General features: G+C 64.9%; 68 protein-coding genes, 3 pseudogenes and 2 riboswitches (1 of these 73 only partly in view). Of the genes and pseudogenes, 54 read left to right on the top strand and 17 right to left on the bottom strand.

Annotated elements, in window-relative coordinates; genetic code table 11:
* The 4 genes from B8V81_RS09680 to B8V81_RS09670 form a co-directional block, all read left to right on the top strand.
* The coding region (locus B8V81_RS09680; protein WP_146000473.1) for a DUF4430 domain-containing protein at window positions 1-503 on the top strand (503 nt) is incomplete at its 5' end.
* A complete protein-coding gene (locus B8V81_RS24765; protein ID WP_146000472.1) occupies window positions 503-1,390 on the top strand; it encodes a CbiQ family ECF transporter T component in 888 nt (295 codons plus the stop codon). The genes B8V81_RS09680 and B8V81_RS24765, both read left to right, overlap by 1 nt.
* Complete coding sequence (locus B8V81_RS09675; RefSeq protein WP_043111211.1) at window positions 1,363-3,282, top strand: ABC transporter ATP-binding protein; 1,920 nt, start codon at window positions 1,363-1,365, stop codon at window positions 3,280-3,282. The genes B8V81_RS24765 and B8V81_RS09675 overlap by 28 nt, the downstream gene beginning before the upstream one ends.
* An 85-nt stretch (window positions 3,283-3,367) precedes the next feature.
* On the top strand, window positions 3,368-3,997 hold the full coding sequence (locus tag B8V81_RS09670) for an ECF transporter S component (RefSeq protein WP_028598657.1): 630 nt from the start codon (window positions 3,368-3,370) through the stop codon (window positions 3,995-3,997).
* A gap of 215 nt (window positions 3,998-4,212) precedes the next feature.
* Here the strand turns inward: B8V81_RS09670 and B8V81_RS25195 are convergent, their stop codons facing one another.
* On the bottom strand, window positions 4,213-4,386 hold the full coding sequence (locus B8V81_RS25195) for a hypothetical protein (RefSeq protein ID WP_153784348.1): 174 nt from the start codon (window positions 4,384-4,386) through the stop codon (window positions 4,213-4,215).
* A gap of 94 nt (window positions 4,387-4,480) precedes the next feature.
* On the opposite strand from B8V81_RS25195, the gene B8V81_RS09665 reads away from it, so the two are divergent.
* The 4 genes from B8V81_RS09665 to B8V81_RS09650 all read left to right on the top strand — a co-directional run bounded on the left by B8V81_RS09665 (window position 4,481) and on the right by B8V81_RS09650 (window position 7,488).
* The gene (locus B8V81_RS09665; RefSeq protein ID WP_052333161.1) at window positions 4,481-5,071 is read left to right on the top strand and encodes a uridine kinase family protein; all 591 of its coding nucleotides are present in this window, start codon (window positions 4,481-4,483) and stop codon (window positions 5,069-5,071) included.
* Between the two features lie 67 nt (window positions 5,072-5,138).
* The gene (locus B8V81_RS09660; protein ID WP_028598658.1) at window positions 5,139-5,807 is read left to right on the top strand and encodes a type 1 periplasmic-binding domain-containing protein; all 669 of its coding nucleotides are present in this window, start codon (window positions 5,139-5,141) and stop codon (window positions 5,805-5,807) included.
* Entirely contained in the window at window positions 5,804-6,970 is a 1,167-nt protein-coding gene (locus tag B8V81_RS09655) for a GNAT family N-acetyltransferase (protein ID WP_180968410.1), read from the top strand. The genes B8V81_RS09660 and B8V81_RS09655 overlap by 4 nt, the downstream gene beginning before the upstream one ends.
* Entirely contained in the window at window positions 6,967-7,488 is a 522-nt protein-coding gene (locus B8V81_RS09650) for a DUF6886 family protein (RefSeq protein ID WP_028598660.1), read from the top strand. The genes B8V81_RS09655 and B8V81_RS09650 overlap by 4 nt, the downstream gene beginning before the upstream one ends.
* Here the strand turns inward: B8V81_RS09650 and B8V81_RS09645 are convergent.
* The 3 genes from B8V81_RS09645 to B8V81_RS09635 all read right to left on the bottom strand — a co-directional run bounded on the left by B8V81_RS09645 (window position 7,455) and on the right by B8V81_RS09635 (window position 9,587).
* Window positions 7,455-8,375 carry a LysR family transcriptional regulator gene (locus B8V81_RS09645; protein ID WP_101808221.1) on the bottom strand — a complete coding sequence of 307 codons (921 nt, stop codon included), beginning with the start codon at window positions 8,373-8,375 and terminating at the stop codon, window positions 7,455-7,457. The genes B8V81_RS09650 and B8V81_RS09645 overlap by 34 nt on opposite strands.
* A gap of 24 nt (window positions 8,376-8,399) precedes the next feature.
* Entirely contained in the window at window positions 8,400-8,951 is a 552-nt protein-coding gene (locus tag B8V81_RS09640) for a GNAT family N-acetyltransferase (RefSeq protein WP_028598662.1), read from the bottom strand.
* Window positions 8,952-9,029: 78 nt separating this feature from the next.
* Entirely contained in the window at window positions 9,030-9,587 is a 558-nt protein-coding gene (locus B8V81_RS09635; protein ID WP_028598663.1) for a dihydrofolate reductase family protein, read from the bottom strand.
* Window positions 9,588-9,780: 193 nt separating this feature from the next.
* Between B8V81_RS09635 and B8V81_RS09630 the strand changes: the two genes are divergently transcribed.
* Entirely contained in the window at window positions 9,781-10,485 is a 705-nt protein-coding gene (locus tag B8V81_RS09630; RefSeq protein WP_101808220.1) for an O-methyltransferase, read from the top strand.
* Window positions 10,486-10,750: 265 nt separating this feature from the next.
* Window positions 10,751-11,239: a pyrophosphohydrolase domain-containing protein gene (locus B8V81_RS09625; protein WP_028598664.1), complete on the top strand. Its 489-nt coding sequence runs from the start codon at window positions 10,751-10,753 to the stop codon at window positions 11,237-11,239.
* Window positions 11,240-11,771: 532 nt separating this feature from the next.
* On the opposite strand, the gene B8V81_RS09620 is transcribed toward B8V81_RS09625, so the two are convergent.
* Both B8V81_RS09620 and B8V81_RS09615 read right to left on the bottom strand, forming a co-directional pair.
* Window positions 11,772-13,121, bottom strand: coding sequence for a glutamate-1-semialdehyde 2,1-aminomutase (locus B8V81_RS09620; protein WP_043111213.1), 1,350 nt, complete (start codon window positions 13,119-13,121; stop codon window positions 11,772-11,774).
* Window positions 13,122-13,214: 93 nt separating this feature from the next.
* Window positions 13,215-14,300, bottom strand: coding sequence for an LCP family protein (locus B8V81_RS09615; RefSeq protein WP_101808219.1), 1,086 nt, complete (start codon window positions 14,298-14,300; stop codon window positions 13,215-13,217).
* 328 nt (window positions 14,301-14,628) lie between these two features.
* On the opposite strand from B8V81_RS09615, the pseudogene B8V81_RS09610 reads away from it, so the two are divergent.
* The 12 genes and pseudogenes from B8V81_RS09610 to guaA all read left to right on the top strand — a co-directional run.
* A pseudogene (locus tag B8V81_RS09610) lies at window positions 14,629-15,681 on the top strand (ABC transporter ATP-binding protein); the annotation flags it as partial.
* 343 nt (window positions 15,682-16,024) lie between these two features.
* Window positions 16,025-16,819 carry an ABC transporter permease gene (locus B8V81_RS09605; protein ID WP_028598665.1) on the top strand — a complete coding sequence of 265 codons (795 nt, stop codon included), beginning with the start codon at window positions 16,025-16,027 and terminating at the stop codon, window positions 16,817-16,819.
* 19 nt (window positions 16,820-16,838) lie between these two features.
* The gene (locus B8V81_RS09600) at window positions 16,839-17,630 is read left to right on the top strand and encodes an ABC transporter permease (protein WP_028598666.1); all 792 of its coding nucleotides are present in this window, start codon (window positions 16,839-16,841) and stop codon (window positions 17,628-17,630) included.
* 36 nt (window positions 17,631-17,666) lie between these two features.
* A complete protein-coding gene (gene bcp, locus B8V81_RS09595; RefSeq protein ID WP_028598667.1) occupies window positions 17,667-18,155 on the top strand; it encodes a thioredoxin-dependent thiol peroxidase in 489 nt (162 codons plus the stop codon).
* Window positions 18,156-18,557: 402 nt separating this feature from the next.
* Window positions 18,558-19,421, top strand: coding sequence for a glycerophosphodiester phosphodiesterase (locus B8V81_RS09590; protein WP_052333163.1), 864 nt, complete (start codon window positions 18,558-18,560; stop codon window positions 19,419-19,421).
* A gap of 41 nt (window positions 19,422-19,462) precedes the next feature.
* Window positions 19,463-21,370: a polysaccharide deacetylase family protein gene (locus B8V81_RS09585; RefSeq protein ID WP_052333164.1), complete on the top strand. Its 1,908-nt coding sequence runs from the start codon at window positions 19,463-19,465 to the stop codon at window positions 21,368-21,370.
* A gap of 105 nt (window positions 21,371-21,475) precedes the next feature.
* Window positions 21,476-22,087 carry a hypothetical protein gene (locus B8V81_RS09580; RefSeq protein ID WP_127464576.1) on the top strand — a complete coding sequence of 204 codons (612 nt, stop codon included), beginning with the start codon at window positions 21,476-21,478 and terminating at the stop codon, window positions 22,085-22,087.
* Window positions 22,088-23,022: 935 nt separating this feature from the next.
* The gene (locus B8V81_RS09570; RefSeq protein ID WP_240478998.1) at window positions 23,023-24,066 is read left to right on the top strand and encodes an AAA family ATPase; all 1,044 of its coding nucleotides are present in this window, start codon (window positions 23,023-23,025) and stop codon (window positions 24,064-24,066) included.
* A 249-nt stretch (window positions 24,067-24,315) separates the two neighbouring features.
* A complete protein-coding gene (locus B8V81_RS25995; protein WP_280522971.1) occupies window positions 24,316-24,447 on the top strand; it encodes a hypothetical protein in 132 nt (43 codons plus the stop codon).
* A gap of 98 nt (window positions 24,448-24,545) precedes the next feature.
* The gene (locus B8V81_RS09565; protein ID WP_180968409.1) at window positions 24,546-25,790 is read left to right on the top strand and encodes a DUF58 domain-containing protein; all 1,245 of its coding nucleotides are present in this window, start codon (window positions 24,546-24,548) and stop codon (window positions 25,788-25,790) included.
* A gap of 533 nt (window positions 25,791-26,323) precedes the next feature.
* The gene (locus B8V81_RS09560; RefSeq protein ID WP_244912736.1) at window positions 26,324-28,789 is read left to right on the top strand and encodes a transglutaminase-like domain-containing protein; all 2,466 of its coding nucleotides are present in this window, start codon (window positions 26,324-26,326) and stop codon (window positions 28,787-28,789) included.
* Window positions 28,790-29,605: 816 nt separating this feature from the next.
* The gene (gene guaA, locus B8V81_RS09555) at window positions 29,606-31,147 is read left to right on the top strand and encodes a glutamine-hydrolyzing GMP synthase (RefSeq protein ID WP_101808217.1); all 1,542 of its coding nucleotides are present in this window, start codon (window positions 29,606-29,608) and stop codon (window positions 31,145-31,147) included.
* A gap of 82 nt (window positions 31,148-31,229) precedes the next feature.
* Here the strand turns inward: guaA and B8V81_RS26130 are convergent, their stop codons facing one another.
* Both B8V81_RS26130 and B8V81_RS09545 read right to left on the bottom strand, forming a co-directional pair.
* A complete protein-coding gene (locus B8V81_RS26130; RefSeq protein WP_084137117.1) occupies window positions 31,230-32,999 on the bottom strand; it encodes an asparaginase domain-containing protein in 1,770 nt (589 codons plus the stop codon).
* 15 nt (window positions 33,000-33,014) lie between these two features.
* Complete coding sequence (locus B8V81_RS09545) at window positions 33,015-34,202, bottom strand: asparaginase (protein ID WP_101808216.1); 1,188 nt, start codon at window positions 34,200-34,202, stop codon at window positions 33,015-33,017.
* Window positions 34,203-34,610: 408 nt separating this feature from the next.
* On the opposite strand from B8V81_RS09545, the gene B8V81_RS09540 reads away from it, so the two are divergent.
* The 23 genes from B8V81_RS09540 (at window position 34,611) to B8V81_RS09435 (ending at window position 64,141) form a co-directional block, all read left to right on the top strand.
* Window positions 34,611-35,834, top strand: a complete 1,224-nt coding sequence (locus tag B8V81_RS09540; RefSeq protein ID WP_084137120.1) for an MFS transporter — start codon at window positions 34,611-34,613, stop codon at window positions 35,832-35,834.
* 100 nt (window positions 35,835-35,934) lie between these two features.
* Window positions 35,935-36,035: riboswitch (purine riboswitch) on the top strand.
* Window positions 36,036-36,275: 240 nt separating this feature from the next.
* Window positions 36,276-37,664 (top strand): NCS2 family permease, encoded by a 1,389-nt coding sequence (locus B8V81_RS09535; protein ID WP_028598673.1) that lies wholly within the window; start codon window positions 36,276-36,278, stop codon window positions 37,662-37,664.
* A 292-nt stretch (window positions 37,665-37,956) separates the two neighbouring features.
* Window positions 37,957-38,526, top strand: a complete 570-nt coding sequence (locus B8V81_RS09530) for a nitroreductase family protein (RefSeq protein WP_028598676.1) — start codon at window positions 37,957-37,959, stop codon at window positions 38,524-38,526.
* Window positions 38,527-39,014: 488 nt separating this feature from the next.
* Window positions 39,015-39,114, top strand: a riboswitch (purine riboswitch).
* Window positions 39,115-39,301: 187 nt separating this feature from the next.
* Complete coding sequence (gene purE / locus B8V81_RS25760) at window positions 39,302-39,790, top strand: 5-(carboxyamino)imidazole ribonucleotide mutase (protein ID WP_028598677.1); 489 nt, start codon at window positions 39,302-39,304, stop codon at window positions 39,788-39,790.
* A gap of 44 nt (window positions 39,791-39,834) precedes the next feature.
* A complete protein-coding gene (gene purK / locus B8V81_RS09525; protein ID WP_028598678.1) occupies window positions 39,835-41,019 on the top strand; it encodes a 5-(carboxyamino)imidazole ribonucleotide synthase in 1,185 nt (394 codons plus the stop codon).
* A gap of 36 nt (window positions 41,020-41,055) precedes the next feature.
* Window positions 41,056-42,351: an adenylosuccinate lyase gene (purB, locus tag B8V81_RS09520; RefSeq protein WP_028598679.1), complete on the top strand. Its 1,296-nt coding sequence runs from the start codon at window positions 41,056-41,058 to the stop codon at window positions 42,349-42,351.
* Window positions 42,352-42,474: 123 nt separating this feature from the next.
* Complete coding sequence (locus B8V81_RS09515) at window positions 42,475-43,374, top strand: phosphoribosylaminoimidazolesuccinocarboxamide synthase (protein ID WP_101808215.1); 900 nt, start codon at window positions 42,475-42,477, stop codon at window positions 43,372-43,374.
* Window positions 43,375-44,342: 968 nt separating this feature from the next.
* Entirely contained in the window at window positions 44,343-44,585 is a 243-nt protein-coding gene (purS, locus tag B8V81_RS09505) for a phosphoribosylformylglycinamidine synthase subunit PurS (protein ID WP_028598681.1), read from the top strand.
* A 4-nt stretch (window positions 44,586-44,589) separates the two neighbouring features.
* The gene (gene purQ, locus B8V81_RS09500; RefSeq protein ID WP_028598682.1) at window positions 44,590-45,285 is read left to right on the top strand and encodes a phosphoribosylformylglycinamidine synthase subunit PurQ; all 696 of its coding nucleotides are present in this window, start codon (window positions 44,590-44,592) and stop codon (window positions 45,283-45,285) included.
* Window positions 45,263-47,512: a phosphoribosylformylglycinamidine synthase subunit PurL gene (gene purL / locus B8V81_RS09495; RefSeq protein ID WP_101808213.1), complete on the top strand. Its 2,250-nt coding sequence runs from the start codon at window positions 45,263-45,265 to the stop codon at window positions 47,510-47,512. The genes purQ and purL overlap by 23 nt, the downstream gene beginning before the upstream one ends.
* Complete coding sequence (gene purF / locus B8V81_RS09490) at window positions 47,497-49,122, top strand: amidophosphoribosyltransferase (protein ID WP_244912735.1); 1,626 nt, start codon at window positions 47,497-47,499, stop codon at window positions 49,120-49,122. Before purL ends, purF begins: the two co-directional genes overlap by 16 nt.
* 29 nt (window positions 49,123-49,151) lie before the next feature.
* Window positions 49,152-50,195, top strand: coding sequence for a phosphoribosylformylglycinamidine cyclo-ligase (gene purM / locus B8V81_RS09485; protein WP_028598685.1), 1,044 nt, complete (start codon window positions 49,152-49,154; stop codon window positions 50,193-50,195).
* Entirely contained in the window at window positions 50,195-50,890 is a 696-nt protein-coding gene (purN, locus tag B8V81_RS09480) for a phosphoribosylglycinamide formyltransferase (RefSeq protein WP_101808212.1), read from the top strand. The genes purM and purN overlap by 1 nt, the downstream gene beginning before the upstream one ends.
* A gap of 36 nt (window positions 50,891-50,926) precedes the next feature.
* Window positions 50,927-52,474: a bifunctional phosphoribosylaminoimidazolecarboxamide formyltransferase/IMP cyclohydrolase gene (purH, locus tag B8V81_RS09475; protein WP_101808211.1), complete on the top strand. Its 1,548-nt coding sequence runs from the start codon at window positions 50,927-50,929 to the stop codon at window positions 52,472-52,474.
* 221 nt (window positions 52,475-52,695) lie between these two features.
* Window positions 52,696-53,976: a phosphoribosylamine--glycine ligase gene (gene purD, locus B8V81_RS09470; RefSeq protein WP_028598687.1), complete on the top strand. Its 1,281-nt coding sequence runs from the start codon at window positions 52,696-52,698 to the stop codon at window positions 53,974-53,976.
* A 310-nt stretch (window positions 53,977-54,286) separates the two neighbouring features.
* Window positions 54,287-54,727: a hypothetical protein gene (locus B8V81_RS24760; protein ID WP_146000471.1), complete on the top strand. Its 441-nt coding sequence runs from the start codon at window positions 54,287-54,289 to the stop codon at window positions 54,725-54,727.
* A 273-nt stretch (window positions 54,728-55,000) separates the two neighbouring features.
* Window positions 55,001-56,290 carry a carbohydrate ABC transporter permease gene (locus B8V81_RS09465; RefSeq protein ID WP_307719993.1) on the top strand — a complete coding sequence of 430 codons (1,290 nt, stop codon included), beginning with the start codon at window positions 55,001-55,003 and terminating at the stop codon, window positions 56,288-56,290.
* The gene (locus B8V81_RS09460) at window positions 56,287-57,180 is read left to right on the top strand and encodes a carbohydrate ABC transporter permease (RefSeq protein WP_084137126.1); all 894 of its coding nucleotides are present in this window, start codon (window positions 56,287-56,289) and stop codon (window positions 57,178-57,180) included. The genes B8V81_RS09465 and B8V81_RS09460 overlap by 4 nt, the downstream gene beginning before the upstream one ends.
* A gap of 385 nt (window positions 57,181-57,565) precedes the next feature.
* A complete protein-coding gene (locus B8V81_RS09455) occupies window positions 57,566-58,972 on the top strand; it encodes an ABC transporter substrate-binding protein (RefSeq protein ID WP_028598690.1) in 1,407 nt (468 codons plus the stop codon).
* A gap of 365 nt (window positions 58,973-59,337) precedes the next feature.
* A complete protein-coding gene (locus B8V81_RS09450) occupies window positions 59,338-60,339 on the top strand; it encodes a polysaccharide deacetylase family protein (RefSeq protein WP_052333168.1) in 1,002 nt (333 codons plus the stop codon).
* 91 nt (window positions 60,340-60,430) lie between these two features.
* On the top strand, window positions 60,431-61,933 hold the full coding sequence (locus tag B8V81_RS09445) for an FG-GAP repeat domain-containing protein (protein WP_028598691.1): 1,503 nt from the start codon (window positions 60,431-60,433) through the stop codon (window positions 61,931-61,933).
* Window positions 61,934-61,964: 31 nt separating this feature from the next.
* Complete coding sequence (locus B8V81_RS09440; protein WP_101808265.1) at window positions 61,965-62,735, top strand: response regulator transcription factor; 771 nt, start codon at window positions 61,965-61,967, stop codon at window positions 62,733-62,735.
* Window positions 62,732-64,141 (top strand): sensor histidine kinase, encoded by a 1,410-nt coding sequence (locus B8V81_RS09435; RefSeq protein ID WP_028598693.1) that lies wholly within the window; start codon window positions 62,732-62,734, stop codon window positions 64,139-64,141. Before B8V81_RS09440 ends, B8V81_RS09435 begins: the two co-directional genes overlap by 4 nt.
* 362 nt (window positions 64,142-64,503) lie before the next feature.
* Here the strand turns inward: B8V81_RS09435 and B8V81_RS25755 are convergent.
* Window positions 64,504-64,818: pseudogene (locus tag B8V81_RS25755) on the bottom strand (winged helix-turn-helix transcriptional regulator); the annotation flags it as partial.
* 197 nt (window positions 64,819-65,015) lie between these two features.
* On the opposite strand from B8V81_RS25755, the gene B8V81_RS09425 reads away from it, so the two are divergent.
* Window positions 65,016-65,837 (top strand): alpha/beta hydrolase family protein, encoded by an 822-nt coding sequence (locus B8V81_RS09425; RefSeq protein WP_028598695.1) that lies wholly within the window; start codon window positions 65,016-65,018, stop codon window positions 65,835-65,837.
* Between the two features lie 39 nt (window positions 65,838-65,876).
* Here B8V81_RS09425 and B8V81_RS09420 read toward each other — a convergent pair whose 3' ends face one another.
* The 3 genes and pseudogenes from B8V81_RS09420 to B8V81_RS09405 all read right to left on the bottom strand — a co-directional run bounded on the left by B8V81_RS09420 (window position 65,877) and on the right by B8V81_RS09405 (window position 69,810).
* Window positions 65,877-67,019, bottom strand: a complete 1,143-nt coding sequence (locus B8V81_RS09420; protein ID WP_028598696.1) for a Ger(x)C family spore germination protein — start codon at window positions 67,017-67,019, stop codon at window positions 65,877-65,879.
* Window positions 67,020-67,031: 12 nt separating this feature from the next.
* Window positions 67,032-68,365, bottom strand: a pseudogene (locus tag B8V81_RS09410) (spore germination protein).
* A gap of 338 nt (window positions 68,366-68,703) precedes the next feature.
* Window positions 68,704-69,810 (bottom strand): GerAB/ArcD/ProY family transporter, encoded by a 1,107-nt coding sequence (locus tag B8V81_RS09405; RefSeq protein ID WP_028598697.1) that lies wholly within the window; start codon window positions 69,808-69,810, stop codon window positions 68,704-68,706.
* A gap of 197 nt (window positions 69,811-70,007) precedes the next feature.
* On the opposite strand from B8V81_RS09405, the gene B8V81_RS09400 reads away from it, so the two are divergent.
* From B8V81_RS09400 to B8V81_RS09390, 3 genes are all read left to right on the top strand, one after another.
* Window positions 70,008-71,087 (top strand): DUF3048 domain-containing protein, encoded by a 1,080-nt coding sequence (locus B8V81_RS09400; protein WP_028598698.1) that lies wholly within the window; start codon window positions 70,008-70,010, stop codon window positions 71,085-71,087.
* Between the two features lie 211 nt (window positions 71,088-71,298).
* Complete coding sequence (locus B8V81_RS09395) at window positions 71,299-71,907, top strand: DUF47 domain-containing protein (RefSeq protein ID WP_043111216.1); 609 nt, start codon at window positions 71,299-71,301, stop codon at window positions 71,905-71,907.
* Between the two features lie 21 nt (window positions 71,908-71,928).
* On the top strand, window positions 71,929-72,930 hold the full coding sequence (locus B8V81_RS09390) for an inorganic phosphate transporter (protein ID WP_028598700.1): 1,002 nt from the start codon (window positions 71,929-71,931) through the stop codon (window positions 72,928-72,930).
* 67 nt (window positions 72,931-72,997) lie between these two features.
* On the opposite strand, the gene B8V81_RS09385 is transcribed toward B8V81_RS09390, so the two are convergent.
* Window positions 72,998-73,606 carry a hypothetical protein gene (locus B8V81_RS09385; RefSeq protein WP_101808209.1) on the bottom strand — a complete coding sequence of 203 codons (609 nt, stop codon included), beginning with the start codon at window positions 73,604-73,606 and terminating at the stop codon, window positions 72,998-73,000.
* Window positions 73,607-74,181: 575 nt separating this feature from the next.
* Between B8V81_RS09385 and B8V81_RS09380 the strand changes: the two genes are divergently transcribed.
* The 4 genes from B8V81_RS09380 (at window position 74,182) to rlmD (ending at window position 78,271) form a co-directional block, all read left to right on the top strand.
* Window positions 74,182-74,472, top strand: a complete 291-nt coding sequence (locus tag B8V81_RS09380; RefSeq protein WP_028598701.1) for a YerC/YecD family TrpR-related protein — start codon at window positions 74,182-74,184, stop codon at window positions 74,470-74,472.
* A complete protein-coding gene (locus tag B8V81_RS09375; RefSeq protein WP_043111217.1) occupies window positions 74,472-75,284 on the top strand; it encodes a sirohydrochlorin chelatase in 813 nt (270 codons plus the stop codon). Before B8V81_RS09380 ends, B8V81_RS09375 begins: the two co-directional genes overlap by 1 nt.
* Window positions 75,285-75,292: 8 nt before the next feature.
* A complete protein-coding gene (locus tag B8V81_RS09370) occupies window positions 75,293-76,210 on the top strand; it encodes a diacylglycerol kinase (RefSeq protein ID WP_028598703.1) in 918 nt (305 codons plus the stop codon).
* Between the two features lie 519 nt (window positions 76,211-76,729).
* Window positions 76,730-78,271 (top strand): 23S rRNA (uracil(1939)-C(5))-methyltransferase RlmD, encoded by a 1,542-nt coding sequence (gene rlmD / locus B8V81_RS09365; RefSeq protein ID WP_101808208.1) that lies wholly within the window; start codon window positions 76,730-76,732, stop codon window positions 78,269-78,271.
* A gap of 59 nt (window positions 78,272-78,330) precedes the next feature.
* Here rlmD and B8V81_RS26265 read toward each other — a convergent pair whose 3' ends face one another.
* The 4 genes from B8V81_RS26265 to B8V81_RS09350 all read right to left on the bottom strand — a co-directional run bounded on the left by B8V81_RS26265 (window position 78,331) and on the right by B8V81_RS09350 (window position 83,827).
* A complete protein-coding gene (locus tag B8V81_RS26265) occupies window positions 78,331-78,567 on the bottom strand; it encodes a helix-turn-helix domain-containing protein (RefSeq protein WP_425320489.1) in 237 nt (78 codons plus the stop codon).
* A 636-nt stretch (window positions 78,568-79,203) separates the two neighbouring features.
* Window positions 79,204-80,958, bottom strand: a complete 1,755-nt coding sequence (locus B8V81_RS09360; RefSeq protein ID WP_101808207.1) for an AlwI family type II restriction endonuclease — start codon at window positions 80,956-80,958, stop codon at window positions 79,204-79,206.
* Window positions 80,959-80,979: 21 nt separating this feature from the next.
* A complete protein-coding gene (locus B8V81_RS09355; protein ID WP_180968408.1) occupies window positions 80,980-82,884 on the bottom strand; it encodes a Dam family site-specific DNA-(adenine-N6)-methyltransferase in 1,905 nt (634 codons plus the stop codon).
* 361 nt (window positions 82,885-83,245) lie between these two features.
* Window positions 83,246-83,827 (bottom strand): recombinase family protein, encoded by a 582-nt coding sequence (locus tag B8V81_RS09350; protein ID WP_101808206.1) that lies wholly within the window; start codon window positions 83,825-83,827, stop codon window positions 83,246-83,248.
* Between the two features lie 251 nt (window positions 83,828-84,078).
* On the opposite strand from B8V81_RS09350, the gene B8V81_RS25750 reads away from it, so the two are divergent.
* Window positions 84,079-84,084, top strand: the beginning of a protein-coding gene (locus B8V81_RS25750) for a hypothetical protein (protein ID WP_244912734.1). The gene runs 492 nt beyond the window's last position; only the first 6 of its 498 coding nucleotides appear in the window; its start codon is at window positions 84,079-84,081; its stop codon lies beyond the right edge, outside the window.

Below are 84,084 nucleotides of genomic sequence, written 5' to 3'. Positions count from 1 at the left end.
GGCCGGCCGCCTCGCCGGCAGCGCCGCCAGCGGCGGGGGCGTCGCCGTCCGCCGCGCCGGCGAGGACGGCGCCGCCGCCCTCAGGCGCCAAGCCGGGCGGCGGCTCGGCTGCGGCCAGCCCGGCGGCGAAGCCGTCTCGGGCGGACACGGTGTCTTTGAGCGTGACGGGCCCGGCGGAGACGGGCGCGATCTTGTCCAAGCAGGCGATCGCGGTCGAGAAGGGCGACACCGTGCTGGACGTGCTCAAGAGGGCGACGCGCGCGGCGAAGGTGCAGATGGAGTACAGCGGCGAAGGGGCGGGGGCGTACGTGAGCGGCATCGGCAACGTGTACCAGTTCGATGAAGGACCGGGCAGCGGCTGGCTGTACAGCGTTGGCGGCGAGTTCCCGAGCAAGAGCGCCGGCGCGGTGAAGGTGGAGCCGGGCGACGTCATCGAGTGGCGGTACACGCTCGACTACGGCGACGATCTCGGCGCGCCGAGCGCCCAGCAGGGCGGCGGCTGATGGTTTTCGGCTTCGCCAGCCTGCATCCGCGCGTCTCTTTCGCCTACTTCGCGCTGCTGCTGCTCTGCTGCATGCTGCTGAGGCACCCGGTGCTGCTCGCGGCGACGCTGGCGGCGGCGCTGCTGCTGAACCTGTCGCTGGACGGCGGCCGCAGGCTGCGCCGGAGCCTGCCCGCGTATCTGCTGATCGCGCTGCTCGCCGCCGTCGCCAATCCGCTGTTCTCCAGCCGCGGCGAGACGATCCTGTTCTATCTGCGCGACCGTCCGGTGACGCTGGAGGCGATCGCGTACGGCGGACTGTCGGCGGCGGCGCTGCTGAGCCTGCTGCTCGTCTTCACGGCGTTCAACCTCGTGCTGGACTCCGGGCGTCTGCTGCGCCTGCTCGCGCCGGTCGCTCCGCAGACGGCGTTCGCGGTGACGGTGTCGATGCGCTTCGTGCCGCTGCTGACGCGCCGGCTCGGAGAGATCCGGTCCGTGCAGCGGGCGCTGGGCGACCTGCCGGAGGGCATGGGCCGCCGCCGCTACCTGCGCGAGGGGATGGAGACGCTGCATGCGCTCGTCGCCTGGTCGCTCGAGGAGGCGCTGCAGACCGCGCTGTCGATGCGCGCCCGCGGCTACGGCATCGGCCCGCGCAGCAGCGCCGACGTCTCGCGGCTGGACGGCCGGGACTGGGCGTTCCTATGGGCGCTGCTGCTGCTCGGCTGCAACATCCTCATCGGGCGCGTCTCGGGCGTCCATGCCTACGAGGCGTACCCGCGGCTCGAGCCGTTGCAGGAGACGCCGCTCGGCTGGGTGCATCTGGGCTGCTATCTGCTCTTTCTGGCGCTGCCCGTCCTCATGAACGGAAAGGAGAGGCTGCATTGGCGTCTTATCAGATCGAAGATGTAAGCTTCCGCTACGCCGGCTCGGCGGAGCCGAGGCTGGAGGACGTGCGCCTTTCCATCGGGGAAGGCGAGTTCGTGCTGCTCTGCGGGCCGTCGGGCTCGGGCAAGACGACGCTGCTGCGCCAGCTCAAGCGCGAGGCCGCGCCGGCGGGCGAGCGGACGGGCGCCATCCGCTACGCCGGCGAGCCGCTGGAGGCGCTGGACGAGCGCCGCTCCGCCGAGGAGATCGGCCTGGTGTTCCAGGATCCGGACAGCGGGATCGTCATGAGCACGGCGTGGCAGGAGCTGACGTTCGCGATGGAGAACCTCGGCTACCCGGCGGCGGCGATCCAGCGGCGGCTGGCGGAGCTCGTGCCGTTTTTCGGCATCGAGAGCTGGCTGCATCGGGATGTCGGCGAGCTGTCGGGCGGGCAAAAGCAGCTGCTCAGCCTGGCGTCGGTCATGACGCTGCGCCCGCGCGTGCTGCTGCTCGACGAGCCGACGGCGCAGCTCGATCCCGTCGCCGCGCGCGAGTTCATCGGGCTGATCGCCCGGCTGAACGAGGAGCTCGGTTTGACGGTCGTCATCTCCGAGCACCGGTACGAGGATCTGTTTCCGCTGGCGAGTCGCGTCGTGCTGCTGCGCGAGGGCCGCGTCGCGGTCGACGCGCCGCCGCGCGAGGCGGCGCTGGCGATCTGGCGCGAAGGCCGCGCCGAGTCGGCTCGCGTGCTGCCGTCGGCGGCGCGGCTTTGCCTCGGCGCGGAGCCGCTGGCGCCGTCGGCGGAGCGAGTGCCGCTGACCGTGCGCGAGGGCCGCGCCTGGCTGCGCGATGCGCTGGAGCGCCTCGGGCCGGAGCTCGGCCGCGGTCGAGGCGGCGGGCCGGCGGCGATGGCGGCCGAGCGCGCCGGCGCCGCCGCTTCGGCGGGGGCCGCCCCGAGCGGGGACTCAGCCTCCGCTGCTCCCGACGAGCCTCCGCTGCTGGAATGCCGCGACCTCGTCTTCGCCTACGCCAAGGACGAGCCGCTCGTGCTCTCGCGGCTGTCGCTGCAGGTGCGGCGCGGCGAGTGGATGGCATTGTTCGGCAGCAACGGCGCCGGCAAGTCGACGCTGCTCAAATGCATCGCCGGCGCGCTCGAGCCGCAGCGCGGCCGCATCCTGCTCGGCGGCGAGCCGCTCTCCGCCGGCAGCTCGCTGCGCAGCCTGCTGCGGCTCCGCAAAGGCTCCGGCGAGCCGCCGCAGCGCGGCCTGGCCGCGCCAGACGCGCGTCCGGCAGGGCGAAGCGGCGGGGCTGCCGGCGCCGACGCGGACGCTGCACGCGGCCCCGGCTCGCCGGACGCCAGCGCCTTGGCGGGGCGCGAGCCGTCCCGCGGCGCGGCCTCCTTGCGCCGCCGCATCGGCTACGTCGCGCAAAATCCGCTGCTTTATTTCACCCGCGATACGGTCGGCGCCCAGCTCGAGGACCGGCTGCGCCGGCTCGGGCTGGAGGAGGCCGCCTCGCCGCTGGCGGAGCTGGAAGCGCTGCTGGAGCTGGAAGGGCTGCGCGGCCGGCATCCGTACGACATCAGCGGCGGCCAGCAGCAGAAGCTGGCGCTGCTGCTCGTGCTGCTTGGCGAGCCTGAGCTGCTGCTGCTCGACGAGCCGACCAAAGGGCTCGATCCCGAGTCCAAGCATCGTCTCGCCGGTCTGCTCGGCCGCATCCGGGAGCGCGGCACGACGCTGCTCATGGTCAGCCATGACGTCGAGTTCGCCGCCGCCCATGCCGACCGCTGCGGGCTGCTGTTCGACGGGCGCATGGCGGGACTGCAGCCGACGCGCGCGTTCATGAGCGACAACTACTACTACACGACGTCGGTCCGGCGCGTCGCCGGAGAGCTGCTGCCGGAGCTGCTGACGCTGAAGGATCTCGGCCATGCCTAAGCGCTCCGCGGAAAGAAGCTCGTCGCTGCACAGCTCCGGCATGGGCGGAGTCTACGCGCTCTGCCTGCTCGGCGCGCTGGCGCTCATGGGGCTGGCGATGTGGCGGCGAGAGCTGTATTTGCCGCTCAGCCTGGCGATGATCGCGCTGGCGATGCTGCCGTTCTTCATCCGCTTCGAGCGGAGGAAGCTGCGGGCGGAGGAGCTGCTGCTCGTCGCCATGCTCGGCGCGATCGCGGCGGTGAGCCGCATCCCGTTCGTCGCGCTGCCGAGCGTGCAGCCGGTATCGTTCATCGTCATCATGGCGGCGCTCGTGTTCGGAGCCGAGTCCGGCTTTCTCGTCGGCGCGATCGCCGCGATCGTCTCCAATCTGTTCCTCGGCCAAGGCCCGTGGACGCCGTGGCAGATGTTCAGCTGGGGCATGATCGGCTTCACCGCCGGGCTGCTGCGCCATACCCGACTCATGGGCAGCGCGTGGGGCAGGGCGGCGTTCGGCTTCGCCTGGGGCTTCCTGTTCGGCTGGGTCATGAACCTGTGGGGGCTGCTCGGCTTCATCGGCGACCTGAGCTGGCCGGCGATCGCCGCCTCGTATGCGGCGAGCTTTCCGTTCGACCTGGCGCATGCGCTCAGCAACGTCTTTTTCCTGATGCTGTTCTCCGGCATCTGGCTGAGGATTCTTGGCCGCGCCAAGCGCAAATACGGGCTGCTCGATCCGTAGCGGCAGGCCGCAGGCACGCTGCAGACTTGGGCCGCATGCCGCATCAATCCCCTAATCAGGACCGAAAACGGCCCTGGACGAGCCGCCCTGCGCGCATCGCTTTTCCGCCGCGAGCGCAAGCGCAACCGTAAAAAACCGTTTCCGGCCGCGAGTGGCGGGGAAACGGTTTTTCGGCGTTCCAGGCGCGGCCGAGCCGCCGAAGCATGGGCTCAGCGCTAGAGCTTATACCCGAGCGAATCCAGCAGCCAGTTCAGCGAGATGATCGCGACGGCCAGATGAAGCAGCAGCACCAGCCAATCCTTGCGGGACATCTTCAAGTCCTGGACGAAGCTGTAGACGGCCCAGACGAGCAGCACCAGATAGGAGAGCTGAAGCAGGATGGTCGGCATTCGTCATTTCCCCTCTCGGCAAGTTGTGGAAGCGGACTTGCTGGTATAGCATATGTGGAGACGACGAGCGATAGGACGAAGGAGGAAAGAAAATGTGAAAGCGCTTGCGATCGGCATCGCCGGAGGAACCGGCAGCGGCAAGACGACGCTGGCCCGCTGGCTGCAGGAGCAGCTGTCGGGCTCCGGCCGGAGCCTCGAGGTCCTGCAAATGGACCGCTTCTACAAGCCGGTCCGCCCGCTCGGCAAGGGTCCTTTTTCCGATGCGGCCTACGAAGACTTCAACACGCCCGAGGCGGTCGACTGGGGAGCGGTGTCCGCCCGTCTCGACGAGGCGCTGGAGAAGAGGGACGCCGTCATCGTAGAAGGCTTCCTCGCCTTTCACGACGAGCGGCTGCGGGAGCGATTCGACCTGCGGGTATTCGTCGACTGTCCGTCGGACGAGCGGCTCGCCCGCCGTCTGGCCAAGTTCAAGCCCGGGCGCTACAGCCAGGAGCAGCTCATCCGGGAGTATCTCGACCTCGTCCGTCACCGTCACGACCTCTATGTCGAGCCGACCCGCTGGCATGCCGATCTCGTGCTGAACGGCTCGGCTTCCGGCGGACGGGGAGCGGCGGTGCTGCTGGAGTGGATGGAGGAGGAGCTGCGGAGGCGGCCGACGAATTCCACCAGAACGAAGGTGGAGTAGCGATGATTCCGCGATGGTGCCGCCATGCCGGCTTCCATGTGACCACCACGAAAAGGAGGGCATCTTCATGGAAAAGAAATGGATCCACGCTCCGTCCGCTTGCGGGACGGAAATCCGCTGCCGCCTGGTCCGGCAGGAAGGCGGAGGCAGCCGCTCGTTGGCCGTCCTGTTTCCCGGCCGCGGCTACTCCTGCGACATGCCGGTGCTTTATTATGCCGGGAAGTCGGCGATGGAGGCGGGCTACGACCTCTTGAACCTGGAATACGGCTACCAGGCGGCGCGCCGGGAGCCGAAATCATTCGAGGAAATGACGGCAGCCGCGAGCGCCGACTGCGCGGAGGTGCTGCGGCCGCTGCTGGAGCGGTATGACCGCCTCGCCTTCATCGGCAAAAGCATCGGCACCGTCGTCTCCGGCCTGACGCTGGAGGCGCTGAAGGAGGAGGGCAAAGAAAAGGAAATCCGCCATCTCTTCCTCACTCCGCTCGCCCAGACGATCCCGTTCATGCTGCAGTATGGCGGACTTGCCGTAGCCGGCACGAACGATCCGGCCTTCGGCCCGGAAGAGCTGCGCCGCATCGAGGCGGCCGAAGGAATCGAGCTGCTGCAGCCCGAGGGAGCCGACCACGCGCTCGAGACCGGCGAGGCCGGACAGTCGCTGGACATGCTGCGCATGGTCTTGGCCGGGATGGAGTCATGGCTGCGTCGAGGCGCGGCGGGAAGCGGGGAGCGAGCGTGAGGCGGAGAAGGCACAGAAGCGGCGATGCGCAGGCCGTAGTCGAGCTGCACGCCGAGCTGTACGGACGGGAGCGGGGCTACGACGACTCGTTCCGAGCGTTCGTCGAAGACAGCGTGAACGGATTGGTCGGCCGGGACGATCCTCGGGAGGCGTTATGGATTGTGGAGTCCGGAGACCGCCATCTCGGGTCGATCTGCCTCAAGAAAGCGGACGAGTCGACCGCTCAGCTGGGCCTTTTTCTCCTTCATCCGGATGCGAGAGGCACAGGGCAGGGAAGGCGGCTGCTGGAGGAGGCGCTTCGTTTCGGCGTGGAGCAGGGGTATCGCAGCGTCATGCTGTGGACGAATTCGGAGCTCGTGCAAGCCCGATCCTTGTATGCCTCCTTCGGCTTCGAGCGGGTCGAGGAGCGGGTGGCGTTCCTGTCCGGTCGGGAGATGACGGAGGAAAGATGGGAGCGGAGCCTCGAAGCGCCGATCGGGGGCGATTCCGCGTTCAAGCCGACCGCCAGTCCCGATCCGTCCCCGGCCGCGGACCCGGCCGCGGAAACGGTCATGGACCCGGCTGCGGAAACATTCATCTACCTCATCCGCCATGCGGAATCGGCCTACCGCCATGGCGAGGAGCGCAGCCGCGGCTTGACCGATGCCGGCCGGGCGGAGGCGCGGCGAGTCGCGGATCGGCTGCGGTCAAGGCCGATTCGGGCCGTCTATTCCAGTCCGTACGAACGGGCGCTCCAGACGGTGCGGCCGCTGGCCGAGACGCTCGGCATCGGCGTCGTCGAGCTGGAGCCGCTGCGGGAGCGGGCGATGGCGGACGAGTCCGCCGCGCTGTCGTGGGCGGAGGTGCAGGAGGCGATGCGGCGTTCGTTCGAGCAGCCGGAGCTGGCTTTGCCGGGCGGCGAGTCGCTGCGCGAGGCGCAAAGGAGCGTCGCGGCAACAGCAGCGAGCCTGCTGCGCGCGCATCCGGGCGAGTCGATCGCCCTCGGCACGCATGGCCGGATCATGGCGGCGCTGCTCGCTCATTATGATCCGAGCTTCGGCTTCGACGCCTGGCAGTCGCTGTCGATGCCGGACGTGTACCGCCTGACGTTCCGGGACGGCAGCTTCGCCGGAATGGAGCGGATCTGGAGCGACGGCGAGGGTGAGCCGGAGCCCCGCCGATGAAGCTCTATCATTTCAGCGAGGAGAGCGGCATCGGCGCGTTCCGCCCGCGGGTGAAGGCGAACCGGACCGAGCTGCCGCCGGTCGTCTGGGCGATCGACGAGGAGCGCGAGTTCACGTTCTGGGTGCCGCGCGCCTGCCCGAGGATCGTCTACTGGAGGAGCGAGGACATGGCGGCGGAGGACGAGCGGCGCTTCTTCGGGGCGACGTCCGCGCCGGCGGTCATGACGGTCGAGACCGGCTGGCTGGAGCGCATCCAGACGACGGCGCTGTACCGCTACGAGCTGCCGGCGGACGGCTTCGAGCGGTTCGACGAGATCGCCGGCTACTACATTTCCCGCATGGAAAAAATCCCGTCCTCCGTGACCCGGATGACGGGACTGCTGGAAAGGCTGGCCGCCTCCGGCATCGAGCTGCGCCTGACGCCAAGCCTGCATCCGCTGCGCGAAGCGCTGCTCGGCTCCTCCGTGACGCGCTTCGGCATCCATCAGTTCGGCAACGCCTCGCCGCCTTCTCCCTGAATGCCGCTGCCGCGGATCAGCTCGGCCAAGGCGGCAGCCGCCGGAGGCAGCGGCTCGCCGCGCCGGGTGCAGAGGGCGATGCTGTTGTGCAGCCGCGCGCCCTCGACCTCGACGCGGCTCAGCTCGCCTCGCCGCACGGCGTCGCGCACGACGAGCGAGGAGACGAAGCTGGCCCCGTACCCGGCCGCGACGGCGCGGATCGACTCATGCAGGCCGTTGAACTGCAGCGAGATCGTCGGCTCGGGCACGCTGTGCGTCCGGCACAGCGCCAGCAGCCGCTCGCGGGTCGAGCTGCCCGGCTCGCGCTGCACGAACGGCTCGGCGACCATCCGCTCCAGCGGCACCGTCCGGCCGGCGTAGCGATGATCGGGAGAGACGACGAACCAGAGCTCGTCGCGAAAAAGCTCCTCCGAGCGGATGTCCGCCGGATGGACCTCGGGCAGGCCGCCGTACAGCGCCAGGTCGACCTCCACGGCGAGCAGCAGCCGCATCGCCTCGCTCGAGTTGGTCGTCCGCACGCTCAGCTCGACGTCGTCGTACCGCTGCCGGAAGCGGGCGAGCCAGGCCGGGAGCAAGTAGTTGGCCGGCAAATAGGTGGCGGCGAGCCGGATCTGGCCCAGGCTGCCTTCAGCGTAGCCGTGCGCCAGCCGCTCGATCTGCTGCTCCACGGCGAACAGCCGCCGAGCCAGCTCGTCGACCTGCCGGCCGGCGTCGGTCAGCCGGATGCCGCGTCCGTCGGGCTCCAGCAGCCGGACGCCGAGCTCGCCTTCGAGCTTGCGGATCTGCGACGTAATCGCCGGCTGGCTGATGCGCATCCGCTCGGAGGCGCGGGTGACGCTGCCGGTATCGGCGACATGGCGGAACAGGCGCAGCGCGTGCAGGTTCATTCGATGGAAGCCCCCTTTGCTTGCTCACGCCTCTCCGAAGCGCGCATCGAACTCATGGCGCAGCATGCCGTAGATGAGCTCGTCGTGCCGGCGGCCGTTCGTGAAGATCTGCTCGCGCAGCCGAGCCTCCAGCTGGAAGCCGAGCGCTTCCTGGAAGCGCATCGACGCCTCGTTGAAGGCGTACACATGGGCGGTCGCCTTTTCGTAGCGGAGCTCGTGAAAATAATACCGGAGCAGCAGGCGCACCGCCTCCGTCGCGTAGCCGCTGCGCCAATGCGGTCGGAACAGCGCGATGCCGTAGCGGAAGCTGCCGTCGCGCGGCTCGCAGTGATGCGCGTCCAGGCTGCCGACGAGCTCGCCCTCCAGCGTCTCGACCGCGAGCGAGATGTTGTCGCCTTGCGGCTCCTCCTCGGCTTTCTTTTCCGCCCAGCGGCGAGTGCCCTCCTCCGAGCGGGGGAAGTACACCGCATCCGCCGCGCGCGCTCCTTCGGAATCCAGGTCGTTGTCGTGAAAAAGCTCCCAGTCCTCCGGCTCGATCGGCCTCAGCCGAACCTTGCTTCCTTGCCAGATGTACATCGTCGCACCGTCCTCTCGCCGTAGCATTCGACTCCACGCGGTCGATTCCTGCCGCGCCCGGGCGGGCCTTTCTTGCGGCTACTGCTCCGGCTGGCGGCGGTAGATGAGCTGGACGACGCCGGAGGAGAACGTCTTCGCTTCGATCAGCTCCAGCTCCAGCCGCTGCTTCATCTCCGTGAACAGCGGCTTGCCTGCTCCGAGCGCGACCGGATGGACCGACAGCCGGTATTCGTCCACGAGCCCTTGCTCGATGAACGTGGCGATCAGGCCGGCTCCGCCGTACAGCCAGATGTCTTTCCCCGGCTTCCGCTTGAGCTCGGCGACCTTCTCGCCGACGGAGTCATGGATGTAGACGGCGCCGCGAGCGGCCTTGTTCCGGTTCGTCGAAAAAACGTACTTCTCCTTGCTGTGGACGGCCGTCCACAGCTCCTTCTCGCTCGGCGCCGCGTCGTCCGACGGGGCATGCTCTCCCCAGAGCTCGTAGCTTTTCCTTCCATACAGGATCGTGTCGATCCGATCCAGGAACGCCAGGAACTCCATGTCGGGGTCCATGATGCACCAGTCCGTCTCCCCTTGCTTGCCTTCGATGAATCCGTCCAGCGTCACGGCCAGATCGAGAATGATGTTGCGTCCCATGGGCTCAGCTCCTTTTTGGATTGAGCTTGATCATAAGCGAGGAATAGGACATCTTTCGGCTTATTCCAGCCTGCTTTATTCATTACTTTCAATTATGGATCTCTTCTAATCTTATATTATACTTATCGATTGCGTTCGCATACCCTAGAGACATGAAGCCGGCTTCAACTCGGAGTCAAGGGAGAGGGCATGCATGAAACGAATCTGGAAGGATGTCGACCGTTACCTGGAGGAAAGGCTGTGCGGAAGCGAGCCGGAGGCCGAGGCGCTGGACGCGGCGCTGCTGGCGAACCGCGAGGCGGGACTGCCGGCGATCGACGTCTCCCGCAGCCAAGGCAAGCTGCTGCAGCTGCTCGCGCGTTTGAGCGGGGCGCGGCGCGTGCTGGAAATCGGCACGCTCGGCGGCTACAGCACGATCTGGCTGGCGGGAGCGCTGCCGGCGGACGGACGGCTGATTACGCTCGAGCTGGAGGCGGAGCATGCCGAGCTCGCCCGCGGCAACCTGCGCCGCGCCGGGCTGGAGCGGCTCGTCGAGGTGCGGCAAGGAGCGGCGCTGGACAGCCTCGACGAGCTGATTGCCGATGGGGAAAAGCCGTTCGACTTTATTTTCATCGACGCCGACAAGCCGAACAATCCCGTCTATCTGGAGCGGGCGCTGAGGCTGTCCCGTCCGGGAACCGTCATCATCGCCGACAATATCGTGCGAGGCGGGGAGGTCGTCGACGGCAAGAGCACGGATCCCCGCGTGCAGGGCATCCGCAAGTTCCTGGAGCAGCTGGGCGCGGATCGCCGGCTGTCGGCCGCGGCCTTGCAGACGGTAGGCGGCAAAGGCTACGACGGCTTTGCGGTGGCGATCGTGAACGGGCTGGAGCAGGACAGGAGCCTTCTCGACGCATGAAGCGGCGGGGCGGCTCGCGTGGGCGGCAGCGGGAAGTCGAAGCGTCCGCTCGGACGTCCGGGCGACGGACGCACGGCGACGACCGTTAGCGGCGTCAATGTATCGGTGCGTTGACTGTTCATGGCGCGAATGGCGGGTCGTTCTTCCTGTTCGCTCGCAACATCCATGCCCCCTTCACCCGATCCCGCCGCAAGATTCTCCAATGCCTCGCCGGATGGTACAATGAACAACGTTGAAATCGTTCATTTAAGGGGCTGGGAAAGGCATGAACAAGCACTATGAGCAAGTCAAGGAGTTCCATGCGGCGTTCGGAGCGCCGGTGGCGGCAGCGCCGTCGATGGCTGCCCGGGGCGAAGGAGACGCTGTAGCCCAAGCGGCTGCGGCGACTGAAGAGCTGGCGGGGCGAATGAAGGCCGCCTCCTTGCGCGGCGAAGGCGGCAGAGCGCTGGCGCGGGCGTCCTGGATGGCCGAGGAGCTGGCTGAATTCCTTGCCGCCGAGACAGTCGAGGATCAGGCGGACGCGCTGATCGACCTGATGTACTTCGCGCTCGGCACCTTCGTCGAGATGGGCGTGGAGCCGCAGCGGCTGTTCGAGATCGTGCATGGAGCCAATATGGCCAAGCTCGGTCCGGACGGCAAGCCGATCTACAACGAGCAGGGCAAGGTCGCCAAGCCGGCGGGCTGGCAGGCGCCCGAGCCGCAGCTGATCGCCGAGATCGAGCGCCAGCGCGAGCGTGCGGGCTCGGTTGGCTGAAGCGGGAGGATAGGTGAGGACGCCAAAAAGCGGAGCCGGCAGCGGCTCCGCTTTTTGGCGTTCCCGCCCGCCGAGGGACTGCGGGAGATGGGCGGTGCGCCCCATCCTTGGAAATTCATCCTGACCCTAATGATACCTGGAAGCGCTATTCGGCGTTTTAGAAGGCTTTTTCGCAGCCAACGATACGGAGGAGCGCTATTTTGTCGAAAAAGCGGATTTGGGAGCGAATTTCGCAGCAATAAGGTCTGTCCGTATCGTTACCATTCCATTCGGCGCAAATCGGACGGAATAAGGTCTGTGAGTATCATTAGCTTGCGGAGCAGGCGTACGGAAACGACCGCCTCGCTCGTCGCGATAGGCAGGTCCGGCGGCACGGCGGGGCCAGCGGCAGGTCCAGCGGCGAGCCTGGTCGGGCCAGCAGTAGGTCTGGCCAGCGGCAGGTCCGGCGGCGAGCCTGGTCGGGCCAGCAGCGGGTCCAGCGGCGGGTCGTCCGCAGCCTTTGCGCCGGTCCGGAGAAGCGGATCGCCTTTGCCTAGAGGCCCATCGCCGCGAACGCCTCGGCGGCGGCTTCGAGCGTGCGGGCGATGTCCTCGTCCGTATGGGCGGTCGTCAGGAACCAGGCCTCGTACTTGGACGGGGCGAGGCAGACGCCGCGCTCCAGCATGAGGCGGAAGAAGCGCGCGAACGCTTCGCCGTCCGTATCCTGCGCCTCGTCGTAGTTCGTCACCGGATGATCGCAGAAATGCGTCGAGAACGAGCCGCGGATGCGGTTGACCGTCAGCGGCACGCCGTGGCGCGACGCCAGGTCCGCCAGGCCGTCGGCGAGGCCGGCCGCCAGCCGGTCCATGCGCTCGTAGACGCCCGGCTGCTGCAGCACCTCCAGGCAGGCGATGCCGCTCGCGATCGAAGCCGGATTGCCGGCCATCGTGCCGGCCTGATAAGCGGGGCCGAGCGGAGCGACCTGCTCCATGATGTCCTTGCGGCCGCCGTAGGCGCCGATCGGCAGGCCGCCGCCGATGATTTTGCCGAGCGCCGTCAGATCCGGCTCGATCGCCGCTGCGTCGGGGAACGCGCCGAACGTCTGCGCCGTGCCGTAGTGGAAGCGGAAGCCGGTGATGACCTCGTCGTAAATGACGACCGCGCCGGCCGCGCGCGTCAGGCGGCACAGCTCCTCGAGGAAGCCGGGCTTCGGCATGACCATGCCGAAGTTGCCGACGATCGGCTCGACCATGACCGCCGCCGTCTCGCCGCCCCAGCGCTCCAGCGCGGCCTTCAGGGCGTCGATGTCGTTGAACGGCACGGTGATGACCTCGCTCGCGATCGACTGCGGGATGCCCGCGCTGTCGGGGATGCCGAGCGTGGACGGGCCGGAGCCGGCGGCGACGAGCACGAGATCGGAGTGGCCGTGGTAGCAGCCGGCGAACTTGATGATCTTGGATCGGCCGGTATAAGCGCGGGCGACGCGGATCGTCGTCATGACCGCCTCCGTGCCGGAGTTGACGAAGCGTACTTTGTCGAGGGAAGGAATCGCGTCCTTGAGCATGCGCGCCAGCTGGACCTCCAGCTCCGTCGGCGTGCCGTACAGCGTGCCGCTGGCGGCCGCGCGGCTGATCGCCTCGGTAATATGCGGATGCGCGTGGCCGGCGATGATCGGGCCGTAAGCGCAGAGATAGTCGATATACTGGTTGTCGTCGACATCCCAGAAGTAGGCGCCTTGGCCGCGCTTCATGACGACGGGCGCGCCGCCGCCGACCGCCTTGAACGAGCGGCTCGGGCTGTTGACGCCGCCGACGATATGCTGCAGCGCCTCGGCATGGAGCGCCTCGCTGCGGGCGCGGGAGGCGCCGGGGACGGCGAAGCGGCTGGCGGATGGGTTGGACATGGGAGAACCTCCTGATCGGTCTTGGGATGGTAGGGCATGAAAGAAGGAGAGCAGCTGGCTGCTCTCCCGATAAGGGTAGATTGGACGGTAGCTTTAAGGCGAAGCCGCATTCGACGAGGCGTTCTCGCCCGGCGAAGCGGACGGCTCAGGCGCGTTCTGATCCTCCGCCAGCACCTCCTGCACGTATTCGCGCAGCTTGTCCTCGCTTGTGATCGCGAGCACTGACGCGCCGCCGACACGCTCGTCGGCGAGCAGCTTGCTCGGCGGCAGCTGGGCCGTGCCGGCATTGTGCAGGCCGAGGCCGAGCTTGGCGAGGCGAGCCATTTCGTTTGCCGACAGGTTCGTCTCGACGAACGGGCTGACCTTGCGGATGATCGTGCTCAGCTGGGTGATGTTGCCGAAGTTCTTCATCTTGTCGGCGACCGCGCTCAGGAACTTGCGCTGGCGCTCCGTGCGCGTGAAGTCGCTCGTCGCGTCGTGGCGGAAGCGCACGTACTGCAGTGCCTGGTCGCCGTTCAGCTCCTGGTAGCCCTTCTTGAGATCAATGTCGTAGCGGTTGCCGTCGGCGTTGTCGGTATAGCGCATATTTTTCTCGACATCGATGTTGATGCCGCCGATCGCGTCGACGAGCGACTTGAAGCCTTCGAACTCCGTGTAGACGTAATACTGGATCTCGAGGCCAGTCAGCTCGCTGATCATCTGCATGCTCAGCTTGTAGCCGCCGTAGACGATCGCCTCGTTGGCGCGGCCCTGGCCATGGCCGGGGATGTCGACCCAGGTGTCGCGCAGCAGCGAGAACAAATGGGCCTTCTTGGTGACGGGATCGATCGACACGACGATCATCGAGTCGGAGCGCGCGGGCTCCTTGCTCGTTTTTTTCGCGCGTCCGTCTCCGCCCATGATGAGGATGTTCACGCGCTCGGTGCCTTCCCATTCCGGCGGCTTCTCCAGCTGCGCGTCGTTCTCGAATTGCTCGAAGATCGAATTTTCCGGGTCTTTTTGGAGATTGTTCAGGGCATTGTAATTGTCGACGATGAAGAAGGCGACCAGTCCGGCCATGACGAGCACGACGGCGAACAGCGACCAGAGCCAGGCGCGGCGCTTCTTTTTAGCCTTCGGCGGCTTGGGGGCGGCGGGTTTGCCGCGTCCCGGGCCGTGTCGATCTTTTCTGCTTTCCATCCGGCGGTGATAGCTCCCTTCCCAAATAAAAGCTGCTTCGTACAAAATCGGCATCGGCCGCGGAAATCATGAACCGAGGCGGCGGAAATCGACTTCAGGCGCGCTGTCCGCAGCGAGGCGCCGCCAATGGATCGCGAGGAAGCGCCAAGCGGCGTCGGGCATCCGGCAAGGATCCCGTCGCTTGCTTCCCCAAGCTGTCGTAACATATCATAAAATTATAAATCCGGGGTCGGCAGGACGCAAGCTTTGCCGCAGGATGAAGGAAATCCGTCATCCATTTCCCGGGAAATGTCGAGTCGCCTTACGAGAGGAGCACGCCATGAGCACCATGCCGGCCATAGAAGTGCGCGAGCTGCGCAAGCAGTTCCGCGTCCAGAAAAACCGAGAGGGGCTGTCCGGCGCCCTCAAGGATCTGTTCAAGCGGGAGTACCGGGAGGTCGCCGCCGTCAAGGACATTTCCTTCGAGATTCCCAAAGGGGAAATCTGCGGATACATAGGAGAGAACGGAGCGGGCAAGTCGACGACGATCAAGATGCTGACCGGCATCCTCGTCCCGACAGCCGGCCATCTGCGGGTCAACGGCTTCGTGCCGCACAAGGACAGGGAGAAGTTCGTCGGCGGAATCGGCGTCGTGTTCGGCCAGCGCTCGCAGCTGTGGTGGGACATCGGCGTTGTCGAATCGTTCCAGCTGCTGCGCAAGGTTTACAAGGTGCCGGAGGCGGACTACCGCAAGCGGCTGGACGAGCTGACCGAGCGGCTGCAGCTCGGCGAGCTGCTCAACCGGCCGGTGCGCAAGCTCAGCCTCGGCCAGCGGATGCGCTGCGAGATCGTGGCGAGCCTGCTGCACAATCCGTCGATCCTGTTCCTCGACGAGCCGACGATCGGCCTCGACATCGTCGTCAAGACCGAGATCCGCGACTTCCTCAAGCAGCTCAACCGCGAGCACGGCACGACGATCCTGCTGACGACGCATGACCTGCAGGACATCGAGGCGCTGTGCACGCGCGTCATCATGCTCGACGACGGGCGCATCATCTACGACGGAGCGCTGGACGAGCTCAAAAGCCGCTGGAGCCGCGGCCGCGAGATCGTGTTCCAGTTCGGCGAGCGCGTCAAGCCGGCGCAGCTCGCGGAGCTGACGGACGGCCTGCCCGGCGTCAGCTGGCGGGCCGAGAGCGACGTGACGGCGGCGATGTGGCTGCCGCACGAGGTCAAGGTCGCCGACGCGCTCGCCCGCGTCGTCGGCGAGTCGCGCCTCGACATCCGCGACATGAAGATCATCGAGACGAACACGGACGACATCGTCCGCGAGATCTACCAGTCCGGCGACGCCGCTTCGCCGGGGCGGACGCGCGCGGCCGAGCTGGCGGAGGCGGAAGCGGACGCCGCAGCGGGAGCAGGCGCGGGAGTAGGCAAGTCCGCCGCGAATCGGACGGACGCAGCAGCGGCCGAAGCCGGCAACGGACGGGACGCGGCCGAAACGGCGGCCGATCCCGCCGAAGGCGCGGATGCGCCCGCTGCGGGCCCGACTGGCGGCGAGCCGAATGCGGGCCCTTCGCAGCCGGCGGGCCGCGACGCGCTGGACGAGCCGGACCTGGCGGGCGAGGACAGCCTGACGGCGGCCGACCCGCAGCCGGCCGAGCCGGTCCAAGGCCCGGCCGCCGCGCCCGAGGCCGGCCGCGCGCCTTCCGGCAGCCCGGCCGCCGGAAAGGAGCCGATCCGCCGTGGGTAGCGCTTATGCGGATCTGATCCGCATCCGGTTCCTGATGATGCTCGCTTACCGCGTGAACTATTACAGCGGCATCATTATTTACGCGATTAATATTGGAGCCTATTACTTCCTGTGGGGAGCCATCTACGGCGGCCAGACGTCGCTCGCCGGCTTCACGGTCGGCCAGATGACGACGTACGTCGCCGTGTCGTGGATGGCTCGCGCGTTTTATTTCAACAACCTGGACCGGGAGATCAGCAATGAGATTCGCGACGGCAGCGTGGCGATCCAGATGATCCGCCCGTACAATTACCTCGTCGTCAAGATGATGCAGGGCTTCGGGGAAGGGCTGTTCCGCTTCCTGCTGTTCATGATCCCGGGCATGGCGCTCGCTTGCCTGCTGTTCCCGGTGCGGCTGCCGTCCGATCCGGCGACGTGGGCGGTCTATCTGGTCATGCTGTTCTTCGCTTTCCTCATCAACTCGCAGATCAACATCCTGACGGGGCTGGCGGCGTTTTTCGTCGAGAGCAGCGAGGGCATGATGCGCCTCAAGCGCGTCGCCGTCGACCTGTTCTCCGGCGTCATCGTGCCGATCAGCTTTTTCCCCGGCTGGCTGGGCGAGGCGATGAAGTGGCTGCCGTTCCAGGCGATCACCTACTTGCCGAGCTCGGTGTTCACCGGGCGCACGCCGGCCGGAGAAATTCCGGGCGTGCTCGGCATCCAGCTGCTCTGGTTCGTCCTGCTGCTCGTGCCGATCGCGCTGGTATGGCGGGCGGCCCGCAGACGGCTGTTCGTACAGGGGGGCTGACCGGACGATGAAAAAAATGCTGTTCTACCTGTCGCTGTTCTGGGATTACTTCAAGAACTACGCCAAAACGAAGCTGACGTACCGCGCCGACTTCTGGATCGAGGTGCTGGCGGATCTGAGCTTCCAGGCGGTCAATCTGGTGTTCATCCTGATCGTCTTCCAGCACACGCCGACGCTCGGCGGCTGGAGCGAGGCGGAGGTCGTGTTCGTCTACGGCTTCTTCATGGTGCCGTACGGCATTTTCGGCACGTTTTTCAACCTGTGGAACTTCAGCGACCGCTACATCACCAAGGGCGAGATGGACCGGATTCTGACGCGCCCGGCGCATAACTGGTTCCAGGTGACGCTCGAGAACATGGACCCGCCGTCGCTCATCGGCTCGCTGGCGGGCATCGTCATCATGGCGAGCTGCTGGGTCCAGCTCGGCTTGCCGCTGGAATTCTGGGACATCCCGGTCATGCTGCTGCTCGTCGCCGGCGCGGTGCTCGTCTACGGCGGGCTGTATACGGCGCTGACGGCAATCGCGTTCTACTCCGACGCGCCGACCGGCATCCTGCCGCTCATGTACAACATCCAGAACTACGGGCGCTACCCGATCAACATCTACAACAAGATCATCCGCTTCATGCTCACCTGGCTCATCCCGTTCGCCTTTGTCGGCGTCATCCCGGCCTCCTACTTCCTCGGGGACCATGGCGACGGCCTGGCGCAGCTGGCGCTGCTGACGCCTGTCATGGGCATCGTGTTCATGACGCTCGGCATGCTCGTGTGGAATCACGGCGTCAAGCGATACCGGGGAGCCGGCTCCTAAGCCGAAGCAGGATCCATGCGAAAGGAAGCTGACTTCATGACCCAACTTACGCTCGGCGAGCTTGCGCCGGACTTCACCCTCGCCGCCTCCGGGACGGACAAGCCGGAAGCTTCGCTGTCCGACTATCGGGGCCGCAAGGTCATCCTGTACTTCTATCCGAAAAACAACACGCCGGGCTGCACGCAGGAATCCTGCGATTTTCGCGATGCGATGCCGGCGTTCGCCGGCGCGGACGCGATCGTCCTCGGCATCAGCCCGGACAGCGTCAAGTCGCATGGCAACTTCCGCGCCAAGCACGGCCTGACGTTCCCGCTGCTGTCCGATCCGGATCACGCGGCGGCCGAGGCGTACGGCGTCTGGCAGCTCAAGAAGCTGTACGGCCGCGAGTACATGGGCATCGTGCGCTCGACGTTCCTCATCGACGAGGAAGGGCGTCTCGTCAAGGAATGGCGCGGCGTGAAGGTCGCCGGCCATGCCGCCGACGTGCTGCAGAGCCTCGCGCAAGCGGGCGCAGGCGAGGAATAGTCTCGAGGCGAGGCGTCCCAAGGATTCAGACGCGGGGCAGGATGCTTCAGGTTGTCCCGCCCCGGATTCGCCGCATACGTTGCAAGGCAGCCGCCTGGCCGATTTTCGGCCGGGGGCTGCTTTTTTTTATGAAATTGCAGGCCCTAAGATCCGCTGCGCCAGGAGCTGCGAGTCGCGCGGCCGGGGGCGGATCTCCGCTCATCCCGCCCAGCGATTGGTAAAAGACGGGCGGATTGGAAATAGTAATGGATAGCATCGTGCAGGAGGGGATCCGAAGTGAGGAAACGCGCGTCCGGTCGAACGAATAGGTGGAGAAAAAGGGGGGCTGCGGCGCTGGCTGGGACGCTGGTTTTCCTGTCGCTGCAGGCAGGAGCGGCGTCGGCGAAGGGGAGTTCAGCGGCCTTGCATTCAGCCGAGCGGCCGCCAGCATCGCAGGCCGCCGCCAAGCCGGCCGCGGTCGGACCGTTCCGACCGCTCGTGCTTGCGCATCGGGGCGCGTCCGCGGATGCGCCGGAAAACACGTTCGCGGCCTTCGAGCTGGCGCTGCGGCAGGGGGCCGACTACATCGAGCTGGACGTGCAGCTGTCGCGGGACGGAGTGCCGTTCGTGCTGCATGACGAGAAGCTGGAGCGGACGACGGACGGACGAGGCATCGCGTCGCGCCGGACGATGCGGGAGCTGGAGTCGCTCGATGCCGGCGGCTGGTTTGGCGAGGCGTACCGCGGGGAGCGGATTCCCCGCTTCGAGGAGGTGCTGCGCCGGTACGGCGGCAAGATCGGACTGCTGGTCGAGCTGAAGGATCCGCAGCTGCAGCCGGGGCTCGAGCGGGCCGTCGCCGCGGCGCTCATCCGCTTCGGCCTGACCGGAGAGCAGCGGCTGGAGGCGGGGGGACCGGGCTGGCGAAGAGCGCCGGTCATCGTACAGTCGTTCAGCCTGCCTTCGCTGAAGAGGCTGGGCGAGCTCATGCCCTCGGTGCCGCTCGGCGTCATCCTGTCGCGCGAGGAGGAGCTGGAGCAGAGCCGGCTGCATGAGATGGCCGACATCGCCACCTACGCGAACCTCCGCAAGCAGCTCGCCCAGCCGAAGCTCGTGCGCCGCGTCCACGGCTCGGGCATGGCCGTGTTCGTCTGGACGGTCGACCGCCGGCGCGAGGCGGTTCAAGCCGCCGCCGCCGGCGCGGACGGCATCGTGACGGACGGACCGGACCGATTCCGCGATTGGATCAAAAAAACACCGGACGGCATAAGGCGCCCGTCAGGCTCATAGAATCTAGCACTAGATTCGAGAGTAGGAAAGGGTGGACGGATATGGCGAAAAAGCTTGGCTTGCGGCTCCTGGCCGCGACGGCGGCGCTCGGCATCGGCTGGACGAGCCTCGGAGGAGAAGGAGGCGTCGAGCGGCCGCTGGCTGCGCCGCCGGCGGCGATAGGCGCGGCTCATGCCGCCGCAGGCAGCGGCGGCGAGGGAGGGGAAGGCGCGGCGGCAAGCGCGGCTCATGCCGCCGCAGGCAGCGGCGGCGAAGGAGGGGAAGGCGCTGCAAGCGCGGTCCGAGCGGGCGGGAGCGGAGCGGAAGCTCAAGCGGCAGGGGCTAGGTCGACTCGCGCAGCGATGGCCGCAGGCATCGGTTCCGCGCAGCCGGACAGCGAGGCCGCCTCTGCGGCGGCGCTCGACTCGCCTCAGCCGGAAATCGGCGGGGCGGAGCTGCTGGAGGCGCTGCGCCAGGCCGCGTCCAGAGCGTCCTCGACGGGCGCCGCTCCTGCCGCCGGGCAGCCCGGGGCTGTCGCCGCGAAGGCGAAGCCAGCCGCAGCCGCCAAAACCGTCTACCTGACCTTCGACGACGGACCGAGCGAGCATACGGCCCAGGTGCTGGACATCCTGCGCGAGCAGGGGATCAAGGCGACCTTTTTCATGGTGGGCCGTCAGGTGAAGGCCCATCCGGAGCTCGTCCAGCGGACGCGCGAGGAAGGCCATGCGATCGGCAACCATTCCTACGACCATGACTACAAGCAGCTTTACGGCAGCTTCCAGGGCTATGCCCGCCAGACGCTGCTCACGGAGCAGGCGCTGCTGGACGCTGGCGTCGCGACGACGCTCGTGCGGGCTCCGGGAGGCACGTATACGAACTTTGACGAAGGCTACTTCCGCGCGATGCGCGAGGCCGGCTACACGATGGCGGACTGGAACGTGGACAGCGGGGATTCCAAGCGGATCGGCGTGCCTGCGGCGGAGATCGCCGCCGGCGCGACGTCGGCGGCGCTCAAGCGGGAGATGACCGTGCTGCTCCATGACGGCACCGGCCACGGCGAGTCGGTCAAGGCGCTGCCGGCGATCATCGCTTTCTATCGCGCGCATGGATACGCGTTCGCGGCTTTGGACGGGGGCGGCGAGGCGCCGGTGTTTCCGGTCGCGGCCAAGCTGAAATGGAAACGGGAAGCGCCCAAAGCGGAGGAGATCGCCGCGCTGGCGGAGCGCAGCCGCGAGCTGCGGCGCAGTCCGGAGTGGCTGGCGGCCGCCGCGGACAGCGTGCCGGCCTGGAACGGCAGCGCGGCGCAGGCGGGCAAGACGGCGGAAGCGGATGCGAAGGCGGAGGCGAAGTCAGGCGCGAAGGTAGGCGTTGAAGCGAAGGCGGGAGCGGAGGCAGGAGCTGAGGCGGAAGTGAAGGCGGGAGCGAAGGCGGGAGCGAAAGCAGGAGCTGAAGCGGATGCCAAGGTGAATGCCGAAGCAGAAGGGAAAGCAAGTGCTGGAGCAAATGGATCCGCTTCTGCCAAAACCTACGGGACGCAGCTCGCCGATCTGCGGCTGCACGGCGCGACGGGCGAGACAACGATTGTCTACGGCGAGTACCGGATCGTCGAAGGGGAGCTTTATGTACCGGTGCGCCGGACAGCGGATGCGCTGGGGGGACGCGTCGAATGGGACGGGGCGCGCCGGACGGCGACGGTGTTCGCAACGACGGGAGAAGCGGCTGCGCTGGATCCCGAGACGGCCTTCCGCGATAGCGCGGGCGCGCTGTACGCGCCGCTCGAGGAGCTGCTGCGGCTGCTCGGCGACCCGCTGCAGAAGCTGGAGAAGACGCCGGGAAAAGTGGACGGCTGGCTGAGAAGCGCCATGGATGCCGGCGGATCTTCCCGCAGCGGTGCGAATGGAGAGCTCGCAGGTCCGAATGCGGAAACGGCGCCGGCGGCCGGGGAGTCGGCTGCGGCGGACAAAGCCTAGCGGTTCGATGGAATAGGAAAGGATATTCAAGGAGGCTCGCCGAAGCAGGAACAGCGGCGGGCCTGTTTCATCTGGAGGCCCGGTCAGCCCAAGGAGGAATGCAGAATGAAACGAATGCCGTTCAAGCGCCCGACGGAGGACTACAACCGCAGGCTGCTCGAGCTGGACGAAAGGCTGTGCGGCTTGATCGGCGAGCGGAAGCGGATCGCCGGGACGGAGCCCGGCTTTCCGCCTGCGGCCGACCTTTCGGCCTGGGCGAAAGCGAGCGATCTGCAGGAGGACTACGTGAACGCCTTGTTCTCCTTTCTCATGACAGATGACGAGGACTACCGTCCGGCGATCGAGCCGGAAGGATACCGGCGGATGCTCGTGATGAGCCAGTCTGTCGTTGCGGGCGACACGGTGTTCACGCTGTCCGCGATCCGGCAGTATGACAATGCGAGCGTCATCACGCTGCTTGGGGACGACGAGCCTGTCCCTTGCGAGCTGCCCTGGGGAGAGCGGGACCGATGGTTCCGCTGCGAGCTGCACGTCGAAGGGCCGCACCGGGTCCGATTCGACGGAGGCGGGGGTTCCAATCATTCGTTGATGTGGCGGTACGTCGTGACGCCGGCGCTGCCGGACGAGGCGCCGGGGCAGCGGCTCGTGTTCCGTCCCTATCGCTTCAAGCGGGGCGAAGGCCCAGCCAAGGGCGAGGAGATCGCGTTCATCCGCTAGGAGCGGAGCCTGAGGGTCACGGAAACACGGCGTATCGGCTCGACGAGGGAGTCTAGAGTGCCTTGGATCTCGGGGATCCGGCGCAGCGGCTCGATGAGGGAGTCCAGAGTGCCTTGGCTCACGGGAATGCGGGGCATTGGCTCAATAAGGGAACTGAAAGTGCCTTGGCTCACGGAAACCCGGCGCGTCGGTTCGATGAGGGAGTCGAGAGTGCCTTGGCTCACGGGAATGCGGCGCGCCGACTCGATGAGGGAGTCTAGAGTGCCTTGGATCTCGGGAATGCGGGGCATTGGCTCAATGAGGGAACAGAAAGTGCCTTGAATCTCGGAAATGCGGCGCATCGGCTCGACGAGGGAGTCCAGAGTGCCTTGAATCTCGGAAATGCGGCGCGTCGGCTCGACGAGGGAGTCCAAAGTGCCTTGGCTCACGGGAATGCGGGGTATTGGCTCAATGAGGGAACTGAAAGTGCCTTGGCTCACGGAAACCCGGCGCGTCGGTACGACGAGGGAGTCGAGAGTGCCTTGAATCTCGGGAATGCGGGGCATTGGCTCAATGAGAGAACAGAAAGTGCCTTGAATCTCGGAGATCCGGCGCATCGGCTCGATGAGGGAACTGAAAGCGCCTCGGCTCGCGACAGAGGTATGATAAACGTCCTAGCAAGCGGCGCGCCGATCAAGCACAAGACCGATATCAGCCATCTTTTTCCCGGAGACCGGGAGAAGGATGGTTTTTTTCATAGGCACGGGAAGCGGCAAACGCTCTGCCGAGCCTGTCGATCTCGCGGCATCGCCGTCAGAGGGCGGCCGCCTTTCTGCCTCCTACTGCGGAAAAAGGGCGGGCGGCTGCGGGGGAAAGTCTAAACCTTTCGCCGAGTGGGGAGACTGTCTAGCAAAGAGGCCGCTAGATTGGAAGGCGGAAAAGGGAGATGAGAGGCGATGGCCATGCAGCCGAAGCAGGAGCGAGAAGTCTGGGGGGACCCGTACCGGAGCGCCCCGGAGGACAGTCGGGAGGAGTGGCCGGAGCCGCCGGGGGCGCTGCTCGCCCGCATGGCGGCCCGCTCGGAAAGCGTGCTGCTCGGCAAAGGGGAGACGATCGGGCTGGCAATGACGGCGATGCTCGCCGGAGGCCATATTTTGCTCGAGGATGTGCCTGGAGTCGGCAAGACGATGCTGGCGCGCGCGCTCGCGAGGCTGCTGGGCGGGCAGTTCCGGCGCATCCAGTTCACCTCTGACCTGCTGCCGGCCGACGTGGCGGGCTCATCCGTCTGGGATGCGCGCTCGGGCGAGTTCGTTTATCGGGAAGGGCCGATCATGGCCAACGTCGTGCTCGCGGACGAGATCAACCGCACGTCGCCGCGCACGCAATCGGCGCTGCTCGAGGCGATGGAGGAGCGCCGCGTCACGGTCGACGGCGTCACCCGGCCGCTGCCGGAGCCGTGGCTGCTCATCGCGACGCAGAATCCGCTCGACGGGGAGGGCACGTTCCCGTTGCCGGAGGCGCAGATGGACCGGTTCATGATGCGCCTGTCGATCGGCTATCCGGAGCCGCGGGAGGAGGCGCGCATGCTGGAAATGCTGGCGGCCGGCGAGCGCCAGGCGCCGGAGCAGCTGCGGCCCGTCGTCTCGCTGCGCCAGTGGCAGCAGATGGCGGAAGAGAGCCGCACCGTCCATTGCAGCCCGGAGCTGCTCGCTTATATCGTGCAGATCGTGCAGGCGACGCGCACGGCGCCGGAGCTTGAGCTGGGCGCCAGCCCGCGCGCCTCGCGCGACTGGCTGCGGGCGGCGCAGGCGGCCGCCTACATCGGCGGACGCGATTATGTGCGCCCCGCCGATCTGCGGGCGGTCGCCCGGCCGGTGCTGGAGCACCGGCTGGCCGCTCGCGGCGCTTACGGGCAGCCGGACCGAGCCGCGCCGCGGCGCGTGCTGGAGCGGCTGCTGGCCGCGACGCCGCTGCCCGGCGGCAAGGCGGCCGGGCGATGAGCGCGGGAGGCGGACCGTTCTCCGGGCTGCGCCAAGGAGCGAGGAGCGTTGCCGGGGGGAGCGCGGGAGGCGGAGCCGGGACGAACTCGGCTGGGATAAGCGCGATGGGCGGAGGGACCGCCGTTCCAGGCGTTGCTGGGAGGAGCGCGGCAGGAGCGGCAAGGACGGACCGAACTGGGGGTAGCACGGCTGTCGGAGGGGCCGGGACGAACTCGACTGGGATTAGCGCGACGGGTGGAGCGGCCGCCGTTGCTGGCGGCGGAGGGCAGCCGAGCTTCCCTGCCGCTTCTTTTGGAGGCGGGCGTCGGCCAGCCGGAGCGCCTCGAAGCCGGCAATCGGCGGATCGCCGAGGACGGCCCCGCTCGCGATGGCTGGCTCTAGGCCTGCTGGCGCTTGCGTTCGGCGGCGCTGCCGGAGCGGCGGCGGCGCGCGGCGCGGCGCTCGATTGGTTCGCGGCGGCTTGGGCCGGCGGCCTGCTCTTGCTGGCGGCGCTGCCGGCGCTTTGGAGCTGGACCTGCGGCGGCAGCCTTCGCCTCGAGCGCGTGCTTGAGGCCGGCGGCGACGCGGGCGAAGCGGCGGTGAGGCTGCGGTTCAGCGGCCGGCGCCTGCCGCCGCTGCTGCTCGTGCAGGTGCGGGAGGAGCTGAGCCGGCGCACCGGCGTCTCGGAGCAGCCGCTCGTGCTCACCTGCTGGGCGCTGCCTTGGCTGCGAAAGGAATGGACCGTGTCCTACCGGATCGGCTCGCTCAGGCGCGGAGAATATGCGTATGGGCCTTGCACCGTCTCCATCGCCGATCCGCTCGGGCTCGCATGGACGTCGGTCCGGCTGGAGGCGCCGGACGGGTTCGCCGTCCTGCCCGAGCCGGAAGGGCCGCCGCTCGGCGCCGTGGCTGACGGCAGTCCGCGCTCCCTTGCGGCCGGGAGCGGCAGTGGACAGCCTGACGGCGGCAATCCGCGAAGCGCGCCAGGCCGAGGCCCGTTGACGCGCGCCTATCGCGAGGGCGACCCGCTTCGCCGGGTCGATTGGAGGGCCGCGGCGCGCGGGCGCGGCTTGCAGACGCGTCAGGACGAGCAGGCCGGCTCGCCGGAGCTCGTCGTGCTGCTGGAGCTGGAGCATGCGCTGTGGCAGCGTCTGGGGAGCGCGAGCGGGCTGCCCGGCTCCGCCAGCGCCGAACCCGACGCGCTGCTGGACGCCTGCGCCGGGCAGGCGGCCGCGCTGCTGCGCGACGCGGCCGCTGCCGGTTGGGCCGCGCGGCTTGCCGCCGGAGCGGAGCCGCCGCTTGGGGTGGCCGGCGGACGCGGCTTGCCGCTTGCGGCTAGGCGGCTGGCTGCCGCCAAGCCCCAGCCAGGCGGCAGCGCGGACGCGGCGCTGGAGCGGCTGCTGCGGAGCGGCTCGCTGGCGCCCGGCAGCCGCATCGCGGCGCTGACGCCGCTCGGCGGCGGCTGGGAGCGGCTGGCGGAGCTCGCGCGCGCCGCCCGCTGTCCGCTCGAGCTGCGCGTGCCGATCGGGCCGGCGCTGTCGGCGGCCGCGCGGCGCGAGCGGGAGCGATGGGCGGCCGAGGCGGGCGTCGAGCTGGTCTGGCTGCCGCTGGAAGCGTCGAGATGCCGCGCCTGGCGCGCGAGCGCGAGCGTGCGCGAGCACGACGGCGGAGCCGGAGGGGCAAGCCGGAGCTGGAGCGGGCGCGCGATCGGGAGCGAAAGCGGAAGCTGGACGGTCTGGCGCTGAGCCCCCGCGAACCCGGCAGCGGCGCGAAGAGTTGCGCGGAAAAACCGAGCAGCTCGGGCACGGAAGAGCGGGAATGAGGGGAGTTGCGCGGAAAAACCGAGCAGCTCGGGCACGGAAGAGCGGGAACGAGGAGAGTTGCGCGGAAAAACCGAGCAGCTCGGCACGGAAGAGCGGGAACGAGGAGAGTTGCGCGGAAAAACCGAGCAGCTCGGGCACGGAAGAGCGGGAACGAGGGGAGTTGCGCGGAAAAACCGAGCAGCTCGGGCACGGAAGAGCGGGAACGAGGAGAGTTGCGCGGAAAAACCGAGCAACTCGGGTATGGAAGAGCGGGAACGAGGTTAGTTGCGCGGAAAAACCGAGCAGCTCGGGCATGGAAGAGCGGGAACGAGGTTAGTTGCGCGGAAAAACCGAGCAGCTCGGGCACGGAAGAGCGGGAACGAGGCCACCTGCGCGGACCAAGCTGCAACGGTTCGGCACACGACGCTTGCGAGGCTCCGGCCGACGCCGCTCGCAACGAATGGAGGAGGTACGGCATGAAGGACAGCGGCTCGAACGACTTTTCGGCCGGACTGGTGCTGCAGGGAGCAGCCTGGAAGCAAGCCGGTTCGGCGCAGGCAGGAAAGGCCGTCGGAACGCCGGGGCGAGGCATGGTCGGCGGGACGGCAGGCAGCGGAGGCAAGGGAAGCGCAGTCGGCGGAAACTCGGCGAGCGGAAGCGCACCGTCGACCGTTGGCGGAAGCGCCTTGTCGAAGCCGGGCAGCAGCCTGGCTCCGACAAGGCGTTCGCCGTCCGCTCCGACCGGCGTCGGTTCCGCTGTCCGTCCATCGGCCTCGAGCCGCCATGCGCGCCTGGAGCATGCCGGTGGCCTCCTTCGCTGGCCGCTCCGGGCCGCGGCAAGCCTGCTGCTGCTCGGCTTGCTGACGGAGTGGCTGCTGCCGCTCGGGCGGCTGCCGCAGTGGAACGACGCCTACCGCATCGGCGGGCTGGCCGCCATTGCCGGCTTGCTGCTGCTTGCCGGCGTCTGGCTGCTGCCCGGCTGGGCTTCGCTGCTGCTCCGGCTCGCCGTCGTGACGGCGGGGGCGGGCTGGATCGGCGAAGGCCCGGACGGCTGGTCCGGCATCTCGGGATTGCCGCGACTGCCGGGGCAGCTGGCGCAGGATGCCGGACAGCTGCTTGCCGGCGGTCCAGCCGCGATGTCCGGCGTCGGACAGGCCTTTTGCTTGCTGCTTGGGCTGTCGATCCTGCTCTCGGCGCTGCAGACGCTCGTCTGGATCCGGCAGTGGGGCATCGGCTTGCTCGGGCTGACGGCGGCTTATCTGTGGGCGCTGAGCGAATGGTTCGGGCTGAACACGCTTCCGAATCTGGCGCGCGCGTCGGCCGAAGGCGTGCTGCTGGCCGCGCTGCTCACCCTGCATCGGCTGAAGCGGCGTCAGGCGGACGCTGCGGGCTCAGGGGCGCCTCCCTCTTCCGCTGCCACCGCCAGTGCGGAGATGCCGCCTTGGCGCTGGTGGGCGGCAAGCGGCGGGATAGCCGCTCTGCTCGCCCTCGGCGCGGCCGGACTTTCGGCGGGCAAGACGACTGCGGAGCGGCCGGCCGACTGGGCGCTGGCTGCGCAGCAGGCGATCCGCGCATCCGCATCGCAGGACGGGGCGGGGGCGATCCGCCAGTCGCCGATCTTCACCGGCGCAGGCGGGCAGGCGGCTGCGGAGGCCGGGGCGGGCGGCGCCGCCGCCGAAACGGGCTACGGCCTGGACGATACGCGGCTCGGGGCGCCGCTGCGGCAATCCGACCGCACGCTGTTCTGGGCGGTTTCTCCCGAGCCTCTTTACTGGAGGATGGAGGAGAAAACCGTCTATACCGGCCAAGGCTGGCGGGAAGAGGGCGGCGAGCTCGTAGCGCGGCCCGTTGGTCCGGGGGCGGCTGTGCCGGGGAAAGCAAGTGCGGCAGTAGAAGGGGCGCAGCCGGCGAGCACGGAGCCGGAGGACACGGCGAGCCAAGGCACGGAGAGCAAAGTCACGGCGAGCCAAGGCACGGAAAGCGGAGGCGCGGAAACGATCCGGCAGTCGGTCTGGCTGCCTCGTTTGGAGGAAGGGATGCCGCTGCCTGCGGCCGGCACGGCGGCAGCGATCCTGTCGGCCCGGTCGCCGGCGGCCGAAGCGTACAGGGACTGGACGTCCTATTTGAGCGAAAGCGGCGGCGGAGCCGTCTATCTGCCCCAGGCGGCCGGCGGGGCGCTGGGCTATACGGTCGTGTCGGAACTCGTCCGGCCGACGGCGGAGCAGCTCCGTCAATCGGGCGCCGCTTCGAACAGCGCGCAAGAGAGCGGGAACGGACAAGAAGGGAAGGCCCGGCGGACGGCGGCCGCAGGAGCGGCGACGGCGGAGGCCGGCGAGGCGGCGCTCCAGCTCGAGCTTGAGCTGAAGGCGGCGCTGCAGCTGCCGGCCTCGCTGCCGCAGCGGGTGAAGGAGCTCGCCGCTTCGGCGACCGCCGGCCAGGCAGACCGATACGGGCAGGTCGTCGCGGTGAGCGACTACTTGAAGGCGCATTATCGCTACTCGCTGACGGAGACCGAAGCGCCCGCGCCGGGGCAGGACCTGGTCGACCAGTTTCTGTTCGAGCGGAAGCTCGGCTACTGCGTGCACTTCTCGACGGCGATGGCGGTCATGCTGCGCTCGGTCGGCATTCCGGCCCGGTGGGTGAAGGGATTCGCTCCAGGCGAGGAGACGGCGTCGGGAAAAGCTCCTGCGGAAGTCCGCGCGGCGCTCGGGAGCGCCGCGGCCGGAGCCGGAGGAGACGTCTACCGGGTCAGCGGGCTGGACGCGCATGCCTGGGTGGAGGTTTATTTTCCCGGCGTCGGGTGGGTCGCGTTCGACCCGACGCCGGGGTACGCGCGGCAGCGCAGCCGCCCAGGCTCGGCGCCGCCGCCGAAGCCTAGGCCGAGCTCAGCCGAGCCCGGACTCCAAGCCCGGCCCGCTCGGGCCTGGCTAGCTGAGCGCTAGCGGCCGGCACCGAGCTCGCGCGACGCCCAGCCCGGGGCGCTGGCGCGCTCCGCGCCCTGCGGGCCGCGCTGAGCGCGCTGGCGCGCCGGGCTGGCTCGCCGCTGCGCCTCTGGCCTCGGCGGCCTACGCGCTCGCGCGGCCTAGGCGCGAGCACGCGGCACCGCGCGCCGCGCACCTTAGGTGGCGCGCTCGCCGCCGAGCAGCTGATGCGCGCGCTGAGCGCCGGCACAGCGGGCGCCGCCGCCGGCGGCGGCGCCAGGCGGGCGCCGAGCCGCTGCGGGCCGGATGAGCTCAGGCGGCCGCCGCCATCCTGGCGGCGGCCTGGGCCAGGCCGCGCGCCCGCGCTTAGCGCTGGCGGCGGCGCGGCGATTGCCGCCGCGCTGGCGCTCGTCCGCCGTGGCCGCACTGAGCCTGCGCGGCTGAAGCTCCTCTAGAAAAATCGTGCGCGCAGCCGCAGCTCCTCGTGCAGCGAAGCCTGCTGCTACGCGCGGAAATCCCGCTCGCAGCCGCCGCTCCTGCGCGCCCGTCCCGCGCCTTCGCCTGCCGTCCCCGCCCGTGGCCGCGCCAGGCCGCCGGGCCCGCGCCTGACGCACCGCGCCCGGCCCACGCCTTCGCCCGCCGGCCCCGCCCTTGGCCTTGTCTCCGCCGGCCCCGCCCGTGGCCCTGTCTCCGCCGGCCCCGTCCCGGGGCCGCTGCTCCGCGCCCGCGCCGCCCTCGCCGGCGGCCGTCCGGCCGCGAAGCCGCGCGGCTTCCCGCCTTGACTGGCCGGAAGCCGCTTTGATAGAATGAGTCCAATTGACTGAGGGAGGTTCGGGCGTGAACAAGCCTAATGAAATGATCGTGGTTCTCGATTTCGGAGGACAGTACAACCAGCTGATTGCTCGGCGCATCCGGGATCTCGGCGTCTACAGCGAGCTGCTGCCGTACAACACTCCGGCTTCCAAGATCCGCGAGCTGGCGCCGAAGGGGATCGTGTTCTCCGGCGGGCCGGCAAGCGTCTATGAAGAAAACTCGCCGATGGTCGATCCGGAGATCTACGAGCTCGGCCTGCCGATCTTCGGCATCTGCTACGGCATGCAGCTGATGAGCCATCAGCTCAAGGGCAAGGTGCAGCGCGCCGGCAAGCGCGAGTACGGCCGCGCCGACGTGACGTTCGCCGAAGGCGCGGCGCTCGCGCTCGGCCTGGAGAACCGCCAGACGGTATGGATGAGCCATACCGACCTCGTCGTGGAGATGCCGGAGGGCTTCCGCTTGGATGCGGGAACGGAACATGCGCCGATCGCGGCCATGAGCCATCCGGAGAAGAACTTCTACGCCGTGCAGTTCCACCCGGAGGTGCGCCACTCCGTCTACGGCAACGACATGATCCGCAACTTCCTTTATACGGTATGCGGCTGCGAGGGCAACTGGAGCATGGAGACGTTCATCGACGACGCGATCCGCGACATCCGCGCGCAGGTCGGCGAGACCGGCCGCGTGCTGTGCGCGCTGTCGGGCGGCGTCGACTCCTCCGTCGTGGCCATGCTCGTCCACAAGGCGATCGGCGACCGCCTGACATGCATGTTCATCGACCACGGCCTGCTGCGCAAGGGCGAGGCGGAGAGCGTCATGGAGACGTTCGTCGGCAAGTTCGGCATGGAGGTCGTCAAGGTCGACGCGAGCGAGCGCTTCCTCGGCAAGCTGCGCGGCGTGTCCGATCCCGAGCAGAAGCGCAAGATCATCGGCAACGAGTTCATCTACGTGTTCCAGGAGGAGTCCGCCAAGTTCGCGAACTTCGAATTCCTCGCCCAGGGCACGCTGTATACGGACATCGTCGAGAGCGGCACCGCGACCGCGCAGACGATCAAGTCCCATCACAACGTCGGCGGCCTGCCGGAGGACATCACGTTCAAGCTCGTCGAGCCGCTGAGCGCGCTGTTCAAGGACGAGGTCCGCAAGGTCGGCTCCGAATGCGGCCTTCCGGACGCGATCGTCTGGCGCCAGCCGTTCCCGGGTCCGGGCCTCGCGATCCGCGTGCTCGGCGAAGTGACGGACGAGAAGCTCGAGATCGTGCGCGAGTCCGACGCGATCCTGCGCGACGAGATCGCCAAAGCGGGCCTCGACCGCGAGATCTGGCAGTACTTCACGGCGCTGCCAGGCATGCGCAGCGTCGGCGTCATGGGCGACGCCCGCACGTACTCTTACACGGTCGGCATTCGCGCCGTGACGTCGATCGACGGCATGACCGCCGACTGGGCGCGCATTCCGTGGGACGTGCTGGAGAAGATCTCCGTGCGCATCGTCAACGAGGTCGACAACGTCAACCGCGTCGTCTACGACATCACGTCCAAGCCGCCGGCGACGATCGAGTGGGAATAGCCCGCTGAGCCAAACGAGAAACGCCCTTTGCCAGACGGTTTCGTCGGGCAAAGGGCGTTTTTGATGTTGGAAATCAGGCTGCTCAGCCGAGATCATGCATCCGCACGAGCAGGACGGACGCTTCCGCGCGCGTCGTCGCCGCGGACGGCTCGAAGCGGTTGCCGTCGCGGCCGTCGATCAGCCCTTTTTGCCGGATGCCGTTCAGAGCCGGGATCGCCCAGGCCGGGATCGCGGCGTCGTCGGCGAACGTAGTGCGGCCGTCCGCCGGCTGCTGCAGGCCGAGAGCCGCTCCGACCATCGTCGCCATCTCGGCGCGCGTAACGAGCGCGTTCGGCTTGAAGCTGCCGTCGGCATAGCCTTTGACGATGCCGAGCTGCTTGGCCTGCGCGACGGCCGTCTGCGCCCACTCGCCGATCGAGGCGGCGTCGGCGAACGGCTCGCCCTCGACGGCCGGCTGCACGTTCAGCGCGTTCATCAGCATGACGGCGAACTCGGCGCGGGTGACCGGCTTGTCGGGGCCGAACGTGCCGTCGGGATAACCGGCGGCGATGCCGTAGGAGGCCGCCCGCTTGACCGGCTCCTCGGCCCAGTGGCCGGTCAGGTCGCTGGCGGCGAGCTCCGGAGCCGGAGCGGCCGGCTCGACCGTGCCGGAGGCGGGCACGTCCTGCGTGCCGATCGTCTGGAACCATCCTTTGACGGTATCATAGTCGGAGCTGAACGCCAGCGCGAGCGTCAGCAGGATGCGCGCATGCTGGGCGTTCAGGCTGTCGCCGGCAATGATGCCCGGCGTATTGCCTTGGTACATCGTGCCGGAGCCGGTGCGCGTCGTCGTAACGAACAGCACGCCTTTTTCAATCGCCTCGGCACGGGCGGCGCTCATTTCCGCGGACAGGCCGCCGGCGCCGGTGCCGGCGGTGACGATGCCTTTGACGCCGTCCAGGGCGAACTGCTTGATCGCGCCTCCGCCCGCGCCTTGGTAGGCATAGGCGATCTCGACGGCCGGGAAGTTGCTCTTGGCGATCGACGTCAGGTCGAACGGCGTGCGCCACTGCGGCGTGCCGGACGCCATCGCCCGCGCGGTGAGGCGGTAGAGGCTGATGTTCTTCTCGTCGATGTAGCCGAGCGCGCCGAGCGCCGGCGTCTCGAACGTATCCATCCGGTGGGCGTTCGACTTCGTCACGTCGCGCGCCGTCTGGATGACGTCGTTCAGCATGACGACGGTGCCGTAGCCCTTCGTCTTGCCGCTGCCGGCGAGCTTGATCGCGTTGTACAGGTTGGCCGGCCCGTCGGTGCCGATGACGTCCCACGGACGCATCGCGCCGGTGACGACGACCGGCTTTTCGCTGCGCACGGTCAGGTCGAGGAAGTAGGCGATCTCCTCCATTGTGTCGGTGCCGGTCGTCACGACCGCGCCGTCGTACTTCTCCAGCGCGGCGTCCACCGTCTGCGACAGGTCGTACAGGTCCTGCAGGCTGTAGCTGCCGGATCCCTTGTTGCCGAATTGCGCCGTCTCGACGTCGGCGATCTTCTCCTTGCCGGGCAGCTGCGCGACGAGGTCCTCCATGAGGTAGGTGCCGGCGCGGTAGTTCTGGAAGCTCGTCCCGTCCGCCGCCTTGCCGGCCAGCGTGCCGCCGGTGGCGACGACGATGACGTCAGGCAGCTCGGAGGTGTGAAAAGCCTCCGGCACGGCGGGAATCTCCACCGTCGGCGCGAACGGATTGGCGCTGATCGCCGCGGCCTCGGCGGCCGCAGCGGCAGGGACGGGGCCGGACGCCGCGAAGGCGCCGGCGGCAAGGGAGAGCATTGCCGCGAGAGCGGCGGAGCGTTTGAGCGTGGTCAGCAAGGTAGCCATTGGTCTTGTCCTCCTTTATTCCGCTGCGCTGGCGGTGCTGGCGGCGCTGGCCGCGCCCGTGCCATAGTCGGCGAACCAGCCCTTGATCGTGTCGAAGTCGCTGGAGAAGGCGAGGCCGAGCAGCAGCAGGATGCGCGCGTGCTGGGCGTTCAGGCTGTCGCCGGCGATGATGCCGGGCGAGCTTCCCGGATACATCGTGCCGGAGCCGGTGCGGGTCGTCGTGACGAACAGCACGCCTTTTTTGATCGCTTCGGACCGCGCCGCGCTCATCGCCGACGACAATCCGCCCGCGCCGGTGCCGGCGGTGACGATGCCTTTGGCGCCGTCCTTGACGAAGCCGTTGATCGCGCCTGCTCCTGCCGCTTGATACACATAGGCGACTTCCACCTTCGGCAGCGCCTCGGGCGCGATCCGGGTCAGGTCGAACGGCGTCTTCCAGGCGGCGGTGCCGGCTTTTCCGGCTCGTCCCGGCGCGCGGTAGATGCGGATGTTCTTCTCGTCGATGTAGCCGAGCGCTCCGAGCATCGGCGTTTCGAACGTGTCCATCCGATGCGAGTTGCTCTTCGTCACGTCGCGCGCCGCGTGGATGTAGTCGTTCAGCATGAGGACGGTTCCGAACGAGGTCGTCTTGCCGCTGCCGGCAAGCTTGATCGCGTTGAACAGGTTGGCCGGCCCGTCGGTGCCGATGACGTCCCACGGCCGCATCGCGCCGGTGACGACGACCGGCTTTTCGCTGCGTACGGTCAGATCGAGGAAGTAGGCGATCTCCTCCATCGTATCGGTGCCCGTCGTGACGACGGCGCCGTCGTAGATGCGGAGCGCCTCGTCGACCGCTAGCGACAGCTCCCGCAGCTCCGGAATCGTGTAGCCGCCGGAGCCTTTATTGCCGAATTGGTAGGTCGACACGTCGGCGAGCTGGTTTTTGCCGGGCAGCTGCTTGACGAGATCGGCGATCAGGTAGGTGCCGGCCCGATAGCTTTGGAAGCTGGTCGGGGCGTTCGCCTTGCCGGCGAGCGTGCCTCCGGTGCCGATGACGATGACGTTCGGCAGCGGCGACGATTTCGCGGCTTGCGGCAGCGGCGGAATTTTCGCCGCTTCGGCGGCGCTTGCGCGCGGCGCTCCGAAGGCAGCCAGCAAGCTGGCCAGCAGCGAGACGGCGAGGGCGTAGACGAGCAGGCGCTTGGGGGATAAGGATGCAGACATCAGACAAGTTCCTCCACTCTATGTAATAGTAGTTGACGCAATCAGTCTATTAAATGTTAAGAAAGTTTACAATATAGACGATTGGAAGCAGGCGCCCTTCCGTCCGTTGTGGTTGGAAGTTTATTTCACGGAAGAATTCATGACATTATGGCTGTTGAAAGGATGAATTGGACAGTTTCTTCCAAATCCATCAAAAAAGGGCGGGTATGCTTCTCGGCAGCCTGCTCGAGCAACAGGCTTTCTTTTTTGCAAGGACGGAACAACGGCTCGGCATCGGCCGGCCGTTCCTTTTTTGCATCAGCTTCATTATGGTAAAATTTAAGCGAATTTCGGACGAAAAAAATTTCTCCTGTCCGCAGCGTCAGGTTTTTTTGCAAAGCGATCGAACGAAGGAGCCATCATCCCGACATGAATCCACCTGCTTCCGCCAGTCCATTCCTCGAGCCGCCCGAGCGGCTCGTCAGCTACCGGCTGCTCGTGCTGCTCGCCGTCGTCGTCACGGCCGGAGCGAGCCAGGGGCTGCTGCTGCCGCTGCTCGCGATTCTGCTCGAGCGCGCGGGCGTGCCCGAGGACGTCAACGGCCTCAACTCGATGGCGCTGTACATCGGGACGTTCTCGACGATGTTCTTCATCGAGCGACCGGTGCGGCGCTTCGGCTTCAAGGCCGTCATCGTGACGGGCATCGTGCTCATCACCGCCGCCACGCTGCTGTTCCCGCTGACGGCGGGCTCGCTGACGGCGTGGTTCCTGCTGCGCCTCGTCATCGGCGTCGGCGACAGCGGCATGCATTTCGCCACCCAGCTCTGGATGGTCAGCCGCGCGCCGGCGAGCCGCCGCGGCACCTTCATCTCGCTGTACGGCATGTCCTACGGCGTCGGCTTCAGCATCGGTCCGCTCGGCATCAACCTGCTGCATTTCGGCGAAGCGGCGCCGTTCCTCGTCAGCGCCGGGCTGTACGCCGTCGTGCTGCTGCTCGCGCTCGGCCTGCCGGCCAAGGAGCGGCCGGAAGCGGCCGAGCCGGGCGAGGCGACGGGCGCCGCGCGCTACCTGAAGGTGTATCGGATCGCCTGGTACGCGCTGCTGCCGGCGATGCTGTACGGCATCATGGAAGCGTCGATGAACAGCAGCTTCCCGCTGTACGGCACGCAGATCGGCCTCAACCGCGAAGCGATCAGCGCGCTGCTGCCGGCGCTCGGCCTCGGCGGCCTGCTGCTGCAGCTGCCGCTCGGCTCGCTCAGCGACCGGATCGGCCGTCTGCCCGTGCTGATCGGCTGCGGGCTCGGAGGCGGCGTGCTGTTCGCCTGCATTCCGGCCGCGGGCGACAGCGTCGTCCTCGTCGCCGCGCTGCTGGCGCTGGCCGGCGGCCTCGTCGGCTCGTTCTTCTCGCTCGGCCTCGCTTATGCGGCCGACCAGCTGCCTCGCCATCTGCTGCCGGGAGCGAACGTGCTCGCCTCGATCCATTTCTCCGTCGGCAGCATCGCCGGTCCGGTCGTCGGCGGCTTCGGCCTCCGGTACGGCGCGGCCGGCAGCCTGTTCTGGCTGCTGGGCGGAGCGTTCCTGCTGTTCGGCATGATCGGGCTGGCGCTCGCGCGCCTGCGTCCTCCGGCCGCGGCCGCGGACGCCGAGCGCTGACGGTTTTTCCCGGATGTTGGATAATGTTCGGAAAATAAGCCGAAAATCAAAGAGATCGGTTGACTTATGTCGAAAATGAAGGTAAATTAGTTACGTTCTGATTGATATCCAACGCAACTTTCGTATAATTCCGGGGATCGGCCCGGAAGTCTCTACTCGGTCACCGTAAATGACCAGGCTACGAAAGTTCGGAGCGGAAGCCGCTTGCGCCCCGCTCGCTGTCGCCTTCATCGTCCGGCTGTTGCCGGCCGTCGGGGCGGCAGGGAGCGGAGCCGGGACCATTTCCGCTCCGGACGATCCGGGAGAGACGCTTCCGGCAGCTGCCCGCCAGCTGCCGCGCGCTCTCCTTTTTGCTTTTCCGAAAGCAAGGCCCGAGGCCGCTCCCGCGAAGGGAGCGCCTCGGGCGCCAGCCAATCCAACTGTCCAGGGGGGACAAGCAGCATGGAGCGCTTCTTCAAGCTCAAGGAAAACGGCACCACCATCCGCACCGAAATCATGGCCGGCCTCACGACGTTCATGACGATGGCCTACATCCTGGCCGTCAACCCGAGCATCCTCTCGGCGTCCGGCCTGAGCTGGACCGCAGTGTTCCTCGCGACTGCGCTGGCGGCAGGCATCTTCACGATCGCGATGGGCCTGTTCGTCAACTTCCCGGTCGCGCTCGCGCCGGGCATGGGCCTCAACGCCTACTTCGCCGCCACCATCATCGCCTCGCAGGGGACGGGCAATCCGATCTCGCCGGCGATGGGCCTGACCGCTGTCTTCATCTCCGGGATCATCTTCCTCATCCTGACGGTGACGCAGATCCGCCAGATGCTCATCACCGCCGTGCCGGACAGCCTCAAGCACGCGATCACGGTCGGCATCGGCCTGTTCATCGCCGTCGTCGGCCTCAAGAACAGCGGCATCATGACGATCGCCGCGGAGACCGCGGTCACCGACGTCGAAAAAGGCACCTTCACCAACCTGCTCAGCTTCGAGACGGTCATCCACATGGGCGACATCCATAACCCGTCCGTCTACCTGACGATCCTCGGCCTGCTGCTCATCGCCGTGCTGATGGTGCTGCGCGTGCCGGCCGCGTTCCTGTGGGGCATCCTCGGCACGACGCTCGTCGCCTGGCTCACGGGCAACCTGCCGACGATGGCGGAGAACCCGACGTGGCTGCCGGACTTCGGCGAGCTCAACTTCTGGCACTTCGACTTCGCCGGCGTCATGCAGGTCGGCCTCATCACCGTCGTGCTCACGTTCACGTTCGTCGAGCTGTTCGACACGTTCGGCACGCTCGTCGGCACGGCCAACCGCGCCGGCTTCATGAAAAATCCCGAGGAAGGCAAGAAGCGCGTCGGCAAAGCGATGTTCGTCGATGCGGTCGGCGTCAGCGGCGGCGCGATGCTCGGCACGAGCACCGTCACGGCCTTCGTCGAAAGCTCCTCCGGCATCGCCCAGGGCGGCCGCACCGGCCTGACGGCCGTCACGACCGGCATCTGCTTCCTGCTGTCGATCTTCCTCGCTCCGCTCGTGGCGCTCATCCCGGGCTCCGCGACGGCGGCGGCGCTCATCCTCGTCGGCCTGCTCATGATGCAGTCCGTCAAGGAGATCGACTTCCAGGACATGGTCTACGCCGTTCCTTCGTTCTTCATCATCATCATGATGCCGTTCACGTACAACATCGCCAACGGCATCAGCTTCGGCATCGTGTCGTACGTCCTGCTTGCGCTGCTGGCCAACCTGACCGGCAAAGCCGGCAAGAAATACAACATCCATCCGCTCATGTGGATTCTCGCCTTGCTGATCGTGCTCCGCTACCTGTACCTCGGAGCGGGCTGATCCCGCTCGGGTCCGCCGTCCTGTCCCGCCCAGGCGGGGAGGCCGGCGGACCGCCAGCCTGCGGCATGCAGCAGCCGCCTCTCGCGCCATTCGGCGCGCGGAGGCGGCTTTTTTGTTTTGGCTGAGGTGGCCGTCGTTCAACTCTATGCCGCGCGTCCTCCATAGTTGTTTGACTGCTGAATAATTAACTTTGCCCAAGGTTTCCACGGATCGCCCGGCCCGTTATAATAGAAGGAGCAATGTCCGAATGCAAGGATGGTCCGGACCTGACTTTGCAGAGGAGGGGAAGCGGATGGAGCTGCAGCAAGCGATCCGGCAGCGGAGAAGCATCGGCAAGGTGCTGGATCTGCCGGTTGAGAAGGAGAAGATCGAGCGCATTCTGGAATCGGCGGTATGGGCCCCCAATCATCACCATACGGAGCCGTGGAAGTTTTTTGTCATGACGGGCGAGGGGCGGCGAGTGCTGGGCAGCGCTTATGCCAATGCGGCGCTCGATTCGCTGGCTGGACTGGATCCCGAGGAAAAGGAAGTCCGCCTGTCGCGAGAGGAAGCGAAGGCGATGCGTGCCCCGGCCGTCATCGCGGTCGCCTGCTCGCCCTCGACGAATCCCCGGGTCATCCGCTCGGAGGAGCTCGCGGCCGTCCATTGCGCCGTGCAGAACATGCTGCTGACGGCGCATGAGGAAGGGCTCGGCGCCGTCTGGCGCAGCGGCGAGCCGATGCATCATTCGTCGATGAAGTCGGCGTTCGGGCTCAAGGACGGAGAAGAGCTGGTCGGCTTCATCTACCTCGGCTATCCGGGCATGAACGTTCCGGAAGGGCGGCGCATCGCGGCCAAGGACAAGACGTTCTGGATGTCCTGACGTTCAAAATGGTTCGGATGGGGAGCATGGGCCGGTGCGGAACGATCGTTTTCGTGTCAGCTAACATCACATCCCCTTGAATGGAGATGTTCGGTTTTAAGGCGATGGAAGCCAACCTGCCATATTCGGCAGGTTGGCTTTTTTAGACCGGTTCGGCGGACCCGGGCCTGCCCTCTTCCGTCGAAAGCGCTTCCTGCCATGCGGCATCCAGAGCTTGCGGGAGGCGGAAAAGCTTGTGTCGCTGCGGCATGTCCCGTCGAAACGAAGCGCCAGGAGGCGGCCTCTGAGAGCGGCAGCAGCCTTCAGGACGGAAATGTTGAAAGACGAACTATAGATGGATATTATCTTCGCAATGTTCGCTTTCTGCAGTTGACAGTGCCAAGTCGGATTGGTACACTAGGAAAGCAAAGCGGGGCAGCCGGGTTTGGCTCGCCTCGCAGATGTCGAATCTTGGAATAGGGCGAGCAGGGACGCGCGGCGTCCGGGTTGCCCGATAATCGCATACTCCTCGTATATATTCGGGAATCGGCCCGAACGTTTCTACCCGGCGACCGGAATCGCCGGACTACGGGAAGAACCGAGGCTCCGCATAGGCGCTTCGGGCAGAGCGGCGCCGCCTTCCGGCGCGCGTGTTTCGGCGTCCGGCCGCCGCGCCGCTCTGCGATCCCGCAGGCTGGACGGCCCTCCCGGCCCTCTCTTCACGAGAGGGCGGAGCGTCTTTCGTTCCGCGGGATTTTTTTGTACCTCTATAAATGCGCGAAGGCGGGATGAAGAGATGGGTGCAAGCGTAGGCGTCATCATGGGCAGCAAGTCGGATTGGGAAACGATGAAGCTTGCATGCGAGGTGCTGGACGAGCTCGGCATCGCCTACGAGAAGCGGGTCGTGTCCGCCCACCGGACGCCGGACCTGATGTTCGACTACGCCGAGAGCGCCGCGGAGCGCGGGCTCAAGGTCATTATCGCGGGAGCCGGCGGAGCGGCTCATCTGCCCGGAATGGTCGCGTCCAAGACGCCTCTTCCGGTCATTGGCGTACCCGTCAAGTCGTCCGCGCTGAGCGGGATGGACTCGCTGCTGTCGATCGTGCAGATGCCGGCCGGGATTCCGGTCGCCACGGTGGCGATCGGCGCGGCCGGCGGCACCAACGCCGGCCTGCTGGCGGCGCAGATGCTCGGCGCCTTCGACCCGGCCGTGCAGGCGCGCGTCCAGGCGCGGCGGGATGCGACGCGCGAGCGGGTGCTCGCGAGCGGGGAGGAGCTGCTGTGAGCGCGCCCGGCAAGGACGCGGCGCTCGGTCCCGGCGGAGCGGCGGTGACGCCGGAGCAGGCCCGCGTCGTCTTGCCCGGCGCGACCGTAGGCGTGCTCGGCGGCGGGCAGCTCGGCCGCATGCTGGCGCTCGCCGGCAGCGCGATGGGCTATCGCTTTATCGCCCTCGATCCCACCGAGGACGGCCCGGCCGCGCAGGTCGGCGGCGGCATCCGCGCCGCGTACGACGACCGCGAGGCGGCGCGGGAGCTGGCGGAGCGCTGCGACGTCATCACCTATGAGTTCGAGAATGTCGACGCCGGCGTCGCCGCGATGCTGATGGAGCAATCCTATGTGCCGCAGGGCAGCGAGCTGCTCTACACGACGCAGCATCGCCTGCGCGAGAAGCGCGCCGTCGAGGCGGCGGGCGCGCGCGTCGCTCCCTATGCGGAGATCCGCAGCGAGGACGAGCTGCGCGAGGCGGCAGCCCGGCTCGGGCTGCCGGCCGTGCTCAAGACGGCGACCGGCGGCTACGACGGCAAGGGCCAGTGGGTCATCCGCAGCGAGGAGGAGATTCCCGCCGCCTATGCCGAGCTGTCGCGGGCGGGCACGGATCTCGTGCTGGAGCAGTTCATCCGCTTCGCCAAGGAGCTGTCCGTCGTCGCGGCGCGCAGCTCGCTCGGCGAGGTGCGGGCGTTCCCGCCCGCGGAGAACGTCCACGTGGACAACATCCTCCACTTGTCGATTGTGCCGGCGCGGGTCGCGCCGGACGTGCTGGCGGAGGCGGAGCGGCTCGCGCTGCGCATCGTGGAGCAGCTGGGCGCGGTCGGCCTCGTCGCGGTCGAGCTGTTCCTGACGGATGACGGCGAGCTGTACGTCAACGAGCTGGCGCCGCGCCCGCACAACAGCGGCCACTATACGATGGAAGCCTGCCGCACCTCGCAGTTCGAGCAGCATGTGCGCGCCGTCTGCGGGCTGCCGCTCGGCGATCCGTCGCTGCTGAGCCCGGTCGTCATGGCCAACCTGCTCGGCCAGCATGTCGAGCCGGCGATCGCCCGGCTGAGCGTCCGCGACAGCGAGGCGGAGCGCCTCGGCGTCGCGCCCAAGCTGCATCTGTACGGCAAGGCCGAGGCCAAGCCGGGCCGCAAGATGGGCCATGTGAACGTGCTGGCGCCGGATGCGGACGCCGCGCTCGCTTGGATTCAGGGAACCGGCATCTGGCAGGCGGAGAACGAAGCGATCGGATCCTAGGCAGTTCAATTTATAGACAAGGGTGTGGAAGACAACATGCTGGAGCGTTACAGCAGGCCCGAGATGCGGGCGATCTGGACGGAAGAGAACAAATTCAAGGCGTGGCTGGAGGTGGAGCTCTGCGCCTGCGAGGCGTGGGCCGAGCTCGGCGTCATTCCGCGGGAGGACGTCGCCGCGCTGCGCGAGAAGGCCGGCTTCGACATCGACCGGATCAGCGAGATCGAGCTGGAGACCCGCCATGACGTCATCGCCTTCACGCGCGCGGTGTCCGAGACGCTCGGACCGGAGCGCAAGTGGGTGCATTACGGCCTCACGTCGACCGACGTCGTCGACACGGCGACGGGCTATCTGCTGCGCCAGGCCAACGAGATCCTCGAGCGCGACGTCGTGAATTTCATCGAGATCCTGCGCGGCCAGGCGGTCGCCTACAAGGATACGGTCATGATGGGCCGCACGCATGGCGTGCATGCGGAGCCGACGACGTTCGGCCTCAAGCTGGCGCTCTGGCACGAGGAGATGAAGCGCAACCTGGAGCGCTTCCGCCATGCGGCGGACGGCGTCCAGTACGGCAAGATTTCCGGCGCGGTCGGCACGTACGCCAACATCGACCCGTTCGTCGAGGAGTTCGTCTGCCGCAAGCTCGGCACGAAGCCCGCGCCGATCAGCACGCAGACGCTGCAGCGCGACCGCCACGCCGAGTACATGGCGACGCTGGCGCTGATCGCCACCTCGCTGGACAAGTTCGCCACCGAGATCCGCGCGCTGCAGAAGAGCGAGTTCCGCGAGGTCGAGGAGCCGTTCGCCAAGGGCCAGAAGGGCTCGTCGGCGATGCCGCACAAGCGCAACCCGATCGGCTGCGAGAACATCTCCGGCCTGGCGCGCGTCATCCGCGGCCACATGATCAGCGCCTACGAGAACGTGCCGCTCTGGCATGAGCGCGACATCAGCCACTCCTCCGTGGAGCGCGTCATCCTGCCGGACGCGACGATGCTGCTCAACTACATGCTCAACCGCCTCGGCAACATCATCAAGAACCTGCAGGTGTTCCCGGACAACATGAAGCGCAACATGGGCCGCACGTTCGGCGTGCCGTTCTCCGGCCGCGTCATGACGATGCTGATCGACAAGGGCTTCAGCCGCGAGCAGGCGTACGACACCGTGCAGCCGCGCGCGATGCAGGCTTGGGAGGAGCAGCGCCAGTTCCGCGACATCATCGCGGAGACGCCGGAGATCACGGCCGCGCTGAGCGCGCAGGAGATCGACGACGCGTTCAACCCGAGCTGGCATCTCAAGCATGTCGACACGATCTTCCGCCGGCTGGAGCTGATCTAGGGGGCTTTTGCGGCGGCGGGCACCGTTCGCTCGCTAGGGATCGTCCGCTCGGACGGCTGCAGGCTCGCTCAAGCGACCCATCGTTTTCGCTTCATCCATCTCGCATTGGCAGGAGGAACCATCATGGCTGCAGCAACGGAGGCGCTATCGACGGCGGCAGGCCTCATCCAGGCGCCGCTGCTCTATAAAGGAAAGGTCCGAGAGCTCTACGATCTCGGCGAGCATTACCTGATCGTCGTCACCGACCGCATCAGCGCGTTCGACTACGTGCTCGATCCGCCCGTCCCGGACAAGGGCAGCGTGCTCAACCGGCTGAGCGCCTACTGGTTCGACCAGACGGCCGCGATCCAGCCGAACCATGTCGTCCATACGGATGTGGAGCGGCTGGGCGAGCTCGTCTCCGACAAGGACGCGCTGCGGGACCGCATCATGGTGACGCGCAAGGCGGAGCGGATCGACATCGAATGCGTCGTGCGCGGCTACATCACCGGCGGCGGCTGGCGCCAGTACGCGGCGACCGGCGAGATCAACGGCATCCCGCTGCCGGCGGGCCTGCGCAAGAACGAGCGCTTCGAGCGGCCGATCTTCACGCCTGCGGCCAAAAACGACGTCGGCCACGACGAGGACATTCCGTTCTCGCGGATGGAGGAGCTGGTCGGAGCGGACGTCGCCGCCCAGCTGCGCGACCGCAGCCTCACGCTGTACGAGTTCGCGCATGCGCGCTGCCTCGAGCAAGGCATTCTGCTGGCCGACTGCAAGTTCGAGTTCGGGCTCGTCGACGGGGAGATCATCCTGATCGACGAGATCTTCACGCCCGACAGCTCGCGCTTCTGGGCGCAGGACAAGTACGAGCTCGATACCGAGATCGACAGCATGGACAAAGAGCCGGTGCGGACGTATCTGCTCGGCTCCGACTGGGACAAGGACAGCAAGCCGGCCCCGCTGCCGGAGCCGGTCGTCGCCGCGACGACCGCCCGCTACCGCGCCATCTACCGCGCCATTACCGGCGAGGAGCTGAGCTGACCGCTATTCCGCGGAGCCGCAGCCGGATTTGATCGGGCTGTATGCACCCGGGGGCTCGAAGCAGAGGCTGCAACCCGGAAAAGTCCGGTTGCAGATGCTCGGAGGCCTGAGGCAGGCGCTGCAACCCGGAAAAGTCCGGTTGCAGATGCTCGGAGGCCAGAAGCAGGCGCTGCAGCCCGAAAAAATCGGGTTGCAGCGCGCCAATTGAGCAACTCGGCACCAGCAGGCGTTCGACGGTCGGAGTTGCGCGGAAAACCCGAGTAACTCGGCACCAGCAGGCGGTCTGCGGTCGGAGTTGCGCGGAAAAACCGAGTAACTCGGCACCAACAGGCGTTCGACGGTCGGAGTTGCGCGGAAAAACCGAGTAACTCAGCACCAGCAGGCGTTCGACAGTCGGAGTTACGCGGAAAACCCGAGTAACTCGGCACCACCAGGCGGTCGACGATCGGAGATGCGCGGAAAACCCGAGTAACTCGGCACCAGCAGGCGGTCTGCGGTCGGAGTTGCGCGGAAAAACCGAGTAACTCAGCACCAGCAGGCGTTCGACGGCCGGAGTTGCGCGGAAAAACCGAGTAACTCAGCACCAGCAGGCGTTCGACAGTCGGAGTTACGCGGAAAAACCGAGTAACTCGGCTCCGAGGAGCGCGACCGGTAGGCGTTAAGTCGAAAAAATCGAGCTGGTGAGCATTACGCAGGGAGCGGAGGGGACGGAAACCTCTTGGAGAAGCGGCAGCGGTTCCCTTGAAGGCCGGATTCCTTCCGTTTCGGAAAGGGAGATCGAGGAATCTGGGCTTCAGCGGAATCGGAAAGAGGTTCCGTCCCCGGAGCGGCGGCAGCGGATAGCTCCGGCGGCCCCAATCGTTCCGCCGCCCGCCCATCAGCCCGCAAGCAGCTTCACCCGACAAGCATTCAGCCCGACGAATCTTCAACCGCCTTGATAATCAATCCACTCAAGAGGAGTTGCCACGATGAAAGCAACCGTATACGTGACGATCAAGCAAAACGTGCTCGACCCGCAAGGAACGGCCGTCCAGGGAGCCCTGCACAGCATGGGCTTCGCGGAAGTGGACAAGGTCCGCATCGGCAAGTACCTGGAGCTGACCCTGGACACGACGGACCGCGCCGAGGCCGAGGAGCGCGTGCGCGCCATGTGCGAGAAGCTGCTGGCCAACACGGTCGTGGAAGACTACCGCTTCGAGCTGGAGGGCTGATCGGATGAAGTTCGCCGTCATCGTTTTCCCCGGATCGAACTGCGACATCGACTGCTACAAGGCGGTCGAAGAAACGATCGGGCAGTCCGTCGACTACGTCTGGCACACCGCCACGGACCTCTCCGCCTACGACGCGATCCTCGTGCCGGGCGGCTTCTCCTACGGCGACTACCTGCGCTGCGGCGCGATCGCCCGCTTCGCTCCGGTCATGGCCGAGGTCGTCAAGGCCGCCGAGGCCGGCAAGTACGTGCTGGGCATCTGCAACGGCTTCCAGATCCTGACCGAGGCCGGCCTGCTGCCGGGCGCGCTGCTGCGCAACCGCGACCTCAAGTTCCTTTGCCACCAATCGCCGCTCGAAGTCGTCAACGCGGCCACTCCGTTCACCAACCAGTACCGCGAGGGCGAGGTCATCTCGATCCCGATCGCCCACGGCGAAGGCAACTACTACTGCGACGACGAGACGCTGGCGCGGCTGCAAAAAAACAACCAGATCGTGTTCCGCTACGCCAGCGGCGGCAACCCGAACGGCTCGGTCCACGACATCGCCGGCATCTGCAGCGAGCGCGGCAACGTCGTCGGCATGATGCCGCATCCCGAGCGGGCGGTCAGCCAGCTGCTCGGCTCCGAGGACGGCAAGCGGATGTTCACATCGATTTTGAACGCATGGAGGGAACAGCATGACGCAGCAGTCAACAGCTAAGGCGTTGGAGCCGACGGCGGAGCAGATCGCCGAGCAGAAGATCTACCAGCAGTTCGGCGTGACGGACCACGAGTACGAGCTCATCTGCGGCTTCATGGGCCGCCTGCCCAACTACACCGAGATCGGCGTCTTCAGCGTCATGTGGTCGGAGCACTGCTCCTACAAGAACTCCAAGCCGATCCTCAAGAAATTCCCGATCACCGGCCCGAAGGTGCTCATGGGACCGGGCGAGGGCGCGGGCATCGTCGACATCGGCGACAACCAGGCCGTCGTGTTCAAGATCGAGTCGCATAACCACCCGTCCGCGGTCGAGCCTTACCAGGGCGCGGCGACGGGCGTCGGCGGCATCATCCGCGACATCTTCTCGATGGGAGCGCGTCCGGTCGCGCTGCTCAACAGCCTGCGCTTCGGCAATCTGGACAACGACCGCGTGAAGTACCTGTTCGAGCATGTCGTCGGCGGCATCGCCGGCTACGGCAACTGCATCGGCATCCCGACGGTCGCAGGCGAGGTCATGTTCGACGAGAGCTACGAAGGCAATCCGCTCGTCAACGCGATGTGCGTCGGCCTGATCGACCATGACAAGATCCAGCGCGGCGTCGCCAAGGGCGTCGGCAACCCGGTGTTCTACGTCGGTCCGGCGACAGGCCGCGACGGCATCCACGGCGCGACGTTCGCGTCGGTCGAGCTGTCCGAGGAGTCCGAGGAGAAGCGCACGGCGGTGCAGGTCGGCGACCCGTTCATGGAAAAGCTCGTCATGGAATCGACGCTCGAGCTGATCGACTCCGGCATCGTGCTCGGCATCCAGGACATGGGCGCGGCGGGCCTCACCTGCTCCAGCGCCGAGATGGCTTCCAAGGCCGGCAACGGCCTCGAGCTGTACCTCGACGAGGTGCCGCAGCGCGAGGAAGGCATGACGCCGTACGAGATGATGCTGTCCGAGTCGCAGGAGCGCATGCTGTTCGTCGTCGCGCCGGAGCATGAGGCGCAGGCGCGCGAGATTTTCGAGCGCTGGGGCGTCATCTGCGCCAAGGTCGGCAAGGTGACCGACGACGGCCGCCTGCGCCTGTTCCACCAAGGCGAGCAGGTCGCCGACATGCCGGTCAAGGCGCTCGTGGACGAGTGTCCGGTGTACAGCAAGCCTTCGCAGGAGCCGGCCTCCTATGCGGCGAGCGCGTCGATCGACACGGCCGCTTTCGAGGAGATCACGGATCTGACGGGCGCGCTCAAGGACGTGCTGGGCTCCCCGACGGTCGCGAGCAAGGAATGGGTGTACCGTCAATACGACTACATGGTGCGCACGGGCACCGCGGTGCCTCCGGGCTCGGACGCGGCCGTCGTGCTCGTGCCGGGCACGCGCAAGGCGCTGGCGATGACGACCGACTGCAACGGCCGCTACGTCTACCTCGATCCCGAGGTCGGCGGCGCGATCGCGGTCGCCGAGGCGGCGCGCAACATCGTCTGCTCCGGCGCGCAGCCGCTGGCGATCACGGACAACCTCAACTTCGGCAGCCCGGAAAAGCCGGAGGTGTTCTGGCAGCTCGAAAAGGCGGCGGACGGCATGAGCGAGGCTTGCCGCGTGCTGGAGACGCCGGTCATCGGCGGCAACGTCAGCCTGTACAACGAGAACGCCAAAGGCGCGATCTACCCGACGCCGGTCATCGGCATGGTCGGCCTGATCGACGACATCGACTACATCACGACGCAGGAGTTCAAGCAGGCCGGCGACGCGATCATCCTGCTCGGCGAGACGCGCGCCGAATTCGGCGGCAGCGAGCTGCAGCAGGTGCGCGGCGGGAAGGCGGAGGGACGTCCCCCGGCGCTCGACCTGGCGGTCGAAAAGACGCTGCTGGACGCAGTCCAGGCGGCGATCCGCGCCGGCCTCGTCGCCTCGGCGCATGACCTGTCCGAGGGCGGCCTGGCGGCGGCGCTGGCGGAAGCGAGCTTCGGCCGCGGCCTCGGCGCGAGCGTGGACGTCGCGACGGAGCTGCGCGCCGACCACGCGCTGTTCAGCGAGTCGCAGTCGCGCATCCTGCTGAGCGCATCGCCGGAGCGCAAGGGCGAGCTGCTGGCGCTGCTCGCGGAGCGCGGCGTGCCGCATGCGGAGCTCGGCACGGTCGGCGGGGAGGAGCTGGACATCCGGGTGAACGGCCGGCCGGGCGTGCGCGCGGCGGTGTCGGAGCTGCGGAGCGTGTGGAAGGAAGCGATCCCATGCCGGATGAAGTAAGGCTGGCGGTCCAGTCCGGCTCGCGCTGGGGCGAGGGCGCAGGCAGCGCCCCCGCCCTCCATGCGGACGGCACGGCGGCCTCCGGCGAGGCGCCTCCGGCGCTTGCCGCCGGGGGACGCTTCGCCGGCCCCGGCTCCGAGGAGCTGCGCGCGGTGTCGCGCGCCTGGGAGGACGCCCACTACAACGCGGGCATCGGCCGCGACGATATTTTCGACAAGCTCAAGGAAGAATGCGGCGTGTTCGGCGTGTTCGGCACGCCGGACGCCTCGTCGCTGGCGTACTACGGCCTGCACGCGCTGCAGCATCGCGGCGAGGAGAGCTCGGGCGTCTGCACGGTGGACAGCGCGACCGGCGGCTTCGCCTACCACCGCGGCATGGGCCTCGTCAAGGAAGTGTTCACGAGCGACATCCTCGCCTCGCTGCCGGGCGACCGCGCGATCGGGCATGTGCGCTACTCGACGTCCGGGGCGAGCCAGCTCGGCAACGCGCAGCCGCTCGTGTTCAAGTACCGCGACGGCGACCTGGCCGTGGCGACCAACGGCAACATCGTCAACGCGCCGTCGATCCGCCGCGAGTTGGAGAGCATGGGCTCGATCTTCCAGACGACGAGCGACACCGAGGTCATCGCCCATCTGATCGCACGCTCGCCCAAGGACTTCGTGAGCGCGGCCCGAGACGCGCTGCGGCGCATCGTCGGCGGCTTCGCCTTCCTCATCATGACCAACGAGCGGCTGCTCGTCGCCTCCGACACGAACGGCCTGCGCCCGCTCGTCATGGGCCGGCTCGGCGACGGCTACGTGTTCGCCTCCGAGACCTGCGCGTTCGAGACGATCGGGGCCGAGTACGTGCGCGACGTGCAGCCCGGCGAGCTGCTCATCCTCGACGCGGACGGCCTGCGCGAGGAGCGCTTCGACGAGGAGGAGCGCCGCGCCAGCTGCGCGATGGAGTACATCTACTTCGCCCGGCCGGACAGCGACATCAACGAGGTCAACATCCACACGGCCCGCAAGCAGATGGGACGCCGCCTCGCGGTCGAGGCGTTCGTGGACGCGGACATCGTCGTCGGCGTGCCGGACTCCAGCATCAGCGCGGCCATCGGCTACGCCGAGCAGACGGGCATCCCGTACGAGATGGGGCTCATCAAGAACAAGTACTCCGGCCGCACGTTCATCCAGCCTTCCCAGGAGCTGCGCGAGAAAGGCGTCAAGATGAAGCTGTCGGCCGTACGCAAGATCGTGCAGGGCAAGCGCGTCGTCATGATCGACGACTCGATCGTGCGCGGCACGACGAGCCTGCGCATCGTCAACATGCTGCGCGAGGCCGGCGCGGCCGAGGTGCATGTGCGCATCAGCTCGCCGCCGTTCGCCAACCCTTGCTACTACGGCATCGACACGCCGGACCGGCGCGAGCTGATCGCCTCGTCCAAGACGGTCGAGGAGATCCGCGAGGCGATCAACGCCGACTCGCTCTACTTCCTGAGCGCCGAGGGACTCGTCGAGTCCGCTTCGGTGCCGGGCGACAGCAAGGGCGGCGGCCTGTGCCTCGCCTGCTTCAACAACGACTACCCGACCCCGGTCGACGAAAGCTCGGACAAGAGCTGCAGCTGCTAGAAGATCAAATTGTAGGGAGTGACAGGTGAATGGCAGAGGCATACAAGCAAGCCGGCGTCGACATCGCGGCGGGCAACGAAGCGGTCGAGCGCATGAAGAAGCATGTGAAGAGGACGATCCGTCCGGAGGTGCTCGGCGGGCTGGGCGGCTTCGGCGGCCTGTTCAGCCTGGACAAGAACAAGTACGAGGAGCCGGTGCTTGTTTCGGGCACGGACGGCGTCGGCACGAAGCTCATGCTCGCCTTTGCCATGGACAAGCATGACACGATCGGCATCGACGCCGTCGCGATGTGCGTCAACGACATCATCGTGCAGGGCGCGGAGCCGCTGTTCTTCCTCGACTACCTGGCGACGGGCAAGGTCGAGCCGGAGAAGATCGAGCAGATCGTGGCCGGCATCGCCGAAGGCTGCGTGCAGGCGGGCTGCGCCCTGATCGGCGGCGAGACGGCCGAGATGCCGGGCATGTACACGCCGGAGGAATACGACATCGGCGGCTTCACGGTCGGCGTCGTCGACCGCGCCAAGATGATCGACGGCAGCGCGATCGCTCCCGGCGACGCGGTCATCGGCCTGGCGTCGAGCGGCATCCACAGCAACGGCTACTCGCTCGTGCGGCGCCTGCTTCTGGAGCAGGCCGGCTACGGCCTGCAGGACGAGCTGGCGGAGCTCGGCGGCAAGCGCCTCGGCGACGTGCTGCTGGAGCCGACGCGCATCTACGTCAAGCCGGCGCTGGAGCTGATCGGCAAGGTGCAGGTGAAGGGCATGGCCCACATCACCGGCGGCGGCTTCATCGAGAACATCCCGCGCGTGCTGCCGGAGGGCGTGAACGTCGAGGTGGACTGCGGCAGCTGGCCGATCCAGCCGATCTTCAAGCTGCTGCAGGAGACAGGCTCGATCACGAACCGCGACATGTTCACGACGTTCAACATGGGCATCGGCCTCGTCGTCGTCGTGCCGGCGGACGAGGCGGAAGCGGCGCTTGCCGCGCTCGCGGAGCTCGGCGAGGCGGCGTACCGCATCGGCGCCGTCACCGAGGGCAGCCGCATCGTCACCTTCACGGGGGCGGACGTCTGATGGCCGAGCAGCTGCGCTTCGATCTAGGGGACGGAGACCGGACGGGCGGGCAGCTGCGCGTGGCCGTCTTCGCCTCCGGCCAGGGCAGCAACTTCCAGGCGCTGGCGGACGCGGCGGCGGACGGGAAGCTCGGAGGCTCCATCGAGCTTCTCGTCTGCGACCGCGCGTCGGCGCCTGTCGTGGAGCGGGCGCGCCGCGCCGGCATCGACGCCTGGGTGTTCGACTCGTCGGCGTACGCCTCGCGCGAGGCCTACGAAGGCGAGATCCTCGCCGAGCTGCAGCGGCGGGGCGTCGGCCTCGTCGTGCTGGCGGGCTACATGCGCATCCTGACGCCGGTGCTCGTCGACGCCTACGCCGGGCGGATGATCAACATCCACCCGTCGCTGCTGCCGGCATTCCCCGGCATGCATGCGATCCGGCAGGCGCTGAACTATGGCGTCAAGGTGACCGGCGTCACGATCCATTTCGTCGACGGCGGCCTCGACAGCGGGCCGATCATCGCGCAGCGGGCGCTGGAGATCGGCGAGGGCGAGAGCGAGGCCTCGCTCGCCGAGCGCATCCACGCCGCGGAGAACGCGCTCTACCCGTGGGCGGTGCGCGGCTTCGCCGAGGGGCGGATCTCGCTTGACGGCCGCCGCGCGCTCGTCTCCGCCGGCGCAGGAGCCGGAGCGGACGACGATTCGGCGGACAAGTAGCATTCATCGATCCATTTTCATACAGGAGGGGACAACGTGGCTATTCGCAGGGCGCTAATCAGCGTATCGGACAAGACGGGCATCGTTGCATTCGCGAGGGAGCTGGCGGACGCCGGCGTGCAGATCATCTCCACGGGAGGCACGCACGGCCTGCTCGAGAAGGAAGGCATCCCGGTCATCGGCATCTCCGAGGTGACGGGCTTCCCGGAAATCATGGACGGCCGCGTCAAGACGCTGCATCCGGCCGTGCACAGCGGGCTGCTCGCCGTGCGCGACAACGAGGAGCATCAGCGCGCGATCCGCGAGCTGGGCCTCGACTACATCGACCTCGTCGTCGTCAACCTGTACCCGTTCGCGGCGACGATCGCCAAGCCCGACGTGACGTACGAGGACGCGATCGAGAACATCGACATCGGCGGTCCGACGATGCTGCGCTCCGCGGCCAAAAACCACGCGTTCGTCACCGTCGTCGTCGACGCCGCCGACTACGAGGGCGTGCTGAGCGAGATCAAGCAGGACGGCGACACGACGCTCGACACGCGCAAGCGCCTCGCGGCCAAGGTGTTCCGCCACACCGGCGCGTACGACGCGCTCATCGGCGACTATCTGTCCAAGCTCGGCGGCGACCCGCTGCCGGAGCGCTACACGGTCACGTATGAAAAGGTGCAGGATCTGCGCTACGGCGAAAACCCGCATCAGCGCGCCGCCTTCTACCGCCGTCCGCTGGCGGAGGCGGGCAACGTCACGACCGCCGAGCAGCTGCACGGCAAGGAGCTCAGCTACAACAACATCAACGACGCCAACGCGGCGCTCGCCATCGTCAAGGAGTTCAGCGAGCCGGCCGTCGTCGCCGTCAAGCATATGAACCCTTGCGGAGTCGGCGTCGGCGCCGACATCCATGAAGCGTACCAGAAAGCCTATGCGGCCGATCCGACGTCGATCTTCGGCGGCATCGTCGCGGCCAACCGTACGATCGGGGCGGAGACGGCGACGCTCCTTTCGGAGATTTTCCTGGAAATCATCCTCGCGCCGGACTTCACGCCGGAGGCGCTGGACATCCTCAGCCGCAAGAAGAACATCCGCCTGCTGCGCACCGGCGAGCTCGCAGCGGCCGCCGGCCGCAAGAGCGACTGGGTCGTGACGAGCGTCGAGGGCGGCATGGTCGTGCAGGAGAGCGACGTGCACAGCATCTCCGAAGCCGACCTGAAGGTCGTAACCGAGCGCCAGCCGACGGCCGAGGAGATGAAGCAGCTGCTGTTCGGCTGGAAGGTCGTCAAGCATGTGAAGTCGAACGCGATCCTGCTGGCCAAGGACGACATGACCGTCGGCGTCGGCGCCGGCCAGATGAACCGCGTCGGCGCGGCCCGCATCGCCATCGAGCAGGCGGGAGAGCAGGCCAAGGGGGCGGCGCTCGCTTCGGACGCGTTTTTCCCGATGGGCGATACGGTCGAGCTCGCGGCCAAGGCCGGCATCACCGCGATCATCCAGCCGGGCGGCTCGATCAAGGACGAGGAGTCGATCCGGGCGGCCAACGAGCACGGCATCGCGATGGTGTTCACCGGCGTGCGCCACTTCAAGCATTAGGGCGGCAAGGCTCGGCCAGGCTCGGCCAGGCTAAGCAAGCTTGGCAAGTCTAAGCAAAGCTCGGCCAGGCTCGGCCAGGCCGACCAGGTTCAGCTAAGGCAGCTTGGCCGACTAAGGCGGCCAGGCCGGCAAGGGCGCTTCGGCGCCCTTTTCGTTTGGCTGAGGGAACGATTTGCGCTTGAGCCTAGTCCAGTCCACTTCATTTCAAGGAGGAGTTTCCATTGCGTATTCTGGTCATCGGCGGCGGAGGCCGCGAGCATGCGATCGTCTGGTCGCTGGCCAAAAGCCCGAAAGTGAGCGAGCTGCTCTGCGCCCCCGGCAACGCCGGCATCGCGGAGCTGGCCGAATGCGTGCCGATCGCGGTCGACCGCTTCGACGATCTCGTGCAGCTGGCGCGGGAGCGCGAGATCGACCTCGTCTTCGTCGGCCCGGACGACCCGCTGGCGGCGGGCATCGTCGACGCGTTCCAGGACGCGGGCATCCCGGCGTTCGGCCCGGACCGCAAGGCGGCGGAGATCGAGGGCAGCAAGATCTTCATGAAGGACCTGCTCCGCAAATACGACATTCCGACGGCCCGCTACGAGTCGTTCACCGACTTCGAGGCGGCGCTCGCCTACCTGCGGACGCAGCAGGCGCCGATCGTCGTCAAGGCCGACGGGCTCGCTGCGGGCAAGGGCGTCACCGTCGCGGCGACGCTGGAGGAAGCCGAGGAGGCGCTGCGCGGCATGATGCTCGGCGGCGTGTTCGGCGCTTCGGGCAGCCAGGTCGTCATCGAGGAGTTCATGACCGGCGAGGAGATGAGCATCCTCGCCTTCGTCGACGGCGAGACGGTGCGGGCGATGGTGCCGGCGCAGGACCACAAGCCGATCTTCGACGGGGACAAAGGGCCGAACACCGGCGGCATGGGCACGTACTCCCCGTTGCCGCATCTGTCCGAGGCGCTCGTGAACGACGCCATCGCGACCATCATCGAGCCGACCGCGCGCGCGATGGTCGCCGAGGGCCGGCCTTTCCGCGGCGTGCTGTTCGCCGGCCTCATGCTGACGCCGGACGGCGTCAAGACGGTCGAGTTCAACGCCCGCATGGGCGATCCGGAGACGCAGGTCGTGCTGCCGCGCCTCGAGACGGATCTGCTCGACATCGTGCTCGCCGCGATGGACGGCCGCCTGGCCGACATCGAGATCAAGTGGAAGGACGAGGCCGCCGTCTGCGTCATCGCCGCGAGCGAGGGCTACCCGGGCTCCTATCCGAAAGGCCGGCCGATCTCCGGGCTGGAGGCGGCCAAGGAGGCGGGCGCGCTCGTCTTCCACGCCGGCACGGCGGAGAAGGACGGCCAGATCGTGACGAGCGGCGGCCGCGTGCTCGGCATCGTCGGCCTCGGCCGCGACATCGCCGAGGCGCGGGAGCGCGCGTACGAGGCGGCGGACCGGATCTCGTTCGAAGGCATGCAGCGCCGCAGCGACATCGCCATGAAGGCGCTCAAGGCGGCCGGGCAGGCGTAAGCCCGGCGACCGCGCGGGCGCAAGTCGTCCGGCGGCCGAGCAGGCAGCGGTCGGAAGGGCTCGCGCGGCAGAGCAGCGTAAGCCGCCCGGCGGCCGAGCGGGCGAGCCAGCTCGCTGCTTGCTCCCGCCCGTAGCCTGCTGCCAGCTGTATCTCGCTGCCCGACACTCGTGTTGTCTGCCGCCCGCTGCCAGTTGTATCTCGCTGCCCTACACCCGTGTTGGCTGCCGTCCGCTGCCAGTTGTCGGCAGTCGCGCCTGCCTGCTCTCGCATGGGAGAAGCGCGGGCGGGTGCTGCAGTTGGATTCCGGGAGTGAAAGCCAGAACCAAGGCACATTTCTGCCTTGGATTGGCTCAATCGGCCCTGGAAGCCGAAACCAAGGCACATTTCTGCCTTGGATTGGCCCAATCGGCCCTGGAAGCCGGAACCAAGGCACATTTCTGCCTTGGATTGGCTCAATCGGCCCTGGAAGCCGAAACCAAGGCACATTTCTGCCTTGGATTGGCCCAATCGGCCCGGGGAGCCGAAACCAAGGCACATTTCTGCCTTGGATTGGCTCAATCGGCCCGGGGAGCCGGAACCAAGGCACATTTCTGCCTTGGATTGGCTCAATCGGCCCGGGGAGCCGAAACCAAGGCCCATTTCTGCCTTGGATCGGCCCAATCGGCCCGGAGAGCCGGAACCAAGGCCCATTTCTGCCTTGGATCGGCAACTACCGGCTACAGCTGGCTCCAAAAGCGTTCCTCTACCTGAATCGGGTGGAGGAACGCTTTTTTTCTTCTGAGAATCCGTCAAGGCGCTTCCAAGAAGCCGGTGATTCGTTTAGCGAGAGCGTGTTCCCCCGCTTCTATAATGCTGCGGGAACACGCTGGCGGATTGTTTCATCCCTATATGAAAGCGCTGACATATTTTTTTATCTTCATAATATCCTGACAAAGGGAAAACAAATCTTCCTTATCGTAGGAGAAGCGAGCCCGAACCGGCCCGCAAGGCCGACTATTCGACAAAGGCGGTGGACAACCTTCCATGAGCACCTCACCTGTTGACCGATCCCGGCCGCAGCACCGGACCGAGCCTCGCGCGACACCCGCCGCATCTGAAGCCGCCGCTGCCGAGCACCACGCCGCGCCTGAAGCCGTCGCCACCGCTGCCGAGCACCACGCCGCGCCTGAAGCCGCCGCTGCCGAGCACCGCGCCGCAACTGATGCCACCGCTGCCGAGCACCACGCCGCGTCCGACGCCGCGCCTGAAGTCGTCGCCACCGCTGCCGAGCACCACGCCGCGCCCGAAGCCGTCGCTGCCGAGCACCGCGCCGCATCTGATGCCGCCGCTGCCGAGCACCGCGCCGCGTCCGGCGCGCCCCATCTCGCCCTGTCCGGCGCATCCAGCCATCTGGCATCCAGCGCGGCCAGCCCGCGCGGCGCGGCGCGCTCCGCCCGGCTCCGCCGCTGGCGCGAGCAGGCGCTCGGCTATGCGTTCCTCGCGCCGTCGCTCGCCGTGTTCGCCGTGTTTCTTTTCTATCCGATGATCCGCTCCGTCTATCTCAGCTTCCAGCTCACCGACCCGCGCGGCCGCGTCGCCGCCTATGCGGGCTGGGACAACTATACCGGCATGCTGCAATCGTCCGCGTTCTGGAACAGCCTGCTCGTCACGCTCAAGTTCACGCTGCTGACCGTACCGGCCGGCCTCGCGCTCGGCCTGCTCTGCGCCAGCCTCGTCCACTCGGCGGGGCGGGGGAGGAGCGCGCTGCGCTTCCTGTTCTCGCTGCCGCTGGCGATGTCCGTCAGCACGGCCTCCATCATCTGGATGATCCTCTACCACCCGTCGCTCGGCATGCTCAACTGGCTGCTGCTGCAGCTCGGCCTCGGCCCCGTGCAGTGGCTGACCGATCCCGGCAGCGCGCTCGGCTCCGTCTCGCTCATGACCGTGTGGATGAACTCGGGCTTCCCGTTCGTGCTGCTGCTGGCGGCGATCCAGGGGCTGGACGGCGACGTGCTGGACAGCGCCCGCATCGACGGGGCTTCCGGCTGGCGCACGTTCGTGTCGGTCAAGCTGCCGCTGCTGTCGCCGACGCTCTTTTTCCTCGCGGTCGTGTCGGTCATGAGCGCGTTCCAATCGTTCGGGCAGATCCACATCCTGACCAAGGGCGGACCGGCGGGCTCTACGGACGTGCTCGTCTACTCCATCTACCGCGAAGCGTTCGTCAACTACCAGTTCGGCACGGGCAGCGCGCTGGCGATCGTGCTGTTCGCGATCATGCTGCTGCTGACGCTCCTCCAGTTCCTCGTTCTCGGAAAGAAGGTGCATTACCAATGAGCGCCGCGTCTCCTTCTCCCGTCAAGCCGGCAGCCCGAGCCGCCGCAAGCGCCTTGCCGTCCGCCGCTTCCCGCCGCCGCGCCGGCTCCGCGCTGCGCTTCGTTCTGACCTCCGCGCTCGCGCTGCTGACCGTCGGTCCGCTGCTCTACCTGCTGGCGCAGATCTTCATGACGCCGGCGGAGGCGTCGATGTACCCGCCGCGGCTGCTGCCGTCCGGGCTCGACACGTCCAGCCTGCGCCAGGCGATCGAGACGGTGCCGATCTTCGGCTTCATCGCCAACAGCTTCGTGCTCGCCAGCGCGGTCACCGCGCTGCAGGTGCTGTCGGCGGCGCTCGCGGCGTACGCGTTCGTCTACGTGCGCTTCGCCGGCAGCCGCTTCTGGTTCGCGCTGTTCATCAGCACGATGATGATTCCGTGGGAGGTGACGATCATCCCCAACTACCTCACGGTCAAAAGCTGGGGCTGGCTCGACACGTTCCCGGGCCTGATCGTCCCGTTCGCGGCGTCGGCGTTCGGCGTGTTCCTGCTGCGGCAGTTCTTCCTGCAGCTGCCGCGGGAGCTGTTCGAGGCGGCGCGCATCGACGGCTGCGGCCATGTGCGCCACTTCCTGTCCGTCGTGCTGCCGCTCTCCGGTCCGGCCGCCGCCTCGCTCGGCGTGTACGTGTTCCTGAACGGCTGGAACATGTACCTGTGGCCGCTGCTCGTGACGAGCAGCGACGCGATGCGCACGGTGCAGATCGGCATCGCGATGCTGCAGTTCGAGGAGATGACGAGCTGGAACCTCGTGCTGTGCGGCGTCGCGCTCGTGCTCGTGCCGTCGCTGGTGCTGCTCGCGCTCGGCCTGCGGCCGCTCGTGCGCGGCATCACCGCCGGAGCGGTGAAGGGCTGAGCGGCCATGGGCTTGCCTAGGCGGCGCAGCCGGGGCCGATGCGGCCTGCGGCCGTCTGCCCTGTCCTGCGGGCCGTCTGCCCTGTCCTGCGGCCGTCTGCCCTGTCCTGCGGGCCGTCTGCCCTGTCCTGCGGCCGTCTGCCCTGTCCTGCGGGCCGTCTGCCCTGTCCTGCGGCCGTCTGCCCTGACCTGCGGGCCGTCTGCCCTGACCTGCGGCCGTCTCCGACATGGCTGAAGGCCGTCGTCGATGCCGGGGCCTGCCTTGCGCAGCCCCGCGAACCGCGCTGTGCGAGCGTGGAACCTTTTGCAGGCGTCCGCCCCTCGGGGCTTGCCATAGCGTCATCTGCCATCCGATCATTTCAACGAAAAAGGGAGAGATTGCACACATGGTCATCCGCAATTGGAAATGGGCGCTGCCGGCCGCGGCGGCGATGCTGATCCTGCCACTGTCCGCCTGCGCGGGCAATCCGGACACGAACAACAGCGGCGCGGCTTCGTCCGAACCGAGCACGACGGCCTCGCCGTCCTCGTCTCCGGCCGGAGGAGAAGCGTCGAAGGCGCCGGTGAAGGTCGTTTGGTGGCACTCGATGAGCGGCGAGCTCGGCAAGGCCGCGGACGCGCTCGTCAGCGGCTTCAACTCCACCCATCCGGACGTGCAGGTCGAGGCGGTATTCCAGGGGACGTACGACGAGAGCCTCAACAAGATGAAGGCGTCGATGGACTCCAAGTCCGGCCCGTCGCTCATCCAGGTGTACGAGATCGGCTCCCGCTTCATGATCGACTCCGGCGCGGTGACGCCGGTGCAGCAGTTCATCGACGCCGAGGGCTACGACGTCGGCTCGCTCGAGCCGAACATCCGCGGGTACTACACGTTCGGCGGCAAGCAGTATTCGATGCCTTTCAACACGTCCAACCCGATCCTGTACTACAACAAGGATCTGTTCAAGGCCGCCGGGCTCGATCCGGAAAAGCCGCCGGCCACGTACCAGGAAGTCGCCGACGCCGCAAAGGCGCTCACCAAGGACGGCGTGACCGGCGCCTCGTTCGCGATCTACGGCTGGTTCATGGAGCAGCTGCTCGCCGCCCAAGGCAAGGAGCTCGTCAACAACGGCAACGGCCGCGACAGCGCCGCCACCGAGTCGCTCGTGAACCAGGAGGCGGCGGTGCAGACGCTGGAGTGGTGGAAAGGGCTCGTCGACGCCAAGACCGCGCTCAACCTCGGCCGCAAGACCGACGACACGAAAAAGGCGTTCCTCGCCGGCCAAGTGGCGATGACGCTGGATTCCACGGCGGGCCTGCGCGGCATCGTCGACGGCGCGGCAGGCAAGTTCGAGGTCGGCACGGCGTTCCTGCCGCGGCCATCCGCCGATGCCGAGGGCGGAGTCGTCGTCGGCGGCGCGAGCCTGTGGGTGCTGAACAACAAGCCGGCCGAGGAGCAGCAGGCCGCATGGGAATTCATCAAGTACCTGGCTGAGCCGGCGACGCAGGCCCAGTGGCACATCAACACCGGCTACTTCCCGATCACGACCAAGGCGTACGACGAGCAGGTCGTCAAAGACAACCTCGTCAAGTACCCGCAGTTCCAGACCGCCGTCGACCAGCTGCACGCCTCCAAGCCGAGCACGGCGAGCCAAGGCGCGGTCATGGGCGTGTTCCCGGAGGCGCGCCAGCTCGTCGAGGCCGCGATCGAGGAAGCGTTCACCGGCAAGAAGGACGTCAAGGCCGCGCTGGACGACGCCGCCAAGCAGATCACGGACAAGATCGCCGTCTATAACAAGACCGTCTCGAAGTAAGGGACGCTTTTGAACCAGCCAGCTCGATACAAGGCTCTGACCGCCGGGATGATTCCGGCGCGTCAGGGCTTTTTTCATCCTGGCCGGAAACGAACAGGGGAGGCGCTGCGGCCGAGCCGCTCCAAGTCCGTTTTCGCCCCTCGATTGGCGGATCGGCAAAAAACGGGCTCGCTCCGCTGCAACTTAACCAGGCGCCCGCTCCGTCTGAGGTGTTACCGGATTGTAACTCCTTGACGATTTTTGTCCGGTACGATAAAGCTATCTTACTAGAGTTAGGAGCACCTCAGATGAACCCGATTTGTCTTTTCTTGTCGAAAAACGTCTCAAAACGCAGCCAGGCTGCGAATGATAGAAGTAGAAAGCATTTGCGAAAACCGGCGGGCGCCGCTGTCCGCCGACGCGCGCCGCAGGCGGCTGCGCTCGCGGCGCTGACCGCGCTCGCGCTGGCGGCCGGCGGCTGCGGCAGCGCCGACCATGTCGAAGCCGGCGGCTTCCAGCCGTCCGCCTCGGCCTCGCCCGGCGCTAGCTCGCCATCGGCTTCACCTGACGCCGGCGCGACGCAGCCCGGCGCCGGCGCGCCGACGGCGATCCCGGCCACAGCCTCGCCTTCGCCGCATCCGTCGGCCTCGTCCGGCCCCAAATCGCCGCATCCGTCGCCGACGGCTTCGCCGCATCCGTCTCCGTCCGAGCGGCCGCACACCGTGACCGGCGACACGTACGAGAAGCCGCCGCTCCAGGCGCAGGCCGGCCCGCTGGCCGAGCCGAACGACGGCCGCGCGCATACGGCCAAGCTGGAGAAAGGGGCCAAGGCGGTCGCCCTGACGTTCGACGACGGGCCGGATGCGGCCACGACGGTCAAGATTCTCGACATTCTCCGGAAAGAGAAGGTCAAGGCGACCTTTTTCGTCGTCGGCACGCAAGTGAAGAAATACCCCGAGGTCATGCAGCGCATCGTGGACGAAGGCCACGCGCTCGGCAACCATACGACGCATCATCCCGACCTCTCAAAAACAGGAAAGACAAAGATCCTGCAAGAAATCAAGGATAATGATACACTTATTCAAAAAGCCGTCGGCATCACGCCGACGATGTTCCGTCCGCCGTACGGCGCGACGTCCGCGGAGCTGAAAGCGATCCTGAGCGAGGGCGGCCGCACGGAGGTGCTCTGGAACGTGGACACGAGAGACTGGGCGGGCACGTCGGTCAAGACGATGAGGGCGAACGTCGCCAAGCACGCGAAGCCCGGCAGCATCATCCTCATGCATTCCTTCGGCAGCAAGCTGCATACGGCGGAGCTGCTGCCGCTCATCATCCATGATCTCAAGACCGCGGGCTACCGCTTCGTGACGCCGGACCAGCTCGGCTGAGCGGCGCCGCCGCAGGCGGTCCTCGAAGCGGCGCCGGCCCGGACGGCGGCATCATCCAGACGACGGAGGCAAAGGAGGGGCGGAAACGAACGTGAGCAACAGCTGCAATCGCATCAATCGAACGAGCCGTCCGCCCCGCAGCGGCGCCCGCAAGCCGCTGCGGCTGCTCGCGCTGCTCGGAGCCTGCGCGCTCGCGCTCTCCGGCTGCCGCTATACGGCCGCGCCTGCCGATCTGCTGGGACCGCCGATGGAGGCGCCCCAGGCCGGAGGCGCCAGCTCCAGCCTCAAGCAGCTGCTGCCTGCAGGCGGCTCGCTGTCGCTGCCGACGCGCGAGCGGCAGCCGGAGGCGATCCGCTCCATCGACCTCGACGGCGACGGCTCGCCCGAGGCCGTCCTGACGTACAGCGACGCATACGGCAGCTCGCGCATCCTGATCGCCCGGCAGGAGGCCGGCGAATGGAAGACATGGGCGGTGCTCCGCTCCGCGATGGGGACAAGCCTCGAGTGGCTGAGCTTCGTGGACATGAACGGGGACAAGCGGCCGGAGATCATCGCGGGCTGGCTCGTCAGGCAGCCCGGCAACAGCCTGACCTGGCAGCAGTACGAGGTGCAGGTCTACTCGGCTTCGGACCCTCTCTTCGAGGAATCGGAGGAAGGAAGGCTGCTGAAGCCGGTCGCAGAGCTCGGCTATGAGGCCGGAGATACGGGCGATGTCGACGGAGACGGGCGCCAGGAGCTCGTGCTCGTGCGCCGGCCGGGCAGCCCGAACGAGCCGATGCTGGAGGTATACCGGTTCGCGAACGGGAGACTGGACCGCGCCGCGACGCTGCCGCTCGAGGCGGATGCGACGCTGTACGAGCGGCTGGCGATCGGCCGCATCGCCAAGGACCGGTTCGGCGTCATCGCCGAGGCGGGCGCGGGCGCGCATTCGTCGCTGACGCTCATGGCCGGATGGTACGACGACGGCCTGGAGCAGGTTTATCCGCCGGTCGAGGAGCCGAATCTCGGCTTCAACATGAGCCCGGTGCTCAACACCGACATCAACGGCGACGGCATCCTCGAGTGGAGCCGCCAGGTGGAGGCGCCGGGCCAGCCCGAGGGCACGCCTTATTCGGATCTGATCACGTACACCGAATGGACCCAGTGGAGCGGGCTGCGGCCCCAGGATCCGGGCTTCGTCCGCAAGGACATGTTCCTGCCGGTCACGCTGGAATACAACGACTTCAGCTCTGGCGTCTCCGTGCAGATCCCGTCCCGCTGGAGAGGACAGTTCACGCTTTCGCGACCCGTCGAGGAGCCGGAAGCGATCATTCAGCTCGACTACTACAACGCCAAGAGCGGGGCGATCGCGCCGCTCTGGACGCTGTACGGCATCCCGATCAAGGAGTGGGGGAGCTGGTCCGCCGCCATGGAAGGGAAGGGACGCAAGCCGGCGAATCTGCGCACGGCGGGCGGCTATGTCTATGCGGCGATCGAGGAGCCCAAGCCGAAGGCGGAGGACGGATGGTCGGACACCGACCTCAACCGCTACGACGCGATGAGGCTGACGGGCGAGCAGCTCGCCTCGTCGGTGCGGCTGCAGCCGGCCGATTGAAGACGACGGAACGGAAAGGGGGATGAAGGCGGTGAAGATCCTGCTGGTAGAGGACGAAGAGGCGATCCGCGGCTTCGTGAGGATCAATCTGAAGCGCGCGGACATGGAGCCGATCGAGGCCGGCAGCGCCGAGCAGGCGCTGCGGCTCGTCGCGGAGCAGGGCCCGCCGGACATCGCCCTGCTGGACATCATGCTGCCAGGGCTCTCCGGGCTCGAGCTCTGCTCGGCGCTGCGCGAGGCCTATCCGGAGATGGGCATCATCATGCTCACGGCCAAGTCGCAGGAGCAGGACAAGATCGAGGCGCTGGAGCTCGGCGCGGACGACTACATCCAAAAGCCGTTCAGCCCCGGCGAGCTGATGGCGCGGATCCGCTCGCTGCAGCGGCGCATGAACATCGGCGCTTGGCGCGGCCCGGCTCCTGCGGCTGTCGCGGCCGCGACCGCTCCATCCGCGGCTGCGCCTGCCCCGGCTTCCGCCCCCGCCTCGGCGGCTGTCCGCAGCGGCGAGCCGTTCCGGCTGGCGCCCGGCGACCGCCGCCTCTGGAAGCATGATCGCGAGATCGTGCTGACGCCGACCGAATGGTCGCTCGTCAAGCTGCTGCTGGATCGGCGCGGGCAGAGCGTCAGCCGCGATGAAATTTTAAGCGAGGTGTGGGGGAGGTACTACGTCGGCGACCTCAAGGTCGTCGACGTCAACATCCGGCGCATCCGCCAAAAGGTCGAGGACGATCCGTCCGAGCCGGCGATCATCGAGACGGTATGGGGGTTCGGCTACCGGTGGAACAGGAGCGATCCGGGATGAGGAGCCTGCGGACCAAGATGGTGTTCAGCTATTTGCTGCTCGTCTTTCTGACGGTCGTCGTGCTCGGCGGCATGTTCCTGACGCTCATCTGGAACTACTACTACGGCAGCGCCTCGAGCGCGATGAAGCAGCGCGTGGCCACCTCGATGTCGCTGCATGCGCGCGCGATGCAGTGGATGTCGGCCAACGAGCGGGCGAGCTACATGCTGCAGAGCATGAGCGAGGCGGACACCCGCATCCAGCTGCTGCAGCCCGACGGCATGATGTTCCTCGACTCCAACGGCTTCAGCGACAACCGCACGATCCGCACGCCCGATGTCGTGCGGGCCGCCGAAGGCGACACGAGCGCCTGGATCGGCAAGGACGAGACGAGCGGCGAGCGCATCGTCGCCGCCTCCGCGCCGCTGCTCCGCGAGGGCAGGATCATCTCGGTCGTCCGCTATTCGGCCGCGCTCGGCGAGGTCGACCGCATGGTGACGCTGCTGATCCGCATGACGCTGCTGACCGGCGCGGCCGTCATCCTGCTGTTCCTTGCGCTCAGCATGTGGATGGCGGGCCGCATCGTCCGGCCGCTGCGCGAGCTGACGCGCCGGGCGCGCCATATGGCGGCCGGCGACTGGCAGCTCGGCATGAGCGGCCAGCGCGGGCGCGACGAGATCGGCCAGCTGTCCGATACGCTGCATACGCTGGCGGTGGAGCTCAACAAGCGGGAGAAGCTCAAGAACGACTTCATCTCGTCCGTCTCGCATGAGCTGCGCACGCCGCTCACCTCCATCAAAGGCTGGAGCGAGACGCTCGCCGATCCCGGCTCCCGCCGCGAGGAGGTGCAGGAAGGGCTCGGCATCATCGCCCGCGAGACGGAGCGGCTGACCGGGCTCGTGGAGGATCTGCTGGATTTCTCCAACCTCAGCTCCGGCAGCATGGACCTCCATCTGGAGGAGCTGGATCTGAACCTGCCCGTCCGGGAATGCGTCACGCAGCAGGCCGTTCGGCAGGAAGAGACCGGCGTGCGGCTGCTGAGCCTGCTCGAGCCGGCGCCGCTGCTCGTGCGGGGCGACCCGAACCGGCTGCGCCAGGTGCTGATCAATCTGATCGACAACGCCTTCAAGTTCACGCCGGAGGGCGGCTCGATCCGCGTCAGCGCGCATCGCGAGGGAGCGGAGGCGGTGCTGCTCGTCGCCGACAGCGGCGTCGGCATCGCGCCCGAGGATCTGCCCCATGTGACGGACAAGTTCTACAAAGGGCTGTCCGCCCGTCCCGGCAGCGGCCTCGGACTCGCCATCTGCAAGGAGATCGCGGAGCAGCACGGAGGCTCTCTGCATATCGGCAGCGAGCCTGGAGCCGGCACGACGGCCGAGCTGCGCCTGCCTTTGATCGACGGCTCCGGCCCGCTCCTGCCGGGCTGATCCCGGCCGGCTCGGCTATTCCTTGTAGAACAGCGCCTTTCGATTGACGAGCACGAACACGCAAGCGACGATGAGAGCGGCCGCGATCATCGCGGATACCCAGTGGCGGACGAGCCAGCCGAGCAAAGCGTCCATCGGGATTCCTCCTTCAACGTTCGTTTGTTCTCTCTACCGCTAGTATGGACCGGCGCCGCCGTTCCATGCGAGAGACGCGCGAAAAGGGCCGTCCTCCACGTCGTTGTCGACGCGGAGGATGGCCCTTTTCGGACAGTGCGATCGCCTGGGCGAGCCGTGCCCGCGGTGCGGGCACGGGCTGCGGGTACGGGTTGGCGGCCGGAGGCAGCCGGATCAGACTCGGCCGGGTCGGGAGATGAGGCGGGCAGCCAGTCCTGCGACCAGCGGGCGATCTCGCTGACGATCGGCTCCAGCGCGCGTCCTTTGTCCGTCAGCGAATATTCGATGCGCACGGGCATCTCGGGATAGACGGTCCGCAGCACGACGCCCTCGGCCTCGAGCTCCTTGAGCCGTTCGGCAAGCATCTTGCCGCTCAGCCCCGGCAGCGAGTCCTCGATGCGGGCGAACCGCTGCGGTCCCGCGAGCAGCTTGTAGACGATCAGCGTCGTCCACCGCTTGCTGAGCAGGTCGACGGCTTTTTCGAAGCGCGGGCAGAGCTCCATGTCCAGTCGGGACATTCCATCACCTCATTCGAATTCTTCTCATTATACTGCTGTTACACCTCCGTCACAAACGGCAAACAAGAAGAGCGATTGACAATCGAACGAGAACGATGGTAAGCTGAAGACATCTAAACCCGATTAAACAGGTTGGAATAATATATGATTAATAAACGAACCCGCAAAGGATGGATCGATCGATGGAAAAACAACTGATTCTGCGCCATGAAGGGCTGGAGCTCACCGCCACGCTGCATTATCCTGCCGCGTCCGCGGCCGACGAGCGCGAGCGGCAGCCCATCGTCGTCATCTGCCACGGCTTCATCGGCAGCCGGATCGGCGTCGACCGTCTGTTCGTCAAGACCGCCCGGGCGCTGGCCGCCCAGGGATCGTTCGTCCTGCGCTTCGACTACGGCGGCTGCGGCGAGAGCAGCGGCAGCTACGGGGCGCTCGGCTTCGACTCGATGATCGGCCAGACGAGGGCCGCGCTCGACTACGTGCTGGCGATGGACTGCGTCGATCCGCAGCGGGTGACGCTGCTCGGCCACAGCCTGGGCGGAGCGGTCGCCCTCCATGCCGCGGTCAAGGACAAGCGCGTCAACCGGCTCATCCTCTGGTCGGCCGTCGGCTATCCATTCAACGACATCGTCCGGCTGGTCGGCCGCAGCGGGTACGACGAGGCCGTGCTCAAGGGCTCGACCGACCACGCAGGCTACACGCTGGAGCCGAAGTTCTTCGACTCGCTGCAGCAGCATCAGCCGTTCCAGGCGGCGGTGCGCTTCGGCGGCGACGTGCTGCTCGTGCACGGCACGAGCGACGACGTCATCCCGGCCGATTACAGCTTCCTGTACCAAAAGGTGTTCTGGACGCGCGGCGACGGCCTGTGCGACAAGGAGATCCTGTTCCAGGCGGACCACACCTACTCGACCCGCGCGCATCAGGAAGAGGCGATCCGCGTCACCGTCGACTGGCTCGCCAAGCTGGAGAAGCGGCATGAGCAGTGGCTCGACTGGAGCATCTGAGCGGCTAGGGCGGAGCTGCGACGACGCCCTAAGCACGCCCTAAGGCTTGTATTTGCCGGGGCTCTCGAGATCGACGCGCACCTCGGCCAGCCGCAGCGAATCGGGCTTGAGCAGCGTTTTTGCGCCGCCGTCAGTCCGCTCCTGCCATTCGCGCGGATGCTTCCGATAATAAAGCTCCTCCAGTTCGAATATATCGATCTTTCGGCTCAGAGCGCTCCGGTACGTGGAGACGATCTGGGCCTCGATCATTTTTGCCGCCGCTTCCTCCACCTCCGCCATCGGCGACTGCGTATTGCGCGTCATGAGCACGCCCTTGACATGCACGCGGGCCTCGAACGCCGGCTCGCCTTGCTCGTCCTCTTTCAGGCGCAGCTTGATCTTCGTGCGGGTGAAGCTGCCGTAGCCGTAGTCGACTCCGTCATGCACGATCTCGATCAAGTACTGCTCCATGTGCGGATTCATCCAGTGCCAGCCCTCCAGCTGGCCGATCGGCAGCCGCGTCTCGTAGGCCGCCTGGCGGAAGAAGAACGCGCCGGCAACCTTCAGCTCCGGATGCGGCTTCTCGTCCTTTTCCCAGGCGCGCTCCTCGAGCATGAGCTCTGGCACGTAGCCGTTTATGGCGGGATGCTGGAGCTCGCGCAGCAGCTTGAACAGGAACACCGGCTCGATGTCGGACTTCTGGCTGTAGCTCGCTTCGGGCGAATGCAGCAGCGTCGTCGTGTTGGACAGGTTGAAGAAGGACTTGGTGATGAAGATGTCGTCGAGCTTATGGCGCGTGCCGAACATCCAGACGTTCATGCGGCTCTCCGGATACCCGGCGATCAGCTCGGAAATATCCCGGCTCGACATCGCTTTAAGCGCGCCTTCGGTCAGCAGCAGCGCCGACACATGCGAGAAGTCCATAGGCTGCTGCGAGCTGTTCATCAGCTTGGCATTGGCGTCGCCGATGCTTTTCCCCGATCCGTGTCCGGTCCAGATCGGAATCTGCTTTCCGCTCACAGTGCCGGTTTCCGACTTCGATTCGCCGGCGAAATCGAGCATCTGCACGTACATCGTGTAGATGCCGTCTTTATAGTCGATGCCGATCGCTTTCAGATACAGCTCGTTGTTCGTCTTCGATCCTTTGCAGCCCGCCAGCAGCAAGAGCAGCGCGGCGGCTGCGATCAGGCGCAGGCGGCGCATGGAGCAATCACCTCATTTCAACGGTTTCTGCACGCGGAGCGCTTCCGCCCGGCGAGGGCGCTTGCGGAACGGCAGGATGAACAGTCCCGGCAGCAGGTCGCGGAGCTGGATCGGCGAGATCGGGGTCAGGTACGGCACGCCGAACGATTGGATCCGCGTCAGATAGACGAGCACGCTGATCGTCGAGATCATGAAGCCGAAGAAGCCGAGCGCCGAGCTGGACGCATACACATAGAACCGAATGAGCGTCACGGCGCCGGTCAGCGACTGGTTGACCAGCGTGGAGCCGGCGACGAACGTCATGGCCGCCATGACGATCATGACCGGGGAGATCAGTCCGGCCCGGACGGCCGCATCCCCGATGATGAGGCCGCCGACGACCGTCAGCGTCTGCCCGATCGCCCCGGCAGCCGCGCGCCGGCCTCTCGGAAGATCTCGATCAGCAGCAGCGCGAGGAACATCTCCTCGATTGACGACAGCGGCAAGCCGAGGCGCGAGTTCATGATCGTCGCCAGCAGGTTGAACGGAATCTGGTCGACGTGGTAGACCGCCAGGGCGATGTAGAGGCCCGGCAGGAAGCAGGTGACGAGCAGGCAGACGTAGCGCAGCAGCCGGGTGAAGTTCACGAAGAAATAGTTCTGCTGCGCATCCTCGGCGGACTTCATCAGCAGGAACAGGTTCGCCGGCGCGATGATCGCCGTCGGATTGCCGTCGAGCAGGATGACGGCTCGTCCGGCCGCCAGGCATTGCACGGCGAAGTCCGGCCGGCCCGTATAGGACGTCCGGGGCAGGAGCGACCAGGAGCGGTCGACGAGCAGATCCTGCAGATGGCGCGTCGAAACGATGTCGTCGGCGTCGATGCCGGACAGCTTGTCGCGGATCGCATCGACGAGCTGCGGATTGGCGATGTCCGCCTCATACAGGAGCGCGGCCTTCGTGCCGGAGCGCGTGCCGACGCAGAGCTGCTCGCAGCGCAGGCCCGGCGTGCGGAGCCGGTAGCGGATGAGCGCCGTATTCGTATGCAGCTGCTCGACGAAGCCGTCCTTCGGGCCGCGCACCGACACCTCCGTCGCGGCCTCGGACGGAGAGCGGCCCGGCACCGTTCCGGCCGACATCGACCAGGCACGCTGCTGCTCGTCGCAGAACAGGATCGCATTGGCCTCGAAGATCATCCGGCAGATGTAATCGCGCCAGGTGATCGTATGGGGCGCCTCCTTCGAGATCCGGGGCAGCTTCAGCTCCTGCCACGCGCCCATGTTGCCCGGCCGCGCGCTCGCCGCTTCCTCCGGCGCCAGCGCGGGCACGCCGGCGCGCGCCTGAGGCAGGACGACCTTTTGCAGCAGCATCGGATCGGCCATCGCGCTGCAGTAGACGAGCGTCAGCTTCAGCGGACGAGCTCCGGAGGGAGGTCCCGGCTCCGGCAGCCCGCGCGGCGGCTTCTCCGCCTCGTCGACTTCGTCCGGCGCCTCGCTGGCTTGCGCCTCTGCTCCCGGTCTAGCGCGCTCTGCCTCTACTTCGATGTCCAGGAGGGAGACGTCGTCGCTGCCTTGGAGCCACTGGCGCAGCTGCTCCCGGCCGGGCAGGCGCTCGCCTTCGCTGCCGCCGTTGCCGGCGCTGTTGCCGGCGCTGCCGCCGTTGCCGCAAGCCGTCGCCGTTCCCGCCGCCCGGTTGGCGTTCGGCTTCTTCATCCCGGCTCCGCCTCCTTTCCGGCCGTCGGCAGCGGAGAGCGCCAGCGCAGGAGGATGGCGAGCAGCGCGGTGAGCGCCGGGACGAAGGCGATGAAGACGGGGTACTGGTACTCGATCAGGAAGAAAAAGAGCTCCGAATCGGTGACCTTCGAGCTGGAGAACGCGGTGACGACCGCCGCCATGCCGACGAAGAAGATCGTCAGCCCGCGTCGGCCCCGCACCGGGCCGAGCCGCGCGGACAAGTAGAAGAGCAGCGAGATGCGGGCGAACGTGCTGGAGACGCGCTGCACGATCGCGAACAGATCGATATGCTCGATCGTGGGGCCGAGCGAGATCACCTTCCAGATCTCGAGCACCGGGCTGCGCAGCTTGAACGCCTGGTCGGAGCCGAAGACGCAGATCGAGACGACGACGGGAATGAGCTGCAGCCAGCACAGGAACAGGACCAGAAGGGCGAACTGGTACCAGCGGAACCGGCCTTTGACATGCTGCTGCACGAACAGGACGAGCCAGATCTCCAGCATCGCCGCCGCCGCGAGCGGCATGCCCTTCAGCGCCGGGCTGATGCCGTTCTCCAAAATCGGCAGCAGCATCCGGCTGTCCATGTTCGGCCAGTTCAGCATCAGCAGCAGCGAGTCGAGGATGACCGCGATCGGGACGAGGATGACGCAGGCATAGGCGATCGAGCGGAGCCCGCCGGATGCGGTCCAGGCGCAGAGCGCCGCTGTCGCTCCCGCGATGATCCAGACCGGCGTATGGCTCATGTAGCTGTGGATGGCGATATGCGCCGTTTCCCAGGAAAGGGTGGAGGCCTGGAGGAGCAGCAGGACGACGACGAGCGCGCGCATCGTCCAGGAGGCGGCCCGGCCGAACCGGTCCGACAGCCATTGCTCGATCGGCACGCCGTTCAGCTTGCGGATGACGTAGCAAAGGAGGCCGCACCAGAGCAGCATGGGCGGCAGGGCGAGCAGGATCGCGACCCAGGAGTCGCTTCCCGATCGGGAAAAGATGAACGGCGGAACGAGGATGTTCGCTACGCCTCCGCTGCTCAGCAGCAGCATGATGATGCATGTCCAGACGCTGATCCGGTTTGAGATCGGCATGGGATTCCGTGCCTCCTTTCGCGCATGCCTGGGGTCGCTCGGGCGACGCCGGCCCATGCGGCTAGTATGGATCGGCGCAGGCATTGCTATCCGCTGGAGGAAGGTTCTTGCAGGATGGAAGCGCCTCCCGGGCGGGGGCGAAAAAGGTTCCCAAGCGCATCCGGCTGGTCTATGATGGAAACGGAGGGGATGAATGCATGTCTGGAACCATGACCGGTAAATGGCTTCTGATGGCGGCCGCGGCGTCGATGCTGCTCTCCGCCTGCTCGCAAAAGGCCGACGCTCCCGTCGAGACGGCCGGCCCGCCGAGCGTGACCGCCTTGCCGACCGCTTCGCCGAGTCCGGCGCCGTCCGCAGCTCCCGCCTTCACGGCGCCGCTCACGGGAGAAGCGCTGCAGGGGCCGATCGACAGCCGGCCGTATCTGGTGATGATCAACAATCACGCCAAGGCGAGGCCGCAGTCGGGGCTGGGCTCGGCGGACCTGCTGTACGAGGTGCTCGCGGAAGGCGAGATCACGCGTTTCCTGGCCGTCTTCCAGAGCCGCGCCTTCGACGGGGCGATCGGCCCGGTGCGCAGCATCCGGCCGTACTTCATCGACGTCGGCAAAAGCCAGGACGCGATCCTGATCCATTCCGGCGGCAGTCCGGACGGCTATGCGATGCTGTCGCGGGAGAAGCTCGACCATATGGACGAGATTACGAATGCAGGGGCTTACTTCTGGAGGGACAAGTCCAGGAAGGCTCCGCATAATCTGTACACGAGCCTCGAGAAGCTGGCGGCCGGCGCCGCCAAGAAGAAATTCGAGACCGCCCAGACGGGCGCGGTGCGCACGCTGCCGTTCGTCTCCGATCTGCAGCAGGCGCCGCCCGGCAGTCCGTCGTCGGGACTTGAGGTCACGTTCCTGCTCCAGTCGTACAAGGTGTCGTACCGCTACGATGCGGAGTCGCTGACGTACAAGCGCTCGATCAACGGCGAGCCGCATGTCGACCTGAACGACGGCAAGCAGCTGGAGGCGGCCAACGTCGTCGTGCTCGAGGCGCCCCACCGCGTGCTGGACGATGTCGGCCGGCGGGAGGTCGATCTGGATCGCGGAGGCCGGGCGAAGCTGTTCCAGCGCGGCCAGGCGAGAGACATTCAGTGGAAGAGGAGCGGCACGGACGATCCGATCCGGTTCTACGACTCGGAGACGGAGGCTCCGCTGTACCCGGGCCAGACCCATGTGCTGATCGTGCCCGACAAGCCGGGTCTCGAGCAGCGGCTCGCGGTGCTGCCTTAGGCTCCAGCAACGAACCTTCGGCCCTGCCTTGACGGCAGGGTCTTTTCGCGCGTTTTGGGCAAAATGAACCAGGGCGAAAATTCGACAAAATTCGATTTTTCGAGGCGCTGGCGTTTACAAATCCTTTACACCACCCGGATGAACTGTGATAAGATAAGTGGGGCCTGAAAAGGGCTGTCTAACCATTTTTTTGAAAGCAAAGGGGACGAACATGGCTAAGAAGAATATCTTCTTCAAAACGCTGGAGGAAATGGCGGATTCGATTGTCGAAAGCGTGGAGTATTTCGCGCGCGGGGTGGACGACCTGTCGAATGTCGGCGAGTTCGCCAAGGCGATGAAAGAATACGAGAGCCAATGCGACCGCTATACCCATACGATCATCATCGAGCTCAACAAGACGTTCATCACGCCGATCGAGCGCGAGGACATCATGGCGCTGACGACCGCGCTTGACGACGTCGTCGACGAGATCGAGGCTTGCGCGTCGCGCTTCGAGATGTACCAGGTGACGGACAAGGACGAGTACATCCGCCTGTTCGCCGACAACCTCGTGCGCTGCGCCCACCAGGTCAAAAACGCGATCTATCTGCTCACGCAGAAGAAGCTGCTGGCGATCCGCGAGCCGAACATCGCGATCAACGAGCTGGAGAACCAGGCCGACGACCTGCTGCGCGTGAGCATCAAGGCGCTGTTCGCGAACCAGAAGGATCCGATCGAGCTGATCAAGCGCAAAGAGCTTTACGAAATGCTCGAAAAGACGACGGATTACTTCGAAGACGTCGCCAACACGCTTGAAACGATCATCATGCGCAACAGCTAAGGACAGGAGACGACCTGAACGATGGATACAGTATTGATAATTATGGCGGTCGTCGTGTTCCTGGCGCTGGCGTTCGACTTCATCAACGGCTTCCATGACACGGCCAACGCCATCGCGACCTCGGTGTCGACGCGGGCGCTCAAGCCGCGCGTCGCCATCCTGCTGGCGGCGACGATGAACTTCGTCGGAGCGCTCAGCTTCACCGGCGTCGCCAAGATGATCGGCGGCGGCATCGCCGATCCGACCACGCTGCAGCACGGCGAGGAGATCGTCATCGCGGCGCTGCTCGGAGCGATCATCTGGAACCTGATCACCTGGTGGTTCGGCATCCCGTCCTCCTCGTCGCATGCGCTCATCGGCGGCCTTTCCGGAGCGGTCGTCGCGTCGGCCGGATTCGGCGCGATCAACGGCAGCGGCTTCTCGGACATCATCAAGGCGCTCATCTTCTCGCCGATCATCGCGTTTGTCGTCGGCTATCTGCTGATGACGCTGCTCAAGCTGGTGTTCGCCAGGTCGAGCCCGCATCAGATCAACAAGGGCTTCCGCACCGGACAGATCATGACCGCGGCGTTCCAGTCGTTCACGCACGGCACCAACGACGCGCAAAAGGCGATGGGCATCATCACCTTCGCGCTCGTGTCGGCCGGACTCCAGGACAACATGGACGTGCCGCTCTGGGTCAAGCTGTCCGCGGCGACGGCGATGGCGCTCGGCACCTCGGTCGGCGGCTGGAAGATCATCAAGACGATGGGCACGAAGATTTTCAAGATCGAGCCGATCAACGGCTTCGCCGCCGATCTCGGCGCCGCCTCCGTCATCCTGACGGCGACGATGCTGCATTTCCCGGTCAGCACGACCCATACGATCACGTCCTCGCTGCTCGGCGTCGGCAGCGCGAAGCGCTTCTCTGGCGTGAAGTGGGGCATGGCCGGACGGATCGTCGTCTCCTGGGTCATCACGATTCCGATCTCCATGGGCTTGGCCGCGCTGATCTACCAGATCATCGAGTGGCTGTTCCTGTAGCGTTCGTCCCCTTTTCAAGTCGAAGCCCGCTTCTCCCTTCACCGAGGGAAAGCGGGCTTTTTTCGTCCTATTCTTCTTGCTTCGGCCTGCGGCGCTTGGCGCCCGGACGCCGCTTGGCGCCGGTGCGGCGCTTGCGGCTGCGGCCGCCCTTGGCATAGCCGCCTCCGCCGGTGCGGCGCTTCTTGCTTTTCGTCCGCTTCTTCTTCGGCGGCGACCATTCGTCGTCCTCCAGATCGACCATCTTGGACTTGTCGGAGCCTTTCTTGCTGCCGAATGTGCCCATCATCACCTTGACGAGCGGAGCCATCTGCTGCACGCTGCCGATGATTTTCTGCGCCTTGGTCATCGTGCCGAGGATGCCGTCGAGACCCCCGATCCGATCGACGAAGCCCTTGAGCTCGGTCAGCTTGTCGAGAGAGAACAGGCTGCCCTTTTTTTCCGTCTCCGCCGCTGCCGCAGTAGGCAGAGCGGCGCCTTCCAGCGTCGCCAGCGGGCCGATCGACGGCGCCGGGCCGGGCGGCATCAGCGAGGGCGGCGGGGCGAACAGCGACTGGGCGGGAAGCTGATTATAAGGGAACCCTTCGCCGAGACCGGGAAAGATGCTTCCCTGCGCCGGGACGGCAGGCGTATTGCGCTGCGGCATAGGCGGGTAATAGGAAGGATAGTTCGGATTCACTTGGCTTTCACATCCTTGTGGGATTGCGGAGGGCGAACTCCGCGTTTGTTCCAGTGTATGGCCTAAAGCGGCGTTTGGGTTGGACGTTCGCCCGGTTTTTGCCGAAAAACCCAGTCGGGGACTGGCACGGGCGGCGGGAGGACAGGGCGCCGCGGAGGAACGATCGGGACGCCGCGGCCGGCTGCGGCGCGCGTCGGCCTTCCTCGCTTCGTCGATAGGCACACTTGAGACGGAAGCACCGGAGCAGAGTTCGTTCGACCTATCGTGATGTGCGCGAGGAGAGGACGGTTCCGGACAGCATGAATTTTGAGGTAGCATAAAATGTAGGTCCGTAGTAAAATAGGTGCGCGTCCCATCCGTGACGGCCGCAAACTCATGTACGCGTCCAGTGGACATCGTCCTAGCCGCGCCTCGTTGAAGGAGGCTGAACCGATCCGACGGGCATTCTGCCCGCCATCCGAAGAGAGCGCTTGCAAAAAACATCGCTCCTCTAAAGCGTGAACACGGTGATAGTTGTATTCTCTAGCGCAGCAATATAAAATGGAATGTAGGATTATTTCACAGGGGTGAAGTTGATGCAGCTCAAGAAGCTGAACGATAAAGCGATCGACCAATTATTCGAAGCGGTCCTCACGCTCAAGAGCGTCGAGGAATGCTATATTTTCTTCGATGATCTTTGCACGGTGAACGAGGTTCAATCCCTCTCCCAGCGGCTCGAGGTGGCGCGCATGCTCGGCAAGGGCAGCACGTACAACCAGATCGAGGCCGAGACGGGAGCGAGCACGGCGACGATCTCCCGCGTCAAGCGCTGCCTCAATTACGGCAACGACGGCTACAAGATGACGCTGGACCGTCTGAACCGCTGATGGACAGAGAGCCGCTGCGTCCCGGCATCCTCGTCATCAGCCATGGCTCGCGCGACCCCGGGTGGGTGGCGCTCGTCGACGAGGCCGTAGCGGCCGCGGCGCAAACGATTACGCAAGCGACCGGCCCTGTGCCGGTCCTTTCGTCGTTTCTGGAGATTGTGGATGGACGGCTGATCCAGGACGGCATCGACGAGCTGCTCGCGCTCGGCGTGAGTGATCTGTTCGTCCTGCCGCTGTTCGTCTCTTCCGGCAGCACGCATGTCGACGACATCATGCAGGCGTTCGGCCAGCCTCCGGCGGGCCTGCGCGAGGGCGAGCTCGAGCCGCTGCGCACAGGCGGAGCGCGCATCCATCCCGGCGTTCCGATCAACGACGAGCCGGAGATCGCCGAGCTGCTGCTGCGGCAGGCCCGGGAGCTCTCGCGCGATCCGTTCCGGGAGGCGCTGCTCGTCGTCGGACACGGCTCGATCGAGCCGGTATTCCACGAACGCTGGCGCAGCAGCCTGCAGCGGCTCGGCGAGCGGCTGCGGGAGGGCGGAGGCTTCGCCCGCGCCGAGACCGCGATGCTGCTGCCGGACGAGGCGGCCGACCGGCTGCGCGAGATGCGGAGCCGGCGGCCCGAGGAGACCGTGATCGTCGTGCCGGCGTTTCTTAGTCAAGGATTTTTCACATCGACCGTGATTCCATCGAGGCTCGGCGAGTTAGAATATGAATATGACGGCCGGGCGATGCTGCCGGACGCGGCGGTGCCGCGCTGGCTGGCGCGCCAGGCGCTGCAGTGGATGCAGCGGATGCGACAAGCAGGAGGATGAGAGAAGGCATGACGAGCGGATACAAGAGAGCGCGGCTGATCTACAACCCGACGTCCGGACGCGAGGAGATGAAAAGGCGGCTCGGCGAGATTTTGACGCTGCTGGAGCGGGGCGGCATCGAGACGAGCACGCATGCGACCTGCGGCGAAGGCGACGCGTCGGTGGCCGCCGCCGATGCCGCGGACCGCGGCTTCGACATGATCATCGCGGCCGGCGGCGACGGCACGCTGTACGAGGTCATCAACGGCCTCGGCGAAAAGCCCAACCGCCCTCCGCTCGGCATCCTGCCCGTCGGCACGACCAACGACTTCGCGCGGGCGCTCGGCATCCCGCGCAACCTGGAGTACGCGTGCGAGCTCATCACCCGCCAGTACAGCCGCCCGATCGACGTCGGCCGCGCCGGCAAGAAATATTTCATCAACATCGCCGGCGGCGGCTCGCTCACCGAGCTCACCTACGAGGTGCCGAGCAAGCTCAAGACGATGATCGGGCAGCTTGCCTATTATATGAAGGGTCTCGAGAAGATGACCCGCCTGCGGCCGATGGAGCTGCGCATCGAGGGCGACGGCATCGAGGACATCCACGAGGAGATCATGCTGTTCCTCATCTGCAACAGCAACTCCGTCGGAGGCTTCGAGAAGCTCGCCCCGGCGGCGACGCTCGACGACGGCCTGTTCGAGGTGCTCGTGCTCAAGAAGTGCAACCTGGCCGAGTTCATCCGCATCGTCACGCTCGCGCTGCGCGGCGAGCATTTCAACGACTCTCACATCCTGCACTTCAAGACGAACCGCCTCACCGTCACGACGCCGGACTATGCCCAGCTCAACCTCGACGGCGAGTACGGCGGCACGCTGCCTTGCACGTTCACCGTGCTGCCCTCGCATCTGAACATCTTCGTCGACGAGGAAGGGAAGACGCATTATTGAGGCGGCGCTGGCTTCGGGCGCGGCAGCTGGGCGGCTTCGTCCGGCGAGTCCGGCGAGTCCGGCTTCGTCCGGCGAGTCGGCTGAGTCCGGCGAGTCCGCTGGGTCCAGCGAGTCCGCTGATTCCGCCGGCTTCGCCGGCTCTCTGCGGCGCAGAACGCAGGCGCAGTTGAACCGGCCATAGTTCTTGAGCTTGAGCTGTTAGCGCCTGCGGTCTAACGACGAGTCAGCTCGTTAGAAGCCCCTTTTGAGGGAACGCCGATTTCTTACGACTCCTGAGCTTGTTAGACGCGTGCGGAAGCCCGTTTTTCCCATTTTCAACCCTAATTCGTCACTCTAACAGCATCATTCGTCGTTAAAATGGGAAGAGCTCGAAAAAGGGGCCGCTAACGACACCACGAATCATTAGCACCATGAAAGCTCGAAGCTCGACTCCAATTTCAACGGCTTGCACGCGTCCTCGCCTCCTTAGGCGCCGGGCTGCCTGCAAGCCTTTACTACGCATAGAGAACGGATGAATGAATGATGAAACCTACCGTACCGGTCGGAAAGAACGAAACGGTCACGCTCGACATCACCGGCCTGACGCATGAAGGCGAGGGCGTCGGCCGCGCCGACGGCTTCACCCTGTTCGTGCAGGGCGCGCTGCCCGGCGAGCGCGTCAAGGCCAAGGTGCTCAAGGTCAAGAAGACGTACGGCTATGCCAAGCCGATCGAGTGGCTGCAGAGCAGTCCGGACCGCGTCGACGCGCCGTGCCCGATCTACAAGCAATGCGGCGGCTGCCAGCTGCAGCATCTCAGCTACGAGGCGCAGCTCGTCTGGAAGCGGCAGCATGTCGTCGATACGCTGGAGCGGATCGGCAAGCTGCATGTGCGGAGCGAGGGAGAGCGCGCGGCGGGAGCTGCGGCCGGCGGAGCCGGGGTTGGAGTAGGCGACGGTGGATCGAGCGCTGATGCGAGCGCAGCCGGAGCAGGCGAGAGCGGAGCGGATCGGGCGGAGGTTGGAAAAGGCGGCATCGTCGTCCATCCGACTATCGGCATGGACGAGCCGTGGCGCTACCGCAACAAGGCCCAGGTGCCGATCGGCATGGCGATGGCCGACCTGGAGAACGGCGCGGCCGGCAGCCTGATCGGCGGCTTTTACGCCCGCGGGTCGCACCGCATCGTCGACATGGACGCCTGCCTCATTCAGCATGAGCACAACGACGAGGCGGTACGCCAGGTCAAGGCGATCGGCAACCGCGTCGGCATCTCCGCTTACGACGAGGCGACCGGGCGGGGCATCCTGCGCCATGTCGTCGTGCGGACCGGCTTCGTCACCGGCGAGATGATGGTCGTGCTCGTCACGAACGGGCCGCGCATCCCGCGCGTCGAGGACTGGATCGCGGCCATCCGCGAGGCGCTGCCGCAGGTGAAGAGCATCGTGCAGAACGTCAACAAGCGGCAGACGAACGTCATCTTCGGCGACGAGACGCGCACGCTGTGGGGCAGCGACGTCATCTACGACGAGCTGGACGGCATCCGCTTCGCCATCTCGGCGCGGTCGTTCTACCAGGTCAACCCGGCGCAGACGCTGCGCTTGTACCAGTCTGCGGTCGACTATGCCGGCCTGACCGGCCGCGAGAACGTCATCGACGCCTACTGCGGCATCGGCACGATCTCGCTGTTCCTGGCTCGTCGGGCGGGGCATGTGTACGGGGTGGAGATCGTGCCGGAGGCGATCGAGGACGCGAAGCGCAACGCCGAGCTGAACGGCATCGGCAACGCCTCGTTCGAGGCGGGACCGGCCGAGGTCGTCATTCCTCGCTGGCGCTCGGAGGGCATCCGGCCCGACGTCATCGTCGTCGATCCCCCGCGCAAAGGCTGCGACGAGCAGCTGCTCGACACGATTCTGGCGATGCAGCCGGAGCGTGTTGTCTACGTGTCCTGCAACCCGGCCACTCTGGCGCGGGACCTGCAGGTGCTGGAGGCGGGCGGGTACCGGACGGTGGAAGTCCAGCCGGTGGATATGTTCCCGCATACGAGTCATGTGGAGTGTTGCTCACTGTTGGTCAGGGAAGATTAATTGTTGAGGTGTATTGGCGTAAATAGTAAAGAGGGGCGATAAGCCCCTCTTTTTCTGCCCTAATATGTACTGTCAGTCATGCAGTTGATGACGTAGACGTTAGCGGACTTTCCACCTCGCTTTATGTCTATTTGACTATGTACAGTAACCAAGCCCTCGTCATTGAACTCTTTAAGGACACGTTGAACGGTTCTTTTCGATACATTGCTTTGCTCAGCTATCTCAGCTACCTTGAGCCAACAAACACCAAAATAGGTACGCGAATTAAGTTGCAGAGTATTGAGAACAGATTCCATTGACGAGGTAAGTTCATATATTTCATAAATCTTGGAGATAGTTTGGTTAAGTTCTTCTTCGTTGTTAAAGGTTTGGTAGCGTCTATAATCATGCCAATACTTTTCTGTTCTTTTACGAAATAACCTAGGTTGTAAATTACTCATGACTACCTTTTTCCCTTTCTTCTTTAAGTAGTTTGAATGTTTTGAAATTGATTATCGTTGTTATTGTACAAAGTATTGCTACTGCGATTGAAATAATAATGATTAATAGATTCAACATAATCACCCCTGAGTCAAGTTTTCTATTCATCAAATACAGTATCACACACTTAGAAAAATGACAAATTTTGGATATTTACAATACGTTTTTTCTATTGTATAATACAGCTTTTTCATTTTAAGGGGACTCAAGAAGGAATAATGTGCGTCAAACACCATTTCAGAAAAATTTTGTGCGTAGCAGACGAGGGTAAACTCTGCCGCACTAACAAAAACCGATTCATTCGACACCCGGTAGGTCTAATTAGAAGCCCTTAAAGCCCCGTAGAGCAATTAAAAGAGCCGCCCATGTTTGGGTGGCTCTGTGTTTATTCTTTGCTATTCTGTCAGTTTTACTGAATTAAGTTACCTCAATCATAGGTATTTGCCTTCAACCTACCCCAAGAAACCATCAACTACTTTTTGAATTTCTCTCTTCCAAGCAGGAGCATGTGCATTTCTAGGAATTAAACATGTGTCCAGTACCCTTCTGAACTCTTTATTGTCATAGCGGTTCGTAACATATTTTTCCATCATTAAAATGAATTGCTTTAGTGTAATCGGTACAATGTTAATGAAATCTGGTTCGTCTCCTGTGTACCAAACGCCAACACGGAATGTTTCTGCTGTATTATTATCAATGGAACGTGCTAAGAACAATCCGTAAACAGGTTTTCCACTTGCCGCGGCGACCTTTGCTTTTTCTTTTGCAACGTGCCTACGGACTGGTTCGCCTTCTGCGGCTTCTTGGCGTGATGAAGTTGTTAGAGTTACCTCCACTACCAGAACATAGTCCTCAAATTCGAATATCAAATCGGGACCGCCACCGGGGGCACAACCTAACGGGAAAAAGTCTTGGTCAACCTTAAATCTCCTTGCTTCATGCGGTTTGTTTACAAGTTGATTAATAGCTAGAAACGCTCTCCATACCGCCCATTCCAAGTATGCAGGTTCGTCCTCAATATCAATATCATACGTTTCTTCATCAATCGGTTGCTTATCAATCTTTTTGAGATAAGCAATAATTTCCTTTACTTGTTCCTCTTCATCTTGTTGGGACGCATAATTCTTTTCTAGGACTTGTTGGTATAATACCTCAAGTCTAAGTCGTACTTGATTCAAATCAGCAACTTCTTGCGTCTCTGGTATAGTCGGTACTAATGCTTCATCCATACCGGAGTCAATGAGAAGTTGACGGAATCTAACGATTTCTTCTCTAGCCGTAATTTCATTATCAGTTGGAAGTTGAGAACCGTTCCAAAGACGAGTTAGATATTCTTTGCCGTTTTCTTTACCGATAATCCGACGGTCAACTGAAATGATTGCGTTGATTATTGGTAACTTTTTATCACTAAGAATAAGCCGTTTTCCCTTTAATGAGACAAGTCCCGTTAATCGTGGGTATCTGAAATTCACGTCAGCGTAATCCTTTAGCGAATCCCTTTGCAAACCAACACTAGCGGCAATACGTTCTAACAAGGCGTTATCCACTCTACGTTTTGCAACTCTACCTGTGACCGCATTTCTTTCGGCTCTAAATTCAAGGATTTTTTCAACAACTTCATCAACAGACTTGTGGTCTCGATAAATTTGCACTATCCCCATTTCAACTTTGCTTAAGCCTTCCGAGTTTTCAAGTGAACCCAACCTTTGAAGCACTTGTAAGATAAAAATAAATGGGTTAAAACTTTCTTCGCCGTTAGTCGGTTCAATCACAGAAGGAATCTCATATGCAAGTAATGCTCTGAGCATACATTCTTGTTGTTCCTGAACTGTTTCGGCGTTTATCATTCTTTGACCACTTGGCGTAATCTCATAAGCGCGACCAGTCAACCCGTACTCTGGATTTTCAGCCACAACTTCTAAAATTGCAGGGTCTTTTTCGTCCGGTCTTAAATCTCTTTTGAATTTATGCGTGATAAATCCAAGTTGAGATAAGCAGGAACGCCATTTACGTCCCATATCGCTGTAATCTCTCTGCTTGTTTGCAATTTCAATAACGCCTGCTCTATCAAGTTCATCAGCAAATAAACGCTCTTGCGATTTACCGATGATATTACCGTTTAACGTATTCTTAAGTACAATCAAACCTTCACGTATTCGTAAAGGATTTCTTACAGTTGTATTACCAAAATGCCACGGAGAACTCATACGGCACACCTCGACAATTGTTTAGTATCCGACAAAAATGTACTCTTGTACTTCATTGTTGTTGTCGTCAACTTTATGACCTTGATTTCCAAACGAATATCTATGGTCAATCTGGTTGACTTCAACTTTATCTTTATATTTACAAAGAAGTTCAATCATTTCTTCCATTGAAGGGAACGCATTTGAAGAATAGGAAACCATTATGATGCTATCCTTGTGTTTAGCAAATAACTTGTCAAATGCATCGTAAGCACCGACCTTTGTTCCAAAAGGCGTAGGATACTTCTTGAATTTTTTGGTTTTTGTATCCTGTTGGATTTCCAAACCTTCCCACCGTTTCGATAGCCCTTCAACAAAATGATAGCGTCTCGTGTACTCGTTATCACTCAATGGGCTGTAATACGGTGGGTCGATATAAACTAAATCAGCGTGTCGTCTAAGTTCCATAGTATCCCTATTAGTGGATATGTTTTGTTTGCCGTTATCAAATACTGCATTATTGTACGCTTCAACGGATTCAAGGAAATGTTCTTTCAAACTTTTTTGTAAATCCTTACGTCCATCATCATATCGATACCCGACGTAAGTAAAAATCCCCCTAGGTCTTCGTTTCAAGCAAGCACGAGTTAAAGCCGCGATTGCCAACGCTCTTTTATAAGGGTCTTGCAACTTATCAATTCGTGCTCTCAAATCGTCTATGAAAATGTTTTCTTCGTCAGAAAAATAAAGACCCTTGAATGTTTCATAAACAAATCCATTACCGTCGCCTTCTTTTAGCAAGAAATTGACGTCTTTTTCGTCTAGGGTAACGGAATTGTTTTCAACTATCGCTTTTGTTACGTTAGCAGAAAACGTCATAAAGTCATTCGAATAAACGGTTTTACCTTTCGTCTTAAACATGTAGCTTACTACGCCACTACCACTAAATGCGTCCAACACCGAATCGAATCGGAACTGAGAAGCAATATCCCAAATACTATCAAGTAAATTGTTCTTACTGCCCATATATCTTGTTCCGGGGAATCGGTCTAACTGCGTATTTGGAATTTCCGGTTTCACAACCTTGAAACTCCTTCTACGTGCTTGTGCCACTACCAATACGTCCTGTCCGTCACGTTTACTTGCATCCGAATTGATATAACGCTTCGTCTTGTGAACTTCAATTTTGTAATCACGGTATAACTCGTAAACTAATGGATGATTCGAGTTAGTCAGAACAACCGTACAACCCAATTCGTAAAGTCGATGAACTTCATTTGCTAATGCAACGTGGTCTTCTTCGTAAAAGAACTCCTTCGTATAACGTTTGAAATCCGAATAAGTAGAAATCGGAAGGTAAGGAGGGTCTAAATAAATGAAATCATCCGGTTCGGCGTAGTTGTTCAGAACTTCCAAATAATCGCCTTCAACGATTGTGGTATCAAATAACGCAGAACTTGCCGCTTTAAGCCCCTCAACATCACAGAAATTAGGGTTCTTGTATTTGCCAAATGGAACATTGAACTGACCTTTTTTATTTACACGGTATAGCCCGTTAAAGCAAGTTTTATTCAAGAATAGGGTTCTTGCCGCACGTTCAATATGGCTTAAATGCGTCGGGTCTTGGCTTCGAATGGAGTAGAAAAATTCCTCTTCATTTACAAAACCCCCAAGACATTCGATTAGTTCATTAACATTATCCCGAACAGTTTTATACAAGTTTACTAAATCGGGGTTAGTATCTGATATAACTGCGTTATCCGGTTGCAAGCCAAAGAACATCGCGCCCCCACCGAAAAAAGGTTCAATGTATTTGTTGAATTTATTCGGAACATGCCGTGCAATTTCATTCCAAAGTTGTTGCTTTCCGCCTGCCCATTTTAATATTGGTTTGGCTATCGGTTTTTCAATCTGCTGTATAAGTAATTGTTGTTTCGGGACAGCCATTATTTATTACCACCTTTATATTCATTCCGTACCGCACTCACAAAATCTATTCTATCACTTGTAAACATCAACTAGAATCCGAACAAACAAACTTTTTTTAAACTCCGTAAATAAATCAATATAACACTTTGAAAATAAGTATGCAAATAAGTAAGTCGCCTTATAAGCCCCTGTACGTACAACGTCGATTCAAAAAAAATTTGTACGGAGCAGACGAGGGTAAACTCAGGCAAGTCAACCAGAAGCGAATCACTAGGCACTGGGTGGGGTCTATAATCCGCCCTAGAAGCTGAACAGAGCCGCCTTCTTATTTCCGGGTGGCTCTGCATAGCTTTGACCGTATAAAGCCGCTCAACGGCTCTCAGACTGTTTCAGTCACTTGTGTTACTTCTTGCTTTCTCCGATTGAGTTCGCGATAAAGTGACCCCTTACTTACACCTGTCATTTCCTCAATTTGTGTTACCGTAAATTCTCCGCTCGCGTGTAGCTTGATTGCTTTGTCTAGCTTCTTCTTATCCGTCATAGGGCGACCGCCCTTACGTCCACGTGCTCTAGCGGCTTCTAGTCCTGCTACTGTACGTTCATGGATGATTGATTTCTCGAACTCTGCAAAGACAGCCATCATGCCGAACATTGCCTTTCCTGCCGCTGTAGAAGTATCTATGTTATCGGAAAGGCTTACGAACTCAACGCCTTTCTTTTTAAGTAGGTCAAGTGTTGCTATTAGCTTTAGTGTCGAACGTGCTAAGCGGTCAAGTTTGTAAACAATGAAAGTGTCACCTTCACGAAGCATGTCGATAGCCTTTTCAAGTTCGGGGCGGTCATCTTTTCCGCCGCTTGCTTTCTCTGTGAATATTCGGTCATAACCGAACTTTGCCAATGCGTCCATTTGCGAATCGAGTGACTGGTCAGCGGTAGATACCCTTGCGTAAGCTATTCTCATATTTCTCTCGTTCCTCTCGTTTATGTATCTTTTATAGGATTGTATCATAAACGTACCATTTCGTAAATTAGATTTCGGAACGAGTTTCGTAACCGATATTCTTACATAATTGCCTTGAAAACAGACACAATGTGGACTGTTCCATAAACAATCGTTTACGTACCATGATTTTGAATTGAGTAACTTGATTCATATACTCATTTTGTATTATTATGAAAAGAGTAACTTTATTCAATAAGGAGAGAAGGGCTATGCCA

The organism is Paenibacillus pasadenensis, from assembly GCF_002864175.1.
GTDB lineage: Bacteria > Bacillota > Bacilli > Paenibacillales > Paenibacillaceae > Paenibacillus_O > Paenibacillus_O pasadenensis.
The sequence above is the reverse complement of the archived record's forward strand: the minus strand, read 5'-3'. Positions and strand labels throughout refer to the sequence as shown.

Coding starts and splice junctions, on each gene's coding strand:
- B8V81_RS09405 (WP_028598697.1), bottom strand. CDS start 69,810: ATGCCGATCTCAAACCGGATCAGCGTCTGGACATGCATCATCATGCTG.
- purF (WP_244912735.1), top strand. CDS start 47,497: ATGCCGGATGAAGTAAGGCTGGCGGTCCAGTCCGGCTCGCGCTGGGGC.
- B8V81_RS09620 (WP_043111213.1), bottom strand. CDS start 13,121: ATGTCCAACCCATCCGCCAGCCGCTTCGCCGTCCCCGGCGCCTCCCGC.
- B8V81_RS09630 (WP_101808220.1), top strand. CDS start 9,781: ATGAAACGAATCTGGAAGGATGTCGACCGTTACCTGGAGGAAAGGCTG.
- B8V81_RS09380 (WP_028598701.1), top strand. CDS start 74,182: ATGCAGCTCAAGAAGCTGAACGATAAAGCGATCGACCAATTATTCGAA.
- B8V81_RS09570 (WP_240478998.1), top strand. CDS start 23,023: ATGGCCATGCAGCCGAAGCAGGAGCGAGAAGTCTGGGGGGACCCGTAC.
- B8V81_RS09660 (WP_028598658.1), top strand. CDS start 5,139: ATGGAAAAGAAATGGATCCACGCTCCGTCCGCTTGCGGGACGGAAATC.
- B8V81_RS09545 (WP_101808216.1), bottom strand. CDS start 34,202: ATGTCTGCATCCTTATCCCCCAAGCGCCTGCTCGTCTACGCCCTCGCC.
- B8V81_RS26130 (WP_084137117.1), bottom strand. CDS start 32,999: ATGGCTACCTTGCTGACCACGCTCAAACGCTCCGCCGCTCTCGCGGCA.
- B8V81_RS09370 (WP_028598703.1), top strand. CDS start 75,293: ATGACGAGCGGATACAAGAGAGCGCGGCTGATCTACAACCCGACGTCC.
- B8V81_RS09635 (WP_028598663.1), bottom strand. CDS start 9,587: ATGGGACGCAACATCATTCTCGATCTGGCCGTGACGCTGGACGGATTC.
- B8V81_RS09400 (WP_028598698.1), top strand. CDS start 70,008: ATGTCTGGAACCATGACCGGTAAATGGCTTCTGATGGCGGCCGCGGCG.
- B8V81_RS09530 (WP_028598676.1), top strand. CDS start 37,957: ATGGAGCTGCAGCAAGCGATCCGGCAGCGGAGAAGCATCGGCAAGGTG.
- B8V81_RS09350 (WP_101808206.1), bottom strand. CDS start 83,827: ATGAGAATAGCTTACGCAAGGGTATCTACCGCTGACCAGTCACTCGAT.
- bcp (WP_028598667.1), top strand. CDS start 17,667: ATGACCCAACTTACGCTCGGCGAGCTTGCGCCGGACTTCACCCTCGCC.
- purM (WP_028598685.1), top strand. CDS start 49,152: ATGGCAGAGGCATACAAGCAAGCCGGCGTCGACATCGCGGCGGGCAAC.
- B8V81_RS09535 (WP_028598673.1), top strand. CDS start 36,276: ATGGAGCGCTTCTTCAAGCTCAAGGAAAACGGCACCACCATCCGCACC.
- B8V81_RS25195 (WP_153784348.1), bottom strand. CDS start 4,386: ATGCCGACCATCCTGCTTCAGCTCTCCTATCTGGTGCTGCTCGTCTGG.
- B8V81_RS09645 (WP_101808221.1), bottom strand. CDS start 8,375: ATGAACCTGCACGCGCTGCGCCTGTTCCGCCATGTCGCCGATACCGGC.
- B8V81_RS09355 (WP_180968408.1), bottom strand. CDS start 82,884: ATGGCTGTCCCGAAACAACAATTACTTATACAGCAGATTGAAAAACCG.
- B8V81_RS09640 (WP_028598662.1), bottom strand. CDS start 8,951: ATGTACATCTGGCAAGGAAGCAAGGTTCGGCTGAGGCCGATCGAGCCG.
- B8V81_RS09580 (WP_127464576.1), top strand. CDS start 21,476: ATGAAACGAATGCCGTTCAAGCGCCCGACGGAGGACTACAACCGCAGG.
- rlmD (WP_101808208.1), top strand. CDS start 76,730: ATGATGAAACCTACCGTACCGGTCGGAAAGAACGAAACGGTCACGCTC.
- B8V81_RS09515 (WP_101808215.1), top strand. CDS start 42,475: ATGGCTGCAGCAACGGAGGCGCTATCGACGGCGGCAGGCCTCATCCAG.
- purQ (WP_028598682.1), top strand. CDS start 44,590: ATGAAGTTCGCCGTCATCGTTTTCCCCGGATCGAACTGCGACATCGAC.
- B8V81_RS09375 (WP_043111217.1), top strand. CDS start 74,472: ATGGACAGAGAGCCGCTGCGTCCCGGCATCCTCGTCATCAGCCATGGC.
- B8V81_RS09395 (WP_043111216.1), top strand. CDS start 71,299: ATGGCTAAGAAGAATATCTTCTTCAAAACGCTGGAGGAAATGGCGGAT.
- B8V81_RS24765 (WP_146000472.1), top strand. CDS start 503: ATGGTTTTCGGCTTCGCCAGCCTGCATCCGCGCGTCTCTTTCGCCTAC.
- purB (WP_028598679.1), top strand. CDS start 41,056: ATGCTGGAGCGTTACAGCAGGCCCGAGATGCGGGCGATCTGGACGGAA.
- B8V81_RS09540 (WP_084137120.1), top strand. CDS start 34,611: ATGAATCCACCTGCTTCCGCCAGTCCATTCCTCGAGCCGCCCGAGCGG.
- B8V81_RS09420 (WP_028598696.1), bottom strand. CDS start 67,019: ATGCGCCGCCTGCGCCTGATCGCAGCCGCCGCGCTGCTCTTGCTGCTG.
- B8V81_RS09625 (WP_028598664.1), top strand. CDS start 10,751: ATGAACAAGCACTATGAGCAAGTCAAGGAGTTCCATGCGGCGTTCGGA.
- B8V81_RS09460 (WP_084137126.1), top strand. CDS start 56,287: ATGAGCGCCGCGTCTCCTTCTCCCGTCAAGCCGGCAGCCCGAGCCGCC.
- B8V81_RS09585 (WP_052333164.1), top strand. CDS start 19,463: ATGGCGAAAAAGCTTGGCTTGCGGCTCCTGGCCGCGACGGCGGCGCTC.
- B8V81_RS09670 (WP_028598657.1), top strand. CDS start 3,368: ATGGGGCTGGCGATGTGGCGGCGAGAGCTGTATTTGCCGCTCAGCCTG.
- B8V81_RS26265 (WP_425320489.1), bottom strand. CDS start 78,567: ATGGAATCTGTTCTCAATACTCTGCAACTTAATTCGCGTACCTATTTT.
- B8V81_RS09615 (WP_101808219.1), bottom strand. CDS start 14,300: ATGGAAAGCAGAAAAGATCGACACGGCCCGGGACGCGGCAAACCCGCC.
- B8V81_RS09390 (WP_028598700.1), top strand. CDS start 71,929: ATGGATACAGTATTGATAATTATGGCGGTCGTCGTGTTCCTGGCGCTG.
- B8V81_RS09465 (WP_307719993.1), top strand. CDS start 55,001: ATGAGCACCTCACCTGTTGACCGATCCCGGCCGCAGCACCGGACCGAG.
- B8V81_RS09650 (WP_028598660.1), top strand. CDS start 6,967: ATGAAGCTCTATCATTTCAGCGAGGAGAGCGGCATCGGCGCGTTCCGC.
- B8V81_RS09425 (WP_028598695.1), top strand. CDS start 65,016: ATGGAAAAACAACTGATTCTGCGCCATGAAGGGCTGGAGCTCACCGCC.
- purN (WP_101808212.1), top strand. CDS start 50,195: ATGGCCGAGCAGCTGCGCTTCGATCTAGGGGACGGAGACCGGACGGGC.
- B8V81_RS09560 (WP_244912736.1), top strand. CDS start 26,324: ATGAAGGACAGCGGCTCGAACGACTTTTCGGCCGGACTGGTGCTGCAG.
- purE (WP_028598677.1), top strand. CDS start 39,302: ATGGGTGCAAGCGTAGGCGTCATCATGGGCAGCAAGTCGGATTGGGAA.
- B8V81_RS09435 (WP_028598693.1), top strand. CDS start 62,732: ATGAGGAGCCTGCGGACCAAGATGGTGTTCAGCTATTTGCTGCTCGTC.
- purS (WP_028598681.1), top strand. CDS start 44,343: ATGAAAGCAACCGTATACGTGACGATCAAGCAAAACGTGCTCGACCCG.
- B8V81_RS09455 (WP_028598690.1), top strand. CDS start 57,566: ATGGTCATCCGCAATTGGAAATGGGCGCTGCCGGCCGCGGCGGCGATG.
- B8V81_RS09360 (WP_101808207.1), bottom strand. CDS start 80,958: ATGAGTTCTCCGTGGCATTTTGGTAATACAACTGTAAGAAATCCTTTA.
- purL (WP_101808213.1), top strand. CDS start 45,263: ATGACGCAGCAGTCAACAGCTAAGGCGTTGGAGCCGACGGCGGAGCAG.